We start from the raw sequence: 109,875 nt of genomic DNA, 5'->3' as shown, positions 1-109,875 counted from the left end.
GCCGGAAGGCTCGGTCTACCTCACCGGCGGCGCCGAGCCGGAGGAAGGCGATGTCGCGCCCGACCCCAAGGATTTTGAGGTCAACTGGCCGCTGTTCGAAGAGGTGATCTGGCCGGTTCTGGCCACCCGCATCCCCGCTTTCGAGGCGATCAAGCCGACGCGCGCCTGGGTCGGGCATTACGATTACAACACGCTCGATCAGAACGGGGTGATCGGGCCGCATCCGGAGGTCGCAAACTTCCTGTTCGCCAACGGTTTTTCCGGCCACGGCCTGCAGCAGGCGCCGGCGGTCGGCAAGTCGATCGCGGAGCTTGTCATGCATGGCGGGTATCGCACGATCGACTGCACGGCGTTCGGCTATGAGCGGGTGGCGGAAGGAAGGGCGTTCAGGGAGCTGAACGTCATCTGACGAACGGCCGCATCGACCGAAAGTGCATTGCCGAGCGCATGGCCTCTCGCTGTGTTGTCGAAGATGCACCAGACTTCGGCGGCCGACGCGCTGGCTTGGGCAAGCCGCCCGCCGATTTCCAGAAGCTGATCGGCCTCGTAGTCCGAATAATAGATTCGCGGCGCGCCATGGAAACGGAAGTAGGCGATCTCGCGCCAGCCGCCGGGCATAGCGGCGGCTGGCACGGGAGCAGGGTCGGCCGCAACGCGCCCAACCTGAACGCGGCTCAGCAAGGCCTCAGCTTCGGGTTCGAACCAGCTGGGGTGACGCGGTTCGCAGACCAGGCGCCGGTCAGTCTTCGCACGCAGCGAGGCGAAAAAGTTCTCGGCGGTTTGGGCCTCGAATTGCAGGCTGGGTGGCAGTTGAATCAAAAGCACGGAAAGCTTGGCGCCGAGCCCTCCGATCTGACCAAGAAAAATGTCCAGAAGATCATCGCAAGCTTCGAGGCGGCGCTCATGCGTCACGGCCCTGGGGAGTTTTGCGGAAAAGCGAAAATGGTCCGGAACCGAGCGCGCCCAGCTCTCGTAGGTTTCTCGCCGATGCGGCTTGTGAAAGGACGAATTGATCTCCACGTTCGAAAGCCGCATGGCGTAGCGTTCAAGCTGCGAGCCGGCTGAGGGAAAGGAAGTTTTATATGCTGCCGGTATGCTCCACCCGGCGGTTCCAACGACACAGCGACTGTTCTCCATGTCCAAAATCTGGACAGCCGTGATTGCGGGTCAAGGGAGAGCTTCAGCCACTCGGCCGCGCGTCGAGATAGGTTTGCAGCCACCCAAGGACCCGTGCCCAGCCTTCAGCATGTTCCGCTGCCGCGTCCGGAAAACCCGCGAATCCGCCGTGGCAGATGGTGAGCCGCGTGCCGCCAGTGATGGGCTCGAGCAGGTAAGCCACTGTCGTTTCCTTGCGGCCGAGCGCCGGATGGTCCCAGTCGTCGTAGCGCCGTGTCTGCACGATGCGGCGCGGCATCTCGATTTCGAGAAACTCGCCGCTGGCGGGTAGACGTTGACCGTCGGCCGTTTTCACGACGACGCTCCAGCTTCCGCCGACGCGAAGATCGGCGTTCCATCCGATCATACGATAGGTTTCGGGCGAACCCCACCAGCGCTCGACCTCCCGGGTGACCAGTGCGGCGATGACCTCGTCCGGCGCGGCGGGAAGGTCGGCCGAGGCCATCACCGTGTCGGCGTTCGCCATGGCTTGCGGCAAGGACAGTTGCAGCATCGCATGCACCCCCAGCGAAATTGTCTCGTATCCGGAATGAAGTTCAGCCCTTCGAGGGCGGGCGCTCGAAACCCTTGCCGGTTTCGAGCAGACTCTTGAGGCTCGCCAGCACCAGCGGCCAGCCCTTGGAGACGTTGGAGATCAGCCTGTGCGGGCCGTCGGCCTCGTGCACGACGGCGAGCTTCATCAATTCGCCGTCCGGCTCGATGGTGAAGGTGCAGCGCGTGTAGCCGTCCTCCTTCACCTCGGGCAGCCATTCATTGCGCCATTTGATTACCAGGCGTTTTGGCGGATCGATCTCCAGGATCTCGCCTGAGTCGGCGAGGCGCCCGTCGGGGAAGATCAGCTTCCAGCTGGAGCCGACCTTCCAGTCGCTCTCCTGGTGGGAGGAGAGAAAGAACCGCCGGTTGAATTCCGGATCGGTCAGCGCCTCCCACAGCTTTTCAGGCGTGGTGCGGATATAGGTGACATAGACGAAGCTGTTCTCGCTCACGGCTCTTCCCTTTCAAGGCGTTGCTTCAGGTCGCTCAATGCGTTGAGCCGATGGCGCTCGAACTTGCCGATCCAGCGCTCGGCGATCTCGTTGATCGGAACGGGGTTGAGGTAGTGCTCCTTCTCGCGGCCGCGGCGCATGGTGGTGACGAGGTTCGCCTCCTCCAGGATCGCCAGGTGCTTGGTCACCGCCTGGCGCGTCATGTCCATGTGCTCGCAGAGCGCGTTGAGCGTCTGCCCGTTCCTTGCATGGAGGCTGTCCAGCAATTGCCGGCGGGTCGGGTCGGCCAAAGCGCGAAAGACGGCATCCATGCTGCTCATGGCTCTAATATGCAACCATTTGGTTGCATGTCAAGCGGTGAGGCGCAAAAAGATCGGGTGCCGGGCTGCGCGGACTGGCGCCTTCAGCTGCGGGAGCGTCAGCGCTTGCGGGAGAACCAGAAGGCGTCGGCCATGCGCGTCATGCCGATGCGCTCGTAGAAGCCGACGGCGTCGGGCATCGAGATCAGGCTGATGGCGACCGAAGGGCCGAGCTGGCGGCGCGCCTCGTCCATCAGGCCTTTGCCGATGCCGAGCCCTTGCGCCGAGGCGGACACGGCGAGCTCGGAAATATAGCAGACCCAGGAGAAGTCGGTGACGCCGCGCGCGACGCCGACCAGTTGCCGGTCCGGCCGGTCGAGCCGAGCGGTCAGCACCAGATTGGCCCTGTCGAGCATCGTCTTCAGGCGGGCCTCGTCATCGATGGGCCGCGTCTCGCCGAGGCCGGAGTCGACCAACACGCGGCGGAATTCGGCGACATCGAGCCTGGGCTCGCTTGCATAAAGGACTCTGGAAGGATCGGCCATGGCCGCAGACTGCACCAGCCGGCCAGGATCTCGAAGCCGTTTTTGAGGCGTCATTCCGTCGGCAAGCCATGCCCGCCATTGGCCCAAGGGCCGTGCACGAACAGTTGCCTTTCATTTGCCGCCGGCTTTGTGTAAACCGTCCCGCAAAATTCCCCGCAAGCCAAGAAGACGGGCAGGTACCATGGATAAATTCACCAAGCTCACCGGCGTCGCCGCGCCAATGCCGATCGTCAATGTCGACACCGACATGATCATCCCGAAGGATTATCTCAAGACGATCAAGCGCACCGGGCTCGGCACCGGCCTGTTCGCCGAGATGCGCTACAATGAGGACGGTTCGGAGAACCCGGATTTCGTGCTCAACAAGCCGGCCTACCGCAGGGCGCAGATCCTGGTCGCCGGCGACAATTTCGGCTGCGGCTCGAGCCGCGAGCATGCGCCCTGGGCGCTGCTCGATTTCGGCATTCGGTGCGTGATCTCGACCTCGTTCGCCGATATCTTCTATAACAACTGCTTCAAGAACGGCATCCTGCCGATCACGGTCAGCCCGGAAGACCTCGACAAGCTGATGGACGACGCCTCGCGCGGCTCCAACGCGACGCTGTCGATCGATCTCGAGGCGAAGGAAATCCGCGGGCCGGACGGCGGCGTGGTCAAATTCGACCTCGACGACTTCAAGCGCCATTGCCTGCTCAATGGCCTCGACGATATCGGCCTCACCATGGAGAAAGCCGGCGCCATCGCTTCCTTCGAGAAGCGGAACGCCGAGCAGCGCCCCTGGGCCTGACATTCTGAACGTAGTGGCCCGGCCGTTCGCGGCCGGGTTCGTGGCGACTGAATGGAGGGGACAGTCATGACACGCTCGCTTCTGGCCGCTTCGGTGGCAATCCTTCTCGCCACAATCGGCACCCACGCGCAGACCACGGCGCCCGCCACGTCCGACCAGCCGGCTGCCGATCAAGGCACGGCCGACCAGGGCAGTGACCAGGCTGCGTCGGAGGACGACAAGCAGGCGCCGATTCCGTTCGAAGGCGGGCAGCTCACCATCACGCAGCCGGAACAGGACGGCGAGAAGGTCCTTGCCTATGACGGCAAGCAGCTGGCCAGCAATTACGACGTCTTCTTCGACAAGATCGTCAAGATCGGCGACGTGAACGTCGCGCTCGTCGATGTCGGCGACGGCGGCAATCAATGCGGCCCGGCCAAGGTCATCGTCTGGAAGAAGGACGGCGAGATTGAGACCACCACGGTCGAGCAGGACGAATGCGGCGCGCCGCCGGCCGCCGTCTCCGACAGCGCCATCTATTTCGTGCCCTACCTGTTGCCGGGCGATTCCAAGCCGGCGCTGCAATGGTCGCCCACGGAAGGCCTGACGACCTCCGGCAACCTGACTTACACGCCGGAGCCAGGCACCGACTGGAAGGATGTCGACCCGTCGAAATACGACAACATCATCGACGCCTTCCACAATGAGGCGGTCTACAAGGCCGGCCAGGCGCTGCTGGGCAACGACATGCCCGACATGGCGACCAGCCTGCTGGTTGGCGGCGGCACCGAAAAGACGGCGTCCGGCGCCTTCTACGCCACCGGCTGCGTGCCGCATGACTGCGGCGGCAATGACGGCTTCATGGCTGTCGACCCGGCCAAGCAGAAAGTCTATTTCGCCCGCCGCGGCGACAATGGCGAGCCGCAGGCCTGGCCGCCGGTGAAGGACTGGCCGGCGGATATCAAGAAGGCCTATGACGACGCGCAGGGTTCGGGGAATTAGGCCGATTTCTGTCGGGTAGCGATCCTTCGCGCTGCGCTGTCCCGCCAGCATCGCGTTGTCTGGCTCACGACTGTGTCGTCCACGCATCTCAGAATGGTGGAGACAACCAACGCGAGGCTTCCATGCGCAAGCTCATCTCCACCGGTTCCCCCTTCGAGAAAACCGCCGGCTATTCGCGGGCGGTGGTGCAGGGCGACTGGTGCTTCGTTTCCGGCACGACCGGCTATGACTATGCCACCATGACCATGCCCGACACGGTCGAGGCGCAGACGCGCAACTGCCTTGCCACCATCGCCAAGGCACTGGCCGATGGCGGCTTCGACATGGCCGATGTGGTGCGCGCGCATTACTACATAACCGACCAGGCCTATGTTGACGTTGTCTTCCCGATCCTCGGCGAGGCGTTCGGCGACATCCGTTCGGCGGCGACGATGATCGTGTGCCAACTCAACAAGCCGGAAATGAAGATCGAGATCGAGGTGACGGCGCTCAAACGCACGGCATAGAGGCCGGCGCCGCAATGCGGAGGGCTCCCGGACAGGCAAAGCAAAGGAGCGGCTCATGGTGAAGGTCAGACGCATCGTCGCCAATATCGAAACCCCCGACATTGCGGCGGCCAAGCGCTTTTACCAGGACGTGCTCGGCCTTGATGTCCTGATGGACCAGGGCTGGATCCTCACTTGCGGTTCGGCCGAGACCATGACGGTGCAGGTGAGCTTCATGGCCGAGGGCGGGTCGGGCACGCCGGTGCCGGACCTGTCGATCGAGGTCGACGATGTCGACGCGGCGCTTGCGGGCATGAAGAAGGCCGGCTTCGCCGTCGAATACGGCCCGGCCGACGAGCCCTGGGGCGTGCGGCGCTTCTATGTGCGCGATCCGTTCGGGCGTTTGGTGAATGTTCTTTCGCATCGGTAGGCGCTGCTCCAGCTTGGGTTCCTCGCCCCCACGAAGTGGGGGAGAGGTGGCCCGGCGAAGCCGAGACGGAGAGGGGGAGCGCCCTACGAAGGCTCCTCTCCGTCCGCTTCGCGGACACCTCTCCCCCGCTTTGCGGGGGCGAGGAAACCAAGCTTCGAGAGGTCCCCTTGCGCCCAGCCCGCTTGGCGTTTAGCAAGGCGCCGGTTCAATTTCTCTCCCGGGACGGTTCTCCATGGCTTCGAAAAATCTCTTCCTGCTCGCCGGCGACGGCATCGGCCCCGAGGCGATGGCCGAGGTGAAGAAGCTGATCAAGGCCATGAACGACAAGCTCGGCAGCGGCTTCGCCACCGACGAGGGCCTGGTCGGCGGCTGCGCCTATGACGCGCATGGCGCGGCAATCTCCGACGCCGACATGGCCAAGGCGATGGCGGCGGACGCCGTGCTGTTCGGCGCCGTCGGGGGACCGAAATGGGATGCAGTGCCTTACGAGGTGCGCCCCGAGGCCGGGCTCTTGCGCCTGCGTAAGGACATGGAGCTGTTCGCCAATCTCAGGCCCGCGATCTGCTATCCGGCACTCGCCGCGTCCTCCTCGCTCAAGCAGGAGGTGGTCGAGGGCCTCGACATCTTGATCGTGCGCGAGCTCACCGGCGGCGTCTATTTCGGCGAGCCCAAGCAGATCATCGATCTCGGCAACGGCCAGAAGCGCGGCATCGACACCCAGGTCTACGACACGTTCGAGATCGAGCGCATCTCGGGCGTCGCCTTCGAGTTGGCGCGGACGCGCCGCAATCACGTCACCTCGATGGAAAAGCGCAACGTCATGAAGTCGGGCGTTTTGTGGAACGAAGTCGTCTCCCAGACGCACAAGGCGCGCTATTCCGACGTCAAGCTGGACCATATGCTGGCCGACGCCGGCGGCATGCAGCTGGTGCGCTGGCCGAAACAGTTCGATGTCATTGTCACCGACAATCTGTTCGGCGACATGCTGTCCGACATCGCCGCCATGCTGACCGGCTCGATCGGCATGCTGCCTTCGGCCTCGCTCGGCGCGCCGGATGCCAAGACCAAGAAGCGCAAGGCGCTCTACGAGCCGGTGCACGGCTCGGCGCCCGACATCGCCGGCAAGGGCATCGCCAACCCGATCGCCATGATCGCCTCCTTCGCCATGTGCCTGCGCTATTCCTTCGGCATGGTGGCGGAAGCCGACAAGCTCGAAGCGGCCATCGCCGCCGTGCTCGACGACGGCCTGCGCACGAAAGACATCATGTCTGAAGGCATGAAGGAAGTCGGCACCACTGAGATGGGCGATGCCATCATCGCCAAATTCCTTGGCTGATCCCGGCACCGTCGACATTCGCTGGGCGAGGGTCGACGATGCCGAAGCGCTCGCCACCCTGCTCTGCGCGATGGCGGCTCACTACCGGCAGACGCCGCTCGATCACAGCCGGGCGGCGGCCACGGCGCGGCAATGGCTCAGCGACGAGAGCCCGGCCTATCCGCATTTCGCCTTGGCCTTCGCGGGCGGCGAAGTCGCCGGCCTCGCCTCGGTGGCCATCGCCCACCCAGGCATCGATCTCGAAAGGCTGATGTTCCTGAAGGATCTGTTCGTGCGCGACGGCGCCCGTGACAAGGGCGTCGGCTGCGCGCTCATCGGCTTTCTCGCCGGCTATTGCCTCGGCAAAGGCATAGGCCGCATCGATCTCACCACGGAAGACTGGAACGAGGGCGCGCTGCGTTCTACGACCGGCTCGGCGCCGAGCGCCACGGCCAGAAGGTTTTCCTTAGGCTGTCGGGCGACGCGCTGAACAAGGTCGCTGGAACCTGACGTTGGCGGGTATCGGCGCCAAGGCTGGGTAAACCTCGGAGGTTAGCCGAAGCGACCGAACTTCGTCATCCACGGGCGGAGCGGGAGCGAAGCGGACGCGTAGACCCGAGGATCCATGCCGTGACGTCGCGCGAATGGTAAAGGGGGTGCAGAACAAAGGCTTTTCTGCACCGCCGCGACGCTTGGAGGTCACGGCATGGATTCCAGGGTCTGCGCGCGTCGCTTCGCTCCTTGCTTCGCCCTGGAATGACGGAGGCGTAGTGGCTGCCGGCCCGCGCGCGTCGGGCTGACCGGCCGACTTGCTTTGCTAAACCCTGGCCCAACTCCCGTCGCGATTCTACGCTGGCCGCTTCTTCTGCTTCTTGCGCTTTTCCGGCTGGCCGGATCTCGGCCCATCGAACTTTGGCCGATCGAACTTTGGCTTCTCGAACTTCGCCTTGCCGGGCTTCTTCGCCCAGGGTTTCGCGTCGCCACCGGGCCGCTCGTCCGGCGCTCGCTTCTCGAACCCGGGTGCACCCTGGTCGAAAGGCCGCTTGCCGCGATGCGGCTTCTTGTCCGGCTTCGGCGGCTGATAGCCGGCGCGCGACAGGTCGGGCGTGCCGTCGATGCGCCTCACCGCGATGCTGCCCTGCAGCTTGCGGTCGGGGCCGATCGCGGCGACGAAGCGGTCGGCCCAGTCGGCGGCGATCTGCACGAAGGTCTCTTCCGGCTGCATCTTGATGGCGCCTATCTCGCGCTTGGACATGCCGGCGGTGCGGCACAGCATCGGGATCAGCCAGCGCGGCTCGGCATTCTGCCGGCGGCCGACCGAGAGCGAGAACCACACGCTGTCGCCGAAATCGTCTCGGCGGGCGGGTGTTTCCTCCCGGCGCGCGAATCTTTCCTTCGACGGCGCAAACGGCGCGACGTCGATCAGGTCTTCGGGCGCCGAGCGGCTGCCGCGGCAAAGCCGCACGAAGGCTGCAGCCACCAGCTCGGCGCCGTGCCGCTCGAGAAGCGCTGTGGCGAAGTCGCGCTCCTCGTCCTTCACCGGCTCGCTGAAGGACGGGTCGGCCAGGATGCGCTCGTCGTCGCGCCGCAGCACCTCGTCGGCCGAGGGCGGGCTTGCCCAGGTCGCGGTCAGGCCGGCATTAGCGAGCAGCCGCTCGGTGCGCCGGCGCGCATTGCCCGGCACGATCAGTGCGCTCACCCCCTTGCGGCCGGCGCGTCCGGTACGGCCGCTGCGATGCAGCAGCGTCTCCGGATTGCTCGGCAGGTCGGCATGGATGACGAGATCGAGATTGGGCAGGTCGATGCCGCGCGCAGCGACGTCCGTTGCGATGCAGACCTTGGCGCGACCATCGCGCATCGCCTGCAGGGCGTGGCTGCGCTCGTTCTGGCTGAGCTCGCCGGACAGCGCCACGACGGCGAAATTGCGGTTGTTGAAGCGCGCGGTGAGGTGGTTCACCGCCGCGCGAGTGTTGCAGAACACCATCGCATTGGCGGCCTCGTAATAGCGCAGCACATTGATGATGGCGTTCTCGCGATCGGCGGGCGCGACGGAAAGCGCCCGGTATTCGATGTCGAGATGCTGCTTTTCCTCGCCGCCGGCCGAGATGCGCACGGCCTCGCGCTGATAGCCCTGCGCAAGCGTCGCGATGGAGCGCGGCACGGTGGCCGAAAACATCAGCGTGCGGCGCTCGGCGGGTGCTGAGTCGAGGATGAATTCGAGGTCCTCGCGGAAACCGAGGTCGAGCATCTCGTCGGCCTCGTCCAGCACCACGGCCTTCAGCGCCGACATGTCGAGCGCGCCGCGCGTGATGTGGTCGCGCAGTCGGCCGGGCGTGCCGACGACGATATGAGCGCCGCGCTCCAGCGCGCGCCGCTCGGTGCGCATGTCCATGCCGCCGACGCAGGAGGCGATCTGCGCGCCGGTCAGCTCATAGAGCCATTCGAGCTCGCGCCGCACCTGCAGCGCCAGCTCGCGCGTCGGCGCCACCACCAGGCCCAGCGGCGCGCCGGCAGCGGTGAAACGCTGAGCGTCGCCAAGCAGGGTCGGCGCCACGGCAAGGCCGAAGGCGACAGTCTTGCCGGACCCGGTCTGCGCCGATACCAGCGCGTCGGCCTCGCCAAGCTCAGGCTCCAGCACCGCCTTCTGCACCGGCGTCAGCGCCGAATAACCGCGCTTTTCCAGCGCTTCTGCCAGCGCAGGAACGATCATCTCGAAACTGGACATTTTCTTCTTTCGGAATTCGAAGCTTCTTTAGCCCATCGATGGGCTGATGCCGGCAGGCGTTGAGGCGCCGCAAGGCCGGACGGTTGGTGGGTTCCTACTTCTTGGCGACGGCATTGTACAGAGCAGGCGGCACCGCCTTTCCCTTCTCCCCTTGTGGGAGAAGGTGTCGCCGAAGGCGACGGATGAGGGGTGCTCCAGGGAAAGCCAGCGTCTCACTCCGCTGGAACACCCCTCATCCGTCTCGGCGCTACGCGCCGATCCACCTTCTCCCACATGGGGAGAAGGAGAGGCGCTGCGGCGATTGACTCTTCCACCAAACCGCGTAAAAGCCCGCGTCGAACGGGATCATCCTCGATGCGCGGCCTTCCGATGGCTCTTCTTGCATTCGATGCCCCCAGCCACAATGTAACGCATTGGGCCGGGCGCTTCGGCGCGTCCGTCCGTTCCAGCAAAACTACGGCCAAGAAAACCACCACCAAAACGGTGTGATTCCCTTGGCCTAACCACCCTCTCCCGGGTCCGGCCCGGGGGACGAAACCCGCATCAGGCCGGCGGGTTTTCTCCAAACAACCAAGCGGAGAGGGACAGGAGATATCAGATGAGTTTCAAGGTTGCGGTAGTCGGCGCCACGGGCAATGTGGGCCGCGAAATGCTCAACATTCTGGACGAGCGCGGCTTCCCGGTGAGCGAAGTGGTGGCGCTGGCGTCGCGGCGCAGCCAGGGCACCGAAGTGTCCTTCGGCGACCGCACGCTGAAGGTCAAGGCGCTCGACACCTACGATTTTTCCGACACCGACCTCTGCGTCATGTCGGCCGGCGGCAACGTCTCCAAGGAATGGTCTCCCAAGATCGGCAAGCAGGGCTGCGTCGTCATCGATAATTCGTCGGCCTTCCGCTATGACCCGGACGTGCCGCTGATCGTGCCGGAGGTGAACCCGGACGCGGTCTCGCTGTTCTCGCGCAAGAACATCATCGCCAATCCGAACTGCTCGACGGCGCAGCTGGTCGTCGCGCTGAAGCCGCTGCATGACGTCGCCACCATCAAGCGCGTCGTCGTCGCCACCTACCAGTCGGTGTCGGGCGCCGGCAAGGAAGGCATGGACGAGCTGTTCACGCAGACCCGCGCGGTGTTCGTCGCCGACCTGGTCGACGTCAAGAAGTTCACCAAGCGCATTGCCTTCAACGTCATCCCGCATATCGACGTTTTCCTCGATGACGGCTCCACCAAGGAAGAGTGGAAGATGGTGGCCGAGACCAAGAAGATGCTCGACCCCAAGATTAAGCTGACGGCGACCTGCGTGCGCGTGCCGGTCTTCATCGGCCATTCGGAAGCGGTCAACATCGAGTTCGAGAAGCCGATCACGGCGGACGAGGCGCGCGAGATCCTGCGCGAAGCGCCGGGATGCCAGGTGCTCGATAAGCGCGAGAACGGCGGCTACATCACGCCGCTGGAATCGGCCGGCGAGGACGCCACCTTCATCTCGCGCATCCGCGAGGATTCGACCATCGACAACGGCCTGTCGATGTGGGTCGTCTCCGACAATCTGCGCAAGGGCGCGGCGCTCAACGCCGTGCAGATCGCCGAGCTGCTGGTCGAGCGCGGCCTGATCCAGCCGAAGAAGAAGGCGGCGTAGTTCTCGCTCACGGGCCGTATCGCCGCTGCCGCGGCGGGCCCTCCGCGGGGGCGCCGGACGACCGGCGGCCCGCAGTCGCGGGCTCGGCCTTCGGTAGTTTGTTTCGCTCACGGGCCGTATCGCCGCTGCCGCGGCGGGCCCTCCGCGGGGGCGCCGAATGATCGGCGGCCCGCAGTCGCGGGCTCGGCCTTCGGCCGTCGTTTTCGCTCACGGCCCGCACCGCCGCTATCGCGGCTGGGCCTCCGCGGGGGGCGCCGGACGACCGGCGGCCCGCAGTCGCGGGCTCGGCCTTCGGCCGTTTGTTCTCGCTCACGGAGGACGCGGCTGTGTCGAGGCTAGCGGAAGCGGATGACTTCGATGAAGGCCTTGCGTCTGACGATGAACTCCCGCAGCAGCGGCAGGAAGAAGGCTTTGCTGAAGCGTCCGATCGGCGGCTCGGGTTCGAGATAGAAGGACTTGCCGACGAGATCGGAGTTGAACTCGTCGAGGATGATCCACAACCGCCGATCGGCGTCGAGTCCCGCGCGGCGCCTCTCGATGGCCGGGATCTCAACCGCGAACCGAGCTTTCTCCGGCTCCTTGGTGGTGATCGGGAAGAACAGGACAAGATCGCCATCCGCTCGTACAACCCGCACGCCGACGGCGACGGGCCGTTCCTTGCGGCCCTCCGTCTCGCCGGCGCGGGCTTCGCGCGCCCAGAGGTAAGGGTAACGGATGACCGTTGCCGTGCGGATGTCGTCGTAGCTCATGTCCGCCCCGTTTCATCCTCCTGCGCATAGGCTTCGACCGCGCTCTCGAAATCGGCGAAGAGGCTGTCAGACATGGTCTCGATTGTACCGGCAGAGCGGCTATCTGACTGGCGCACCAGCCGCGCGTAATCCTCGATGTTGAGAAGCACGAGACGGGGTTTGTTGCGCTGAGTAATCGTCACCGGACGGCGCAGGGCCTCGGCGATAATGTCGCCGGACTTCCGGGAAAGCTCGCTCGTGGAATAGGAACCACCTGAACGGGGCATAGCGACCTCCTATCATTGCTGATTGTCGCCATATACAGCATTGGCAGCATTTGTGCAAAGCGATGAAAAATGCCCCATCGCCGGCTTCAGGATCGACGTCCAGATAGAGCAAGCCAGTCGCCGGGATGAGCTTTCCGCACCTAGGCTCCTTTCCCTGGGGAGTGGGAGGGTGGATGAGATAGCGCCGGCTCTTCGATCTTCTCGTGGCTCAGGCACCGCTCTCCGCCGCAAGCTGCCCCAATATCGCCAGCGCTTCCTCCGCCCGCTCCGCCGGCACGAACAGATGATCGTGATAGAAGGCCGAGACCGGATTGACGCCCATGTCGGCGGCCGCCAGCTTCGCGGTGATCGCGGCGAGGAAGCCGACGGCTTGGAGCGAGGAGTGGATGTCGAGCGTGATCATCCGGCAACGGAACGTTCCGGCAAGGCCGGCCGCCTTTGCCTGGCTTTCGGCCAGGATCATCGTCGTGCCCTCGCGCTCGCGAAATTGCATGACGGGCTCGAGCCCCGCCGCAACCGGCATGCCAGGTGCCAACGTGGCGAATACATAGATATCCGAGTAAAGCCGCGGCGTCATCGATGCCAGCAGCTTCTGCAGGTCCGTCTCGCCGTTCATCTTTCCGTTCCTTCGTCTGGCGCTCTGCGACGTTCTCGACAGTCCCGCTCGAAACGTCAACGGTCCTGCGCCTGGACGACATGGCGATGTCGCTGGCGGCTGAGCCGCGGGTTCGCTATCGCCGTAGAGACATAACGGCTTGCAAAGGTTCATCCGATGATCGTCCGCCCGCGCCCGACATTCCTGCAATTGTTCTTCATCATGCGCGGCTCGGTGGTGCCGCGCATCCTGCCGCAGATTTTCGGCTTCGCCATCTACTCGGCGGTCATCCTGCTCGTGGCACGGCACTTCCAGCTCGATCTCAGCGCCTTCAGCATCGCGCCTTTCGGGCTCGTCGGAGTGACGCTGTCGATCTATCTGTCGTTCCGCAACAACGCCGCCTATGACCGCTGGTGGGAGGCGCGTAAGCTCTGGGGCGGGCTGGTCTTCGAGATCCGCAACTTGGCGCGCGCCACCACCAGCCTGATCGGCGACCGCGCCGAGCAGCGCGCGCTGCTGATGGAGGCGCTTGCCTTCTGCCATCTGCTGCGCGGGCAATTGCGCCGGATCGACAGCATAGAGGACGCGCGCGCCTTCATCGGCGACGAGGTCGACAAGGCCGCCGCCCGCGCCAACCCTGCCGAAGACATGGTCCGCCGCATGGGCCGGCGCGCCAATGCGCGACGCGAGGCCGGCGCGCTCGACCCGATCGGCTTCCGCATCCTCGATGAAAGGCTGGCCGCGATCGCCGCCATCCAGGCCGGCTGCGAGCGCATCGCCGGCACGCCCCTGCCCTTTGCATACACGCTTCTGCTGCATCGCACGGCCTATGTCGTCTGCCTGCTTCTGCCGTTCGGGCTGGTCTCGGCCACGGGCTGGGCGACGCCGCTGTTCACGGCGCTGATCGCCTACACCTTCTTCGGCCTCGATGCGCTGTCGGAAGAGCTCGAGGATCCGTTCGGCATCGAGGCGAACGACTTGGCGCTGGACGGCCTCTGCCGCGTTTGTGAGATTTCCGTGTTCGAGGCGCTGGACGAGACACGCCGAAGATGATCGCGGCCGACAAGTTCTATTTCTCGTAGGAGGTCGACCCACGAGGACTCTGCCCTCGGAGATGGTCGAAAGCGCTGTGCTTTCTTCGTCATTCTAGGGCGGAGCAAGGAGCGAAGCGACGCGGCGCAGACCCTAGAATCCATGCCCTTCAAGGCGTTGCCGGCGGTCCAGAATTTTGTTCTGCCGCGCGCTCCGCGACGGAGCTACGCTCCTGCTTCGCCCTAGGATGACGAAGGTGTGGTTGCTCCGACGTCCAAAAGAACCGGCCCCTTGTAGGATCGCCACATCATGGTCCGTCCTTGAATCGAACCCGGCAAGCAGCCGGTATTCGCACCCAGGAGGGAACATCCATGAGCATCTCCGAAGCCGCGCCTGCCTCGCAAGGCGCTTTGTGGGCCGGGCGCGCGCTCAGCGCCGTGGTCGTCCTGTTCATGATCTTCGACGGCGTCATCAAGCTGCCGCCGCTCGATATCGTCACGCAGACGATGAACGGGCTCGGCTGGCCGGCCGATCCGAACATCGCACGGCTGATCGGGGTCATCGGGCTGATCTCGACCGCGCTCTATGCCTTGCCGCGCACCTCGGTGCTCGGTGCGATCCTGCTCACCGCCTATATGGGCGGCGCGATTTCGACGCATGTGCGAATCGGCAACCCGCTCTTCTCGCACACGCTGTTCGGGGTCTATCTCGGCGTTATCCTGTGGGGCGGGCTCTATCTGCGCGACGCAAGAGTGCGGGCGCTGATCCCGTCCAGGCGATAACCGGGGCAAAAGCGATGCTCATTCTCATAACCTCATCGGTAAGGATTTCGAGGCCGGGCTCGACAATCCGAGACGCCCTGCCGAGCGGTTAAGGCCACGAGATTTCAACAGGTTAGCACTTGGTCCTGTTGACGCGGCCGGCACGTAGCCGGCCAATCTTCACCATCGCCGGGATCAATTTAGCTGTTCGTGAGTTTAGGGCATGGCGGCGAGGACGGCGCTTGAGAGAGGAACAGCAATGAAGAAAGCAATTACCATTCTGGTTCTGACGATGGCCTTGGGCGCCTGCTCGCAGACGGAAAAGGGCGCGGCGATCGGCGGCCTGGGCGGCGCGGCGGTCGGTGCCGCGGTGGCCGGCGATCCGGTCGAAGGCGCGGTTGTGGGCGGTGCCGTCGGCGCCGTCGCCGGCGCATTGATCGGCCACGCCAGCGAGGCCGGCCAGTGCCGCTACCGCGACCGCTACGGGCGCGTCTATGTGGCGCGCTGCCCGTCCGGCTATTGAGGCGTCAGGCGGACCAAAGGAAAACGGCGGGCATGAGTCCGCCGTTTTCTTGGAGCGTTTGCCTTTCAACGGCGCCGTGATTACTCGGCGGTGGCGGCTTCAGCCTCGGCGGGCGCGGCGGTCGCCGCGGCGGCGGCAGCGGCCGCATCTTCCTGAGCCTTCTTCAGCAGGGCGGAACGCTCCTGCGCCTTTTTGCCGGGCAGCGCCTTGTTCGGGTTCGAGCGGGCTTCGCGCTTGGCAAGGCCGGCTTCGTCAAGGAAGCGCAGCACGCGGTCGGTCGGCTGGGCGCCGTGCGACAGCCAGTGCTTGACGCGGTCGGCGTCGACCTTGACGCGCTCGCCGTCCTTCGGCAGCAGCGGGTTCCAGGAACCCAGCGACTCGATGAAACGGCCGTCGCGCGGCGAGCGGGCGTCGGCAACGACGACGTGGTAGTAAGGACGCTTCTTCGAGCCCGCACGGGCCAGTCTGATCTTCAGTGCCATTCTTTATCTCCTAAAAGCTCTGATTTCGTTTGATGTGGTTTGCGGCAGTGTCTTTTTGTTTGTGCATGCCGTTATCCCAAAACCGCTAAGCACTTTTGGGCGGCATTCACTGGTTAGCCGGCTTTGGCAGCGCCGTTGGAAGCGGCGATCTGTTCGTGGTGGCGGATCACTTCACGGACGACGAAGTTCAGGAACTTCTCCGCGAAATCCGGGTCGAGATTAGCATCCTTCGCCAGCTGACGAAGGCGGGCGATCTGCTGCTGCTCGCGCGCCGGGTCGGCCGGCGGCAGGCCATGCTCGGCCTTCAGAACGCCGACCGCCTTGGTGCAGCGGAAGCGTTCGGCCAGCATATGGATGAGGGCGGCGTCGATGTTGTCGATCGAGGCTCGGTAGCCGGCCAGGATGGCGCGTGCGTCGGCCATGTCTTTCTCCTCGTTCATCGCCTCCTCACTTCTTCTTACCGAGGCCAGGGAGCCCGCCACCGCCCAGGCCGGGGAGACCCGGAAGCTTCATGCCGCCTGGCAGGCCCGGCAGTCCGCCACCGGGAAGTCCACCGGGCAAGCCGCCCGGCAGGCCCTTGCCGAGGCCGGCGGCCTGCGCCTGCTTCTGCAAAGCCTCCAGCTGCTTCGGGTCCATCTTGGAGAGGTCGGGCATGCCGCCGCCAGGCATCATGCCGCCAAGCCCCATCTTCGAGGCAAGGCCACCCATCATGCCGCGCATCAGGCCGCCGCCTTTGCCCTTGCCGCCCATCGCCTTCATCATGTCGGCCATGCCGCGATGCATTTTCAAGAGCTTGTTGATCTCGGCCGCGTCGGTGCCGGAGCCGGCGGCGATGCGCTTCTTGCGCGAGTGCTTGAGGATATCGGGGTTGGCGCGCTCGGCCTTGGTCATCGAGGAGATGATGGCGAGCTGGCGGCCGAACATCTTGTCGTCGAGGCCGGCGGCGGCGAGCTGGTCCTTCATCTTGCCCATGCCTGGCATCATGCCCATGATGCCGCCCATCCCGCCCATCTTCGACATCTGCTGAAGCTGCTGGGCGAGGTCGTTCAGGTCGAACTTGCCCGACTGCATCTTCTTGGCCATCGCCGCCGCCTGCTCGGCGTCGATGGTCTCGGCAGCCTTCTCGACGAGCGAGACGATGTCGCCCATGCCGAGGATGCGGTCGGCGATGCGCTTGGGATGGAATTCCTCCAGCCCGTCCATCTTTTCGCCGGTGCCGATGAGCTTGATCGGCTTGCCGGTGACGGCGCGCATCGAGAGCGCGGCGCCGCCGCGGCCGTCGCCGTCCATGCGGGTCAACACCAGGCCGGTGATGCCGACGCGCTCGTCGAAGCTCTTCGCCAGGTTGACGGCGTCCTGGCCGGTCAGCGAATCGGCGACCAGCAGGATCTCGTGCGGGCTCGACACCTTCTTGATGTCGGCCATCTCGACCATCAGCGGCTCGTCGATATGGGTGCGGCCGGCGGTGTCGAGGATGACCACGTCATGGCCGCCGAGCTTGGCCGCCTGCACGGCGCGCTTGGCGATGTCGACCGGGCTCTGGCCGGCGATGATCGGCAGCGTCGCGACCTTGGTCTGCTCGCCGAGCTGGCGCAGCTGCTCTTGCGCTGCGGGCCGCCGCGTGTCGAGCGAGGCCATCAGGACTTTCTTGTTCTGGCGCTCGGTCAGCCGCTTGGCGATCTTGGCCGAGGTCGTCGTCTTGCCGGAGCCCTGCAGGCCGACCATCATGACGACGACGGGCGCCGGCGCGTTGAGGTCGATGGCGACGCCTTCGGCGCCCAGCATCTCGACCAGCTCGTCATGGACGATCTTGACGACCATCTGTCCGGGCTTGATCGACTTCAGCACCGCGGCGCCGACCGCCTTCTCGCGCACCTTGTCGGTGAAGGAGCGAACCACTTCCAGCGCGACGTCGGCCTCGAGCAGCGCACGGCGCACCTCGCGCAGCGCCGCCGAGACATCCGCCTCGGACAGCGCGCCGCGACCGGTCAGGCCGTTCAGGATCGAACCAAGGCGTTCCTGGAGTGATTCAAACATTCTTTTCCCTTTTCCCTGGCACTGTGGATGCCCGAGAGGTAGTGCGTTCGCGCCGGGTCGCCAAGCAAAAGCGCAAAGCCAAAAAGCACCCGGGGGCGCATCGCGCTGCCGGGTGTTGGCCTCCAGGATCTCTTTACAGCTCTTGCCTCAAAGAGGCTTCGGCGTCCTGGTCGGCTTTCGCGAAAGAAACTCGTCGCGGAAATTCAGCGGCTCTAGACAGGAAATCGGCCGCGGAGTCAAGTGTTGGGCCTAAACCTAGTGGCACTGCACAGGGATTTTGAAAGGTTGCCGTTTGTCTTGGTGCAAGATCTTCCGTTCATTTCAGTGAAATCAGCGCAAACGCCGGAGATTGGCTGAAGCCGCCCCAACCTCGTCATTCTATGGCGGAGCAAGGAGCGAAGCGACGCGGCGCAGACCATAGAATCCATTCCGTGACTTGGAAGCGCAGCCGCGGTGCAGAATTCTGCTCCGTTGCACGCCTTGGCGAAGGTAACGGCATGGATTCCAGGGTCTTCGCGACGGAGCTTCGCTCCTGCTCCGCCCTGGAATGACGATCGCGATGGGCGTTTCGGCCAATGTCCAAGCATGCCACTTGCCGACAGAAACAGAGCCGATCGGTCAAAATCCCTGTGCAGTGCCACTAGGCCAAAACGCCGCGATTTGGGATCGCTCAACCGAGGCTTTCCCTGTTCGCCCCGACCCGCAGCGGCGAGCGCCGGTGCACAAGCAAAAGCATCGTCAAAAGCGTGCTGACGATACCGATCGCGGCGATCAGCACGGCGTCCCAGTTCGTCCAGCCGGGGCCTTCGAGCGGCTTGGCGTTGAGCAGGGCGAAGCCATTATAGCCCTCCTGGTGCGAGATCAGCAGGAAGCCGGTGAGGTTGTTGCCGAGATGGGCACCGAAACCAGCGCCGAGATTGCCGGTGACATAGACAAGCAGCGTGAGCAGCAGGGCGAAGGCGCCGATCGAGACCAGGACGCAGGCATTGATGGCAAAAGTCGAGGCCGAGTTCCAGTGCAGCGAGGTGAACAGCAGGCCCGGCAGCAGCGCCCAGATCCACGGGCTCCGGAAGCGATAGGCGAGGCCGCGCAGCAGGTAGCCGCGAAACAGCATTTCCTCCGACGAGGTCTGCAGGAAGGCCAGCAGCACGATCGGGATCAGGAAGAGCAGCCAGGACGAAAAGGCGATCGGTCCGCGCGTGATTTCCGGCTGCAGCCAATAGAGCAGCACTTCGGAGAAGAGCGAGGTGATCAGCACTGCGACCAGCCCCTTGAGGAAATCGCCGCCGGCGATGCGGCGGCTGGCGCCGAACAGCGCGGACAGCGGCTCGCCGTGAACGAAGCGCATCGCCACCCACAAGCCGATCCAGATGCCGGCAAAAGAGGTCAGGGCGCTCAAGATGCCGACGGGCGAGGCCAAGAAATCCTGCATGTACCGCCCGGTCGAGGGTCCGGGCAGGCGCCAGACGATGTAGATATAGGTGCCGGCAAAGAGCACCAGAGCCGTCATCGCCATCCAGAAGGCGATGATGATCGGCGACCCGAAGAACAGGCGCAGCAAAGTGGTCTTTTCGTTCGGCGAGCGGCGATAGCCCTCGAAGGCGGCATTCTCGATGGTCACGCGGCTCCCCTGCCGAAGGCTTCGGTCGCATGATGTATGGCGATCAGTGGTTACCGTGCGATTACGCCATCAGTTTTCCGGGTTGAATGGGTCGCTTCAAGCACCACGGCGGGGATGTCACGGTCGAAGACGAGCTGGACGCCTGCCTGTCGCGATCCATGCCGTTACATCTGAGCGATGTTGCGGTGCAGAACAGCCTCTCTTCTGCACCGTCTTCATTCTTCGCGCGAGGTCACGGAATGGATCCTCGGGTCTGCGCGCCGCTTCGCGTCGCTCAGCCCGTGGATGACGAAGTTTGGGCGCTTCGGCCAATACCGAACCTATGTCGCGATGCGACAACCGCTGCCGGCACAAACAGCGGCCGCCATCGCTGGCGGCCGCTGTTGCCCATCACTGTCCGGCGATCAGCGCATCACATAGACGATACGCCTCGTGCCCGGATCGACCAGCGCCGGCTGGTTGTTCACATAAACGTAGCGATACCGGTAATCGGGGATCTCGCGCAGCTCGACCGTGTCGGGCAGCGTCGCGCCGGTCACCACCTCGCCGTCGAGATAAACCGGATCGACCCGGTGCTCGGTGACATAGGTTCCAACCTCGGCCGGCGGTCTGCCGATCGACTCGATGGCGTCATCATTGGAGACGATGGCGCCGGTGTAGGTGTCCCTGGTGTAGACGTCATCGGTCGGCGGCGCCACGACGGCGATATCGGCATTGGCCGGGCGACGGGTGACGACAACGCGGCTGCCGCCGAAGTCGGCCGTCACATAGTCGGAATAGACCCAACCCTTGCCGCCGGCTTCGGCGATGGTGCACCATTTGCTGCCTTCGATGCAGCCGGTAAGCGTGGCCGACTGGCCGGCCGCCAGCACGCCGACGACTGGGTATTGCGGACCCGGCCCGGCGCGGACATTCAAGTCCGTCACGGCCGCGACGGGGGTATCGGCGAAAGCGGCGCCCGACATGGCGAGCAGCGCACCGGCAAGCGCCGGAAACAACATGCGTTTCATCGTTTTTAACTCCGTTTTCAACGCTCCCTGGATCAGGATGACGTTTCAAAGATACGTCATCCTGATCCAGCTCCTTTGTCGGAGCATGATCTTTCCGAAAACCGGTTCCCGCTTTTGGGGATCATGCCCTAGGGCTCGGAAACGAAACAGGGATCTATGCGTTCCGGCTAAAGTGCCGCTGCCGGCTCACGAATTGTTCCAGGCTTTTTCCGCGCGCCGGTCAGAAGGTCGTTCACGAAGGCCAGTTTTCGCGCCGACACCTCGGAAATCACGAAGGGGTAGAGGTCCGGCAGTCCCATGCAGCGGTTGATCGAATTGGAGGCCTCCGAAAGCACCAGCCAGCGGGCGAGGATCCTCTCGAACGGCTCCTGCACCGGATCTGGATCGCCAGGCGCCGGCTGCAAATGTCCGCCGGTATCGGCGCGCGGCAGGTCGCCGTCGCCGACGGTTTCCAGCCGGCCGAGCGGAAGATTCAGCGCATGCACCATCTCGAGCGTGTCGGTGATGTGCAGATGGTGCGCGAAGGTCTCGGCCCAATCCTCCCAGGGATGGGACGTGGCGTAGGCGGAGATGTGGCGCTGCTGCCAGTCCGGCGGCGCGCCGTTGGCGTAGTAGGCCTGCAAGGCCTGCTCGTAATCGGTCCGCTCGTCGCCGAAGAGCGCGCGGAAAGCCGAAAGATATGCGGGATCGTCACGGACCAGCCGGTCCCAATAATAGTGGCCGAGTTCATGGCGGAAATGGCCGAGCAAGGTGCGGTAATTCTCGCCCATCTCGATGCGCCGGCGCTCGCGCTCGGCGGAATCGGCCTCGGCGACGTTGAGCGTGATCAATCCGTTGTCATGGCCGGTCAGGATGCGTTCCCCGCCTGGACCGGCGCCGATCGGGTCGGCGAGAAAGTCGAAGGCCAGACCGGTCTCGTCGCCCGCATCGGCCTTGGGCGTAACCGGAAGGCCGAGGGCGAGCAGGGAGTAGACGGCACGCTTCTTCGCCGCTTCGACCCGGATCCAGCGCCTGCGGTTGCCGTCGATGGAAAGGTCGGGAATGACCTGATTGAGAGCGCAGGCGCGGCAGAAGGTCCGGCCGTTCTCGGCCCGCCAGTTGCACGCGCATTCATCGGCGTTGCCACATGGAAGGACGCCGCCCTCGCCGCTGAGCACGAATTTCGCCTGCTCCGGGTCGTAGAGCACCAGGCTGGAACAGTTCAGACACTGGGCATTCTCGAAATATAGGCGGTGCCCGCAGTTTGGACAGTCGAAAAGCTTCATGCATCAACCCCGTGGGACCCATGCGTGGATGTGGGTTCGCCCCTAACGCCCGCCGGCGTCCGGCGTTCCAGTGCTACTTCGCCGCAATCTGGGCAATGACCTGCCTGGCCACGCTTTCGCCCGAGAGCCTCGCGCCGCCGCAGGACTGGATCAGCGGACCGGCGACATGCTCGCCAGCGAAGAAGATCTTCTCGGCAATAGGCTGCATCAGCGTCGCGCGCGCTTCGGAGCGGCCCGGGCGCGCCGCCGCATAGGCGCCGCGCACAAAGCGCTCCGCGCCCCAGTTCGTCATCATGGCGCGGCCGGCATGCTTCCTCACGTCTCCACCAAAGATGCCGCACAGGCGGTCGACGACGAAATCGACCCCGGCTGCCTCGCCGGCGGCCGACATTTCCCAGGCAAAGTCGCCGCCGACGAAGCCGACCATCAGATCGAGATCGAAGGGGAAGCAGAGGAAATAGATGTCGTGCCTGGCCATGCGCTCGATCAAAAGGTCGTCGAAAGGCGCAAGGCCGAGCCTCGTGCCCTTGATCTCAACCGGCAGCTTGGTCAGCATGCCCATGGGCAGGTCGAAGAAGGCACCGAAATGCGCGTCGGGCAGCGCGGGCGAGAACTCGATCTCCTCGAAGGCGAGCACGGCGGGCGAAGCGGTGACGATGACCGCCTTGGCGCGCACCGTGCCGCGGTCGGTGACGCAGGCGATTCCCGGCACATCCCAAAGGATCTTGCGCACCGGCGTCGACAGTTCGACCGGCACGTCGAAGCCGAAACGCGCGACCAGCGCGCCGAACCCTTCCTTGCTGAAATAGTTGGGGTCGAGGTCGGCGGCTGCCTGGAAGTCGCGGATCGAGATCTCGTCCTCGTCGGCGCCGAAATCCATCGGGCCGGCGAAGGTGGCCGCGGCGCGCGGCGCGTGGCCCCTGGCAAGCAGCCCCGACAGCCGGTCGTCGTCGCCGTCCTTGACTTGATGATTGGCGAGCAGTTCGAAGAGCTTGGCATCGGCCGCCTTCATCTCGGCCTCCTCCTCCTCGCTCGCCTTGCGCTTGCGATAATAGAGATGGTCGACATTCATGTCATGGTGATGCAGCGTCCAGCCGGCGGCCTTGGCTTCCGGAAAATACGGATTGCGGTCTGCCGCGTGCAGCCAGGCGCAGCCGATGTCGAAAGGCACGCCGAAATGGCGGTCGCTGGTCCAGGCGCGGCCGCCGATGCGGTCCATGGCCTCGAGAAGAAGGAAGGAATGTCCGGCGGCTCGAAGCACCTTTGCCGCGGCAAGTCCCGCGGAACCGGCGCCAACGATCACGACATCAACGTCCTTCATGAGGCAAGCCCGCCACACCTGATGCCCGATCGTAGGCAAATTGCCCTTCTTTCGCCAGTGTCGAGTGTCACGTGCTCCGCGGAGGCGGTGACAACCCGGCGTTTCGCTGGCAAATTCACAACCGGGACGTGATTCAGGCAATTCAGGAGAACGAGATGGCATTTTTTGCCAAAGGAAGGATTTTTGCGGCGGCGGTAGTGGCGACGCTGGCGCTGACGGCGGGCGCCGAGGCGGCTCCGAGCTGTGGCAAGAACGGCGCCGGCTTTGACGCCTGGAAACAGGATTTTGCCGGCGAGGCCAGAGCCGAGGGTGTCGGCCAGAGGGGCCTGTCCGCGCTGGCGGGTGCCACTTACGCCACCAGGACGATCGCCGCCGACCGGGCGATCCACAAGGCGTTCAGCGGCTCGGTGGAAAGCTTCATGCAGCGCCGTGGCGCATCCGCGATCATCTCCCGAGGCCGCGCGCTGAAGAAAGCAAACGCGGCGATGTTTGCCAATATCGAGAGCACCTATGGCGTGCCGCCGGGCGTGCTGCTCGCCATCTGGGGCATGGAAACCGGTTTCGGCGCCTCGATGGGGAACCAAAACACGGTTTCGGCGATCGTGACGCTCGCCTATGACTGCCGTCGCCCGGATTATTTCAAGCCGCATGCCATCGCCGCGCTGAAGCTTGTCGATCGCGGCGCGCTCAGCGCCTCCTCGGTCGGCGCCATGCATGGCGAGATCGGCCATACCCAGTTCCTGCCCGGAAACGTGCTGAAATATGGCGTCGGCAGCGGCAATTTGCGCGACCGCAACACGGCGCTGGCATCCACCGCCAACTTCCTCAAGGGCCATGGCTGGCGCGCCGGCGCGAGCTATCAGGCCAATATGGGCGCGATCGCCGGCTGGAATTCGGCAAGCGTCTATCAGCAGGCGATCGCCCGCATCGCTGAGGCGATTGACGCCGACTGACGGAATATCTCCATTCCGACGAAAAGCCCGGCCTGCGCCGGGCTTTTTTGTTACGAAGCAAGGGTCAAAACCCAACCACCGGAACGACCGGGTCCGATCTCATCACCTAACTCTCAATCATTCGCGTAGCCGCTCAATGGACATTTCCGGGAAACGGGAATCTGGAAGGTACCGGTAGTGCCGCTGCAGGTACGGAACTTGGAGTTCCGCGGCGCTGGAGCAGCCACCTTTGACTTACCCTCGATCACTGTCGGGACTCCGGCAGCTTGCGAGTAGCTGCCGCCTAAGGCGCATTTCTCGGAAGCGGAAACCTCGAAGGAGCCGGTGATAACATTTGAGCAGGTACGGAATCTAGAGTTCCGCGGCGCCGGCGTGGCCGCAGCCGCCGCCTTTGACTTGCCCTTGATGACCAACCAGATTTCGGTCGGTTGATCAAGCTGCACCCTGTTTATGTCGGAGTAGCCGATCCGGCCGCTGCGTATCCCTTCGGCAAGGCGCTGGCAGAACAGGGTCGGCATGCGCTCTTGCGAGACGCCCATGAACGAGGCGATTTCGTGCTTGAACGTGATGCTCCATAAATGGACAGCGGAGATGCACCCGTCCAAATTAGCCTCAGGCGCCTGCTTCGTGCCTGCTTGCGAGGGCCCGCACGTCATCAACGTCAACGCTGCCGCAGCCAGAAGATAAATACTATTTTTCACTGTGAAAACTCCCCGCATCCCACTGGCGAACTTAGTTAGAGCGGCGGAAAGGTTCAAATGATAATTTCTCTGAAGTGGTCTGAACTTTTCTATATTAGATATTTGAAATAAAAACCCGGCGTTTCCGCCGGGTCGTCTGATCGCTGCCGTATCGGCAAAATATCAGTGCTTGCGGTTTCTCGCGGCCAGCGTCCTCAGCCGAAGCCCGTTCAGCCGGATAAAGCCTTCCGCGTCCTTCTGGTCGTAGGCGCCACGGTCGTCTTCGAAGGTGACCAGCGCATCGGAATAGAGTGTCTTTTTCGACTTGCGGCCGGTGACGATGACATTGCCCTTGTAGAGCTTCAGCCGCACCGTGCCTTCGACATCCTCCTGGCTCTTGTCGATCATCGCCTGCAGCATGTCGCGCTCGGGCGAGAACCAGAAGCCGTTGTAGATGAGCTCGGCATAGCGCGGCATGAACTCGTCCTTGAGGTGGGCAGCGCCCCGGTCGAGCGTGATCGATTCGATCGCCCGGTGAGCAGCGATCAGGATGGTGCCGCCGGGGGTCTCGTAGACGCCGCGCGACTTCATGCCAACGAAACGGTTCTCGACGAGGTCGAGCCGGCCGATGCCGTTGTCGCGGCCGAGGTCGTTCAGCGCCGCCAGCATGGTTGCCGGCGACAGCTTCTTGCCGTTGAGCGCGACCGGATCGCCCTTGAGGAATTCGATCTCGATCTCGGTGACGGCATCGGGCGCGTCCATCGGCGAGACGGTGCGCTGGTGGACAAATTCCGGCGGCTCGCTCCACGGGTCCTCCAGCACCTTGCCCTCGGAGGAGGAGTGCAAAAGGTTGGCGTCGACCGAGAAAGGGGCTTCGCCGCGCTTGTCCTTCGGCACCGGGATCTGATGCTGTTCGGCGAAGTTCAGAAGGTCGGTGCGCGACTTGAACGACCATTCGCGCCAGGGCGCGATGACCTTGATCTCCGGGTTCAGCGCAAAAGCCGACAATTCGAAGCGGACCTGATCGTTGCCCTTGCCGGTGGCGCCATGGGCAATCGCGTCGGCGCCGGTCTCCTGGGCGATCTCGACCAGATGCTTGGTGATCAGCGGCCGGGCGATCGAGGTGCCGAGCAGATAGGTGCCCTCATAGACGGCGTTGGCGCGGAACATCGGGAAGACGAAGTCGGCGACGAACTCCTCGCGCACGTCGACGATGCGGATGTCCTTGATGCCCATCATCTCGGCCTTGCGGCGCGCCGGCTCCAGCTCGCCGCCCTGGCCGAGATCGGCGGTGAAGGTGACGACTTCGGCGCCGAGCTCGGTCTGCAGCCACTTCAGGATGATGGAGGTGTCGAGGCCACCGGAATAGGCGAGCACGACTTTCTTGACGTTTTTGAACTTGGACATTTTTGGCGGTTCCGCAGGAAAAAGCTTCGGGGGCGAGGTATCATGGGGTTTCCAGGCGGCGCAAGAGACGAAGGATGCGGTAGTGTCTCAGTTTGAAATATGAGCGGCTATGGATCGCAGCCGTCCGACTGTCGCGCCATGCGCCGAACTCCTATATGCTTACCGCAAAGCGCGGGAGCTTTCATGTCATACGCAGTCGAGACATGCCCGGACGATGTGGACCGTCCGAAGACGCTTCTCCACAGCCTAGGCGAAGAGGGAAGCCGGATCATCAACGTGATCTGGCAACCGGGGCGGGATGTACCCACCGACATCGGTCCGATAACCCAGCCATCCGGCTACGTCATCGTGTTGGAGTATCCGAGCTAAGCCGACCGGAGGCCAGAAGCGCCCCGGCGACGTGATCGGCGACGCCGTCCACGTCATGCGTATTGCGACTGGCGAGGAAGCCGACGACACGCTGGATGACGGCAAGCGCGGCCCCTACGAGAAAAGGGTGACATGCGCATAGAGTTCTATGGATTGCATTTTGATCTACCTTCGGATTGGGCCGACAGAACAGATAACGTACCCGAGGGTGTACCAACCCTTGCCCTTCCCTCCGGAGTTGGAGCGTTTCAGTTCACGATTGCCCGCTATGCTGGAGGCAAACATCCGCGAGTAAGCATAGTTGCACTGCGAAGCATGCTCGCTGAATTTTGCAGAAAGCAGCCCCGAGCGTTTGACGATCCGGTTACAAACATGGGCAAGGTATTTTCTGTCGGGTGCGTGTCCCACGACCTCAGTGAGACACTCGGAGTTTGGTATCTCTCGAATGGAAGTGACGTCGTTTTGGCTACCTACCTCGGTTTGTCATTCGATCATCCAGAAGTCGCGTCAGAGTTGGCTGAAGTCAGGCAATCGATAGCGACTATGGATTTTTGACGGTCCCGAAATTCAAACTGAGACACTACCACGGAAGCCTGCCGGTGGCACAGGCTGGGCCAGATGTTTGCCAGGACAGACGCTGGCGTGGCAGAAAGCGCCGCGTTATAGGGCGCGCGATCCACCCGAGGCGACCCCCGAGGCGACCAATGTCCTTCATTCCCGAGACTTCGACGCTCATCCAGTTCGCCATTGCCACCATCATCCTGGCGATCACGCCGGGGCCTGACATGACGTTGTTCGTCTCGCGCACGCTGAGCCAGGGCCGTGCCACCGGCTTCGCCTCGATGGCTGGCGCGCTCACCGGCACGCTGATCCATACAACGCTGGTGGTGGTCGGCATCTCGGCGCTGATCGTCGCCTCGCCTATGGCCTTCTTCGTGCTCAAGATCTTCGGCGCCGGCTATCTGGTGTTCCTGGCCTGGCAGGCGGTGATGAAGGGCTCGGCCTTTTCACCGGAGAAGCGGACAGGACCGCAGGTTTCGCTGTTCCGCAGTTGGGCGGCCGGGCTCGGCGTCAACCTGCTCAACCCCAAGATCATCCTGTTCTTCATGACCTTCCTGCCGCAATTCGTCTCCGCGCATGATCCGAACGCGTCCGGCAAGCTGTTCTTCCTCGGCGTGATGTTCATCGCGCTGTCGATCCCGGTGACGGCGCCGATGGTGCTGGCGGCGGAAAAGTTCTCGGCGGCGATGAAGGCCAGCCCGCGCGTCACCCGCGTGGTCGATTATCTCTTCGGCTGCGTGTTTTCGGCCTTCGCGCTCAAGATCCTGACCGCGCAGGCGAAGTAGCTGTCGCTCGGCGCTTGCGGCAATCGGCAAGGGTTCAGCGATATATCTTCACCGCATGCCTTGCCAGAGCGATGATCGCCGCGGCGGCGATGAGCGCGCAGACGCCAGGCCATCCCCAATGGCCGTAGATCTTGACGCCGATCCAAGAGCCGGCGCTGCCGCCGAGGAAAACTGAGGTCATATAGGCCGTGTTGAGCCTGCTGCGGGCGTCGGGCCGGATCGCGAAGACACGCGCCTGGTTGGCGGTCTGACCACTCTGCACGGCGATGTCGAGGAGCAGCATGCCCGCCGTGAGCGCCAACAGGCCTGTTGCTCCGCCAAGCCCGCCGCCGAGCAGGACGATCCCCGCCGCGATGCCGGTGAAAAAGGCGAGCGGGCTGACGACGTCGGGACCCTTGCGGTCGATCAGCCGGCCGACGACCGGCGTGCAGAACACGCTGGCCGCGCCGACCAGCGCGATCAGCCCGACCGCCTGGCCGCCGAGATGGTACAGCGGTCCGCCGAGCAGCAAGGCCAGGCTTGTCCAGGCGGCGGTGAAGCCGCCGAACATCAGCGCCTGGTAAAGGCAGGAGCGGCGCAGCTCCGGCTCGTCGCGAAAGAGGATGAAGGCCGCCGCGACCAGCGACGGGTAACGCTGCGAAGATGTCGGCGCCGTCCTGGGCAGCACCAGGCCAAGCAGGACGGCTAAGGCGAACAGCGCCGCCGCGGCGACCAGGTACGGTCCGCGCCAGCCGAGATGCTCGCCGAGAAAGCCGCCGAAGGTGCGGGCCAAAAGAATGCCGGCCAGCAATCCGCTGAGCAGCGTGCCGGTGACCGCCCCGCGCCGCTCCGGCGGCATCAGCCCGGCCGCCATCGGCAGCAGGATCTGCGGCACCACGGTGGTGATGCCCGTCGCCATGCTTGCGACTGCCAGCACCGGCAGCGTCGGCGCCTGGCTGGCGATCAGAAGTGCTGCGGCCGTCAGCGTCAACAGGGTTGCGACAAGCGGACGATGCGGAAGCCGGTCTCCCAACGGCACCAGCAGCAGAAGGCCAAGCGCATAGCCAAGCTGGGCGGTGGTGACGACCAAGGCCGCCGTGTCAGCAGGGACGTGCAGGTCGGACGCGATCAGCAGCGTGATCGCCTGGGGAAAGTAAATGGTGGCAACGCTTACGCCGCAGGCAATCGAGAGGATGAACAGCAGGCCGGCGCCGAGGCCGGAAGGGCTGCGCTCGGCCGGTTGATCGAGCCGTTCGGCCACGGCGGCGGCCGAGCCGCCATTCATTTCACCTTCCGCCATGGCCCTGCTCCTGTCGGTCTTGCCAGAATGTCTCGGCACGGCGGGCCAAATTCGATTCGGGCAGCCTCTTCAAGTCGATGGGTTTTGACATGATCCGCTGCAGAAAAGTCTGCAACTTTTCGTCATCAGCTCAAGGGTCCGCGTCGGCCAGGGGCGGGCGGCGCCAGCTTCCGGCCCAGCGGCCGGCGGAGAGCCAGTAGAAGATGCCGCCGACCATGCCGCAGCCGATCACGGCCAAGCGGACATTCGTCGCGGTGACATCGAAATTGGCGTCGCCCACATTATGCACGAAGCCGAGGAAGACGATGGCGACGACCGCGCCGCCCAGCGCGTAGAACAGCCAGTCGCGCCGGCCAAGCACCTCGGCCGCCAGGATCACGACGGCGGCCGGCATGAAGGCGAAATAGGCGACGAACAGCGCCACGAACGGCACCGAAAAATAGAGCGCCGGCGCGATCGTCGGGTGGCCTGGCTCCAGCGCATAGCCGAAATAGCCGAGGAAGAGCGCGTTGAGAAAGGCGCTCGCCGCCAGCGAGCCGACAATATAGCCGATCAGGATGACGGCGAAGCGGACGAGATAGGCGATGATACGCCTCACGCCTCGCCGTGCCCCGCGATCATCATGGCTTCGAGCGCCAGCCGGTCCACCTTGCGCATCCGCTCCGATTCCGACTTGAGCTGGCCGCAGGCGGCGAGGATGTCGCGGCCGCGCGGCGTGCGGATCGGCGAGGCGTAGCCGGCATTGTTTATGTAGTCGGCAAACTTTTCGATCGTCTCCCAGTCCGAGCACTGGTAGTTGGTGCCGGGCCACGGGTTGAACGGGATCAGATTGATCTTGGCGGGAATGCCCTTCAAGAGCTTCACCAGCGCCTTGGCGTCGTCGAGGGAATCGTTGACGTCCTTCAGCATCACATATTCGAAGGTGATGCGCTTGGCGTTGGAGAGGCCGGGATAGGCCTTGCAGGCGGCGATCAGCTCCTTCAGCGGGAATTTCTTGTTGATCGGCACCAGAAGGTCGCGCAGGTCGTCATTGGTGGCATGCAGCGAGATCGCCAGCATGACGCCGATCTCCTCGCCGGTGCGGGCGATCTCCGGCACCACGCCCGAGGTCGACAGCGTGATGCGGCGCTTCGACAGGGACAGGCCGTCGCCGTCGGAGGCGATCAGCAGCGCTTTCTTCACCGCCTCGAAATTGTAGAGCGGCTCGCCCATGCCCATCATGACGATGTTGGACACTTTGCGCCCTTCGGCCGGGACGATGGCGCCGTCCGGCGTGTCGCGGTCGGGGAAATCGCCGAGCCGGTCGCGCGCGGTGAGCAGTTGCGCCAGGATCTCTTCCGTCGTCAAATTGCGCACCAGCTTCTGCGTGCCGGTGTGGCAGAAGGAGCAGGTCAGCGTGCAGCCGACCTGCGAGGAGATGCAGAGCGTGCCGCGGCCTTCCTCGGGGATGTAGACGGTCTCGATCTCGACGGGACGGCCGGCGCCGCGCGGCGGAAAGCGGAACAGCCATTTGCGCGTGCCGTCGGAGGAGATCTGCTCCTCGACGATCTCCGGCCGCGCGACGGTGAAATGCGTGTCGAGCGCGGCGCGCAGGTCCTTGGAGATGTTGAACATATGCGCGAAGTCGGATACGCCGCGCACATACATCCAGTGCCAGAGCTGCTGGGCGCGCATCTTTGCCTGGCGCTCCGGCACGATGCCGGCACTGATGAGCGCCTCGCCGATCTCGGCGCGGGTCAGGCCGATCAGGGACGGCTTTTCGGCCGAGGCTGCGCGGCGCAAGGCGTCACGGGCGCCTTCGGCGGTAAGATCAAGCGAAACGGTCATGGTGGCGCCAATATAAGCGATTTGCGGCCGATTTCAGCACCGGCCTGACAGGAAGCGCGGCGCATAGCACAGCTTGGCGCCGGAGTCATGCGCCGGGCTTACCCTTGAACTTCCGCCTTGCGGCGATGGCCGCTGACCTGCTGGCCATCTTCCGGATGGAGAAAGAAGAATCCCGGGATGGAGAGCAGCGGGATCACCGCCGTCAGCAGGAACGCCCAATGGAACTGGCTCGCCGTCGGCGCATGCACCTCCCCGGAGACGAGGCCGAGCACCATGGCGGCGATCGAAACGCCGAGCGCGACGCTGAGCTGCTGCAGGACGCCGCCCAGGCTGGTGGCGCGGCTGAGCTTCTCGGCCGGCAGGTCGGCGTAGGACAGCGTGTTGGACGACATGAACTGCGCCGAACGAACAATGCCGAAGCAAAAGACATAGAGGCCGATCAGCCAATGCGGGGTGTCGGCGTCGAGCAGGGCAAAGCCCGCCACGGCAACAGAGCCGACCACGGCGCTGCCGCTCAGCACGGCCTTGAAGCCGAAGCGCCGCAGGAAGAAGGACAGCAGCGGCCGCATCAGCAGCGCGCCGAAGCTGCCGACGAAGGTCAGCGATCCGGAGGTGACCGGGCTCATGCCGAAGCCGACCTGCAGCATCAGCGGCAACAGGAAGGGCGCGCCGTTGAGGCCGATGCGGCAGAGCCCGCCGGCCAGCGTGCCGACCCGGAAGGAGCGGAAGCGGAACAGCGTGAGATCGACCGCGGGCGCCGCGACTCGGCGCGCATAGTGGCCGAAGGCGAAGAGCAGCAGGACCGAGGCCGCCAGCACCAGCATGGTCGCCAGCGGCGAAATGATCGGCCTGCCGATATTCTCCAGGCCGAATTGCAGGAGTGCCGCGCCAGCACCCACCATGAGGAAGCCGGCGAAGTCGAAAGGCTGGGCTTCCTCGCCGTGGAAATTGTCGACGAAGTGCAAGGCGGCGAGAATGCCGATGAGGCCGAACGGCACGTTGACATAAAAGATCCAGCGCCAGGAGGCGTAGGTGGTCAAGAGGCCGCCGAGCAGCGGTCCGATGACGGGACCGACGATCGCCGGCAAGGTCATGTAGGTCATGGCGGTGATCAGCCCGCTGCGTGGAAAGGAGCGCAGCAGGATCAGCCGCCCGACCGGCGTCATCATGGCCCCGCCCAGTCCCTGCAGCGCGCGCATGGCCAAAAGCATGCCGACGCTGTCGGCCACGCCGCACAGAACCGAGCCCAGGGTGAAGGTGAAGAGCGCCAGGGCGAAGATCCTGCGGGCGCCGAACCGGTCGGCGAACCAGCCGCTGACCGGGATGAACACGGCCAGGGTCAGGATGTAGGTGGTGATCGCCAGATTGAGCCGGACCGGGGTGGTGTCGAGGCTTTGCGCGATGGCCGGAATGGCGGTGGTGAGGATGGTGGAATCGAGCTGTTCCATCAGGAAGGCGATGGCGACGATGGCCGGGATGATCAGCTTGAGGCGCGGGTCGCGCTCGGTCGCGAAGAGATGCTGTTCCAATTGTCCGCCAGTTCCGTCGTGCAGGAAGCGATGGCCCGCCCGCGAGCCATCCGCGATCAAGCCGGCGATCACCTTGCGCGGCCCTGCCGGCCTGGCCTCCCGCCGCACCGGACTGCTTTATGGCCCCATCGATGCGAAGCGATAGCGATTTCGGCTGGCACAGAGGTCAACAAATGTTGACCTCCTGCCGCGCCGAAACGCGGCGCTGACGGCCGCCGCCTTCTGAAAATCGATCACATATTCGTGTTGGCGTAACCAATCGAGACGCGTCCGCGAACCTGAAAGGGGCGACCATGCCCCTCAACAATGGGAGTTGTTCAGATGCACTCGATCAAGATCGCACTCGTTGCCGGCCTCGCCGGTCTTTGCGCCTCGCAGGCCTTCGCCGAGGACACGATGGGCGCCATGACCATGATGAAGGGCGGCCAGGTCACCGCGATCATGCCGGACGGACACATGGGCACCATGATGCCGGACGCCAAGATGAGCGCCGACATGATGAAGATGGCCAAGCCCATCAAGCATTGCATGATGATGATCACCGACGCCAAGGGCAAAGCCTACATGATCGATACGTCGACCAAGAAGGCCCAGGCGGAATGTGAAAAAATGGCGATGTGACCTCGCCGACAGCGCGTGCCGACCTCCCCGCCGGCCGGTACGCCGGCGGGTTATCTGCCATTGTATCACATCTCCTTGAGCGCCGTTCCTGGACGTTGCCGGCATAGCGTCGGGCTCGTCCTCGCGGGTTGATCGGCGCCGTCATTGTGCTAGGCCGGGCCTACCAACGAGAGGCTCGTCATGGCCGGCATATCCCGAAAGTACCCGATGCTGCGGCGTTCCCACGCCATGTGGGTGTCGCGCCGCGTCTGGCAGCCGCGGCTCGTCTTCTGGGCCGGCGCCATCTCGATCGGCCTGATCAGCGTCCTGTTCGCCCTGCTCGCCGACCGCGCGCAGGCCTTGTTCCACGTCATGACCGGCAATGAGGGCGGCTGGCGCTTCTATCTGCCCCTGATCGTGACGCCGCTTGGGTTCGTGCTCTGCGCCTGGCTGACGCATTCCTTCTTCCCGGGATCGCAAGGCAGCGGCATTCCGCAGGCGATCGCGGCGCGGCATCTGCGCGACGAGGACGATCGCAGCCGCATCCTGTCACTCAGGCTGGTGGTGGGCAAGATCGCGCTCACCATCGCCGGCCTCGCCTGCGGCGCCTCGATCGGCCGCGAAGGCCCGACGGTGCAGGTCGGCGCCTCGCTGATGCTGCAGGCGGCGCGCTGGGGCGGCATGGCGCAGGCGCGCGGGCTGATCCTGGCGGGATCGGCCGCCGGCATAGCCGCCGCCTTCAACACGCCGCTCGCGGGCATCGTCTTCGCCATCGAGGAAATGGGCCGGACCTATGAGGCGCGCACCAACGGGCTGGTGCTGACGGCGGTGATCCTGGCCGGCCTCGCCTCGCTCGGGCTGCTCGGCAACTACACCTATTTCGGCGTCGCCAAGGACACGGTCGCCTTCGCCGCCGACTGGCCGCTGGTGCTGGCCTGCGGCATCTTCGGCGGCGGGGTCGGCGCGCTGTTCTCGCTCTCGGCGTTGAAAGTCATGCGCCGCATCCGGCGCTGGAACGCGTTGCAGCCGCTGCCGCGCGCGCTGGTCGTGGCGGCCGTCTGCGGGCTCGCCGTGGCGGTGATCGGCGTGGCGTCCGGCGGGCTGACCTTCGGCACCGGCTATGCGCAGGCGCGCGGCGCGATCGAAGGCACGCCGCTGCCGGCCTTCTTCTTCGTCGAGAAATTCGCGGCCGGCATGCTGTCGATGGTGTCGGGCATTCCGGGCGGCCTCTTCGCGCCGTCGCTGGCGGTGGGCGCGGGGCTGGGCAGCACGCTGGGCCTGGTCTTCGGCATGGCCACTGGCACCGCGGCGTTGCTCGGCATGGCCGGCTATTTCGCCGGCGTCGTGCAGGCGCCGATGACGGCCTTCGTCATCATCCTCGAAATGACCGGCAATCACGATAATGTCATCGCGCTGATGTGCGCGGCAATGCTGGGTTACGGCACGGCAAGGCTCATCTCCAACGAGCCGCTCTACCACGCGCTGTCGCGCGTCTTCATCGCCGAGGCGATCCGGCGGCGCAGGGTTGCCGGGGCAGAACAGCCGCTGTGAAAGCGAAGACCGGATTGAGACCCGGCCTGCTTGTCCAAAAACGCCAGCTTATCTGGCAGACGAGATTTCGATTACAATCGGATGATCGCTGAGCAAAAGGTCGAGCGAGGTCGTGTTCTTCACTGTCCGGACAGGATCGGTGCCGACAGTCGGATCATAGATGCTTATGGAAGTCGCCGTGGCGCCAAGGCGCACGGTCACCTGGTCCTGGTCGTTCAACCGTTCGTCCCAGACGACCAGTTGGAACGTCCCATCACTGCGCCGCAGGAGAAGATCATGAACTGTTGGAGGCTGGTCCGCGATTGTGTAATCCAACGTGCCGGACGTAGCGACCGTACCCTCGTCAGTCAGAATAGTCGTAACGTTGTGAAGGTAGGTCGCGGCCTTGCGGGGTGAATAATCGGGCCTGAAGAAACCGAACGACTGGTTGCCGGCCTCATCGGTGCGGTCCCTCAGCAGATAGACCGAAGTGTAGGCATAACCACGCTTGAACTGTGCGAAATACAAATTCAACAAATTCAAACCCTGCAACTCTTCGGTGACCGGTCCCTGGATATTGGTTCCCGTCTCGGTCGTGACACGCGGCAGTGTTTCAAGTTGTTCAGGCGGGTAGCCCCGGAACCATTTCGACCATGTCAGACCGAAGTTTCCGAATAGTCCGTCGACCCGCGAAGCATAGGTTGGGTCGGCAGCATCCCACACCTTGTTGTCGGCCGGATAGGGCGAATGCGGGTGGTAGAGGTAGTTGTGTACATTCGCGTAGTCCGCATATCTGGTGCCGTCCGGCATCAAGGTTTCAGCGTCCTGAGGAATTGCAAGAAACTGAAGGCCAACGTTGTCATTTTGCGCTCCCGGTTCCGAAATCGACCACACGGGGTACTTCGCCAGCGCCGGATCCGTCTTGACCGCGTGGTAAAGGTCTCGCTGCAATTTCGCGACCGCCATCCAGGAGTACCCGCGCCCACCGCCTTTCTCGCCTCGATACTCAACAGCCCAGTTGTTTGGCTCGTTGTTGCCCTCAAAAGCCAGCAGCGCGTCGGCCTGCGCCAATACCTTGCCGGTTTCCATCAACCTCTTCAGGTCAGACCCACCGCTCACCAGTCCCCAACTCAGCCTGGCACCGGTTTGCCGATGCAGTTCCAGAAAGGTCTGCATGGTCGTGGGGCCGTTGTCAGTTAACCCCTCTATTCCCGCCCTCACCCACCGGAAGCCGCAATAGCGGACCATCTCGACGGTCTTAGCCAAAGGCTGGCCCCGGTCAGGAAATGTGCTGACGACACCGATGCTGTTCAGAAAATCCGCGGTCGCAACGGCGGCTCTTGGGTCGGCGCGCGAATCCTGAGACCAAAGAGCCAACATCGCGGCGATCGCAAGACACTGGTGTTGGGCGCTCACGAAAGGGTTCCTTCCGGTCCGCTCGCGGGGGAATATGGCTCGGCCTCGGGTTGTCCTCATCTTGCCGGTCTGAGCCATACATGCCCACCATAGCAACCAGCCTTGCTTTGCCGTAACACCCATTCCGCTATTCATCTACAAAATAGCCGTAGGATCTGATGCTCATTTCATGAAAACGCCAACCCGCTCTCCGATGCGCAATTGCGCATCGAATCCGTTTCACATTCTTTCCGGAATTGCTCTCAAATGAAAAAGGCCGGGCTTGCGGCCCGGCCATCGGATTCAGACTCGGTCCCTGCCTACTTGCACTTGGCGATCGAGGCCAGCGCGGCCGATATGCCCTTCAGCGAGAAGACATAGGAGGTGGGGTTGCCGCGGCCGGACTTCGCCTGCACCTTCATGTCGGTGCCGGTCTTCATGGCAGCGATCAGCACCGGCTCCTCGGCGGCGTTCTCGACCCAGGCGGACTTGCCGCGGGTGAACATCGAGAAGCTCTTCTTGTCGATGGTGACGGTCGCCTTCGAGCCTTCCTGGAAGTTGTAGCCGGCGATGAACTGCGGCTCGTAGGAAACCTGCTGTCCGGGACGCTGGCTGACGAAGAAGAACATGTCGCCATGGTCGAGCGACGGCGGCTGCTTGTCGGTCGGCACAGTCAGCACATAGCAGACCTTGCCGGCCTGCGACTGATAGCTGTAGGTGCCCCAGGCGTTGTGCTGGCCGATCTTGGTCGCCTGCTGCGCCAGCACCGGCGGCGCGAAGGCGGCCGCCAGGACCAGGCTGGAAATTGTAGCAATCAATCCGCGCATCGTTCTTCCCGTATTCCAAATGGTGCGGAGGCGGGCCGCGTGGCGTCCTGCCGTCGCTTCATTTTGATTTAATCAGGGTTACCAAACGGTGAATCGTCCACGAGAAAAGGAACTCACCCCAGGAAACCGCCCACCCAAGGCACATCACGCCGAAGGGTTCGAGCGACGTGCTTGGGTCTCTTTTCTTGTGCATGTCGTTATCCCAAAACCGCTACGCAGTTTTGGGCGACATGCAGTCGCGCCGCCACCGTTGAAAGCGGCTGGCGCGACGTCCCGGCGCGGAGTTGGATGCCACGAAAACGGCAAGAGTTTGTCTTTTCGCGCGCGCTGATTTGCGGGCTGAGCAAGCGGCCGTCAGCCCTTGTCGGCCAGCGCGTCCTTGGCGGCCTGCCTGTGGGCGGCCGTGATATGGGCGCTGACGGCGGTGATCGCCGCGGTCAGCACCGCAAGGTCGTCGGTGTAGCCGAGGCCGACGACGAAATCGGGAATGAAATCGAACGGCAGGACGAAATAGCCAAGCGCACCGAGCAGGGTGGCCTTGGCGCGCAGCGGCGTATTCTTGTCCATGGCGCAGTAATAGGCGGCGACGACTTCGTCCATGAACGGAATTTGCCGCGCCGCCTTCTTGGCGGTGCGCCAGAATTTGTCACGGATCTCGCCTTCGCCGGCAAGCTTGTCGCCGAACCCGACGAAATCGAAACCGGAACCTTGCGTCATCAATCGCTCCTTGGCGGCCGCGCGCAACCCATGCGTGCCGACCCGCCGCGAAAGATGTGGTGAAAGCGGGGGGCTCCTGCAAGAGTCTAGGGGTTGGTTGGGCGGAAAATCGGAACGAGACGCCACAGCACTTCAAATGCTGGTTGGTGGCAATCGCCTCAGTTTGGCGATTGGCCGAGCTATTCCTCCGATCGTCATCCACGGGCGAAGCAAGGAGCGAAGCGACGCGCGCAGACCCGAGGATCCATTCCGTTACCTTCGAGCGCCGCTCACGGTGCAGAATTCTGCTCCGCTACAATCCTCGACCACGGTCACGGAATGGATCCTCGGGTCTGCGCTCCGCTTCGCGTCGCTCCGCCCGTGGATGACGAAGTGACGACGCCTCGCCCTCAGTGAAAATACCGGTTCATCCGCTTTGCCAACTCGATATCGAGCGCCGTCACGCCGCCGGCGTCATGCGTGTTCAGCGTCACGTCGACGGTCTTGTAGACATTGGACCAATCCGGATGATGGTCCATCTTCTCGGCGGCCAGCGCCACGCGGGTCATGAAGGCAAAGGCCTCGGAGAAATTCTTGAAGACGAAGCTGCGCTTGATCGACGCGCCGTCGGCGGCGAGCGACCAGCCGTCGAGCTCGACCAGAGCGGCGGCGATCGCGTCCTTGCTTAGTTTTTCTCTCGTCATGATGATTTCCCGTGCTATCTCGAATTTGACCCCACCATAATGCAAGTCGCCCAAAGCTGCTTTGTGGTTTTGGGGTTCCAAATGCACAAACGGCGCATATCGAATGAGCATAAAGCCCATAAATTCCGTTCTGTTCGTCTGCCTCGGCAATATCTGCCGTTCGCCGCTCGCCGAGGGCGTGTTTCGCGCCGTCTGGGCCGAGCGTGGCCGGGGCCACGAAATGCTGCTCGATTCGGCCGGGACCGGCGGCTGGCATGCCGGCCAGGAGCCGGACCGGCGCTCGATCGCGGTGGCCTCGAAGCATGGCGTCGACATTTCAGGGCAGAGGGCACGCAAGGTGCTGCCGGGGGATTTTTCGCGCTTCGACCTGATCCTCGGGATGGACCGGGCCAATGTGCGCGACCTCAATGCGCTGGCGCCGCAGGCCGCGCGAGACCGCGTCCATCTCTATCTGGATTTCGCCACGGGAAGGGCCGCGGACGTGCCGGATCCCTATTATGACGGCGCCGAGGCCTTCGCTTCGGTCTACCGCATGATCCGCGAGGCGTCGGAGGCGCTGGCGAAGCGGCTCGAGGCGAGCGTTTCGGCGACCAGCGGCCAGGCTTCCTCGACGATGTAAGGGCCGCCGCCAACCGAATCGCGCGACGACATCAGCACGAAGCGGCCGACACGGAAGGGCAACGCGGCGAAATTGCCGCGCGCCGAAAGATATTGCGCGACGTCGAGCGGGCTTGCGTTGCGCAGGCGCGCCAGCGTCACATGCGGCGAGAATTTGCGCGGGTCGGCCGGTAGGCCGAGCCGCTGGCAGATGCGGTCGATCTCGCCCTGCAGCGCCGTCAGGTCCGGCGAGGCGGACACGCCGGCCCATACCGCATGGGGCTTCTTGCCGCCAAAGGCGCCGACGCCCGAGAGCGTCATCTGGAATGAGGGGCGGTGAACCCTGTCGAGGGCGTTGGCGATCTCATCGGCGACATGGCCTTCGACATCGCCGATGAAGCGCAGCGTCAGATGGTAGTTTTCGACGTCGATCCAGCGCGCCCCGGGCAGCCCGCCCCGGAGCAGGGACAAGGAGAGAGCGGCATCACGCGGAATTTCGAGGGCGGTGAAAAGACGTGGCATGTGAAGCCTCCTGTCCTCGAATCGAAACTCTCGGCCCTAGCGAATCATCGATATCAGCGCGGGGCAAGCGGTTTGTTGTCCACAATGTTTCCCCAGCGGAAAGCGTGGCTTTTCGGTCTCACGACGCACCGCCATTCGCGGCAATGGCCTTCTCGACCACGGGAAGGATACGCTCGACCATGATGTCGACCCCCTTGGGGTTGGGATGCAGGCCGTCTTCCAGCTGCATGTCGGCGTGGCCGGCGACGCCGTCGAGGAAGAACGGATAGAGGGGGACGCCGTATTTCTCCGCAAGCCGCGGATAGATGGCGTCGAACGCCTTCTGGTAGTCGGCGCCGAGATTGGGCGCGGCGCGCATGCCGGCCAGAAGCACCGCAATGTTGCGCTGCTTCAGCTTGCCGAGCATGGCGTCGAGGTTCTTTTCGGCGATGTCGGGTGAAAGGCCACGCAGCATGTCGTTGGCGCCGAGCTCGAGGATCACCAGCCTTGTGCCGTCCGGCACCGACCAATCGAGCCGCGCCAGCCCGCCGCTCGAGGTGTCGCCGGACACGCCGGCATTGGCCACGGTGACGTCGAGGCCCTTCGCCTTCAAGGCTGCCTGCAGCCTGTCGGTGAAACCCTGGCCAGGGGCGAGACTGTAGCCCGCCATCAGGCTGTCGCCGAAGCCGACGATGGTGAAGGTGGCGGCGTGCGCCGACGAAATGGCGCCGCAAAGGCCAAGGAAAAGGATGAGGGCTGCGAAAACGACGGGGGCTGCGGCAAAACGATGTTTGAATGCCATGCGGCGAGCCCCATATGACCGAAACAACCCAAGGAAGGAGACACGGGCCGTCTCCTTTTTCCACATATAGGGCGCTTTTATTGTGACAGAAGCCGTCATCGCGTTGAGGGACGTATCGCTGACGCTCGGCGAGGGCGCGTCCTCCGTCCATGTGCTGAAGGGCGTGAGCCTCGACGTGGCGGCCGGGCAAGCCACCGGCATTGTCGGCCCATCGGGCTCGGGCAAGTCCACGCTGCTGATGGTTCTTGCCGGCCTGGAACGGGTCGATTCGGGCACGGTCCGGATCGCCGGCGAATTGCTCAACGGCAAAGGCGAAGATCAGATTGCTTCGTTTCGGGGGCGCAACATTGGCATCGTGTTCCAGTCCTTCCACCTCATTCCCAACATGACCGCGCTCGAGAATGTCGCGGTGCCGCTCGAGCTCGCCGGCCATGCCGATCCGTTCGGGGTGGCCGCGCGCGAGCTCGCGGCGGTCGGGCTGAGCGACCGTGTGACGCATTATCCGGGCGAGCTTTCCGGCGGCGAGCAGCAGCGCGTGGCGATCGCCCGGGCGCTGGCGCCCTCGCCGCGCCTCCTCATCGCCGACGAGCCGACCGGGAATCTCGACCAGGCGACGGGAAAGCAGATTGCCGATCTTCTCTTCGCCAAGGCGGCGGAACGCGGCATGACGCTGGTGCTGGTCACGCATGATCCGGCGCTTGCCGCGCGCTGCGCGCGCCAGGTGTCGATGCGCTCAGGGCGGATCGAGGACGCTGCTCAGCTTAAAGTGACGGCATAATCGCATGGCGGAGACCCCCTCATCCGGCCCTTCGGGCCCCCTTCTCCCCGAGGGGAGAAGAGATCGCCGGGGCCGGCACCTCCCTCTTCTCCCCACCGGGGAGAAGGTGGCCGCGAAGCGGCCGGATGAGGGGGCCTGGCTCCGGACATTGAAGCTCGCCATCCGCTTCTCGCTGCGCGAGATGCGCGGCGGCCTGTCCGGCTTCATGATATTCCTTGCCTGCATCGCGCTGGGCGTCGCGGCGATCGGCGGCGTCAATTCGGTGGCGCAGGCGATCAGCGCAGGCGTCGCCAACCAGGGCCAGACGCTGCTCGGCGGCGATCTGCGCTTTCAGGTCAACCAGCGCAGCGCTTCGGATGCCGAGCTTGGCTTCATCAGGAGCCTCGGCACGGTTTCGCAGACCTCCGGCATGCGCTCGATGGCGCGGCTGGAAGATGGCTCCGACCAGGCGCTGGTCGAGGCCAAGGCCGTCGACGACGCCTATCCGCTCTACGGCGCGCTGGTGACTGATCCGGCGCTGCCTAAGGAGCAATTGTTCGGCGAAAGGTCCGGCGTGTTCGGCGCCGCCGCGCCAGACCTTTTGTTCGAGCGGCTCAATCTTCACGTCGGCGACCGGCTGAAGCTCGGCAGCGCCGTTTTTGAGCTGCGGGCGAGGCTGGTCAGCGAGCCGGACGCGGTGTCGGACGGTTTCGGCTTCGCGCCGCGGCTGATGATCTCCAGCCAGGGCCTCGCCGCATCCGGTCTGGTGCAGCCGGGCAGCCTGGTCGAGAACGCCTATAAGGTGAGGCTGCCGGAGGGGACTTCCGAAGCGCGGATCAAGGATATCCAGGCTCAAGCCGCGAAGGATTTCCCGCAGGCCGGCTGGTCGATCCGCACGCGCAGCAACGCGGCGCCGGCGCTGTCGGCCAATATCGAGCGTTTTTCGCAGTTCCTCACCCTGGTCGGGCTGACGGCGCTGGTGGTCGGCGGCGTCGGGGTGGCGAATGCCGTGCGCGCCTATCTCGACGGCAAGCGCGGCGTCATCGCCACCTTCAAGAGCCTCGGCGCCTCGGGCGGCTTCGTCTTCACCGTCTATCTCGTGCAGATCCTTTTGATCGCCGGCCTCGGCATCGTGCTCGGGCTGATCCTCGGCGCCGCAATGCCGTTCGTGGCGAGCGCCCTTCTGCAATCCGTGATCCCCGTGCCGGCGCAAGGCGGCTTTTATCCAGGCGCGCTGGCCATGGCGGCGCTGTTCGGCCTGCTGGTGACACTGGCTTTCGCGCTGCTGCCGCTCGGCCGCGCCCGCGATGTGCCGGCGACCGCGCTGTTCCGCGAGATGGGCTTCGAAAGCCGCGGCCTGCCACGTCTGCCCTATGCCGGTGCGGCGCTGGCGATCGTCGTTGCGCTGGCGGCGCTGGCCATCCTCTCGGCCAACGACTACCGCATCGCCTCGATATTCGTCGGCGCCACGGTCTTTGCCTTCCTGGTGCTGCGGCTGGTGGCCGTGCTGGTGCAGTGGGCGGCGAGGAAGAGCCCGCGCGTGCGCTCGGTTTCGCTGCGGTTGGCGGTGGGCAACATCCACCGTCCGGGCGCGCTGACGCCCTCGGTGGTGCTGTCGCTCGGTCTCGGGCTGACGCTGCTGGTAACGCTGGCGCTGATCGACGGAAATCTCAGGCGGCAGATCTCTGGCATCCTGCCGGAGCGGGCGCCGAACTTCTTCTTCGTCGACATCCAGAGCAGCGACGTCGATGCTTTCGCCAACCTTATCGGCAAGGAGTCGCCGCGGGGAGCGCTGGTCAAGGTGCCGATGCTGCGCGGCCGCATCATGGCGCTCAACGGCGTCGACGTCGACAAGGTGAAGATCCCGGCCGACGGCGCCTGGGTGCTGCGCGGCGACCGTGGCCTGACCTATGACGCCAGGCAGCCGGAGAATGCGACACTGACCGAAGGCGCGTGGTGGCCGCAGGACTATTCCGGCGAGCCGCTGGTGTCTTTCTCGGCCGAGGAGGGCAAGGCGATCGGGCTGAAGCTCGGCGACAGCGTCACCGTCAATGTGCTGGGGCGCAACGTCACGGCGAAGATCGCCAATTTCCGCCAGGTTGAGTGGGAGACGATGGGCATCAACTTCGTCATGGTGTTCTCGCCCAACGCCTTTGCCGGGGCGCCGCATGGCTGGCTGGCGACGCTGACCGACAAACAAGCCTCCACGGCCGACGACGCAAGGCTGCTCAACGCCGTCACCCGCGCCTTCCCGGCGGTGACGACGGTGCGCGTCAAGGACGCGCTCGACATCGTCAACCGGCTGGTCGCGCAACTGGGGACGGCGATCCGCACTGCTGCCGGCGTGGCGCTGATCGCCTCGGTGCTGGTGCTCTCGGGCGCCTTGGCCGCCGGCAACCGGGCGCGCATCCATGACGCCGTGGTGCTGAAGACGCTTGGCGCGACGCGGCGGACGCTGATTGCCGCCTTCTCGCTCGAATATGCGCTGATCGGCCTTGCGACAGCGCTGTTCGCGCTGGCCGCCGGCGGTATCGCCGCCTGGTTCGTGGTCGCGCATATCATGACGCTGCCGTCGCATTTCATGCCGGAGGTGGCGGTGGCGACGATCCTGGTCTCGCTGACGGTCACCGTCGGCATCGGCCTTGCCGGCACCTGGCGGGTGCTCGGCCATAAGGCGGCGCCGGTGCTGCGCAACCTCTAACCGAGCGCGGCTCCAAGTCCCGGCCCGATTAAATCTCTGTAAGAATGCCCGGCGGAAGGCCCAAAAACCGACCTTTCGCACTCTCACAAAGCGTTACGACCCGTTACCGTCTTGTTCTTGACGTCAAGAACTATCATATTTCGCAACAGGCATGCTGGAGCCCCGCCAGCGGCGCCTGGTCCAGGGATCAATCCAAGCGGACCTGTCACCGGACGGGGCAGAAGCAACAGAGGATTTCCAATGGCTGATCCCATTCGCAACTACCAGACGGGCGCCGCCTCCGGAGCGCGCGTCGATATCGATCAGGGCCTGCGCGCCTATATGATCAAAGTCTACAACCTCATGGGGCTTGGCCTGCTCATTACCGGCCTTGCCGCCTGGGGCGCCTTCCACCTCGCCGTCACCGGCGACGGCCAGCTGACTGGTTTCGGCCAGCTCATTTACGCCAGCGCGTTCCGCTGGGTCGTCATCCTGGCGCCGCTCGCCGCCGTGATGTTCCTGTCGTTCCGCATCCAGTCGATGAGCGTGGCGGCGGCGCAGACCACGTTCTGGGTCTATGCCGGCCTTGTCGGCCTGTCGCTGTCGACGATCTTCCTCGTCTACACCGGCACCAGCATCACCCAGACCTTCTTCGCCACGGCCGCGGCCTTCGGCGGTCTGTCGCTCTACGGCTACACGACCAGGCGTGACCTGTCGGCGTTCGGCTCGTTCCTGATCATGGGCGTGATCGGCCTGCTGATCGCGATGCTGATCAACATCTTCCTGCAGTCGTCGGCGCTCGCCTTCGCAATCTCGGCGATCGGCGTGCTGGTATTCGCAGGCCTCACCGCCTACGACACGCAGCGGATCAAGGAGATGTATTTCGAGGGTGACGTCGCCGACGTCGCCGGCCGCAAGGCGATCATGGGCGCCCTGCAGCTCTATCTCGACTTCATCAACCTGTTCATGTTCCTGCTGCAGTTCATGGGCGACCGCCGCTAAGGGCGTTACCGGTCTCACTGGACCATAGAGTTGCGAAAGGGCGGCCCAACGGCCGCCCTTTCCTTTTTTGCATGCCTTTGCTGTTATCGAGGCAGGAAAACAAACTGCATAGATTATGAGCAATATTGCGATCAGGGCTGCGACTGCGGCCGACCTTGACCGGATCACTGAAATCTACGCCGATGCGGTCGTCCACGGCACGGCGAGCTACGAGCTGGAGCCGCCCACCCGCGCTGAAATGGGGAACCGGTTCGACACTCTGGCGGCGGGCGGCTTCCCCTATCTGGTGGCGGAAAAGGGCGGCGCCGTGCTCGGCTACGCCTATGCCGGACCGTTCCGGCCGCGCCCCGCCTACCGATTCGTCATCGAGGATTCGGTCTATGTCGCGCCCGAGGCCAAGGGGCAGGGCGTCGGCTCGCTGCTGATGCGGGCGTTGATCGAAACGGCGCGCGCGGCTGGCTTCCGCCAGATCATCGCGGTCATCGGCGACGGCCGTGCCGACAGCGCCTCGGTACGGCTGCACGAGAAGCTCGGCTTCCACCATTCCGGGCGGTTGGAAGGATCAGGCTACAAGCACGGGCGCTGGCTGGACACGGTGTTCATGCAGCTGTCGCTGAATGGCGGCGCAGAGCTGCCACCTGATCCTGATTCGCTGCCGGAGCGGCGGTTTCGGGAATTGAGAGGAATTGAGGAACTGAAGAATTGAGGAATTGAAGAAAGACGGCTGCGAACTGGCGCGTCAGGCGCCCTTTTCCTCAGTTCTTCAATTCTTCAGTTCCTCAATTCCTCTTTTTTCCCCTAAGCCTCGACGACCTTCAGCTTGGCATCGAAGACCCCAAGCACGCGGCCGAGTTCCTGGCCGCGCTTGAGGATGCGGCCGCCTGCCGCGATGACGGCGAAGGCGCCTTGGCGGCGCGCCAGCTTGGGGTCCTTGACGATCTGGAACAGCGGCACTTCGCTGGCCCGGCGGAAGATGGAAAAGACAGCGCGATCAGTGAGATGATCTATAGCATAGTCGCGCCATTCATTGGCCGCCACCATGCGTCCGTAAAGCCTCAGGATCTGATCGAGCTCGCGCCGGTCGAATCGCACCGGCTGGTCGAGGCGTGCGCTGCGCGCCTCGTGCAACGGGATCAATATTCCGGATGCTTCCCCATCCTCCGTCCCGCCGCTGTGATCGGTCATGCCTCGATCCTTCGATTGAATCATGCGCCGGCCAAGGTTCGCGCTTTCAGGATCGAATTGCAAGGGCCAGCCAGGCATGCGCACGGTCGCGCGCTTTCCCAATCGTCCAGTCACGTTTGCGAAACATGTGTTGGAATTGGTGATCCTCTGCCACAATCTCGCCACAAATAATCCGCGCTCATGCCCCAATCTCCGACGAGTTTACCGGCGTTGCCTGAGACGGTTCGGTCCGGCACCGGCTCGTAAACCCCAAGCCCCCCGCCCACGGGTCAGCGTCGGATCGAACCAACCTCGGTTTTTCCTTGGAAAAATCAGGTGCGACGATCCCAAAACCTGAATGACCGGCGTCAGAAGCAAGCTGACGCCGGTTTTTTATTTTTCCTTCTCCCCTTGTGGGAGAAGGTGGCCGAGCGAAGCTCGGTCGGATGAGGGGTGTTGGAAGGAATGAGGCGGTGGCGGTTTCGAGCTTATGGCCAAGCTAGAGCACCCCTCATCCGTCTCGGCGCTGCGCGCCGATCCACCTTCTCCCACAAGGAGGGCTTTGCACGGATCTGAGTTGGTGATTCCGTATGTCCGGCATGAAGGGGAGATGATTCGGATGGTCGATCGCGTGCTTGGACAACTGAGCCTTGCGGATGGGCTGGTGTGGTCGGATGTGACGGAGCTTGACCAGATCTCGCGAGTGATCGACTGGGTGCCGATCAAGGCGCTTCTTGGTCAGCGCAGCGGACCAGGACGGGGCAACATTAGCTATCCGGCTGAGGCCTTGCTGCGCTGTCTGCTGCTTGGCGTGTGGAACAATCTCAGCGATCCTTCGCTGGAGGCACAACTGCGCGACCGGCTGTCGTTCCGCCGCTTTGCCGGTTTCAGCCTGTCGGACCCCACGCCGGACCATTCGACGTTGTGGCGTTTCCGCGAGGAGCTGAAGTGCGATGGGCTGATCGACCGGGTGTTTTATGAGATCACGCGGCAGCTTGAGCAGAAGGGGCTGATCGTCAAGCGCGGCACGTTGATTGATGCCTCCTTCATGCAGGCCGCCGCGCGCCCGCCGGCGAAGCCGGAGGCGACGGCGCGGCCATCGGTTGATGGCGAGGCACGTTGGGGACGCAAGGGCAACAAGACCGTGTTCGGCTATAAGGTGCACAACGGCGTCGACGATGCTCATACGCTGATCCGGCGCATGGACTTCACGGATGCATCGGTCACCGATACCGAGCCGGCCGACGGCCTGATCATCGGGGACGAGAAGGCGGCCTATGGCGACCAAGCCTACTACACCCATGCCCGCCATGCCCGGCTGAAGCAGGCCGGCATCAAGGACCGGCTGTGCACAGAGCCAACAAGCACCATCCGCTGACGCCGCGTCAGAAGCAGCGCAACCGGCTGATCTCGAAGGTGCGGGCGGCAGTGGAGCGGCCGTTTGCAGTGTTCAAACAGCGCTACGGCATGCGGCGACTGCGCTTCTTCAACCTTGCGACCAACCGGACGCAGTGCATGCTTGCCGGCTGCGGCTACAATCTGCAAAGAGCGGCCGCAGTCCTCTTCCCAAAGAGGAAGCCGGCATGAGGCGCAGTCCGCCCAAAATCCACTGCCAAGGCGGCCTGAGGCCCCAAGAGCGAGGCAAAATAACCCGCCAAAGCGGCCAGAGCGCCTTTAAAACGCCCATCCGCCTCGTGCGCTAAATATCGACTCCCATGCAAAACCCTCACAAGGGGAGAAGGGGTATTCACGGCTTATGGATGAAGGCGGCGCCGAGGATCGGGCCGGGCATGCCGTCCTTGCCGACCGACTGCAGCAGCACCGCGCAGCCGCCTTTCTTGGCGATCTCGGTCAAAGGCAATTCGTAACGCTGGGCCTTGCCGTGCCACATGCCGGCGGTCTGGATGTCGGAAACCGCGTTCCAGTAGGTCAGGCTGCGGCCGCTGTTCTCGCCCTGGCCGATCTTCACCATCTGCGGCGGGTCGAAATAGACGATCACCACATGGGCATCCGCCGGGCCGTTGCCGGCATCGCCGGCGTCGATCATGACGCGGTCGCTGGTGCGGCTCACCTTGATCGCGACCCGCATGCCGTCGCCGGTCCTGTCCATGCGGGCCAAGGCGCCGTCGACATCCTTGCGGCTGGCGCCGTTGACGTGACTGCGGCCATTGATGACGGCTTGCGGCGTATAGACCGAGCGGCTGCCGAAGGCGCGCATATAGTCATATTGCCGCTCGGTGTTCTCCTTGGTGCTCAGCGTGTCCTGCCAGCCGAGATAGTCCCAGTAATTGACGTGGTAGGCGAGCGCGATGATATCGTCCTTGCCGGCGAGCTCGGCGAAGAACTCGTCCGCCGGCGGACAGGAGCTGCAGCCCTGGCTGGTGAACAATTCGACCACGCCCAAGGGCCTGTCGATTTGGGGCTTGTCGGTCTGGGGCTTCTCAGGCTCGGCTGCAAGGGCCACGCCGCCCAACGCCGTAAGGGCCAGCGCTACTGCCGCAAGCCGCAATCGTCCTCGAAATGCCATGACTTTTCCAATTCCCGCCGGTAACGCCGGCTTTGTTCTGATTGCTAAAATATGTGGCAGAAGCGGCGGTCAACGGGAAGTCACGTTGCGGTGAAATTTTTGCTGTTGCAGCCGCAGGTAAGGGCGCAATAGGAGAGCGTTTGCATTTCAAGGCGCGGTTCGATTCGGGAGCAGCATCCCCGCCATGTGGCAAACTCTCCTGACCCCTGTCGATCTTTATTGCGAACGGACGGGATCAGGACTTTGGGCCGAGTCGGCTAATGCTTTGACCAACCTTGCTTTCATTGCCGCGGAACTGTTGGGCGCCCGGCAAGTGCGGCGATACAAGACCGGCACCTTCGCCGAGGTGCTGGCCTGGTGGATGGTCGTGATCGGCATCGGCTCGACCCTGTTCCTCGCCAGCAAAAGCACGATCTGGGCCGACATCCTGCCGATCGCCGGTTTCACGCTGGCCTACACGCTGTTCAACCTACTCCCTTGCTGCTTAAGCAGCCAGATCGCGCAACACGTACTGCAGGATGCCGCCGTTCTTGAAGTAGTCGAGCTCATCCAGCGTATCGATGCGGCAGATGATCGGCAGGTTCTTCACCGTGCCGTCGCCATAGGTGACCTTGGCGACCATCTTCTGCCGCGGCTTGATCGCGTCCAGCCCGTCGATCTCGACCAGCTCGTCGCCCTTCAGATTGAGCGAAGCCCATGAGGTGCCTTCCTCGAAGACGAAGGGGATGACGCCCATGCCGACCAGGTTCGAGCGGTGGATGCGCTCGAAGGACTGGGCGATGACCGCGCGGACACCGAGGAGGTTCGTTCCCTTGGCCGCCCAATCGCGCGAGGAGCCGTTGCCGTATTCGACGCCGGCGAAGATGACCAGCGGCACGCCGTCCTTCCTGTACTCCATCGCCGCGTCGTAGATCGACATCTCCTCCTTGGAAGGATAGTGGATCGTGTAGCCGCCCTCGCGGCCGTTCTCGCCCAGCATATGGTTGCGGATGCGGATGTTGGCGAAGGTGCCGCGCATCATCACCTCATGGTTGCCGCGCCGCGTGCCGTACTGGTTGAAGTCGGCGACGCCGACGCCATGCTCGGTCAGGTACTTGCCGGCCGGCGAGGCGGCCTTGATCGAACCCGCCGGCGAGATGTGGTCGGTGGTGATCTTGTCACCGAAGAGGCCGAGCACGCGCGCGCCCTTGATGTCGCCGACCTTGCCGAAGGCGCGGCCCATGCCGGCGAAATAGGGCGGGTTCTGCACATAGGTCGAATGGTCGTCCCAGGCATAGGTCTGGCCTTCCGGCGCCTTGACCTTCTGCCAGTAGGCGTCGCCCTTGAAGACGTCGGCATATTTGCGGGCGAACAGCTCGCGGGTGACGTTCTTCTCGATGAACTCCTGGATCTCGGCCGAGGTCGGCCAGATGTCCTTGAGATAGACCGGCTTGCCGTCGCTGCCCTCGCCGAGCGGCTCGGTGGTCAGGTCCTTGGTCACCGTGCCGGCCAGCGCATGCGCCACCACCAGCGGCGGCGAGGCGAGGTAGTTCGCCTGCACGTCCGGCGAGACGCGGCCTTCGAAGTTGCGGTTGCCGGAAAGCACCGCGGCTGCGATCAGGCCCTTGTCGTTGATGGTCTTGGAAATCGGCGCCGGCAGCGGGCCGGAATTGCCGATGCAGGTGGTGCAGCCGAAGCCGACCAGGTTGAAGCCGATCTGGTCGAGCTCCTTCTGCAGGCCGGATTTTTCCAGATATTCGGCCACCACCTGGCTGCCGGGGGCGAGCGAGGTTTTCACCCACGGCTTCTGCTTCAGGCCGCGCCGGTTGGCGTTGCGGGCCAAGAGGCCGGCGCCGATGAGCACGCTCGGGTTCGAGGTGTTGGTGCAGGACGTGATGGCGGCGATGACGACGTCGCCATGGCCAAGATCGTGGCCGGTGCCTTCGACAGCATAGCGCTTCGAGATCTCGGCGGCCTTCTTGTATTCGGTCTCCATCGCCTTGGCGAAGCCGGCCGGAACGTCCTGGAGGGCGACGCGGCCCTCGGGGCGCTTCGGCCCGGCCATCGACGGCACGACATCGCCGAGGTCGAGCTCAAGCAGGTCGGTGAAGACCGGATCGGCCGAGCCGGCATCCCGCCACATGCCTTGCGCCTTCGAATAGGCCTCGACCAGCGCGATGCGGCTTTCCTCGCGGCCGGACATGGTGAGGTAGCGGATGGTTTCCGAATCGACCGGGAAGAAGCCGCAGGTCGCGCCATATTCCGGCGCCATGTTGCCGATGGTGGCGCGGTCGGCCAGCGTCATGTTGGAGAGGCCGGGGCCGAAGAACTCGACGAACTTGCCGACGACGCCCTTCTTGCGCAGCATCTGGGTGACCGTGAGCACCAGGTCGGTGGCGGTGACGCCTTCCTTGAGCCTGCCGGTGAGGCGGAAGCCGATGACCTCCGGCAGAAGCATGGAGACCGGCTGGCCGAGCATCGCGGCCTCGGCCTCGATGCCGCCGACGCCCCAGCCGAGCACGCCGAGGCCGTTGATCATGGTGGTGTGCGAATCGGTGCCGACGCAGGTGTCCGGATAAGCGACAGTCTCGCCATCCTCGCTGTTGGTCCACACCACCTGTCCCAGATATTCGAGATTGACCTGGTGGCAGATGCCGGTGCCGGGCGGCACGACGCGGAAGTTGCGGAAGGCCTGCTGGCCCCATTTCAGGAACTTGTAGCGCTCCTCGTTGCGCTCATATTCGAGCTCGACATTGCGGGCGAAGGCCATCGGCGTGCCGAACTCGTCGACGATGACGGAATGGTCGATGACCAGGTCGACCGGCACCAGCGGGTTGATCTTTTCCGGATCGCCGCCGAGCGCCTTGATGCCGTCGCGCATGGCGGCGAGGTCGACCACGGCCGGAACGCCGGTGAAGTCCTGCATCAGCACGCGGGCAGGGCGATAGGCGATCTCGACGCCGGCGGTGCCCTTGTCGGCCAGCCAGGCGGCGACCGCCTGGATGCTCACCTTGGTGACGGAGCGGCCGTCTTCGTTGCGGAGCAGGTTCTCCAGCAGCACCTTCATAGAATAGGGCAGCTGGGCGATGCCGGTGAGGCCATTCTTCTCGGCCTCAACGAGGTCGAAATAGACATAGTCCGCACCACCCGCGGTCAGGGTGCGGCGGCAATTGAAACTGTCGAGGGATTTTGACACGTGCGATCCGTCCTTGTCTGTTCAGCCTGAAAGGGAACGGACGCCGATGGCATGCAATCACGCGCAAAGGTGCGGGTACGGCCATTTCCGCTGTCCGCTCCCAAGCAACCCGAGCCGTTCAAGGCGGCGCGTGCGCTGGTTCGGCGCTAATTCTGTTCCCGCGCCGACCGCTGGCACGGATGAACCGCATATAGAGAATTTCCTGGAATAGTTCTAGACAGACAAAAGGCAAATTTGTGCGATGCGGCGACGGCCGCGAAACGGTGCTTTCGGAACGGGCAATGATGCGGCTGATCGCCGAAAATCTGGGCGGCGAGCGCGGCGGCGAGGCGGTTTTTTCCGGCATCGGCTTTGCGCTCGACAAGGGCGAAGCGCTCATCGTCACCGGGCCGAACGGCTCGGGCAAATCGACCCTGCTGAGGGTAGTCGCCGGGCTGCTGCCGGTTGCCCGGGGCAAGGTGCTGGTCGAAGGCGGTGGCGAGGCTTTCCCGACGGTCGCCTCCGCCTCGCATTATCTCGGCCATCTCAACGCGATGAAGACGGCGCTCAGCGTCGAGGAGAATCTCGGCTTCTGGCGGGCCTTCCAGGGCGAACCGGCATTGAGCGTCGAGGAGGCGCTGGAGACGGTGGCGCTCGGCGGGCTCGGGCATCTGCCCTTCGGCTTTCTGTCGACCGGGCAAAGGCGGCGGGTGTCGATCGCCAAGCTTCTGGTCAGCCATAGACCGGTATGGCTGCTGGATGAGCCGACGGCGGGGCTGGATAAGGCTTCGGAGGAGCGGTTCGCGGGGCTGATGCGGGGCCATCTGCGCGACGGTGGGATTGTGGTTGCGGCGACGCATTTGCCGTTGGGGCTGGAAGGGGCGCGCGAGCTGCAAATGAAGGTAGCCCGTTGATGTTTGCGCCAGGCCCCCCTCTCTGCCCTGCCGGGCATCTCCCCCTCAAGGGGGGAGATCAGCAGTTCAGGCGCCCCGATGGCCTTGCCACGCTGGAGATTGGCGAAGGCCGGGGTGGCATCCAATCTCCCCCCTTGAGGGGGAGATGGCCGGCAGGTCAGAGAGGGGGGCCTGGGCGCAGGCATGTCAAATCATGCTAGCCCTCTTCCTCCGCGACATCCGCCTTTCCATCCGCGCCGGCGGCGGGGCGCTGGTCGGCGTCATCTTCTTCCTCGCCGTCATCGTCACCATACCGTTCGGCGTCGGGCCCGACCTCAACCTTCTGTCGCGCATCGGCCCGGCGATTCTTTGGATCGCGGCGCTGCTCGCCTGCTTGCTCGGGCTCGACCGGCTGTTCCAGGCCGACCGCGAGGACGGCTCGCTCGACCTTCTTGTCCTCAACGGCGACCGGCACATGCTGGCGCTGACGGTGCTGACGAAATGCCTGGCGCACTGGGCGGGCAGCGTGCTGCCGCTGGTGGTCGCCGCTCCCTTGCTCGGCCTGTTCATGAACATGGAGCCGCTCGGCATCGGCGCCACGGCGCTGACGCTGCTCATCGGCACGCCGGCCATCACCTTCATCGGCGCCGCGGGTGCGGCGGTAGCCGTGGCGCTACCGCGCGGCGGGCTGCTGATTTCGGTGCTGGTGCTGCCGCTCACCATTCCGGTGCTGATCTTCGGCGTTTCGGCAAGCTATGGCGCCGTCGCCGATTCGGCCCCGTTCCTACAGCCCTTCCTCATTCTTGCCGCGCTGACGCTGTTTCTTGCCGTGGTTGGGCCCCTGGCGGCGGCGTTGGCGCTGCGACACGGGACGGATTGAGGCGACGAAGACGTTTATTTCGCTGCGGCGCCGAGACGATTGCGGGAAAGCCGCGGCGGGGCTAGACCAATCCGCGAAAAGCGCGAGCGGTTTTTCCGTCCAAATTGCGTCAGAACAAGGAAATGGAGCGGATCACTGTCTCTATCAAACGGTGAAACGCTCAGAGGAAAGACATGATCGGAACGATTGGCATGGCGGAGAATGGGGAGCGGTCGACGTGAGCACGCACGCCCTGTTCGTCACCGCCGCCTACGCCATCACGGGCGTCGTGCTGACCGTGCTGATCGGCTGGATCCTGCTCGACCAGCGGGCGCGCAAGCGCGAACTCGCGGCGCTCGAAGCGGCCGGTGTGCGTCGGCGTTCGGACAAGGCCGTCAAGCCATGAGCACCGGGACCGAAGCTCCGGCGCCGCGTCGCCGCTTGTTCGTGCTTTTGCCGCTACTGGTGTTCCTGGGACTGGCGGGGCTGTTCCTGTCGCAGCTTCTGTCGGGCCGCGATGTCGCCGAGATCCCCTCCGCGCTGATCGGCCTGCCGGCGCCGCAGACCAGCCTGCCGCCGCTGGAAGGGGTGAACCTGCCGGGACTCGATTCCAAAAGCTTTGCAGGCAGGGTGACGCTGGTCAATGTGTTCGCGTCCTGGTGCGCGCCGTGCCGCGAAGAGCATCCGGTGCTGCTCGGCCTGTCGCAGGACAAGCGCTTCACGCTTGCGGCGCTGAACTACAAGGACCAGCCGGAAAACGCCCGCCGCTTCCTCGGCGATCTCGGCAATCCCTATCAGGCGATCGGCGTCGACCCGGCCGGACGCGCGGCGATCGACTGGGGTGTCTACGGCGTGCCGGAAACCTTCGTCATCGGCAAGGACGGCAAGATCGCCTACAAGCATGTCGGGCCGCTGACACCCGACTCCGTGAGGACGCTGCTGTTGCCGCAAATTGAGAAGGCCTTGGCGGCGCGGGGTTGACGCCCCCTCATCCGGCCGCTTCGCGGCCATCTTCTCCCCTAGGGGAGAAGAGGTTGGCGCCGGCGCTTACCTGTTCCTCTCCCCCTCGGGGAAAGGTCGGATTGCCCCGAATTGCCCTTCGCAATTCGGTTGGCGGTCCGGGTGAGGGCCTGTCGCTCAGCCGTAGATCTGCTTGCGGATCTGGTAGAGCATCTCGGAACGGTCGGCGCGCAGATCGGCGAGATCGCGGCCGGACAGGTTCTCGATTTCGGCGACGAGGCGGTTGTACTGGCGGCGCTTGGCGATGCTGACGCGAGCGCGGGAGACAAGATTGTCGAACATGACAGGGTTCCTTTCATGCCGCACTGGTGCGGCCGGTTGTTCCTCCCTGACAATTGCGAGCATGACATAGGAATGGTGCGTTGCAAAAGAAAGATGTTGCAATGCACCATTGCAACCAGCGCATAGCCGGTTAACCGTGGGCTAACGGTTCCTTGCATCCGGCATGGCGGCCTTTGGCGCACGCTCACGCAGTTCTCATCCGTTTTGTCATACAAATTACAGGCCTGCCGTCTTGCCAGAATGGCTGCGGGCTGGCTTGATCCGCCCGTCACCTGATGCCGGGAGGAAACGCATGGCGGCCGCTGATTATTACGAAGTTCTCGATCCGCGCTTCGCGCGCCTGTTCAACGGCAGCGCGCAGGTGGAAAAGCTGTTCACCGGATGCCGCTGGGCGGAAGGGCCGGCCTGGTTCGCCGCCGGCCGCTATGTCGTCTGGTCCGACATCCCGAACAACCGCATGCTGCGCTATGACGAGACCGACGGCAGCGTCAGCGTGTTCCGCCAGCCGTCCGGCAATTCCAACGGCAACACGGTCGACCGGCAGGGCCGGCTGGTGACCTGCGAGCATTCCGGCCGCCGCGTCAGCCGCACGGAATTCGACGGCTCCATCACCACCATCGCCGACAAATGGAAAGGCAAGCGGCTGAACTCGCCCAATGACGTGGTGGTGCGTTCCGACGGCTCGATCTGGTTCACCGATCCGAGCTACGGCATCGACACCGACTATGAGGGCGACAAGGCGGAGAGCGAGATCGGTGCCTGCAATGTCTATCGCGTCGATCCGGAGACCGGCGGTGTCGAGGCCGTCATCACCGACATGGTGCGGCCGAACGGGCTCGCCTTCTCGCCGGACGAAAGCCTGCTCTATGTCGCCGACACCGGCCGCACGCATGGCGAGAAGAACCCGGCGCATATACGCACCTTCACTGTCGGCAAGCACGGCAAGAAGGTTTCGGGCGGCAAGGTATTTGCCGACTGCACGGCCGGCCTGTTCGACGGGTTCCGGCTCGATTCCGATGGGCGCATCTGGACAAGCGCTGCCGACGGCATCCATTGCTACGACCCGGACGGCACGCTGATTGGCAAGGTCAAGGTGCCGGAAGTGACCGCCAACTGCGTGTTCGGCGGCAACAAGCTGAACTGCCTCTACATAGCCGGCACCACCTCGCTTTACATGGTGCGGCTGATGGTCAACGGGGCGAAGACATATTGAGCGAGACTGTTTGGAAATTCTACTCCGGCGGCCATCTGCCGGCGGTTCCTGCGCTTCCGGTGCTCACGGACCTAAAAGTCCGCTCCGCTCCGGTTCTCGAAACCACCACCATATGACTCGCCGGAGCGAATTTCGAAACAGTCTCGGCCGTGCAAGCAACTGAAGGGGAGGGAGAAAAATGCCATTCGTCAACATCCGCATCGTCAAGGAAGTGATCGCCGCCGATCCGGCCGGCAAGAAGGCTGACATCGCCAAGAAGGTGACCGCGGCCATCGTGGAGGCCACTGGGCTTGGCAACAACGATGTCTGGGTGGTGTTCGAGGAGGTCAACGCCCGCGACTGGTATGTCGGCAAGACCGATGTCGAGACGCTGCGGAAGGGATAGCTTCTTCCTTCTCCCACAAGGGGAGAAGGGGAAGATGCGCCACTCACCGCCCGCGTATAAACCCCAAGAAACCCTGCACCGCCTCACGCATCGCCTGCCGGTTCGCGCCCTCCGCCAGGATCGCCTCAATCTCCCCCGGCTTCTTGCCCAGCAGCGTGATTTCCAGCGCCGCCACTTCATACAGCGCAAACGACATCGTCCGCATCACCTCGGCGAGCGCCGCCCGCGCGTAGAGGGAGCGGGGCGAGGCGTGGACCAGCATTGCCGACTTGCCCACGGCAGCGTCGCGCGAGACCAGCCAGTCGAGCGCGTTCTTCATGCCGCCGGGGACGCCATGCGCGTACTCCGGGCAGGAGACGATGACGCCGTCGGCCCGGGTTATCATCTCGATCAGGCGCGCCGCTTCGGGCGGCGTGCGCTCGCCCTCATCGTCGGGGTTGAAGATCGGCAGCCGGCCGAGCCCGTCATAGACCTGGACGCGACAGTCGTCAGGGGCATTGGCGGCCAGGGCGGCAAGCAGGGCCGAGTTGGTCATAGGCGGCGCGCAGGCTGCCCGATATGGCAATGATTTCGATCAAGGGAGGGCCGGACGAAAGAAGTGAGTCGTCCGGCAAGCCTACCACATGGTCTGCCGGTAATCGTCGTCCAGCTCGCGGTCGATCTCGCCGGCGCTTTCGGTGAGCGCCAGCTGGTCGCGGATGATCTGGCCGAGCGTCGGCAGGCTCGCGCGGTCATACCAGGTCTCGGGCTTCCAGAGATCGGAGCGCATGAAGGCCTTGGCGCAGTGCATATAGGCGGCCTTGACCGTCACCACGATGACGCTCTGCGGCTCCTTGCTGTCGACCGCCAGGCGTTCGCGCAACGTAGGATCGACGGTGATGCGACCGTCGCCATTGACGCGCAGCGTCTCGTTCATGCCGGGGATCAGGAAAAGCAGCCCGACCGAGGGGTTGCGGATGATGTTTTCCAGCGTGTCCAGCCGGTTGTTGCCGGGACGGTCTGGAATGGCGATGGTGTTGTTGTCGAGTATGGCGGTGAAGCCGGGCTTGTCGCCCTTGGGCGTCACATCGGCATTGCCGGCGCCGTCGGAGGATCCGATCAGCACGAAGGGGCTCTTGCCGATGAAGGAACGGCAATGGCCGTCGAGGCTCTTCAGTTCCTTCCGGATCGAGCCGTCGGTCGGCCGGGGCGTTTTGTAGATCGTCCTCAGCTCGTCATGCGTGGTGAGGAATTCCATGTCGCCCCCCTCTTATTCTGGCGCAATTCCGGACGGAAAACCGCGTCACGCTTTTCCTGGAATTGCTTTAGTTTCCGGCCTTCTCTTCCTTGGCTTTTTCCTCGAGCGAGTGGCGCATGATCAGCGGCATCTGGCTGAAGGTGAACAGCAAGGTGATCGGGATCGTGCCCCAGACCTTGAAATATAGCCAGGTCGCCTCGGAGAAGTTGCGCCACATCACCTCGTTGAGCACGGCCAGGAACAGGAAGAAAAGGCCCCAGCGGAAGGTCAGCTTGCGCCAGCCCTCGGCATCGAGCTGAAAGGCGGAATCGAAGACGTAGCCGAGCAGCGAGCGGCCGAACAGCAGCCCGCCGAGCAGGGTTACGCCGAACAGCGAGTTGATGATCGTGGGCTTCATGAAAGCGAAGGTCTTGTCCTGCAGGTAAAGCGCCAGCGCGCCGAAGACGAAGACGACGATCGCCGAGACCAGCGGCATCAGCGGCAGGCTGCGCGTGAGCAGCCAGGAGACGCCGAGCGAAAGCGCGGTCGCGACCATGAAGAAGGCCGTGGCGATCAGGATCGGCTCGCCGAGATGGGCAAGCACCGGGAATTTCTCGGCCAGCCACTCGCCACGGATGGTGGTGAAGAAGAACACCAGGCCCGGCCCAAGCTCGAGCAGGAATTTCAGGCCGGGGTTCATCGGCTTGCGGCGTGGATCGGACGGGTCGCGTTCGAGGATGTTCATAAAAGTCCTTCTTGCGCATGATCTGGCCGAAAAGCAGGCGGTCTTCCAAGATCACGCCTTTGTTCAGGCGACGCCGGCGATCGCCCTGGCAAATTCGCTGGCCGAAAACGGTTCGAGGTCGTCGACCTGCTCGCCGACACCGATGAAATAGACCGGCAGCCGGTGCTTGGCGGCGATCGCCACCAGAATACCGCCGCGCGCCGTGCCGTCCAGCTTGGTCATCACCAGCCCGTTGACGCCGGCGACGTTGCGGAAGATCTCGACCTGGTTCAGCGCATTCTGGCCGGTGGTGGCGTCGACCGTCTGCAGCACCGTGTGCGGCGCTTCCGGATCGAGTTTTCCGAGCACGCGCACGATCTTCTCCAACTCGGCCATCAGCTCGGTCTTGTTTTGCAGCCGGCCGGCCGTGTCGATGATCAAAACGTCGGAGCCGGCCTCCTTGGCCTTCTCGAAGGCGTCATAGGCGAGGCCCGCGGCGTCGGCGCCGAGCTTGGTGGCGATGACGGGCGATTTCGTGCGTTCGCCCCAGATCTTCAACTGCTCGATCGCGGCGGCGCGGAAGGTATCGCCGGCGGCCAGCATCACCTTGAGGCCGCCATCGGTGAGCTTGGCGGCCAATTTGCCGATGGTGGTGGTCTTGCCGGTGCCGTTGACGCCGACGACCAGGATGACATGCGGCTTATGGCTGAGATCGAGCTCGAGCGGTTTTGCCACCGGGCTCAGCACCTTCTCCACCTCCGCCGCCATCACGGCGCGGACTTCGGAGTCGGAGACGTCGCGGCCGTAGCGGCTGGACGCAAGCGAATCGGTGACGCGCAGCGCCGTCTCCACGCCGAGATCGGCGCGGATCAGCACGTCCTCCAGATCCTGCAGCGTGTCCTCGTCCAACTTTCGCTTGGTGAAGACTCCGGCAATGTTGCCGGTGAGCTCGCGCGAGGAGCGGGCGAGCCCTTCGCGCATGCGCTGGAACCAGGAGCGCCTTGGCGCCGGCTCCGAAGTCTTTGCCGGCTCGGCTTTCTGCTCGACCTTCTTTGAGACCGTCACCTTGCCGGCGGCGGGAGCGGACCGCGGCTCGAGGGTCGGCTGCGAGGCCGGTGCAGGCCCTACCTCCCCCTCGATGGGGGAGGTCCCGAGCGCAGCTCGGGGGTGGGGGTGACTGGCGCCAGCGTCGGCGCTGTCACCCCGCCCCGCCACTTCGTGGCGACCCTCCCCATCGAGGGGAGGGTGGGGAGCTTCATCCTTCTCGTCGTCTCTATACGGCGAGAAGGTGCCGGCAGGCGGATGAGGGGCAGCGCGGGCTTCCGAGGATGGCTCGATGGAAGGCGGCGCGGCTGGCGGCACCTCGATCGGTGCCGGCGTTTCGGCCGGAACCTCGCTCGGCGGCGTCGGCACCTCCACAGGCGCCGGCTCAGGCAGCGGTTCCGGACGCGAAGGCTCGATATCCGGCTGAGTCGGCTCAGGGGCGGGCACTTCCTGCGGCGCAGGTTCAGGCGCCGGCGCCGGCGCGGGCTCGGGTCGTGCGGGCGGCACTTCCTCGGGGGCCGGAGGCTCCGGTATCTGAGGCGCCGGTTGTGGCTCTTCCTCTGGCTCAGGCTGCGGCAGCGGTTCCGGCTCGGCGGGAACGATCGGTTCCGGCGTCGGTGGAATGGTGGGCGCGGGCTCGGACTTCGGCTCTTCAGGGGGCGGCTGGTGCGCGGCCCCTACCTCCCCCTCGATGGGGGAGGTCCCTAGCGCGGCTCGGGGGTGACCCACGTCGGCGCTGTCACCCCGCCCCGCCACTTCGTGGCGACCCTCACCATCGAGGGGAGGGTGGGGTGCTGGCTCCTGCTCGCGCGCCAGAATCTCCGGGGCGGCCTGATCGGCCTCCGGCTTCAGCGCGTCCAGCTGATCCCATTTGATCGGCGGCAGGGGCGCGGCCTCGTCGACGCGCTCCTCGACGACCTCTTTCTTGCCGAACGAAAATATCTTCTTGAAAAAACCAGCCATGCGTCTCGCAGTCTCAGGCGGCTTGCGCGGCAAGCGGGGCCGCAATCAGTCGGGCGCCGTCATGGCCGGTGATGATGGCTTCGACGATCTCGCCGGGCGCGCCGGCGTCGATCGCGGCCAGCGTGAAACCTTCGGTGCGGCCGAGCCCGTCGCGTTCGATCAGGATCGACTGCCGCGTGCCGGGGAGCGCGGTCAGATGACGGCGATAAGCGGCCTCGCCGGCGGCGCGCAGTCGCGCGGCGCGCTGCTTCACCACCTCGCGGCGGACCTGCGGCATGCGCGCCGCGGGCGTGCCTTCGCGCGGGCTGAACGGAAAGACGTGCAGATGCGTCAGCCCGCACTCCTCGACGATCTTCTCCGAGTTCTCGAACATCGCCTCGGTCTCGGTCGGGAAGCCGGCGATGATGTCGGCGCCGAAGACTATGCCGGGACGCAGTTTGCGCACGTCCTCGCAGAAGCGGATCGACTGGTCGCGCAGATGGCGCCGCTTCATCCGCTTCAGGATCATGTCGTCGCCGGACTGCAGCGACAGGTGCAGATGCGGCATCAGCCTGGGTTCGGTGGCGATGGCCTCGAGCAGATCCTCGTCGGCCTCGATGGAATCGATCGAGGACAGCCTGAGCCGCTTAACATCCGGTACCTGGCGCAGAATGGTCTTCACCAGTTTGCCGAGCTTCGGGCTGCCCGGCAGGTTGGCGCCGAAGCTGGTCATGTCGACGCCGGAAAGCACGATCTCGGCATAGCCGTTGCCGGCAAGGCGCTTCACCTGCTCAACCACGGCGCCCATCGGCACGGAACGCGAATTGCCGCGGCCATAGGGGATGATGCAGAAGGTGCAGCGATGGTCGCAGCCGTTCTGCACCTGCACGAAGGCGCGCGCGCGGCCTTCGATGGCGTCGACCATGTGGCTCGCCGTCTCGCGCACCGAGAAAATGTCGTTGACGCGCGCCTTCTCGGTGTCGTTGACGCCGAAATCGGGCAGCGCGCGGTAGGAGTTGGCCTTGAGCTTCTCCTCATTGCCAAGCACGAGGTCGACCTCGTCCATGGCGGCGAAGTTCTGCGGCTCGGTCTGCGCCGCGCAGCCAGTGACGATGATGCGGGCTGAAGGGTTCTCGCGGCGCGCCTTGCGGATCGCCTGCTTGGCCTGGCGCACCGCCTCCGCCGTGACGGCGCAGGTGTTGAAGATCACGGCGCCGCCCTGGAGCGCGCCGAGACCGGCGCTTTCGGCCTCGCGGCGCATCACTTCCGATTCATAGGTGTTGAGGCGGCAGCCGAAGGTGACGACGTCGATACCGCTGGATATCGCGCCTTTTTCAAGGGCGGACATCAGGCGGCGCTTTCTGTGTCGCGGGCCCAGGCCCCGGTCGAGGGATCGAAGCTCCCGGAAAATTCCCATTCGGCGGCGCCGGTCAGGATGACGTGGTCGTCGTCGCGCCATTCGACATGCAATTCGCCGCCGCCCGGCGTCAGCATCGAGACGCTGCGGCCGGTGCGCTTGGTGCGCGCTGCCGCCACCACGGCGGCGCAGGCCGCGGAGCCGCAGGCCTTGGTGAGGCCGGCGCCGCGCTCCCAGGTGCGGATGATCATGGTTTGAGGCGACGTCACCTGGGCAATGGTGATGTTGGCGCGCTCGGGGAAGATCGGATGGTTCTCGAGCAGCGGGCCGAAGCGGTCGAGCTCGTAGGACCAGACGTCGTTGTCGACCCAGAAGATCGCATGCGGATTGCCCATAGACACCGCCGAGGGCGAATGCAGCACCGGCGCGTCGATCGGCCCGATCTGCAATTCGATCATGCGGGTGTCGCGGAACTCTTCCGCCAGGGGGATCTCCTGCCAGCCAAAGCGCGGCTTGCCCATGTCGACCGAGATCAGACCGTTCGCGTGCTCCTGAGCATTCAGGATGCCGGCGCGGGTCTCGAAGGTGAAGCTCTTCTGGCCGGTCTCGGCGGCCAAGGCCTGGACGACACAGCGCGTGCCGTTGCCGCAGGCCTGGGCGCTGGTGCCATCGGAATTCAGAATGTCGATATAATAAGCGGTGCCCGGCGTGCGGGCGTCATGGATCGCCATGATCTGGTCGAACTTGGTCGCGGCGTCGGCATTAAGCGCGATCGCCGCGGCCGGCGTGACCCTGTCGGCACGGCCACGCATATCGGCAACGATGATCTCGTTGCCGATGCCGTTCATCTTGGCGAAGGGGGCGGTGCCTGCCATCTAACCGGTCATTCCAATCCGTTTGGCCAATCCGTTTGGCCGCTATATGGCGGAAACGGGCGGGAATTACCAGTCCGGCTCTTGTCTCGGTCACCGCGAAACGTCGCGCCGGCGACGACCAAGTGGTCGCGCCGCGACGACCTGGCGGTCGCGCTTAAGTTACCGCGAAGACGCCGAGCACGATCAGCAGGAAGATGACCAGCACGATGCCGATGAGGACGCGCGCTCCCGTGGCAGCCGCTCCGGCCAGCGCCGGCATGCCGAGCAGGCTCGCGGCGGCGGCAATGATGAGAAGAATGATGATCCACCTGATCATGGGAAGCTCCGGCGAAATTGCGTCGCGAAACCAACGCTTTTCGCCGGTTGGGGTTCCTTCGTCAGACAGCCGGTATGTCCCACACCTCGCCAGGACGCATGGCGCGAAAACGCTCCTGCGGCAGGCCGTGCGCCTCGAGCGCCTCGGCCAGTTTTTGCGCCGGCTCCTCGACCGGCTCGTCGGTGAGGTGGAACGTGCCCCAGTGGCAGCCTGCGGCGTGAGCCGCGTTGCAGAGCTTCATGCCCTGCACGGCCTCCTCCGGATTCTGGTGCTGCGGCGCCATGAACCAGCGCGGCTCATAGGCGCCGATCGGCAGGATGGCGAGGCGAAAGCCGCCATGCGTCTGTGCCATCAGCCGGTAGTTGATGCCGTCATGGAAGCCGGTGTCGCCGGCGAAATAGATGTTGCCGCCCGCCGTTTCGATGACAAAGCCAGCCCAAAGCGCCATGCGGCGGTCGCGTCCGCCGCGCGCCGACCAATGATGCGCCGGCTCGACATAGATGGCGGCGACCCCGGTGTCGATCCTGTCGCCCCAATCATGCGCACTGAGCCGCATGCCGGGCACGGCGCGGTGGATGATGGCGTCGTTGCCGAGTGGCGTGATGATGCGCGCGTCGTGGGCCTCCTTCAGCCGCCTCAGCGTGGCGAGGTCGAGATGGTCGTAGTGGTTGTGGCTGACCAGGACCAGATCGATCGGCGGCAGGTCGGCAAAGGCGATGCCCGGCGCATTGACCCTTCTGGGGCCGGCGAAGGCGAAGGGCGAGGCGCGCTCCGACCAGACCGGATCGGTCAGGATATTCAGGCCGGCGGTCTGGATAAGCAATGACGCGTGGCCGACCATTGTGAGCCTGAGCGCGCCTCCATCCACGCGACGCACCGGCTTTGCCGGCGGGTGAGGACTCGGAACGGCGGCCGGCCATCTCGCCCGCTTGCCGCTGAATTGCCATCTGAGGAGATCGCTGAAGCGCCCTGGGGGCTTGCCGCCGGGGTTGAAGAACAAGGCGCCGTCGAAATGATCGCTATGCGGGCCGCTGTAATAGCGGTTGGCGGTTCTTTTTCTCGCGGCCATTCTCACTCCGCCGGCTCGGTCCCTTCCTGAGATAAGGAAGCGCCTGCCTAGCGCAAGCATTTTGCTGGCGAATGCCAATGGGCGGAGCCGGGTTCATCTAGGATCGCGAGCGAGGGGGCGATCATGATGGTCATGAAGCGAACCGGGACACCGTGGATGAAGGCCGAGGATTTCGGCCGCTCGCTGCCGCTTGGGCTGGGCGTCAATCTTTTGGTCACCGACATGGCGGCGATGGAGGCCTTCTGCCGCGACGTGCTCGGCGCCAGGATCATCTATGCCGACGAGGATTTCGCGGCGATCGAGCTTCTGAGCTCGGTCTTCATGCTGCATGCCGATCATTCCTATCTCGACAATCCGATGACTGGGGTCACTTCGGGCGCCGAGACACGCGGGGCCGGCATCGAATTGCGCCTTTACGGCGCCGATCCGGATCCGATCGAGAAAAAGGCGGCGGCGCTCGGCCATATCGTGCTGGCCGGCTCCATCGATAAGCCGCATGGCCTGCGCGAATGCTACATCGTTGGCCCGGACGGCTATGTGTTCGTGCCGAGCGCCCGGATTTAATGGCGAAATTTCAATGGCTTGAATGACCGAGTCAAACGCCGCTCCGGCGCCGTCCGCTTGCTGCGATAAATTTGCAACATCCGACTCGAAAACCCTATTTTAACCATATCGGGTTGAAATTCTGCCACCTTCGCCATCTTGGTGGAGCGAAGATTACGCGGACGGCTCCCCCCCCGGCCGGATCCGACGGAGGTTTTGATGAATTTTTCGATGACCCGCCCCTTTTCGCGGCCCCACCTCTTTTCGAAGAGCGGCCTCGTGGCCATGTCGCTGGCCGCGCTGGTTGCGAGCGGCTGCTCGACCTCGCGCTTCTCCTCGATGGACGACCAGCAGCCGGCGCCGCTGACGCCGGCGCCGTCCGGCACGGTGACGCAGAATCAGCTGCCGCCGCCGGCCGCTCCCGGCACCACCGATCCGTCGCAATTCCCGACCGCGCCGAACAACACCCAAGTCGCTTCGCTGCCGTCGGACGGCACGGCGCCCGCCGGCGCCACCGATCTCACCGCGGCCAGCGTCGCCGGCGTGTGGAACGTCAATGTCTCCGGGCAGAGCTGCAAGGTGGCAACGCCGCAGACCAAGTTCGGCGCCGGCTACCGCGCCGGTCCGCTGCACTGCCCGGCGCCGATCGATGGCATCAAGTCGTGGAACGTCGCCGGCAAGCAGCTGACGCTCTACGATGAAAATGGCGGCTCGCTGGCCAGGCTCTATTCGTCAGGCGGCGAAAAGTTCGACGGCCAGACTTCCAATGGGCAGCCCATCTCGCTTACAAGGTAGGCTATGCCGATATTCAGGTGAGGCCGGCCTGCGAATGGCGGCTTCCTGTGCTTCCGGTGCTCACGTACTTAAAGTACGCTCCGCTCCGGTTCTCGGAACCCACCCTTCTCGACTCGGCCTGACCTGAATCTCAACGTAGCCTGGCGGCGTCTCCTCAGAGCATTCTGCTCAAAGTAAATGATGTGAACCATGCACCTGCGTGACGGCCTCCAGACCCACGCGACCGTCAGGCAGCGCTACGACCATCTCGTCCAGAGCGGCGCTGTCGAGCGCGATCCGGCGCAGGAGCATATCGTCGCCGCGCTCGACCGGCTGATCGACGAGATCTCGGCCAAACGACTGGCGCAGAAATCGAGCGCGCTGGGCTGGCTGTTCGCGGCCAAGCGGCAGCCGCGCGAGCCCGTCAAAGGCCTCTACATCCATGGCAGCGTCGGTCGCGGCAAGACCATGCTGATGGACATGTTCTTCGAGCTCTTGCCGGTCCGCCGCAAACGCCGCGTGCATTTCAACGACTTCATGGCCGATGTGCAGGACCGGATCCAAAAACACCGGCAGGCGCGCAAGGAAGGCACGGTCAAGGAAGACGATCCGATCCCGCCGGTCGCCCGGGCGCTCGCCGATGAAGCGTGGGTGCTGTGCTTCGACGAGTTCTCCGTCACCGACATCGCCGACGCCATGATCCTGTCGCGCCTGTTCTCGGCGCTGTTCGCCAATGGCGTGGTGCTGGTCGCCACCTCCAACGTGGCGCCGGAGAACCTTTACCGTGACGGATTGAACCGCCAGCTCTTTCTGCCGTTCATCTCGCTGATCGAGCGCAATGCCCATGTGATGACGCTCGATGCCGACAAGGACTACCGGCAAGAAAAGCTCAACCGGCAGCCGGTCTATGTCACGCCGGACGACGCCGCGGCCGAGCGTGCGCTGGACGAGGCCTGGCAGGCGATGACGCATGGCCAGCCGACCGGCGAGGCGACGCTGACGCTGAAAGGCCGCCAGCTCGTCGTCCCGCGCGCCGCCGGGGACGCGGCGCGCTTTTCCTTCGCCGACCTTTGCGAAAAGCCGCTCGGCGCGCGCGACTACCTGGCCATCGCCGGCCGTTTCTCGACGGTCTTTATCGACCATGTGCCGGTGCTGGGGGAAGGCAAGCGCAACGAGGCCAAGCGTTTCATCCTTTTGATCGACACGCTCTACGACCACCATATGCGGCTGGTGATGAGCGCCGCTGCGCCGCCGGAAGGGCTCTACACGGCCAAACGCGGCACGGAAGTGTTCGAATTCGAACGCACTGCCTCACGCCTGGTCGAAATGCAGAGCCGCGACTGGCTGGAAGGCTGGGCGGAACGGCGGGAGGCGGCGCCGGTGGCGAAGGCAAGGCAGGCGCAGGTGTAGCTACAGCCGGCCATCGCAGCGCTGTCCCGCCAGCGTCAGAAACCAAGCCATCAATTCACAAGGGCGTCATCGCCGGGATGAAGCCTTCTGATTTCCACGTTCATTGTGTAAATTCTCGTCAGTCGGCTCAGTAACTTTGACGTTTACGTAATTCCCGAAGCATCTAACCGATTGAAAATACTGGGATCAAAATAATCGTTTGAATTTTTCTTTGGCCGGCGCTAATGGGTGCGGCGAAATCTCGCGGCCTCCCGCATCCTTTCGGCCTCCCCGGCCCCGTCACGGCACCGTCACAGACAAAGGGAAAACATCCTCACATGGCACGCAACAGGATAGCGCTCATCGGCTCGGGCATGATCGGCGGCACGCTCGCCCATATGATCGGCCTCAAGGATCTCGGCGACGTGGTGCTGTTCGATATCGCCGAGGGCATTCCGCAGGGCAAGGGCCTCGACATCGCGCAGTCTTCCCCCGTCGACGGTTTCGACTCCCGGCTGACCGGCGTCAACGACTATGCCGGCATCGAGGGCGCGGATGTCTGCATCGTCACCGCCGGCGTGCCGCGCAAGCCGGGCATGAGCCGCGACGACCTTCTTGGCATCAACCTCAAGGTGATGGAACAGGTCGGCGCGGGTCTCAAGAAATACGCGCCGAAGGCGTTCGTCATCTGCATCACCAACCCGCTCGACGCGATGGTCTGGGCGCTGCAGAAGTTCTCCGGCCTGCCGACCAGCCATGTCGTCGGCATGGCCGGCGTGCTCGACAGCGCCCGCTTCCGCTATTTCCTGGCCGAGGAGTTCAAGGTCTCGGTCGAGGACGTCACCGCTTTCGTGCTCGGCGGCCATGGCGACTCGATGGTGCCGATGATCCGCTATTCGACGGTCGCCGGCATCCCGCTGCCCGACCTCGTCAAGATGGGCTGGACCTCGAAGGAGAAGCTCGACCAGATCGTGCAGCGCACCCGTGACGGCGGCGCCGAGATCGTCGGCCTGTTGAAGACCGGCTCGGCCTATTACGCGCCGGCGGCCTCGGCGATCGCCATGGCCGAGTCCTATCTCAAGGACAAGAAGCGCGTGCTGCCCTGCGCCGCGCACCTTTCCGGCCAGTATGGCGTCAAGGGAACCTATGTCGGCGTTCCCGTGGTGATCGGCGCCGGCGGCGTCGAGCGCGTCATCGAGATCGACCTGTCGAAGGCCGAGCAGAAGATGTTCGACAATTCGGTCGCGGCCGTCCAGGGTCTGACCGAGGCCTGCACCAAGATCGCCCCGCATCTCGCCGGCAAGTAATCTCGCCGGCAAAGCAATCATCCTCCCCGGAGATCAAGCGCATGAACATCCATGAGTATCAGGCCAAGGCGCTGCTGAAGACGTTCGGCGCGCCGGTGGCAAGCGGCGTTCCGGTGTTCAAGGCAAGCGAGGCGGAGGCCGCCGCAAAGGCGCTGCCCGGCCCGCTTTATGTCGTGAAGAGCCAGATCCATGCCGGCGGCCGCGGCAAGGGCAAGTTCAAGGAACTCGGCCCCGACGCCAAGGGCGGCGTGCGGCTGGCGAAGTCGGCGGCCGAAGTGGTCGCCAACGCCAACGAGATGCTCGGCCACACGCTGGTCACCAAGCAGACCGGCCCGGCCGGCAAGCAGGTCAACCGCCTCTATATCGAGGATGGCGCCGATATCGCCCGCGAGCTGTATCTGTCGATCCTGGTCGACCGCTCGGTCGGCCGCATCGCCTTCGTCGTCTCGACCGAGGGCGGCATGGACATCGAGACGGTCGCGCATGACACGCCGGAAAAGATCGTCACCGTCGCCATCGACCCGGAAAAGGGCGTGACCGCCGACGACGTGAAGACGCTCAACGCCGCGCTGAAGCTCGACGGCGATGCCGCGAAGGACGGCGCGTCGCTGTTCCCGATCCTCTACAAGGCGTTCGTCGAGAAGGACATGAGCCTGCTTGAGGTCAATCCGCTGATCGTCATGAAGGACGGGCATCTGCGCGTGCTCGACGCGAAAGTGTCGTTCGACAACAACGCGCTTTTCCGCCACGCGGACGTGATGGAACTGCGCGACACCACCGAAGAGGACGAGAAGGAGATCGAGGCGTCCAAATACGACCTCGCTTATGTCGCGCTCGACGGCAATATCGGCTGCATGGTCAACGGCGCCGGCCTTGCCATGGCGACGATGGACATCATCAAGCTCTATGGCGCCGAGCCGGCTAACTTTCTGGACGTCGGCGGCGGCGCCTCCAAGGAGAAGGTCACCGCGGCGTTCAAGATCATCACCAAGGATCCGGCGGTCGAGGGCATCCTGATCAACATCTTCGGCGGCATCATGAAGTGCGACGTCATCGCCGAGGGCGTGATCGCCGCGGTCAAGGAAGTGGGGCTGAAAGTGCCGCTGGTCGTGCGCTTGGAAGGCACCAATGCCGAGCTCGGCAAGAAGATCATCAACGACAGCGGCCTGAATGTCGTCTCGGCCGACGATCTGGACGACGCGGCCAAGAAGATCGTCAAGGCGGTGAAGGGCTAAAGCGGATGCCTCCGCGCAAGATAAATCTGGTCGAGGCGGCGGATCAAAAAATCGCCAAGGTCTTCGATCCGCATATCGCCGGCGACGTCAACGACGCCCAGGCCAAGGTCGCCAAGTTCGGCGAGGTCTTCGATTGGCACGCGCATGACCATGAGGACGAGGCCTTCCTCGTGCTGCGCGGCAGGATCGCCATCGATTTCCGCGACGGGCCGGTCGAGCTCGGCGAGGGCGACTTCATCGTCGTGCCGCGCGGCGTCGAACACCGGCCGCGCTCGCTGACCCCGGAGCCCGTGGTGCTGATGTTCGAGCCGGCGACGACCTTGAACACCGGCAACGCCAAGAGTGATCTCACCGTCACCCACCTGAAGCGGCTATAGGGGACGGGCGTCATGGGTGACAACCAAACGGTCCAAATGACATTTGATCGAGAGACGATGGACATGCTGGCCGGGTGTGCGAAATGGCGCGGCGTTTCCATCGAAGAACTGGTCAAGGCTTATGTCCAGGACTGGCTCGACATCGATTTTCCCGAATCGCATGGCCGGCACACACGTCGAAGCATCCATCGGGACGGACCAATCACTCTCGACGAGCAAGCTCGTCAGCAAACTTCGCCGAACTGGCGGGACGAACTTGGTATCAACCGACTGCAACCCCGTTCCAAATAAGGCTGGCACATAGGCCTCCATAAATTCAAAGGATAGCCCCCGCGATGTCCATTCTCGTCGACAAGAATACCAAGGTGCTGGTGCAGGGTTTGACCGGCAAGACCGGCACGTTCCACACCGAGCAGGCGCTGGCCTATCACGGCACCAAGATGGTGGGCGGCATCCACCCGAAGAAGGGGGGCGAGACCTGGTCCGGCTCGAAGGGCGAAAGCCTGCCGATCTTCGCCACGGTGGCCGAGGGCAAGGCAAGGACCGGCGCCAACGCCTCGGTCATCTATGTGCCGCCGGCGGGCGCGGGCGAGGCCATCATCGAGGCGATCGAGGCAGAGATCCCGCTCATCGTCTGCATCACCGAAGGCATCCCGGTGATGGACATGGTCAAGGTCAAGGCGCGGCTCGACCGCTCCACTTCGCGGCTGATCGGCCCGAACTGCCCTGGCGTGCTGACGCCCGACGAGTGCAAGATCGGCATCATGCCCGGCAACATCTTCCGCAAGGGCTCGGTGGGCGTTGTTTCGCGCTCGGGAACACTTACCTATGAGGCAGTCTTCCAGACCACCAATGTCGGCCTCGGCCAGACAACGGCGGTTGGCATCGGCGGCGACCCGGTCAAGGGCACCGAATTCATTGATGTGCTGGAGATGTTCCTCGCCGACGACGAGACCAAGTCGATCATCATGATCGGCGAGATCGGCGGCTCGGCCGAGGAAGACGCCGCGCAGTTCCTCAAGGACGAAGCCAAGCGCGGCCGCAAGAAACCGATGGCGGGCTTCATCGCCGGGCGCACGGCGCCGGCCGGCCGCACCATGGGCCATGCGGGCGCGGTGATCTCGGGCGGCAAGGGCGGCGCGGAAGACAAGATCGCGGCGATGGAATCGGCCGGCATCAAGGTCTCGCCGTCGCCGGCCAGGCTCGGCACGACGCTGGTCGAGGCGATCAAGGGTTAAAGGCAGTAAGGGAGTAGGGCAGTAGGGGAGTAAGGGAATAGGAAGAACGGGACGCGCGGCGACAATTGCTGCTTTCCCTACTCCCCTACTGCCTTACTCCCCTCCAACTAAGGAGACGGAGCCAGGCTCCGCAGACGAAAATGGCAAGACAAGATCAGGCCAACGACCAATTCTCGCTCACCTCGTTCCTCTATGGCGGCAATGCCGACTATATCGACGCGCTCTACGCGGCCTATGAGGACAATCCGGCTTCGGTCGATCCGGAGTGGCAGGATTTCTTCGCGGCGCTGAAGGACGACGCGGGCGACGTCCGCAAGAACGCCAAGGGCGCCTCCTGGGCGAAGCCCTCCTGGCCGCTGACGGCCAATGGCGAGCTGGTCTCGGCGCTCGACGGCAATTGGGGCCTGGTCGAAAAGGCGATCGAGAAGAAGGTCAAGGACAAGGCGGTCGTCAACGGCGCCGTGCTTTCCGACGCCGACGTGCACCAGGCGACGCGCGATTCGGTGCGCGCCATCATGATGATCCGCGCCTACCGCATGCGCGGCCATCTGCACGCCAATCTCGATCCGCTCGGCATCGCCAAGCCGCTCGAGGACTACAACGAGCTGTCGCCGGAGAATTACGGCTTCAGCGAAGCCGATTACGACCGGCCGATCTTCCTCGACAATGTTCTGGGCCTGGAATTCGGCACCATCCGGCAGATGCTGGACATCCTGACCCGCACCTATTGCTCGACGCTCGGCGTGGAGTTCATGCACATCTCCGACCCGGAAGAGAAGGCCTGGATCCAGGCGCGCATCGAAGGCGCCGACAAGGAGATCACCTTCACCGCCACTGGCAAGAAGGCGATCCTGTCGAAGCTGATCGAGGCCGAGGGTTTCGAGCAGTATATCGACGTCAAGTACAAGGGCACCAAGCGCTTCGGCCTCGACGGCGGCGAGTCGCTGATCCCGGCGCTGGAGCAGATCGTCAAGCGCGGCGGTCAGCTCGGCCTCAAGGAAATCGTGCTCGGCATGGCGCATCGCGGCCGCCTCAACGTGCTTTCCCAGGTGATGGCCAAGCCCCACCGCGCCATCTTCCACGAATTCAAGGGCGGCTCGGCCGCGCCCGACGAGGTCGAAGGCTCGGGTGACGTGAAGTACCATCTCGGCGCCTCGTCGGACCGCGAGTTCGACGGCAACAAGGTGCATCTGTCGCTGACCGCCAATCCCTCGCATCTGGAAATCGTCGACCCCGTCGTTATGGGCAAGGCGCGCGCCAAGCAGGACCAGCTTTCCGGCCGCGAGCGTGGCGAGGTCGTGCCGCTTTCGGAGCGCGCCAAGGTGATGCCGCTGCTTCTCCATGGCGACGCCGCCTTCGCCGGCCAGGGCGTGATCGCCGAGATCCTCGGCCTGTCGGGCCTGCGCGGCCACCGCGTCGCGGGCACGCTGCACGTGATCATCAACAACCAGATCGGCTTCACCACCAATCCGCGCTTCTCGCGCTCCTCGCCCTATCCGTCGGATGTGGCCAAGATGATTGAGGCCCCGATCTTCCACGTCAATGGCGACGATCCGGAAGCCGTGGTGCACGCCGCCAAGGTGGCGACCGAGTTCCGCATGAAGTTCCACAAGCCGGTGGTCGTGGACATGTTCTGCTATCGCCGCTTCGGCCACAATGAGGGGGACGAGCCGGCCTTCACCCAACCGATCATGTATCGCAACATCCGCACCCACAAGACGGTGGTGCAGATCTATGCCGACCGGCTGATCGCGGAGGGCCACGTCACCCAGGCCGAGGTCGACAAGATGCGGGCCGACTGGCGCGCGCATCTGGAAGCCGAGTGGGAAGTCGGCCAGAGCTACAAGCCGAACAAGGCCGACTGGCTGGACGGCGCGTGGTCCGGCCTGCGCACTGCTGACAATCAGGATGAACAACGGCGCGGCAAGACCGCCGTGCCGGTGCGCACGCTGAAGGAGATCGGTAAGAAGCTGACCGAGGTGCCGAAGGATTTCGAGGCGCACAAGACGATCCTGCGCTTCCTCGAGAACCGCCGCCAGGCAATCGAGTCCGGCGAAGGCATCGACTGGTCGACGGCGGAGGCGCTGGCCTTCGGCGCCATCCTGCTCGACGGCAACCCGATCCGGCTTTCCGGCCAGGATTCGGAGCGCGGCACCTTCTCGCAGCGCCATTCGGTGCTCTACGACCAGCGCGACGAGACCCGTTACATCCCGCTCAACAACCTGTCGGCGGCGCAGGCCGGCTACGAAGTCATCAACTCGATGCTGTCGGAAGAGGCGGTGCTGGGCTTCGAATATGGCTACAGCCTGGCCGAGCCGAAGGCGCTGACGCTCTGGGAGGCGCAGTTCGGCGATTTCGCCAACGGCGCCCAAGTGGTGTTCGACCAGTTCATCTCCTCGGGCGAGCGCAAGTGGCTGCGCATGTCTGGCCTCGTCTGCCTGTTGCCGCATGGCTATGAGGGCCAGGGGCCGGAGCACTCGTCGGCGCGGCTGGAGCGCTTCCTGCAGCTCTGCGCGGAAGACAACATGCAGGTCGCCAACGTCACCACGCCGGCTAATTATTTCCACATCCTGCGCCGGCAGTTGAAGCGCGACTTCCGCAAGCCGCTGATCCTGATGACGCCGAAGTCGCTGCTGCGCCACAAGCGGGCGGTGTCGACGCTGTCGGAGATTTCGGGCGAGAGCTCGTTCCACCGGCTGCTGTGGGACGATGCGCAGCTCTTGGCCGACCAGTCGATCAAGCTGGTCAAGGACTCCAAGATCCGCCGCGTCGTGCTGTGCTCGGGCAAGGTCTATTACGACCTCTATGAGGAGCGCGAGAAGCGCGGCATCAACGACATTTATCTGCTGCGCGTCGAACAGCTCTATCCGTTCCCGGCCAAGGCGCTGATCACCGAGCTGTCGCGTTTCCGCAATGCCGAGATGGTGTGGTGCCAGGAGGAGCCCAAGAATATGGGCGCCTGGTCGTTCATCGATCCCTATCTCGAATGGGTGCTGGCGCATATCGACGCCAAGCATCAGCGGGTGCGCTACACCGGGCGGCCGGCCTCGGCCTCGCCGGCAACCGGCCTGATGTCGAAGCATCTCAGCCAGCTCGCCGCGCTGCTCGACGACGCTCTCGGCGAATAACCGCACGAAACAGACCTCAAAAGACAAGAGAACGGACAGGCACAATGGCTACCGAAATCCGCGTCCCCACTCTGGGTGAATCCGTCACCGAGGCGACCGTTGGCAAGTGGTTCAAGAAGGTCGGCGACGCGATCGCCGCCGATGAGCCCCTGGTCGAGCTCGAAACCGACAAGGTGACGGTGGAAGTGCCTGCAGCGGGCGCCGGAACGCTGGCCGAGATCACCGTCAAGGAAGGCGAGACGGTCAATGTCGGGGCGCTGCTCGGCTCGATTTCAGCGGGCGGCGGTGCCCCGGCCACGAAGCCGCAGGCAGTGGCGCAGGCTTCCGGCCCGGATGCCGCGTCTTCGGTCAAGCAGGCCGCGGCCGAGACCGCCAAGATCGCTGGCGACAACGGTCCGATCGAGCCGCGCACCATGCCGCCGGCGCCGGCCGCGGCCAAGCTGATCGCGGAGCACAATCTCTCGGTCGACCAGCTGTCCGGCTCGGGCAAGCGCGGCCAGGTGCTGAAGGGCGACGTGCTCGATGCCATCGCCAAGGGCGCGCCGTCCCAGCCGGCCGAGACGCCGAAGGCGGCACCTGCGCCGGTCGTTGCCCGCGCGCCATCCTCGGCCGAGGATGCGCCGCGCGAGGAGCGCGTGCGCATGACCAAGCTGCGCCAGACCATTGCGCGCCGCTTGAAAGAAGCGCAGTCGACCGCAGCCATGCTCACCACCTTCAACGAGGTGGATATGAGCGCGGTGATGGCGCTGCGGGCCAAATACAAGGACGTGTTCGAGAAGAAGCACGGCGTGAAGCTCGGCTTCATGGGCTTCTTCACCAAGGCGGTGACGCATGCGCTGAAGGAAATCCCGGCGGTCAATGCCGAGATCGACGGCACCGACATCATCTACAAGAACTTCGCCCATGTCGGCGTCGCCGTCGGCACGGACAAGGGCCTGGTGGTGCCGGTGGTGCGCGACGCCGACCAGATGTCCATCGCCGAGATCGAGAAGGAGATCGGCCGGCTGGGTCTCGCCGCGCGCGACGGCAAGCTTTCGGTCGCGGACATGCAGGGCGGCACCTTCACCATCTCCAATGGCGGCGTCTACGGCTCGCTGATGTCGACGCCGATCCTCAATGCGCCGCAATCGGGCATTCTCGGCATGCACAAGATTCAGGATCGGCCGATGGTGGTCGGCGGCCAGATCGTCATCCGCCCGATGATGTATCTGGCGCTCAGCTACGATCACCGCATCGTCGACGGCAAGGAAGCGGTGACCTTCCTGGTGCGCGTCAAGGAAAGCCTGGAGGATCCCGAGCGGCTGGTGCTCGATCTCTAAGGTTTGGCGCTGTGGCTGAAACGGTCGAGCCGATCGATCTGTTCGAGCTTGTGATGACAGGCCGAGCAGGACCTGTCGAACTCGGCAAAAGCAGCCGTGAAACGGTCCGAGGCTTGATCGATCCGGAGGATGTGCGGGCGGACAATCACTATCGCCACGAGGACACCGAGTCGGCCTGGTGCATCTATGGTCGCAATTGCGAGTTTTTCTTCAGCCCCGATTTTCGTCTGAGATCGATTAGCGTCGAGCCCGTCTTCGGGAGATTGCAGCCCGGTGGAATGATGGCGACTTGGTACGGCGATCTCAACGTCGATGTGGGCCGGCATCCCGTGACGTTCGCAGGCACCAGCCCGATAGCCATACATACCTTGCCCAAGGCATTGCAGTTCCTGAACGAGGGCGACTTCAAATGGGCAATCGGTGGCGGCAGCGAGCGCGACGTCTATATTAAGCTGGCGGAGAGTTCTCGCGTCCTGACCCTCAAGTATGAGGTAAATGCAATACCGGTCGGCGGGAAGAACAGTGTTGCGTTTGAGATAGACTATTTTCTTTCGACGATTGTCATCCTCGATCAAGCTGTTCAGGGCGGATAGCAATGAGGATCCGCTCCCTCTTGACCGAAAGTCTTTCGACCGCGTCAATAGTGGCAGGCCTGATGATGGTTCCGTCCGCCGCCCAGGCCGCCTGCCCGATCCAGCTCGCCGTCTATGGCGAAGCGCAGAGCGGCGCCGAGATCGATTTCACCCCGGCTGGCAGCTCGGCGACGATCACCAATGCCTTCCGCATGATCCTCGACAACAATGTCGTGCTCGACGGCATCGCGATGTGGACAGAAGGATCGGCGGCGCGGCCGCATGGCTCGCTGATGTACAAATGCCCGACGGGTGATGTCACTGGCGAGGAGCTCGCCGCCTGCACCGTGTGGGAAGGCGTCATCTACAGCGCCGACGAGAAGGGCGGCGTCGGCCTGCTGCCGGCGGAGGGCGCCGATGCGCCGAAGAGCCTGATCTTCCCCGATCTTGGACCGTCGCTCGAAATGTCGGCCGCCTATGGCCCCGCCGGCTTTTCGAAAGTGCCGTGGGACATCTTCGTGCTGAAAGGCTGCCAGGAATGAGTGCCGAGAAAAAGACGCTGCTGGTCACCGGCGGCAGCCGAGGCATTGGCGCGGCCATCTGCCAGCAGGCGAACCGGGCCGGCTACCGGGTGGCAGTCAACTATGTCTCCAATCTGGCCGCGGCGGATGCGCTGGTCGCCGAGCTCAAGGCCGCTGGTGGCGACGCCTTCGCGGTGAAGGGCGATGTCGGCAACGAAGCCGATGTCATGGCCATGTTCGAAGCGATGGACCGGGCCTTCGGCCGGCTCGACGCTTTCGTCAACAATGCCGGCATCGTCGACGTCAAGGCGCGGGTCGACGAGATGAGTGCCAAGCGGCTGGAGCGCATGATGCGCATCAATGTCGTCGGCTCGTTCCTGTGTGCACGCGAGGCGGTGAAGCGCATGTCGACCCGGCATGGCGGCAAGGGCGGCGCCATCGTCAACATCTCCTCCGCCGCCGCCCGGCTGGGCTCGCCCGGCGAATATGTCGACTACGCCGCCTCCAAGGGCGCGATCGACACCATGACCATCGGGCTGGCGCGGGAGGTGGCGCTGGAAGGCATCCGCGTCAATGCGGTCAGCCCCGGCATCACCGAGACTGAAATCCATGCCTCTGGCGGGCAGCCGGATCGCGTGGCGCGGATGCAGGACCTGCTGCCGATGAAACGCGCCGGCACGGCCGATGAGGTCGCCAGCGCGGTTCTCTATCTTCTGTCGGACTCGGCCTCCTATATAACGGGCGCGATCCTCAATGTGAGCGGCGGCCGCTAAAGGCCGGATAAGAAGGGTTCTATCATGGCTTATGACGTCGTAATCATCGGATCGGGACCGGGCGGCTATGTCTGTGCCATCAAGGCGGCGCAGCTCGGGCTGAAGACGGCGGTGGTCGAGAAGAACGCCACCTTCGGCGGCACCTGCCTCAACATCGGCTGCATCCCGTCGAAGGCGCTGCTCCACGCCTCAGAGATGTTCGCCGAGGCTGGCCATGCCTTCGATACGCTGGGCGTCGAGATACCGGCGCCGAAGCTCAATCTGAAGAAGATGATGGCGCATAAGGACACGACAGTGGCGTCAAACGTCAACGGCGTCGCCTTCCTGTTCAAGAAGAACAAGATCGATTCCTTCCGCGGCACCGGCAAGGTGATCTCCGCCGGCAAGGTTTCGGTGACCGGCGAGGACGGCAAGGTCGAGGAGATCGAGACCCGGAATGTCGTCATCGCCACGGGCTCGGATGTCGCCGGCATTCCGGGCGTCAAGGTTGATTTCGACGAAAAGGTGATCGTGTCCTCCACCGGCGCGCTGTCGCTGGCCAAGGTGCCGGAGCGTCTCGTGGTGGTCGGCGGCGGTGTCATCGGGCTGGAGCTCGGCTCGGTGTGGGCGAGGCTCGGCGCCAAGGTCACGGTGGTTGAGTTCCTGGACAACATCCTGGGCGGCATGGACGGTGAGGTATCGAAGCAGTTCCAGCGGCTGCTCACCAAGCAGGGCTTCGAGTTCAAGCTCGGCGCCAAGGTCACGGGTGTGGCCAAGGCCAAGAAGGGCGCGACCGTGACCTTCGAGCCGGTCAAGGGCGGTGCCACTGAGACGATCGAGGCGGATGTGGTGCTGGTCGCCACCGGACGCCGGCCCTATGCCGACAGCCTGGGGCTGCAGGAGGCCGGCGTCGAGCTAGACGAGCGCGGCAGGGTCAAGACCGACGCGCATCTCAGGACCAACGTGCCCGGCATCTATGCCATCGGCGACGTCATCGCCGGACCGATGCTGGCGCACAAGGCCGAGGACGAGGGCGTTGCGGTGGCCGAGATCATCGCCGGCCAGGCCGGGCACGTGAACTACGACGTCATCCCGAGCGTCGTCTACACCAGTCCGGAGATCGCATCCGTCGGCAAGACCGAGGAGGAACTGAAGAAGGCCGGCATCGATTACAAGGCCGGGAAATTCCCGTTCAGCGCCAATGGCCGGGCGCGCGCCATGCTGCACACCGACGGCTTCGTGAAGATCCTGGCCGACAAGGTGAGCGACCGCGTGCTCGGCGTCCATATCGTCGGCTTCGGGGCCGGCGAGATGATCCACGAGGCGGCGGTGCTGATGGAGTTCGGCGGCTCGTCGGAGGACCTCGCCCGCACCTGCCACGCGCATCCGACGATGTCGGAAGCGGTGAAGGAAGCGGCGCTGGCAACCTTCTTCAAACCTATTCATATCTAGACCCGAACCGAGGGCGATACGCGTCAGCGTTCGGCATGGCTCGTCTCGCAAGGTTCGCTTGAGCAATTCCAGGAAAAGTGTGAGCGGTATTCCGTCCGGAATCGCGTAAAAACAAAGGGATAGAGCGGTTCGCCGTTTCTATGAAACGGTGAAACGCTCTAGGAGATACCTCGTGTCCAAAGGCTCCGATCTGCTTGTTGCCGCCCTCGAGAATGAAGGCGTGGACCGCATCTTCGGCATACCGGGCGAAGAGAACCTCGACGTCGTCGAATCCATTCGCAAATCCTCGATCGAGCTTGTCCTGACCCGCCATGAGCAAGCGGCCGCGTTCATGGCCGCCACCCACGGCCGGCTCACCGGCAGGCCCGGCGTCTGCATCACCACGCTTGGCCCGGGCGCCTTGAACCTGACCACAGGCGCGGCCTACGCGCTGCTCGGGGCCATGCCGATGGTCATGATCACCGGACAAAAGGGCGTCAGGTCGTCCAGGCAGGCCCGGTTCCAGATCGTCGACGTCGTCGCGGCGATGAAACCCCTGACCAAGCTTTCGCGTCAGATCGTTTCGCCCAGGATGATCCCGGGCGTGGTGCGCGAGGCTTTCCGGGTGGCCGGCGAGGAGCGGCCGGGACCGGTGCATCTGGAGCTGCCGGAAGACATCGCCGCCGAGGAATGCGACGCGGTGGCACCGATTCCGCCGCACCCGGTCGAGCTGCCGCTGGCGAGCCCGCTTGCGCTCGACCGCGCCGCGCGGATGATCATCGAGGCCGAGCGGCCGCTGGCGATGATGGGCGCCGCCGCCTCGCGGCCGCGCTCGACCTCGGACCTCGCCCAGTTCGTCCTGCGGACCGGCATTCCCTATTTCACCACCCAGATGGGCAAGGGCACGGTGCCGGGTGGGACCGAGCTCTATATGGGCACAGCCGCCCTGTCCGAGCGCGACTATGTGCATGAGGCGATCGAGCGGGCGGATCTCATCATCACGATCGGCCACGACACGGTCGAGAAGCCACCCTTCATCATGGGCGCCGACGGTCCCAAGGTCATTCATGTCGGCTACCAGCCGGCCACTGTCGAGCAGGTCTATTTCCCGCAAACCGAGGTGATCGGCGATATCGGCGCGTCGCTCAGGCTGCTGGCCGACCGCCTGGAAGGCAACATTCCCAACGCACAGGCACTGCTGCCGCTGCGCGAGGGGATATTGAACCGCATCGCGGCGCGCGACAGCGAGGACCGCTTCACGCCGCAGCGCCTGGTGCACGACGTGCGCGCGGTGATGCCGGCCGACGGCATCCTGGCGCTCGACAACGGCATGTACAAGATCTGGTTCGCGCGCAACTACCGCACGCGCGTCGCCAACACGCTGCTGCTCGACAATGCGTTGGCCACGATGGGTGCCGGCCTGCCGTCGGCGATGATGGCGGCGATGCTTTTTCCAGAACGCCGCGTCATGGCGATTTGCGGCGATGGTGGCTTCATGATGAACAGCCAGGAGCTGGAAACCGCCGTCAGGCTGAAGCTCAACCTCGTGGTCCTGATCATTGAGGACCATGCCTACGGCATGATCCGCTGGAAGCAGGCGGTCGACGACTTTCCCGATTTCGGCATGACCTTCGGGAATCCCGATTTCGTCCGCTATGCCGAAGCCTACGGCGCCAAGGGCACCAGGGTAGGTGCCATCGCCGAGCTGAGACCGGCCCTGGAGCGGGCCTTTGCCGCGGGCGGCGTCAATCTCGTCGTCGTTCCGATCGACTATTCGGAGAATGAGCGGGTCCTGGTCGAAGAGTTGCGCCATCGGCTGCCCTGGCCGGCCAGTCCCATGACGGATGATTAGACTGGAATGACGATCGCGATGGGCGTTTCGGCCAATCTCCAAGGCATGCCACCTGCCAATGCAAACGGAGCCGACCGGCCAAGATCTCTGCGGAGTGCTACTTGAGCATTTTCCGAAGCTGGAGACAGCGACATAAACAAGCGGCCCGCCTCTCGGCGGGCCGTTCGTTTTCAAGCTGCAGCCTGATTACTGAGCAGGTGCCGGAGCCGGCGCAGGGGCCGGGGCGGGTGCAGGAGCCGGGGCTGGCGCCGGCGCCGGCGAGGGTGTCGGCTCTGGAGCCGGAGCAGGCGTCGCAGGCGCGGGGGCCGGCGTGCTGGCGGCCGGCGGCTCAGCCGGGGCCGGGGCTTGCTCGCCGCCGCTTCTGCCAAAGACATAATACGCAACAATGGCCAGGACAATGACAACAAGGGCGATCAGCCACCCGCTGCCGCCGCCACCCGACCTGGGAGGCGGGCTCGAAGGGGTGAAGGGGTCGTTAGGGTTCGCCATGAAACGTGTCCTCCTTGGATGAAAGTCATCAAAATAACAGCCATCAACGCGTTGATCCCGCATCGGGTTTCACGCAAACGGACGGAAAGCGCTGAAAAACCGGCGTTTTCAGGTCCGCCAGCCGCCAGACGACTCAGTTGACGGCGGTAACACTATACCCTGCCTTGCGAAAATCCTCGACCAGTCCTTCCGGGCCGGGCAGATGCATGGCGCCGACGGCCATGAAGACGTTGCCCTTGGCCAGAATCGGCATCGCATTCGCGGCCATCACCTTGTTGCGGCTGGTGATCATGGTCTGCTCGAAGGCGGCATAGCCGGCCTGGTCATCGGCGGTCTCGGGCAGCACCGCCTTGAACAGCGGCCAGAACATGCCGACCTCGCCGCGCTGGTATAGCACGATCATCGTTTCGTTGACGTCGTTGACCTTGTCGCCGAGCTTCATGGTCTCGACCAGGCTCTTCATGTGGAATTCGAGCGGCAGCGACGCCATCGCGCGTAGCTGGCCAACGGCGGTCTCGAGCCCTTCGACGTCCTTGCCCGAGGCCTTGGCGTCCGAAGCGAGCTTGACGTCCAGCACGGGTTCGCCGGCGGACTGGCGCGCCACCTCGCAGGCCGGCAGTGCCATCATCGCCGACAGGATCCACGGCTTCATCTTGGCGACCGTCGCCGGCGGGATGCCGCGGGCGTCGAGCCCCTTGTTCAGCGCCGCCGCATCGTCCGGCGACAGCAGCGACGACAGCGTGGTGTTGTCGGTGAACATCATCAGGCCGGGTTCGCTGGCCATCGCGGCCATCATCTTGGCCTTGTCCATCGCATCGGTGGTTTCGATGACGACGGTGCCGGAGCCGTCATAGGCTTTCTGCGCGGCGGCCGGCAGCGTGGTGACGCGCGTGTCGGTCATGTGCATGGTGCCGAACAGATAGGACGGTTTCTCGCCCGGCTTCTCCAGCTTCCACAACAGGCCCTTGCCGTTCGGAACGGCCGCCGCTTCGGCCTCGACCTTCTTGAAGGCGGCTGGATCGTTCTTTTCCAGCGCGGTCAAAAGATCGATGCCGGCGCAATTCGGCGCTTCGGCATGCGCCCGGCTTGCGAGCAGCAGAACGACGATGAAGGACAGGAAAAACAGCAGATTGAGCGCCGCAAGCAGCTTCAACGAGACAAGGGCCGCGCGGTCGGCAATGGCGATGACGCGTTTCATGGGAAGGGTCTTAGCGCTGAAAAGCGGCAAAACGGTTAATCGGCGCGGTGAAATTGTTCGAGGTGCGTTGTCGGATGGAATGCCCTTGGTGGTTAGCGGAAACGTCCATCGGGTCGTCATCCACGGGCGGAGCAAGGAGCGAAGCGACGCGCGCAGACCCGAGGATCCATTCCGTGACCTCAACGCGTTGCGACGGTGCAGAATTCTGCTCCGCTGAGCCACAGTTCGACGTCACGGCATGGATCCTCGGGTCTGCGCTCCGCTTCGCGTCGCTTCGCCCGTGGATGACGAAGTCAGGCGGGATCAGGCGCGGGGATGCGCCTTCTCGTAGATGTCGAGCAGCCTGGCGGTGTCGACGCCGGTGTAGATCTGGGTGGTCGACAGGCTGGCGTGGCCAAGCAACTCCTGGATCGTGCGAAGGTCGCCGCCGCGGCCGAGCAGGTGGGTGGCGAAGGAGTGGCGCAGGGCATGCGGCGTCGCGGTGTCGGGCAGGTTCAGCGCCGAGCGCAGCTTCGCCATCTCGCGCTGGACTATGGCCGGGTTGAGCGGACCGCCACGAGCGCCCCGGAACAAAAGGCCGTCGGGACCGATGTGGAAGGGGCAGAGCCGGCGGTATTCGGCGACCGCCCTGCGGGCCACCGGCAGCACCGGCACCAGCCGCGTCTTGCCGCCCTTGCCGGTGACGCGCAGCACGGTATCGGCTTCCGTCGCCAGATCGGCGCCCGTCAATCCGAGCGCTTCGGAGATGCGCAGGCCGGAACCGTAGAGCAGCGTCAGCACGGCGGCATTGCGCGCCGCGATCCAGGGCTCTTCCGCGAGTTGGCCCTCCATCGCCACGACCTTTCTGGCGTCGCTTGCCGTGAGCGGCTTGGGCAGCGATTTCGGCTGGCGCGGCGCGCGCAGAGCGATGGCACCCGCAGCGTTGACGAGGCCGCGTTTTTCGAGAAAGCGCAGCAGCGAGCGGATGCCGGCAAGACCGCGCCCCAGCGTGCGAGCGACGGCGCCGTCACTGCGGCGCTTGGCGAGGAAGCCGCGTAGATCGGCGGGACGCAGGTCGGCGATGTCGGAAATGCCGGGCGGGCCGCCGCGATGACCGGTCAGGAAATGCAGGAACTGGCGCGTGTCGCGTTCATAGGCTTCGACGGTCTCCGTCGACAGCCGGCGCTCATGCGCCAGTGTCTTCAGCCAGGTCTCGCGCGCCGCCTGGAGATCGGGTTTTGCGGGGATGAGGAATTCCTGCATGGCGGCATTGTCAGGTGTCGAGGTTAGGAAGCGGTGAAGAGGCCGTCATTGAAATGATAGCGTCAGAGGGCTAGAGCAAGGCAAAGGAAGTGCCGCCATGTCGAAGCTCGAAAACCCCGTACAGATGGCCGTCATCGGTGCCGCGCACGGCATCAAGGGCGAACTCAGGGTGAAGACTTTCACCGGCGATCCGCTGGCGCTGGCCGATTACGGCCCGCTCTTCGCCAAGGACGGCCGCGCCTTCCAGATTACGGATATCAGGCCTGCCGGGACCGTGGTGGTGGTGCGCTTCAAGGGCGTCAACGACCGCAATGCCGCCGAGGCTTTGGCCGGCACGGAGCTTTTCGTCGACCGTTCGGTGCTGCCTGACGACGGCGAGGAGGACGAGTTCTATCATGCCGATCTCATCGGCCTCGACGTCCGGGACGATACCGGCGTCATCGGCAAGGTCGTCGCCGTGCACAATTTCGGCGGCGGCGACATACTCGATGTCACCCTTGCCGGCCGCAAGGGCGTGCTGATCCCGTTCACGCAGGCCGCGGTGCCGCATGTCGCGATCGCCGACGGTTTCGTCGAGGTCGATCCGCTGGCGGCCGGCCTTGTCGAGGATGAGGACGATGGTGAAGCACCTGGCCGGTCCGGCTTCGACCCGAAGGGCCGGCCGCGCGGACCGAAGGATGCCGGGGGCAACCGTTGAGCTTTGCCGCCTCCGTGCTGACGCTCTATCCGGAGATGTTTCCGGGCGCGCTCGGCCTGTCGCTCGCCGGCCGCGCGCTTGAGGCCGGGACGTGGTCGCTTGAGGCGGTCCAGATCCGCGATTTCGCCACCGACAGGCACCGCACGGTCGACGACACGCCGGCCGGCGGCGGCGCCGGCATGGTGATGCGCGCCGACGTGCTGGCCAAAGCCATCGACCACGCCTCGCCGCCGGGCGATGAGCGTCCAAGACTGCTGATGAGCCCGCGCGGCAAACCGCTGACGCAGGCTCGCGTGCGCGAGCTTGCCGCCGGTCCGGGCGTCGTCATCCTGTGCGGACGCTTCGAAGGCGTCGACCAGCGCCTGATCGACGCGCGGGCGCTCGAGGAGGTCTCGATCGGCGATTTCATCCTGTCGGGCGGCGAGCCGGCCGCGCTGGTGCTGCTCGACGCCGTGGTGCGGCTGCTGCCGGGCGTCATGGGCAATGCGGTGTCCGGCGAGGAAGAGAGTTTCGAGAACGGCCTGCTCGAGCATCCGCATTACACGCGGCCGCAGGAGTTCGAAGGCCGGCCGATCCCGGACGTGCTGGTTTCGGGCAACCACAAGAAGATCGCCGAATGGCGGCGCGCGGAGGCGGAGAAGCTGACGCGGGAACGGCGGCCTGACCTCCTGGCGGACGATCCACCCCGCTAAAGCGGTTCACCGTTTCACGGAACCGGCGAACCATTTCCGTGGCGTCAGCACAAACACTGGAGATTGGCTGAAGCCTCCCAACTTCGTCATCCCCGGGCGGAGCAGCCGCGAAGCGGCGTCGCGGAGACCCGAGGATCCATTCCGTGACCTGAGCCGTGGAACGCAGCGGAGCAGAATTCTGCATCGTGAGCAGCGCTTCGACGTCACGGAATGGATCCTCGGGTCTGCGCGCGTCGCTTCGCTCCTTGCTCCGCCCGTGGATGACGATCGCAACGGGCGTTTCCAGCCGATCTCCAAGGCTTGCGCCGAAACCGGTACCCACTTTTCGCTTACGCGGTCCCGCGGTTCGGGATCATAGTTCTCAGCTTTTGGTAAAGTAATAGAAAGCCAGGAGCAGGCCGACCCCGACGACGAAGCCGCGCACCACGGCCTGCGGCACGCGCTTGGCCATCCACACGCCGGCATAGCCGCCGAGCGCCACGCCCGGGATCATGACGATCGCCTGCGGCCAGGCGACGACGCCCCCGGAAACGAAGACCAGGATGGCGACGACCGCGATCACGATGGACAGCATGTTCTTCAAAGCGTTCAGCCGGTGGTAATCGCCGGCTTGCGTCAGGCCGAGCGTGGCGAGCATCATCACCCCCATGCCGGCGCCGAAGAAGCCGCCATAGACCGCGGTCGCGAACTGCGCGATCGAACCGGCGAGCGAGCCGACCGAGGCCTGGTGCTCCGGTCCCGCCGCCGGCTTCAGCCACGGCCCGGCGGCGAACAGGGCGGTGGCGGCGATGAGCAGCCAGGGCACAAGGGCGCGGAAGGACGGATTGGTGAGCGCGAGCAGGATGAGCGAGCCGGCCAGGGCGCCGAGCGCCGAGATCAGGCAAAGCAGCAGGGCGCCGCGCCAGAAGTGGCGGATATCGGTCCAATAGGCGAGCGTCGAGGTGATGTAGCCCGGCAGCTGCGTCACCGAGGAGGTGGCGTTGGCGACGATCGGCGGCAGGCCGACCACCGTCATGGCGCCGAAGGTGAGGAAAGTGCCGCCGCCGGCGACCGCATTGGCGGCGCCGGAGGCAAAGCCCGCGAGGAAGAGCAGGACGGCATCGGAGAATGTCATGGAGGGAAGGTCCGGGAATACACGTTTCCGGCTTAGAAAGCTTGGCGTGCTCGCGCAACCCGGCATGAGGCAATAAGATGGTACCAGGAGCTCAAAAAATATGCCTTAAAGTTCTTTTTCGATGCATATCGTCGTCCCAGAACCGCGCACACTTCTGGGCGACATGCATTTGGACGTGACAAAGCGCCGAAATAGCTGTATGTCGCCGCCCGAACCGGAAGAACGATCTTCTGGACCCGTCAACAAATGGCGGTGTAGCCGTCCCTGCCCGATGTTTCGACAAAGGGCATAGCCGAGCGGTCGTTGGAACTGCAAGGCGAGTGAGGACGCTCTGACTGTCGGAAGAAAAGAAGTGGATATTTGAGATGGATCTCATCCGTCAGCTCGAGGCCGAACAGGCCGCCAAGATCGAAGCCAAGCGCAAGCTGCCCGAATTCCAGCCGGGCGACACCGTGCGCGTCCAGGTGCGCGTCACCGAAGGCAGCCGCACCCGCGTCCAGGCTTATGAGGGCGTCGTCATCGCCCGCTCCGGCTCCGGCTTCCAGGAGAATTTCACCGTCCGCAAGATTTCCTACGGCGAAGGCGTCGAGCGCGTTTTCCCGGTCTACTCGCCGATGGTCGAGGGCGTCGAGATCGTGCGCCGCGGCAAGGTGCGCCGCGCCAAGCTCTATTACCTGCGCGACCGTCGCGGCAAGTCGGCCCGCATTTCGGAAAACACCGGCGTGCGCGCCCGCAAGCTGAACGACGAAGAGCGTGATGCGCTGAACGCAGAGCGCGCCCGCATCGAGGCCGAGAAGGTCGCCGCCGCCCAGGCGCTGGCCGCCGAGACGGCCGCCAAGGAAGCCGCCGAGAAGAAGGCCGCCGCCGCGGCTGCTTCGGCCGAATAAGGCTTCTGCGAAACAGGTTCCGGAAAGGCGGCTTCGGCCGCCTTTTTCGTTTGGCGGAAAGCCCAAACCTACCGGCTCCCCGATCAGTTCCTATCCAACCTGCGTTCGCGCATGCCTTGGTGGTTGGCTGAAACGCCTGAGCTTCGTCATCCACGGGCGGAGCAAGGAGCGAAGCGACGCGGCGCAGACCCGAGGATCAATTCCGTGACATCGAGGCTCCGCAACGGTGCAGAATTCTGCCCCGCTGCACTCCGTAGCTGAGGTAACGGAATGGATCCTCGGGTCTTCGCTCCGCTTCGCGTCGCTCCGCCCGTGGATGACGAAGCTGAGGGCCTGCCACCGATTCATCTGAACACCGAAGACGGGCACACATCGTGGCCCTTGACACCCAGCTATATTGTACACTAAATAATCGTGTACAAATCAACGGAGATCAAAAATGTCTGCACTCTACACCGCCCAGGCTCACGTCAGCGGCGGCCGCAACGGTCACGGCGAAACCAGCGACGGCCTGCTCAAGGTCGACCTCGCGATGCCGAAGGAGCTCGGCGGCAAGGGCGGCGCCACCAATCCGGAGCAGCTTTTTGCCGTCGGCTATGCGGCCTGCTTCGAGAGCGCGGTGCGCTTCATCGCCCGCCAGCAGAAGCTGCCGCTCGAGGACGCTTCGATTACATCCACGGTCAGCCTTTATCCTAACGACCAGGGCGGCTTCCGCCTCGGCGTCGCGCTGGCTGCCGAGATCAAGGGGCTTGATCAGGCGGGCGCAGAGGCGCTTGTATCGGAAGCGCATAAGGTCTGCCCCTATTCCAACGCCATCCGGGGCAATATCGACGTGGCGCTGTCTACCACGGCGCTTCCGGCAAAGGCAGCATGACGACGACAACCGAAACCATGGCCAAGCAAGCCCCGGCGCAAGACGCCGGGGCTATCGCCGTGCCGCGTCTCGACCAGCAGCTCTGCTTTGCGCTTTATTCGGCGAGCGGGCTGATGACCAAGCTCTACCGGCCGCTGCTCGACCCGCTCGGCCTAACTTATCCGCAATATCTGGCGATGCTGGCGCTGTGGCAGCATTCGCCGAGCACGATCGGCGAGCTCGGCGCGGCACTTGGTCTGGATTCGGCGACGCTGACGCCGCTGGTCAAGCGCATGGAAGCGGGCGGCCTCGTCACGCGCCGGCGCGATGCCGCCGACGAACGGCGGGTGCTGGTCCAGCCGACCGCGAAGGGCGAGGCGCTGCGGGCCAAGATGAAGGACGTGCAGGAAGGGCTAAGCTGCGGCATGCCGTTGGAGCGGGCCGAGCTGAAGGCTCTGCACGGCACGCTGACACGGCTGGTCGCCGGGCTGCGTGAGGCCACCGCCGATCAGGACTGATCGCCGCAAAGGCCGTCCACAAAACCGTTTCCGAAGAGCATTGGATTTGCGTATAGCGCGCGACGTCGCAGCGGACCGGCTTGCATGGCGCTTGCGGCAAGCTAAAGTCGGCGCCGGATTTTCTCAGGCCGCGAAATTGCAGCGCGGTCGCACCTTCGGAGATTTGTCATGACCAAGTCGAAATTGCTGCTGGCCGCCATGGTGGCCTGCCTTCTCGCGCCTGTCGCCGCGCTCGCCGACAATCTGCCCGACCTCGGCGGCAAGAAGGTCGTGGTGGTGACGGAAAACGCCTATCCGCCGCTGCAGTTCATCGACAAGAAGACCGGCAAGCAGATCGGCTGGGAATATGACGCGATGGACGAGATCGCCAAGCGGCTGAACTTCAAGGTCGAGTACCAGAACACCTCCTGGGACGCGATGATCCAGGCGGTTTCGGACAACCAGTACAACATCGGCATGACCGGCATCACGATCAAGGACGACCGCAAGGAGAAGGTCGACTTCTCCGACCCCTATATGCGCTCGGAGCAGTTCATGCTGGTGCGCGGCGATGAAAGCCGCTTCACCGACGCCAAGAGCTTCGGCGCCTTCAAGGACGGTTTGATCGGCGCCCAGCCCGGCACCACGCCCTTCTACACCGCCGTCTACAGCGTGCTCGACGGCAACGAGCAGAACCCGCGCATCAAGCTGTTCGAGACCTTCGGCGCGACCGTGCAGGCGCTGAAGGCGGGCGACGTCGATGTCGTCTTGACCGACGGCACCGCCGGCAAGGGCTATGTCGATGCTTCCGAAGGCAAGCTGAAGCTGATCGGCGGCCCGCTCGGCACCGAGGATTTCGGCTTCATCTTCCCCAAGGGCTCGGACCTTGTGAAGCCGGTCAACGCCGCCATCGCCTCGCTCAAGGCCGACGGCACGTTCGACAAGCTCAACAAGAAGTGGTTCCTCGATTACAAGATGGGGCAGTAGCTCGTCTTGCTGCGCGCGGTGAGTTTGCAGGAAATCGCGCTGACATTGCGCCCAGTCCCCCCTCTCTGCCCTGCCGGGCCCGGCCCTTCGCTGTCGCTCCCGGCGTTCGTCGTTCGAAAAGCCAAGCAATTGGCTTTTCGTCCGCTACGCGGACCTCTCCTCACCCCCCTCAAGGGGGGAGATTGGACGTCGCGCCGGCTTTCGCCAACTATCGACGTCGCAGAGTCTGCGGAGCGGCTCAAACTGCTAATCTCCCCCCTTGAGGGGGAGATGGCCGGCAGGCCAGAGAGGGGGGCCTGGGCGCCATCCTCTCGGAACGTCCGCTCCACCGGCGTCGCATGATGGCCGCATCCACCACCAAACCCGAATTCCCCTGGTGGCTTGCCGCCGCGGCCGTCCTCGCACTGGCTGCAGCCCTCGCCATCGCGTCCAGCGACCTCTATGCCGAGGTCTTCGCCACCGTCGCCAAGGGCATCGGCATCACCATCATCGTCACCGCGGTCGCCTTCGCCTTAGCCTCGGCGCTTGGGCTCGGCATCGCGCTGATGGCGCTGTCGGGATCGCAGTGGCTGCGCCAGATCGCGCGCTTCTATGTCGAGATCATCCGCGGCGTGCCGATCCTGGTGCTGTTGTTCTGGATCGCCTTCGCCGGCGCGCCGGCCTTCGTCGCCGCCTGGAATGCGCTGACCGCGCCGCTGCAGAGTGCCGGGCTGATGGGCGAACTCCTGGTGCGCGACGTGTCGCTGTTGTGGCGCGCCATCATGGCTTTGACCATCGGCTATTCGGCCTTCATCTCGGAGGTGTTCCGCGCCGGCATCCAGTCGGTCGAGAAAGGCCAGATCGAAGCCGCCAAGGCACTCGGGCTCAGCCGCGCGCAACGTTTCAGGCTGATCGTGTTCCCGCAGGCGATCCGCATGATCCTGCCGCCGCTCGGCAACGACTTCGTCGCCATGGTCAAGGATTCCTCGCTGGTCTCCGTGCTCGGGGTCGCCGATATCACCCAGATCGGCAAGGTCTATGCCGCCGGCTCCTTTCGCTTCTTCGAGACCTATTCGATCGTTGCCTATATCTACCTCATCCTGACCGTCGGCCTGTCGCTGGCGCTGCGGGCATTGGAGCAGCGGCTGCGTCGGCAACACGGGGAATAGCCGGCAGCAAAAGTCCGCGCTACGATCCTCCGCTCATCATTGCGGAGGAGACGCCCCATGAATCTCGACAAGGCCAATGCGGCGCTGGATTCCGTCTATTCGGCCGACTCGCCGGAAGGGCTCGCCAGGGCCTATGCCGACTGGGCCGCGACCTATGACAGCGAGACCGCTTCGCTGGGTTACCTTCTGCCGTTCCTGATCACCGCCTGGGTGGCGCGGCACGTGCCGGCGGGCGAAGGCCCGCTGCTCGACGCCGGCTGCGGCACCGGCCTGTCAGGGCCGTCGCTGAAGGCGCTTGGCTATGGCGACATCGTCGGCCTCGACCTCTCCGATGACATGCTGAAGATCGCCGGCAGCCGCCAGGCCGACAACAAGCCGGCTTATGGCGAGCTGAAGAAGGCGATGCTCGGCGGCCCGCTGCCCTGGCCGGATCGGCATTTTCGCGCCTTCTTCTCGACCGGCGTCTTCACCATCGGCCACGCGCCGGCCTCCGGCCTGCACGAACTGGTGCGCATCACCAAAAGCGGCGGCCACGCCATTTTCACCGTGCGCGACCAGGTGTTCGAGAGCGGCGGGTTTCAGGGCGTGTTCGACGAGCTGACGCGGGCAGGGAGATGGCGGCTGGTGGAGCAGAGCCCATGGTTCCGCTGCTACGCGATCGGCGATCCGGAGGCGCTTGTGAAGACCTTTGTGTTCGAGGTGGTGTGAGCGCCAGTCTCTCCTTCCCCCCTTGTGGGGGAAGGTGGCCGCATAGCGGCCGGATGAGGGGTGCTCCGGGGAATGCCGGCGTCTCACTCCGCTGGAACACCCCTCATCCGTCTCGGCGCTGCGCGCCGATCCACCTTCTCCCGCAAGGGGAGAAGGGGTGCGCCGCGCCGCAATTGCCGAAAAGCCAAAACATTGCTATCTACGCCGCCATGGAAAAGCTTTTCAGCGATCCGGCCTACAAGGGTTTCGTGCTGCAGGACAGGAAGCGCCTGCCGTCGCGTTTCTCCGCGCGCGTTTGCGGCGCGCTGACCAGCCGACTTAACTGACCCGAGCGATCGCAGTCGTCGCGCCGGATTGCCGGCGTGCTTTTCCCATTCTCATATCGACGGATTTACGCACATGAGCGCACCGCGCACCCTCTACGACAAGATCTTCGACGACCATGTCGTCGACCGCCAGGACGACGGCACCTGCCTGCTCTATATCGACCGCCACCTCGTGCATGAGGTCACCAGCCCGCAGGCCTTCGAAGGCCTGCGTATGTCGAACCGCAAGGTCCGGCATCCGGAAAAGACGCTGGCCGTGGTCGACCACAACGTGTCGACCTCGCCGGAGCGCAAGTTCGGCATCAAGAACGAGGAAAGCCGCATCCAGGTCGAGGCGCTGGCCAAGAACGCCAAGGATTTCGGCATCGAATATTATTCCGAGAACGATGTCCGCCAGGGCATCGTCCACATCATCGGGCCCGAGCAGGGCTTCACCCTGCCCGGCATGACCATCGTGTGCGGCGACAGCCACACGTCGACGCATGGCGCCTTCGGCGCGCTCGCGCATGGCATCGGCACGTCGGAGGTCGAGCATGTGCTCGCCACCCAGACGCTGATCCAGCGCAAGGCCAAGAATATGCTCGTGCGCGTCGACGGCCAGCTGCCTGAAGGCGTCACCGCCAAGGACATCATCCTGGCCATCATCGGCGAGATCGGCACGGCCGGCGGCACCGGCTATGTCATCGAATATGCGGGCGAAGCGATCCGCTCGCTGTCGATGGAAGGGCGCATGACGATCTGCAACATGTCGATCGAGGCGGGCGCGCGCGCCGGCCTGATCGCGCCGGACGAGACGACCTTCGCCTATGTCAAGGACAAGCCGCGCGCGCCCAAGGGCGCGGCGTGGGATGCGGCGCTTGCCTACTGGAAGACGCTCAAGTCGGATGAAGGCGCGCATTTCGACAAGGTGATCGTGCTCGACGCGGCGAAGCTGCCGCCGATCGTCTCGTGGGGTTCCTCGCCGGAGGACGTCGTCTCGGTGCAGGGCATCGTGCCGAACCCCGAAGACATCACGGACGAGACCAAGCGTTCCTCCAAGCATCGGGCACTGGAATATATGGGCCTGACGCCGGGGACCAAGATCACCGACATCGCGCTTGACCGCGTCTTCATCGGTTCCTGCACCAATGGCCGCATCGAGGACCTGCGCGCCGCCGCCAAGGTGGTCGAGGGCAAGAAGGTCAATCCGCGCGTCAACGCCATGATCGTGCCGGGCTCCGGCCTGGTGAAGGAACAGGCCGAGGCCGAAGGCCTGGACAAGATCTTCGTTGCCGCCGGTTTCGACTGGCGCGAACCGGGCTGCTCGATGTGCCTGGCCATGAATGACGACCGGCTGAAGCCGCATGAACGCTGCGCCTCGACCTCGAACCGCAATTTCGAGGGCCGCCAGGGCTTCAAGGGCCGCACCCATCTGGTGTCGCCGGCCATGGCGGCCGCCGCCGCGATCGCCGGCCATTTCGTCGACATCCGCGACTGGAAGTAAACCACCGGCTTCAGAAGCAAACAAAAGGCCCGGGCGCTTTGTCCGGGCCTTTTGCTTTCAACAATCCTACCTGCGGATGATCTCGTGAAACTCCTCGCGCCGGCCGGGCTCGTCGGCGGCGACGACCAATGCCAGCTGGCGGTCGTCGAAGATCTTGAACCATTCGTCCCATTCGACCAACTCGTAGCCGCCGGCATTGGGCGGGCGTTCCGGCCGGTCCTCGTCCTCATAAGCCTGCTGGTCAAAAACCAGGCGCAGCATGGCTTGCGTGCCAGGCTCCGGCGATACATCGACAATGGCCGGAAAGCCGGCCCGCGCAGCCGCCCAGGAGCGGATTTCATCGTGATCGGTCAAAGTGATCGTGTCGGCCATCGCAATCGTCTCCTGTCTGGCGTCTCCAGTCTTGCCGGACAACGCCGCTCCGGCAAGCCCGGTTCCCCATGGTTTCGCGGCGTATTTATCGAGAGCGCTTAACCGCTTGTTTGGGCTTAAGTCCTAACATCTCCCCTTGGGTAAGTTGGGGAAAGTCGCAGTCCTTTGGACACCGGTCTGCTCATAGCGCTGCTCAATCCGACGATAGCGCTGGCGCTCGGCGCTGCGTTCCTCGTGCTGTGGTGCTATCAGCGCCATCGGCCCTACCTAGCGGTCCTGGCGGCAAGCTATGCTCTCGCCGCTGGCGGGTTCCTGTTCCAGCACTTCACCTTCCCGGTCGGGCTGGCGCCGTCCAAGTTCCTCTCCAATCTGTGCTTCTGCCTTGCCGGGTCCTGTCTGGTCGGCGCCATCGTCGCGCGCCACGGCCGGCCCGTGCCTTATGCCGGGATCGGCGTGCTGGCGGGAAGCGGCATGGCCGCATTCAGCTGGTTCCTATTCGTTCAGCCGGACCTGACATGGCGCATCCTCGTCGTCAATTTCGCGCTTGGCGGCATCAGCCTTCTGGCCGCCGCCGAACTGCGCGTGGTGCGCGGCAATGGTCCGACGGAAAAAATGCTGTTCGTGCTGGCGTTGCTTTCCGGGCTGAACTTCTTCGTGCGGACGCTGGCCATCATCATCGCGAATGGACCGTTCAAGAGCTATGACGAGCTCTATGCCTCGTCCTACTGGACGACGGCGCTGCTGCTGCACGCGCTGCTGTCGCTGCTGATCGCGCTTTGCCTGTTCACCGCGGCGGCGCTCGACGTGGTGCGGGCGCTGAAGGCCGAGACCCACACCGATCCGCTCTCCGGCATCCTCAACCGCCGCGGCTTCGAGGAGCGGTCGACCGTGCTGCTCGATCAGTGCGCCAAGGCAGGCTTTCCCGTCGCCCTGGTGCTGGCCGACCTCGATCACTTCAAGGCCCTGAACGATCAATACGGGCATGAGGCCGGCGACCGGGTGATCGCCGACTTCGCCGCGAAGTTGCGTTCCGCCACCGGCGCGCGCGGAGCCGCCGGCCGCATCGGCGGCGAAGAATTCGCCGTGCTTCTGCCGCTCAGCGACCTGGGCGCGGCAAGGCTGTTCGCCGAGGCGATCCGTAGCTTCTATTCGGCCGGCACGATCGACGGCCTGCCGCCCGGCGCCAGGGTGACCGCGAGCTTCGGCGTCGCCGCCCGCTCCGGCAGGGAAGGGCTGAAGCCGTTGATGCGACGCGCCGACGAGGCGCTCTACAAGGCCAAGAAGAACGGCCGCGACAGTGTGCGGCTTTCCTATGAGAGGCCCGAAACGACATTCGTCGCCGAGCCGCTCGCGGTCGGGTGAGACGGGTGGACACCCGCGCCTTCGTCATCCACGGGCGGAGCGACGCGAAGCGGAGCGCAGACCCGAGGATCCATTCCGTGACCGCCGCCGAAGAATGCAGCGGGGCAGAATTCTGCATCGTGAGCGGCTCTCGAAAGCAACGGAATGGATCCTCGGGTCTGCGCGCGTCGCTTCGCTCCTTGCTTCGCCCGTGGATGACGATCGGAGGGATGGCTCGGCCAATCGCGGAACCAGGGATTGCCATTGACCTCTACGTCGCGTTCCAAATGCTCTGACGACCGGACGGGTTTTTAGCTAATCGCAAAGGTCCGCGCTCCTTCCGCCATACCACGCGTTAACGTGATTTTCGCCGCTCGATGATAGCCCTCGGTCAAGGAGCAGACATGGGCAGCGCCGACTTCATATTGATGATCAACCTCGCCGTCGCCGGGCTGCTGGCGGCGGCGTTCATGGCGATTGCCGTGTATGGCACCGGGCGCGCGTCGGCGCGTTGGCTTGCCTTCAGCTACCTGCTCGGCATGGCTTATTTCGGCATCGAATTCAGCATCCCCTCCTTCTCGGACGCCCGGTTGCCGGTCGTTGCCGCCTTTGCCGTGTTCCTCGGCGCGACCATCGCTTTCAATGGCGGGTTGGCCCATAAATACGGCGTGCGGCCGCCATGGGCGCCGATGCTGTGCTTCCTGGTCGTCGCGTCGGCCGCCGTCTATCTGGTGCAGGACCTGCCGCGCCAGTCGCTGGCGCGGATGATGGCCTACCAGCTTCCTTATGCCGCCATGCAGTTCGCGGCGCTCGGCATCGTGCTGTCCTCCCGGCAGAGGCTTGCATGGCTGGACCATGTGCTCGCGCTGGTGCTTGGCGCCAGCGCCGTGCAATTCGCCTCCAAGCCATTCATCGCCGGCGCGCTGGGTGGCTGGGGCGCCAATCCGCAGGCCTATGTGCAGACGGCTTACGCGCTGGTGTCGCAATCGCTCGGCACCGTGTTCGGGCTGGCGCTGGCGCTGCTTGCGCTCGCCGTGCTGGTACGCGACGCGCTCAGCGAGGCGACCTCGAAATCGGAAACCGACGCTTTGTCGCGGCTGCTCAACCGCGGCGGCTTCGAGCGCCACGCGGTCTTTGCGATGCGCGACGCCGTCCGCCGCGGCGTGCCGGTGGCGCTGGTGATCGCCGATCTCGACTATTTCAAGAGCATCAACGACAGTTATGGCCATGCCTGCGGCGACCGCGTCATCGAGACATTCGCCGGCTTCCTGCGCGAGGCCGCGGCCGAGCACCATGTCGCCGGCCGTATCGGCGGCGAGGAGTTCGCCATCATCCTGCCGGGCACCAATCTTGCGGCGGCGCGGCTGTTTGCCGAAGGCGCGCGCAACGCATTCGGAGCCTTGCCGATCGAGGGCCTGCCCGCCGACCATCGCTGCAGCGCAAGCTTCGGCGTGGCGGAGCTGGCCGCCGACGAAGGGTTTGCCGATCTTCTGCGGCGCGCCGACGCCGCGCTCTACGACGCCAAGAATGCCGGCCGCGACTGCGTGCGCGTGTCAGGCGCGCTCAGGCGACGTCAAACGCCGACGATCTTCAACGGCAAGGGCTGAGGTTGGGCATCTCGCCGTCGGAAAGCCCGTACATATAAGATCGGCCCTTGACCAGCACCGGCGGCTGATAGCAGCCGGGCGCGCCGGGCTCGTCCGCGTCGTCATAGACGACATCGGGCTGACCGGCGCTGGTGAATTCGGAAAGCTTCGCGGCAAGCTTGCCCTTGCCGACGATGATGCGCTTGTAGCCGGCGGCGCTGTCGATGACGAGATTGCCGAAGGAATCGGCATAGACGCGGTCGTGATGGCGCAAGCCGGCTTCGGCCGGCGCGGCGATCGCCAAGACCAATCCCGCCAGCACTGTTGCGGCAAGGCTAGCCCGCACTGAATTCGAACGCATGTCGCTCTCCCTTGATGGCGCGACGGATCGCGCCTGGATTCCGGTCCGAATCGGAAATTAACCCTTTCTTAACCTTTGTTAAGAGGCAGGGGGCTTTCGGCACCGGTTCTTAAGGAGCATGGTTAATTTCGAGGGCCGGTTTCTTGCCGCCGTCGGGCGGGCATGCAGCCGGCTCACTCTGGGTGAACTTGATCTTGATGCCTCGCGTGGCTAGAGCGGTTCGCCGTTTAACGGAAACGACAAACCACTCTATCTCTTTGTTTTGACGCAATTCCGGACGGAAAACCGTTTCACACTTTTCCTGGAATTGCTGTAGCGTGCCGCGCACGAAAGGGCAGCGCATGAGCTTTGGCCACACGGTTCGGGTGTCGATCACCATCCCGCTGCTTCTCGCAGCCGCGGCCTGCGTGCCGCAGGACGGCGTGCCGAAGGCGGCCAATGCGGCGGCCCCGGTGGCCGCGCCTGCGCTGGCACAGCAGTCCGCCGCATCCGCGACGCCTCCAGCGCCGCCGGCATCTCAAATGCCGCAGGAAGCCACTGCGCCCAAAACGTCCGCACCCCAGGCAACCAAGATCATCACCGACCTCACCGTGCCGCGATCCGGCATCGGCACAGCCACCTACAGATGCGGCAATGGCGGCATGATCACCATCCAGAATCTCGGCTCGTCGCTGCGCGTGGCTCGCCCGGATGGCTCGACCGAGGAATTCGCGGCCTCGCCCGCCAACCAGAGCAGCCGCTACCAGGAAGCGGCCACGCATGACGCAATCGTGATCGACGGACGCGAAGCGCTGGTGATGAAGAGGGGGTCCACCCCGCAGACCTGTCGGAGATAGCAGGTGTGCTGATATTCAGGTGAGGCCGGCCTGCAAATGGCGGCTTCCTGCGCTTCCGGTGCTCACGTACTTCGACTCGGCCTGACCTGAATCTCAGCACACCCGCGCTTGTCCACGCAGCTGTGTATACCGCACTGCAGCGACGTTGCGCCGGCTTCGAAACAGCCGCTAATCGATTGAAGCGCGCGACCACCGGTTTGTCAGACTAAATGATGTTTCCAAAACGATTTTCCGGCTTTGACGCGGTGCAAAAAGAGAATTAGAAACCGCCTGTCCGGAGCCATATATGAGGGCGGAAAACGCTGCTCCTCGGTAGCGGCATCCAGGACGCCGAACTGGGGCAGCCATGAGCAAATCACCAGCCACCCGCGCAGTTGCCAGACGTGAACGGCCGCTCTCGCCGCATCTGACGATCTACCGGCCGCCGATCACGATGACGATGTCGATCATCCATCGCATCACCGGCGGCGCGCTTTATTTCGGCACGCTGCTGGTGGCGGCGTGGCTGATCGCCGCCGCGAGCTCGCAGGCCGCCTTCGACTGGGTCGACTGGGCATTCGGCTCCTGGCTCGGCCGGCTGGTTCTGTTCGGTTATACCTGGGCGCTGATGCACCACATGCTGGGCGGGCTGCGCCACCTCATCTGGGACACCGGCGCGGGGCTCGAAAAACACACCGCCTCGAAGATCGCCTGGGCGACGCTCGCCGGCTCGATCGTGCTGACGCTCCTGATCTGGATAGCGGGCTATGCGGCAAGGGGGGCCTTTTGATGAACGCGCACAATTCGGACATGCGCACGCCGCTGGCGAGGGTCCGCGGCCTCGGCTCGGCCCGCGAAGGCACCGGGCATTTCTGGCGGCAGCGGCTGACCGCCATCGCCAACATTCCTTTGGTCCTGTTCTTCGTCGGCTTCCTGATCGCGATCAACGGCCACGGCTACGCGGAGGTGCGGGCCGCGCTCGCGAACCCGTTTGTGGTGGTCATGTTCGGCTTGGTGCTGATCTCGCCGCTTTATCACATGCGCATCGGCATGCAGGTGATCATCGAGGATTATGTCCATGGCGAAGGCATGAAGCTGGCGCTGATCGCGCTCAACACCTTCTTCTGCGTGGCAGTCGGCGTCGCTTCGCTGTTTGCCCTGCTCAAACTCGCATTCGGAGGCTGACGTCTTGGCCAACGCAAATACAGCCGGCACGGCTTCCGCCTACACTTTTGTCGATCACAAATTCGACGTGGTGATCGTCGGCGCCGGCGGCGCCGGCCTGCGCGCCACGCTCGGCATGGCCGAGCAGGGGCTGCGCACCGCCTGCATCACCAAGGTGTTCCCGACCCGCTCGCACACGGTCGCCGCGCAAGGCGGCATCGCCGCCTCGCTCGCCAATATGGGCCCCGACAACTGGCAGTGGCACCTCTTCGACACCGTCAAGGGCTCGGATTGGCTGGGCGATATCGATGCGCAGGAATATATGGTGCGCGAGGCGCCCGCGGCGGTCTACGAGCTCGAGCATTACGGCGTGCCGTTTTCGCGCACGGAAGAGGGCAAGATCTACCAGCGGCCGTTCGGCGGCATGATGATGAATTTCGGCGATGGCCCGCCGGTGCAGCGCACCTGCGCGGCAGCCGACCGCACCGGCCATGCCATGCTGCACACGCTCTACGGCCAGTCGCTGAAGAACAATGCGCAGTTCTTCATCGAATATTTCGCGCTCGACCTGATCACCGAGCCGGACGGCACCTGCACCGGCGTGGTGGCCTGGAATCTCGATGACGGCACCATCCACCGCTTCTCGGCCAAGATGGTGGTGCTGGCGACCGGCGGCTACGGCCGCGCCTATTTCTCCGCCACCTCGGCGCATACCTGCACCGGCGATGGCGGCGGCATGGCGGCCAGAGCCGGGCTCGCGCTGCAGGACATGGAGTTCGTGCAGTTCCACCCGACCGGCATCTATGGCGCCGGCTGTCTGATCACCGAAGGCGCGCGCGGCGAGGGCGGCTATCTGGTCAATTCCGAGGGCGAGCGCTTCATGGAGCGCTATGCGCCGTCCGCCAAGGACCTCGCCTCGCGCGATGTGGTCTCGCGCTGCATGACGATGGAGATCCGCGAAGGCCGCGGCGTCGGGCCGAAGAAGGATCACATCTTCCTGCATCTCGACCATCTCGACCCGGCGGTGCTGCATGAGCGGCTGCCGGGCATTTCGGAATCGGCGAAGATCTTCGCCGGCGTCGACCTGACCAAGGAGCCGATCCCGGTGCTGCCGACGGTGCACTATAATATGGGCGGCGTGCCGACCAATTATTGGGGCGAGGTGCTCGACCCGACGGCCGAGAATCCCGACCGCGTGCTGCCCGGTCTGATGGCGGTGGGCGAGGCAGCGTGCGCGTCCGTGCACGGCGCCAACCGGCTGGGCTCCAACTCGCTGATTGATCTTGTCGTCTTCGGCCGTGCCGCGGCCATTCGCGCCGGCGAGGTGATCGACCGCAATTCGCCCATCCCTGCGCCCAACGCGGCCTCGGTCGAGAAAATCATGGACCGCTTCGACCGGCTGCGTCATGCCAACGGCTCGACGCCGACGGCAAGCTTGCGGGAAAAGATGCAGCGGGCGATGCAGGAAGACGCGGCGGTTTTCCGCACGCAGCAATCGCTCGACAATGGCTGCAAGCGCGTTTCCGAGATCTGGGGCGAGCTCAAGGACATCAAGGTCACCGACCGCTCGACGATCTGGAATTCCGACCTCGTCGAGACGCTGGAGCTGGAAAACCTGATGGCCAACGCCATCACCACGGTCTATGGCGCCGCGGCGCGCAAGGAGAGCCGCGGCGCGCATGCGCGGGAGGATTTCTCGGCCCGCGACGACGCCAACTGGCGCAAGCACACGCTGGCCCATGTCGGCGAGGACGGCACGGTGACGCTCACCTACCGGCCGGTGCATACCGAGACGCTGCTGGCGGAAAAGGACGGCGGCATCAACCCGGCCAAGATCGCGCCGAAGGCCAGGGTGTATTGACGATGGCATTGGCGGCCGCGGGATATTTCGGCACGCCCCTTCCGGCCAAGCTCGGCCTGAAGGACGGCATGGTCGCCGCCTTCATCGCGCTGCCGCCGGAGCTCGATGATTTGGCCGAGGCAGTAAAGTTTGCCGAGGTCGATCGGCTGCCAAGGTGGTCGGCGATTTCGGGCAGCCGCAAATACGATGCCGTGCACGCCTTCACCGGGCAGCGGGCCGAGATCGAGGACAGTCTGGCCGGCATCGAGACGGCGATCAAGCGCGACGGCATGATCTGGGTCTCCTGGCCGAAGAAGGCATCGAAAGTGCCGACCGACGTCACCGAGGACGTGATCCGGTCGGAGGCGCTGAAGCGCGACCTGGTCGACGTCAAGGTCGCCGCCGTCAACGAAATCTGGTCCGGGCTGAAGCTCGTCATCCGAAAGGACCGCAGGTAATGGTCGAACTCACGCTTCCGAAGAATTCCAAGGTCCAGCAGGGCAGGACCTGGCCGAAGCCGGAGGGCGCCACCAACCTGCGCGAATACCGCATCTACCGCTGGTCACCGGACGATGGCGGAAACCCGCGCATGGACACCTATTTCGTCGACATGGACGATTGCGGGCCGATGGTGCTGGATGCGCTTCTGTGGATCAAGAACAAGATCGACCCGACGCTGACGCTGCGCCGTTCCTGCCGCGAAGGCATTTGCGGCTCCTGCGCCATGAATATCGACGGCTCGAACACGCTCGCCTGCACCAAGGGCGCCGACGACATTTCCGGCGCGGTGAAGATCTACCCACTGCCGCATATGCCGGTGATCAAGGACCTGGTGCCCGACCTCACCAATTTCTATGCCCAGCACGCCTCGATCGAGCCTTGGCTGAAGACGGTTTCGCCGACGCCGGCCAAGGAATGGCTGCAGAGCCATGAGGACCGCGAGAAGCTCGACGGGCTCTACGAGTGCATCCTGTGCGCCTGCTGCTCGACCTCCTGCCCGAGCTACTGGTGGAACGGCGACCGCTATCTCGGTCCGGCGACGCTGCTGCAGGCCTATCGCTGGCTGATCGACAGCCGAGATGAGGCGACGGGCGAGCGGCTCGACAATCTCGAAGACCCGTTCCGGCTCTATCGCTGCCACACCATCATGAACTGCGCGCAGACCTGCCCGAAGGGCTTGAACCCTGCGAAAGCGATCGCGGAGATCAAGAAGATGATGGTGGAGCGAAGGGTTTAGGCTTCGCCTCTTCGTTCGCGACAATCTCGCAAGCAGCGATCCTTCGCGCCCCCCTGTCCTTCCGGACATCTCCCCCACGGGTGGGGAGATTGGCTGTCATCGCGGCTTTCGCCAATCGCCGTCGTCGAAGAGTGAGCGCTGTTGACGAAGCTGCTGATCTCCCCCCTTGTGGGGGAGATGTCCGGCATGACAGAGGGGAGCGCTGTCCCGCCAGCGCTAGAAAGGATTGCAGCCAATGACCGATCTCCCCGTCCTTTCCGCCGTCGAAGCGCGCGTGCTGGGCTCGCTGATCGAGAAGAAGGAGCTGACGCCGGACGTCTATCCGCTGACGCTCAACGGCGCGCACGCCGCCGCCAACCAGAAGACGGCGCGCGAGCCTGTCATGGCGCTGGAGCTGACCGAGATCCGGCGGGCGCTGAGCACGCTCGAGCAGAAAGGGCTGGTGCGCCAGGCCTTCGCCTCGCGCGTCGAGCGCTACGAGCATCTGATGGCGCAGCGCTTTTCGCTGACCACGCCGCAGATCGCGGTGATCGGGCTCTTGCTGCTGCGCGGCGCGCAGACGGCGCATGAACTGCTGGCGCGCTCCGAGCGGATGGCGCGTTTCGCCTCGATCGAGGAGCTGCGCGACAATCTCGACCTGATGATCGGCCGCCGACCGCCGCTGATCCAGCTGCTCGAACGCGCGCCCGGTCAGCGCGAGGAACGCTACGTTCATTTGCTCAGCGGACCGGTGGAGGCGGCCTCTGTGGCAGCGGCTTGGCAGCCGGCGGCATTGGCAGACTCCGACCTCGAGGCGCGGGTCAAGGCGCTAGAGGAGGAGGTCGCGGCGCTGCGGGCGAAGATCGAGGCGCTGGGCGGCTAGCTCACCACATTACGTTGGCGCGAGGCCCCCCTCTCTGTCCTGCCGGACATCTCCCCCTCAAGGGGGGAGATTGGCAGCTCGATTGCCGGCTCTCCTCTTTCAACGTCGGCGATTAGCCGACAACGTCGCGGTGAACAACGTCGGCGATTGGCGAAACCCGGCGTGACATCTGATCTCCCCCCTTGAGGGGGAGATGCCCGGCAGGGCAGAGAGGGAGGCGAAGGATCGCTGCCGTTCAGATTAAAACGCAGTCACCCCAACCTTGCATCCAGCGACACCTTGATCGCCCCCAGCGCTTTCGACACCGGGCACTCCGCCTTGGCCTTCTCGGCCAGTTCCTTGAACTTCGCCGCGTCGATGCCGGGTACCTTGCCGACCAGGGTGATGGCGCTGCCGGTGATGCCGGTGCCGGGAACCAGCGTCACCACCGCCTTGGCATCGAGCTCCGCGGCCGGCGTGCCGTTCTCGGCCAGGAAATGCGACAGCTGCATGGCGTAGCAGCCCGCATGCGCCGCCGCGATCAGCTCTTCCGGATTGGTGCCGGATTTGCCGCTCTCGTCCTGGAAGCGCGCCTTGAAGGAATAGGGCGTGCCCTTCAAGGTCCCGCTCTGCGTGTCGAGCGTGCCCTGGCCTTCCGTCAGATTGCCTTTCCAGACGGCGTTTGCGGTGCGATCCATGGAGTCCTCCTGGTCTGTCGGGGTTGCGCCGGCGGCCGCCGGCGTTCTCCTGGACTATAGCGCGGGCGCGGCGGAAGGCCATCCTCCGGCGCGTCGAGATTCGGGTGAGGCCGCCTCACCGGAATCTCGACGCGCTTTCCGCCCGTGTGGTGGGCAGACCGAAAAATCTCAAAAAAAATGCGCGCAAGAATGTCGACTTGCCATCGGCCCGACCGTCCTGCGGGCGGCCACTCGCGGCCGATGGAGATTTGAGATGGACAATCTGTTTGTTGCGATCTGGGGGAAGCCGGAGCGAAATGCCCGGCGAGCGGAGGAGTTCTGGCTGGATCCGCCGGCGCCCGGTTTCGGTCGACTGCTTGCGGCCATCGCTATTGTCGGCGTGGCGGCGTGCCTGCTCGACCACGTGGCCACGGCAAACAAAACTGACACCGCCGCCTTTGCCTCTTACAACGTGGCCATCGAAGGGAGCTCGAAATGAAATATGTCCTGCTGGTCTATGGCGAGGAGAAGGACCTTTACGCGCTCACCCCGGAACGGGCGGCCAGGCTCGATGCCGACTCGCTTGCCTATGACTGGGAACTCGACAGGCAAGGCAGGTTGGTCATCGCACAGGCCCTGCAATCGGTGAAGACCTCGAAGTCGCTGAGGCGGCGCAAGGGCAAGGTACTGGTGACCGACGGGCCGTTCGCCGAGACCAAGGAGCAGCTGCTCGGCTTCGTCATGGTCGAGGCGGCCGACCTTGCCGAGGCGCTGAAGATCGCGGAGCGCATTCCGCTGGCCGAGCTCGGCACGGTCGAGGTCAGGGCGATCTACGACATACCGGGGTCATAGGCGCCGGTCAGGGCCGGGCACGGCGCGTTGCGGCCGTCTCACGCGGGAAACATCTTCAGGGTTTCTTCACGGACGCGACCGTTGCGTGTTGAAGCAACGCCGCATCTCTCTTATCGTCGCCGCGATTTCGGGGGAATTCGGCATGCCTATTCTTATCGCGATACTTGGCCTGCTCGGAGCGGCCGCCATCTGGTGGTACCGGCTGAAATATATGAGCGACGCCGCGCGTGAGGTCGCCGACGTCGTCGGACGCGTCCAGGGCAACATACGGCGCAAGAAGCTGCGCAAGCAGGCCGCGCTCTCGCCGCTCACGGCGATCGACGATCCGGTGGTGGCGGCCGCGACGCTGATCACCGCGATCGTTGCCGAGCAAGGGCCGGTGCTGCCGAAGCGCGAGGCTGTTATCCGGGATGTCATCTCGCAGATCGCGGAAAGCCCGAAGAAGACCGACGAGGCCGTCGTCTACGCAAAATGGGCGGCTGCGCAGGTCGACGACACGACGATTGTCATCGACAAGCTCGCGCCCTTCCTGCGCGGCCGCCTCGACCCGCATGAGCGCGACGACCTGCTCAGCATGCTGAACCGTGTCGCGCAAGGCGGCGAGCAGAGCCTCAAGATACCCGACCAGCGGATGCTGAGGTTGCGGCAGAAGCTGGGGTTCGAGGTGAACTAGAATTCAGGTGAGGCCGGCCTGCAAATGCCGGCTCCCCGCGCTTCCGGTGCTCACGTACTTTCAAGTACGCTCCGCTCCGGTTCTCGGGATCCGCCATTTTCGACTCGGCCTGACCTGAATTTCACCGCGCGGCGACGACCGTATCGCCTGCCTTCGTGATGGAGCGAAACGCCTCTCGCGTCGTCATTCTATGGCGGAGCAAGGAGCGAAGCGACGCGCGCAGACCATAGAATCCATTCCGTGACATCGGAGCGCCGCATCGGTACAGATTCTGCGTCGCTGCGTTCCTTGGCGGAGGGAACGGAATGGATCCTCGGGTCTGCGCTCCGCTTCGCGTCACTCCGCCCGTGGATGACGAAATGAGAGGCGCTGCCGCTATTCCTCCAGGAAAGGGTTCAGATCGCCTCGCCCTTCAGCAGCCTCGGCGTGTCGCCGGAGAGGCCCGAGGCCTGGCGGATGAAGAAATCCTTCAGTCGGGGCATGCGCTCGACCAGCCCGAGGCCGAGATCGCGGACGGCGCGCAGCGGGCCGATGTCGTTGGAGAACAAACGGTTCAAGACATCGGTGGTGACGCCCATCTGCAGCGTGTCGAAGCGGCGCCATTGCTGGTAGCGCTCGAGCACGTCGAGGGCGCCGATATCCTGGCCGAGCCGGTCAGCCTCGACGATGACTTCGGCGAGCGCGGCGACATCCTTGAAGCCGAGATTGAGGCCCTGGCCGGCGATCGGGTGGATGCCATGGGCGGCGTCGCCGGCGAGCGCGATGCGCGGCGCGACGAAGGCGCGGGCCAGCGTCAGGCCGAGCGGCCAGGCGCGCGGCTTGTCGACGACCCTTATTTCGCCGAGCTTCAGGCCGAAGCGCTGCTCCAGATCGTGCTCGAAAACGAACTCGTCGCCCTCGACCAGAGCCTTCGCATCTTGCGTGCGCTCCACCCAGACGATCGACGAGCGGTTGGTTCCGTCCTTGTCCGGCTTCAGCGGCAGTGTCGCGAAGGGGCCTGCTGGCAGGAAATGCTCCTCGGCGCGGCCGTTGTGCGGGCGCTCATGCGCCACCGTGCAGACGATGCCGGACTGGCCGTATTCCCATTTGACGGTCTTGATGCCGGCCAGGTCGCGCAGCCTGGAGTTGACGCCATCGGCGGCAATCAGCAGCCGCGCCTTCATCGCCGCGCCGTCGGCCAGATGCACCGTGATGCCGGCGCCGTTGACGTCGAAGGCGCTGACCGCGACGCCTTCGATGATATCGATGCCGAGCTTTTCGGCGCGGCGGCGCAGCGCGCCGTTCAAGTCACGGTTGGCGACCATGTGGGCGAAAGGCTCGCCCGGCGCCACCTCGCCGTCGAAGGTCAGGAACACCGGGCGCACCGGGTCGGCGGCGCGCGAATCGGTGATGATCATTTCGGTGATCGCCTGCGCTTCCGGCGCGATTTCGTCCCAGACACCGAGCTGCTCCAGCATGCGGCTGGCGGCGGCGGCGATGGCCGAGGCGCGGCCGTCCCGTTGCCAGACGCCCGCAGGCGCGGCGTCGACGACGGCGATGGCGAGGCCCGGCCGCGCCTGCTTCAGCGACACGGCCGCGGTGAGGCCGACATAAGCCGCGCCGGCGATGAGCACGTCGAGCGGCGCTTCGCGGTTCGCGTCGGCCTTTGCTCCATCCGGCTTGCGGTCGACCATGGCATCATCCTTTCGCGGCTTCGTCCGGCCGCCGCTTGCGGCCTTGACTGGCCGCACATCCTGTCCGAAACCGGCCATGGCGCATCCCTTGAAGGATTTCAGACATGACGGCGGCCATGGACGAGCTTCTCGACATTCTCGACCTCGAGCAGCTCGAACACAATCTGTATCGTGGTCGCAGCCCAAAGGTCGACTGGCAGCGCGTCTTCGGCGGCCAGACCATCGCCCAGGCGCTGGTCGCCGCGCAGCGCACCGTGGAACCGGAGCGCCACGTGCATTCGCTGCACGGCTATTTCATGCGGCCCGGCGACACCAAGCTGCCGATCGTCTACGAGGTCGACCGCATCCGCGACGGCGGCTCCTTCACCACGCGCCGGGTCGTGGCGATCCAGCATGGCCAGGCGATCTTCTCGCTGGAGGCCTCGTTCCAGCAGGACGAGATTGGCCTTGAGCACCAGATGCCGATGCCGCGCGACGTGCCGGCGCCCGACACGCTGCTGTCCCAGCGCGAGCTGCTCGGCAAATTCGGCGAAGCGGTGCCGGAAGGCATCAGGCGCTACTGGGATCGCGACCGGCCGATCGAGATGAAGCCGGTGATGCTGAAGCACTATACAAGCCGCGAGAAGCTGGAGCCGCAGCAGAACATCTGGATCCGCACCACCGGCCCGGTGCCCGAAAACCGTGCGATACAGGCGGCCGTGCTCGCCTACCTCTCCGACATGACGCTGCTCGACACCTCGACCTTCGCGCATGGCCGCGCCATCTTCGACCGCGACATCCAGGCGGCCAGCCTCGACCATGCCATGTGGTTCCACCGCAGCCACTCGCTCGACGACTGGATCCTCTACAATCAGGACAGCCCGTCGACACAGGGGTCGCGCGGCTTCACCCGCGGTTCGCTGTTCGCGCGGGACGGAACGCTCATCGCTTCGGTCGCCCAGGAAGGCCTAATCCGACTCAAGCGCTGAGCCGGGTTCTGGTCGATGCCTGCCAAGCAGGCATTTTTGAAATTTTGCCTATTTTTTGATCACGACACCCGATGCGGCCGCGCACAAATGATGTGCGCAGGCCGATCTGCCCCTTTGTTTACAACAGGTTAACGCCCTGCTTCGGCAATTGGCACGGAGCTTGAATCCTGTCGGGCACTCTCCGGCTCTCCTCGGGATCGGTGTAGGTGTGCAAACGCGGGGGACCGCAACAGCAAAGGGTGAAACCTTATGAAAATCGTGATGGCAATCATCAAGCCGTTCAAGCTCGACGAGGTGCGCGAAGCGCTCACCGCCGTCGGCATCCAGGGCCTGACCGTCACCGAAGTTAAAGGCTACGGGCGTCAGAAGGGGCACACGGAAATCTATCGCGGCGCGGAGTACGCGGTCAGCTTCCTGCCCAAGATCAAGATCGAGGTCGCGGTCGGCGCCGACATGGTCGACAAGGCCGTCGAAGCCATCACTTCGGCCGCCAAGACCGGCCAGATCGGCGACGGCAAGATCTTCGTCTTCGGCATCGACCAGGCGGTGCGCATCCGTACCGGCGAAACAGACACCGACGCGCTCTGAGCGGCGACCATCCATTCCAACGGAGAGTTAAATGAATATTCCTTCCACCTTGAAGACGACGGGACGCGCGGCCGCTTCGCTCGCTCTCGTAGCGCTGAGCACCGCCGCCGCCTTCGCGCAGGAGGCCGCTCCGGCGGCGCCTGCGGCGCCCGCCGCTCCGACCCCGGTTCTCGACACCGGCAATACCGCCTGGATGCTGACCTCGACTGCGCTGGTGCTGATGATGACCATTCCGGGCCTGGCGCTGTTCTACGGCGGCATGGTGCGCAAGAAGAACGTGCTCGCCACCATCATGCAGAGCTTCGCCATCACCTGCCTGGTGACGGTGCTGTGGTTCATGTTCGGCTATTCGCTCGCCTTCACCACCAACGAATCCGCCAGCTTGAACAGCTATGTCGGCGGCTTCTCGCGGTTCTTCCACCACGGCATCACCGTCTCGACGCTCTGGCTGCCAGGCGTGGCGAATATTCCCGAATTCGTCTTCTCGATGTTCCAGTTGACCTTCGCCATCATAACGCCGGCGCTGATCGCCGGCGCCTTCGCCGAGCGCATGAAATTCTCGGCGCTGCTGATCTTCATGGGCCTGTGGCTGGTGTTCGTCTACGCGCCGATCGCGCATTGGGTGTGGGGCGGCGGCTTCCTCGGTTCGGCCGGTGTGCTCGACTTCGCCGGCGGCACGGTCGTCCACATCAACGCCGGTGTCGCGGGTCTGGTCTGCGCGCTGGTGCTGGGCAAGCGCGAGGGCTACGGCACCACCAACATGGCGCCGCATAACCTGGTCTACTCGGTCATCGGCGCCTCGCTGCTGTGGGTCGGCTGGTTCGGTTTCAACGCCGGTTCAGAACTGGCGGCCGATGGCCTTGCCGGCGCCGCGATGATGAACACGCAGGTTGCCACCGCCGCTGCGGCGCTCGCCTGGATGTTCGCCGAATGGATCGTCGCCAAGAAGCCTTCGGTGCTCGGCATCATCTCGGGCGCGGTCGCTGGCCTAGTGGCGGTGACGCCGGCCTCCGGCTTCGTCAACCCGACCGGCGCCTTCGTCGTCGGCATCCTCGCCGGCGTCATCTGCTACATCTCGGCGGTCAAGCTTAAGCACGCGTTCGGCTATGACGACTCGCTCGATGCCTTCGGCGTGCACGGCGTTGGCGGCATCGTCGGCGCGCTGCTCACCGGCGCGCTCGCCGATCCGACCATCAACGCGCTCGGCAAGGACGCCTCTGTCGGCAAGCAGCTCTACGGCATCGTCTTCACCATCCTGTGGACGGCGATCGCCACCTTCGTGATCCTCTACATCGTCAAGGCGCTGGTCGGCCTGCGTCCGTCGACCCAGGAAGAGGTCGAGGGTCTCGACGTCACCCAGCACGGCGAAGTGGTGCCGTAAGGCTGCCTTTGCCCTTTGCATGGGCGCAATTCCGGAGGGTTTCATGCCTTCCTGGAATTGCCCCGAGGGCCGGCGGATCCTCCTCCCGCTGGCCCGGAATTCCTCCCAAGATCCCGTCGTGATGTCTCGAAAGGGGCTCACGCCTTGAGGCCCGGAACACCCTTCCGGGCCTCCTTTTTTGTCCAGAGCCCGAAGCCGACTTCAAGACGGCCTGGGCGGCGACGCCCAAGGACAAGCAAGACAAGATGATGAAGGAGTGCCAGGACGCGGCGATGAGCAAGCCTCACGCCGAATTCTGCGCCAATCTGATGGCGTATGGCGGCGCCAACAAGTGATGCCCGAGGTCGGGTCCGAAAAGGCCTGATCGTTTCGGCGTTTCAAGCAAAAAGGTGGCGGGCTTCGCGGCTCGCCACCGTCGTTCCGCGCCATCTCCGGTAAAGGTCCATGGTTAATGCGGCCTTAACCTTCCCCCCGATAGTCTGGCGTTCGAATCTGCCGGAATGCGCCATGCGCCCGGCCAGGCAACGATCACGGGGAAGAGCATGCGTTCAGGCGCCTCAGCACCGCTCGCGCTGACCGATACGGGGCACGGCATCCAGGCATTCGCGCGGCGTCAGGTCGGGCGGCTGGCCGGCGCCGGGCTGTTCCTGTTCACCGCCTTCGGCATCGCGGCTTTGGCCACGTGGAACGTTGCCGACCCGAGCTTCTCGCACGCCACCAGCAACGTCGTCACCAACGCCATGGGTTATGCGGGTGCGGTGTTCTCCGACCTTGCCATGCAGTTCTTCGGTCTTGCCGCCGTGGCCGGTCTGGTGCCCGCGGTTGTCTGGGGCTTTCTGCTTTTCACCGCGCGCGGCGTCGACAAATTGCCGAAGCGCGGCTTCGCCTGGTTCGGCTTCGCGCTTCTGGCCGCGGCCATCGCCGGCTGCGTGACGCCGCCCAACACCTGGCCGCTGCCGACCGGGCTTGGTGGCGTCTTCGGCGACATGGTGCTGAAGATCCCGGGCATCGCCGTCGGCGGTTACCCGAAAGGGCTTTTCGCGACGATCATAGCGGTCGTCCTCGCCGCGCCGATGTTATGGCTGTTTGCCTATGGCTCGGCGCTGATCGCGCGTAAGAACGGCTTCGCCGTCATGGAGCGCGCTGCGGCGCCCGATCCGCGCGAGCAGGACGAGATGCTGTTCGACGAGGATGAGGACGAG

The 109,875-nt window shown here is 64.5% G+C and carries 116 protein-coding genes and 1 pseudogene (2 of these 117 only partly in view); 70 read left to right on the top strand and 47 right to left on the bottom strand.

Annotated features, from left to right (window positions below):
- Positions 1 to 409, top strand: partial view of an FAD-binding oxidoreductase gene (locus EJ068_RS14715; protein ID WP_127253081.1) — the 3' end only. The gene continues 758 nt to the left of window position 1, outside the view; the window shows 409 of its 1,167 coding nt (coding positions 759–1,167); its start codon lies beyond the left edge, outside the window; it ends in the stop codon at positions 407 to 409.
- Here EJ068_RS14715 and EJ068_RS14710 read toward each other — a convergent pair.
- From EJ068_RS14710 to EJ068_RS14690, 5 genes are all read right to left on the bottom strand, one after another.
- A complete protein-coding gene (locus tag EJ068_RS14710) occupies positions 358 to 1,137 on the bottom strand; it encodes a DUF72 domain-containing protein (protein ID WP_127253079.1) in 780 nt (259 codons plus the stop codon). The genes EJ068_RS14715 and EJ068_RS14710 overlap by 52 nt on opposite strands.
- Positions 1,138 to 1,180: 43 nt before the next feature.
- A complete protein-coding gene (locus EJ068_RS14705; RefSeq protein WP_127253077.1) occupies positions 1,181 to 1,669 on the bottom strand; it encodes an SRPBCC domain-containing protein in 489 nt (162 codons plus the stop codon).
- A gap of 43 nt (positions 1,670 to 1,712) precedes the next feature.
- Entirely contained in the window at positions 1,713 to 2,162 is a 450-nt protein-coding gene (locus EJ068_RS14700; RefSeq protein WP_127253075.1) for an SRPBCC family protein, read from the bottom strand.
- Positions 2,159 to 2,473: a metalloregulator ArsR/SmtB family transcription factor gene (locus EJ068_RS14695; protein ID WP_189341933.1), complete on the bottom strand. Its 315-nt coding sequence runs from the start codon at positions 2,471 to 2,473 to the stop codon at positions 2,159 to 2,161. Before EJ068_RS14695 ends, EJ068_RS14700 begins: the two co-directional genes overlap by 4 nt.
- Before the next feature lie 107 nt (positions 2,474 to 2,580).
- Entirely contained in the window at positions 2,581 to 3,006 is a 426-nt protein-coding gene (locus EJ068_RS14690) for a GNAT family N-acetyltransferase (protein ID WP_127253071.1), read from the bottom strand.
- A 181-nt stretch (positions 3,007 to 3,187) separates the two neighbouring features.
- On the opposite strand from EJ068_RS14690, the gene leuD reads away from it, so the two are divergent.
- From leuD to EJ068_RS14660, 6 genes are all read left to right on the top strand, one after another.
- Positions 3,188 to 3,793, top strand: coding sequence for a 3-isopropylmalate dehydratase small subunit (gene leuD, locus EJ068_RS14685; protein WP_127253070.1), 606 nt, complete (start codon positions 3,188 to 3,190; stop codon positions 3,791 to 3,793).
- A gap of 66 nt (positions 3,794 to 3,859) precedes the next feature.
- Complete coding sequence (locus tag EJ068_RS14680) at positions 3,860 to 4,774, top strand: hypothetical protein (protein ID WP_127253068.1); 915 nt, start codon at positions 3,860 to 3,862, stop codon at positions 4,772 to 4,774.
- Positions 4,775 to 4,896: 122 nt separating this feature from the next.
- The gene (locus EJ068_RS14675; RefSeq protein ID WP_127253066.1) at positions 4,897 to 5,280 is read left to right on the top strand and encodes a RidA family protein; all 384 of its coding nucleotides are present in this window, start codon (positions 4,897 to 4,899) and stop codon (positions 5,278 to 5,280) included.
- Between the two features lie 58 nt (positions 5,281 to 5,338).
- Positions 5,339 to 5,689 (top strand): VOC family protein, encoded by a 351-nt coding sequence (locus EJ068_RS14670; protein WP_126083640.1) that lies wholly within the window; start codon positions 5,339 to 5,341, stop codon positions 5,687 to 5,689.
- Between the two features lie 232 nt (positions 5,690 to 5,921).
- Positions 5,922 to 7,025: a 3-isopropylmalate dehydrogenase gene (leuB, locus tag EJ068_RS14665; protein ID WP_042645392.1), complete on the top strand. Its 1,104-nt coding sequence runs from the start codon at positions 5,922 to 5,924 to the stop codon at positions 7,023 to 7,025.
- Positions 6,997 to 7,494, top strand: coding sequence for a GNAT family N-acetyltransferase (locus EJ068_RS14660; protein WP_245463426.1), 498 nt, complete (start codon positions 6,997 to 6,999; stop codon positions 7,492 to 7,494). Before leuB ends, EJ068_RS14660 begins: the two co-directional genes overlap by 29 nt.
- 357 nt (positions 7,495 to 7,851) lie before the next feature.
- On the opposite strand, the gene EJ068_RS14655 is transcribed toward EJ068_RS14660, so the two are convergent.
- Complete coding sequence (locus EJ068_RS14655; RefSeq protein WP_127386317.1) at positions 7,852 to 9,729, bottom strand: DEAD/DEAH box helicase; 1,878 nt, start codon at positions 9,727 to 9,729, stop codon at positions 7,852 to 7,854.
- Between the two features lie 598 nt (positions 9,730 to 10,327).
- On the opposite strand from EJ068_RS14655, the gene EJ068_RS14645 reads away from it, so the two are divergent.
- Positions 10,328 to 11,362, top strand: coding sequence for an aspartate-semialdehyde dehydrogenase (locus tag EJ068_RS14645; protein ID WP_127253923.1), 1,035 nt, complete (start codon positions 10,328 to 10,330; stop codon positions 11,360 to 11,362).
- A 335-nt stretch (positions 11,363 to 11,697) separates the two neighbouring features.
- On the opposite strand, the gene EJ068_RS14640 is transcribed toward EJ068_RS14645, so the two are convergent.
- The 3 genes from EJ068_RS14640 to EJ068_RS14630 form a co-directional block, all read right to left on the bottom strand.
- Entirely contained in the window at positions 11,698 to 12,111 is a 414-nt protein-coding gene (locus tag EJ068_RS14640; protein ID WP_126080407.1) for a hypothetical protein, read from the bottom strand.
- The gene (locus EJ068_RS14635) at positions 12,108 to 12,377 is read right to left on the bottom strand and encodes a type II toxin-antitoxin system prevent-host-death family antitoxin (RefSeq protein ID WP_112128743.1); all 270 of its coding nucleotides are present in this window, start codon (positions 12,375 to 12,377) and stop codon (positions 12,108 to 12,110) included. The genes EJ068_RS14640 and EJ068_RS14635 overlap by 4 nt, the downstream gene beginning before the upstream one ends.
- A 208-nt stretch (positions 12,378 to 12,585) precedes the next feature.
- The gene (locus EJ068_RS14630) at positions 12,586 to 12,993 is read right to left on the bottom strand and encodes an ACT domain-containing protein (RefSeq protein ID WP_127253416.1); all 408 of its coding nucleotides are present in this window, start codon (positions 12,991 to 12,993) and stop codon (positions 12,586 to 12,588) included.
- Positions 12,994 to 13,149: 156 nt separating this feature from the next.
- Between EJ068_RS14630 and EJ068_RS14625 the strand changes: the two genes are divergently transcribed.
- From EJ068_RS14625 to EJ068_RS14615, 3 genes are all read left to right on the top strand, one after another.
- Complete coding sequence (locus EJ068_RS14625) at positions 13,150 to 14,025, top strand: bestrophin family ion channel (RefSeq protein WP_245463425.1); 876 nt, start codon at positions 13,150 to 13,152, stop codon at positions 14,023 to 14,025.
- Positions 14,026 to 14,375: 350 nt separating this feature from the next.
- A complete protein-coding gene (locus tag EJ068_RS14620; RefSeq protein WP_127253417.1) occupies positions 14,376 to 14,786 on the top strand; it encodes a DoxX family protein in 411 nt (136 codons plus the stop codon).
- 238 nt (positions 14,787 to 15,024) lie between these two features.
- On the top strand, positions 15,025 to 15,288 hold the full coding sequence (locus EJ068_RS14615; protein ID WP_126080411.1) for a YMGG-like glycine zipper-containing protein: 264 nt from the start codon (positions 15,025 to 15,027) through the stop codon (positions 15,286 to 15,288).
- 80 nt (positions 15,289 to 15,368) lie between these two features.
- Here EJ068_RS14615 and rpsP read toward each other — a convergent pair whose 3' ends face one another.
- The 7 genes from rpsP to EJ068_RS14580 all read right to left on the bottom strand — a co-directional run bounded on the left by rpsP (position 15,369) and on the right by EJ068_RS14580 (position 23,024).
- On the bottom strand, positions 15,369 to 15,770 hold the full coding sequence (gene rpsP / locus EJ068_RS14610; RefSeq protein ID WP_126063613.1) for a 30S ribosomal protein S16: 402 nt from the start codon (positions 15,768 to 15,770) through the stop codon (positions 15,369 to 15,371).
- Positions 15,771 to 15,883: 113 nt separating this feature from the next.
- Positions 15,884 to 16,210: a chorismate mutase gene (locus EJ068_RS14605; protein ID WP_073989908.1), complete on the bottom strand. Its 327-nt coding sequence runs from the start codon at positions 16,208 to 16,210 to the stop codon at positions 15,884 to 15,886.
- Between the two features lie 7 nt (positions 16,211 to 16,217).
- Positions 16,218 to 17,807 carry a signal recognition particle protein gene (gene ffh, locus EJ068_RS14600; RefSeq protein ID WP_126080412.1) on the bottom strand — a complete coding sequence of 530 codons (1,590 nt, stop codon included), beginning with the start codon at positions 17,805 to 17,807 and terminating at the stop codon, positions 16,218 to 16,220.
- Between the two features lie 670 nt (positions 17,808 to 18,477).
- The gene (locus tag EJ068_RS14595; RefSeq protein WP_127253418.1) at positions 18,478 to 19,428 is read right to left on the bottom strand and encodes a type II CAAX endopeptidase family protein; all 951 of its coding nucleotides are present in this window, start codon (positions 19,426 to 19,428) and stop codon (positions 18,478 to 18,480) included.
- Positions 19,429 to 19,832: 404 nt separating this feature from the next.
- Positions 19,833 to 20,438: a DUF1236 domain-containing protein gene (locus tag EJ068_RS14590; RefSeq protein ID WP_126080414.1), complete on the bottom strand. Its 606-nt coding sequence runs from the start codon at positions 20,436 to 20,438 to the stop codon at positions 19,833 to 19,835.
- Positions 20,439 to 20,605: 167 nt separating this feature from the next.
- Complete coding sequence (locus EJ068_RS14585) at positions 20,606 to 21,703, bottom strand: putative zinc-binding metallopeptidase (RefSeq protein ID WP_127253762.1); 1,098 nt, start codon at positions 21,701 to 21,703, stop codon at positions 20,606 to 20,608.
- Between the two features lie 73 nt (positions 21,704 to 21,776).
- Positions 21,777 to 23,024 (bottom strand): NAD(P)/FAD-dependent oxidoreductase, encoded by a 1,248-nt coding sequence (locus EJ068_RS14580; protein ID WP_129554604.1) that lies wholly within the window; start codon positions 23,022 to 23,024, stop codon positions 21,777 to 21,779.
- A 155-nt stretch (positions 23,025 to 23,179) separates the two neighbouring features.
- Here EJ068_RS14580 and EJ068_RS14575 point away from each other — a divergent pair, with 155 nt between their 5' ends.
- On the top strand, positions 23,180 to 23,977 hold the full coding sequence (locus EJ068_RS14575) for a lytic transglycosylase domain-containing protein (protein ID WP_126080417.1): 798 nt from the start codon (positions 23,180 to 23,182) through the stop codon (positions 23,975 to 23,977).
- 113 nt (positions 23,978 to 24,090) lie between these two features.
- Here the strand turns inward: EJ068_RS14575 and EJ068_RS14570 are convergent, their stop codons facing one another.
- Together EJ068_RS14570 and EJ068_RS14565 are read right to left on the bottom strand one after the other, a co-directional pair.
- Positions 24,091 to 24,678, bottom strand: coding sequence for a hypothetical protein (locus tag EJ068_RS14570; RefSeq protein WP_245463424.1), 588 nt, complete (start codon positions 24,676 to 24,678; stop codon positions 24,091 to 24,093).
- A 162-nt stretch (positions 24,679 to 24,840) separates the two neighbouring features.
- Positions 24,841 to 26,064, bottom strand: coding sequence for an argininosuccinate synthase (locus tag EJ068_RS14565; protein WP_127386247.1), 1,224 nt, complete (start codon positions 26,062 to 26,064; stop codon positions 24,841 to 24,843).
- Between the two features lie 1,073 nt (positions 26,065 to 27,137).
- On the opposite strand from EJ068_RS14565, the gene EJ068_RS14560 reads away from it, so the two are divergent.
- The gene (locus EJ068_RS14560; protein ID WP_126080421.1) at positions 27,138 to 27,779 is read left to right on the top strand and encodes a LysE family translocator; all 642 of its coding nucleotides are present in this window, start codon (positions 27,138 to 27,140) and stop codon (positions 27,777 to 27,779) included.
- A gap of 34 nt (positions 27,780 to 27,813) precedes the next feature.
- On the opposite strand, the gene EJ068_RS14555 is transcribed toward EJ068_RS14560, so the two are convergent.
- The 4 genes from EJ068_RS14555 to EJ068_RS14540 form a co-directional block, all read right to left on the bottom strand.
- Entirely contained in the window at positions 27,814 to 29,058 is a 1,245-nt protein-coding gene (locus EJ068_RS14555; RefSeq protein WP_210212047.1) for an MFS transporter, read from the bottom strand.
- Between the two features lie 130 nt (positions 29,059 to 29,188).
- The gene (locus EJ068_RS14550) at positions 29,189 to 29,656 is read right to left on the bottom strand and encodes a hypothetical protein (RefSeq protein WP_127252483.1); all 468 of its coding nucleotides are present in this window, start codon (positions 29,654 to 29,656) and stop codon (positions 29,189 to 29,191) included.
- On the bottom strand, positions 29,653 to 30,885 hold the full coding sequence (gene rlmN / locus EJ068_RS14545) for a 23S rRNA (adenine(2503)-C(2))-methyltransferase RlmN (protein WP_127252482.1): 1,233 nt from the start codon (positions 30,883 to 30,885) through the stop codon (positions 29,653 to 29,655). The genes EJ068_RS14550 and rlmN overlap by 4 nt, the downstream gene beginning before the upstream one ends.
- A 98-nt stretch (positions 30,886 to 30,983) precedes the next feature.
- Positions 30,984 to 32,522: a DHA2 family efflux MFS transporter permease subunit gene (locus EJ068_RS14540; RefSeq protein ID WP_245463423.1), complete on the bottom strand. Its 1,539-nt coding sequence runs from the start codon at positions 32,520 to 32,522 to the stop codon at positions 30,984 to 30,986.
- Between the two features lie 213 nt (positions 32,523 to 32,735).
- On the opposite strand from EJ068_RS14540, the gene EJ068_RS14535 reads away from it, so the two are divergent.
- Both EJ068_RS14535 and EJ068_RS14530 read left to right on the top strand, forming a co-directional pair.
- Entirely contained in the window at positions 32,736 to 33,035 is a 300-nt protein-coding gene (locus EJ068_RS14535; protein ID WP_127252478.1) for a hypothetical protein, read from the top strand.
- Positions 33,036 to 33,215: 180 nt separating this feature from the next.
- Positions 33,216 to 34,565 carry a chloride channel protein gene (locus tag EJ068_RS14530; protein WP_127252476.1) on the top strand — a complete coding sequence of 450 codons (1,350 nt, stop codon included), beginning with the start codon at positions 33,216 to 33,218 and terminating at the stop codon, positions 34,563 to 34,565.
- A gap of 48 nt (positions 34,566 to 34,613) precedes the next feature.
- On the opposite strand, the gene EJ068_RS14525 is transcribed toward EJ068_RS14530, so the two are convergent.
- The 4 genes from EJ068_RS14525 to EJ068_RS14510 all read right to left on the bottom strand — a co-directional run bounded on the left by EJ068_RS14525 (position 34,614) and on the right by EJ068_RS14510 (position 38,166).
- On the bottom strand, positions 34,614 to 35,960 hold the full coding sequence (locus EJ068_RS14525; protein WP_189341994.1) for a glycosyl hydrolase: 1,347 nt from the start codon (positions 35,958 to 35,960) through the stop codon (positions 34,614 to 34,616).
- A gap of 299 nt (positions 35,961 to 36,259) precedes the next feature.
- Positions 36,260 to 36,766 (bottom strand): invasion associated locus B family protein, encoded by a 507-nt coding sequence (locus EJ068_RS14520; RefSeq protein WP_127252475.1) that lies wholly within the window; start codon positions 36,764 to 36,766, stop codon positions 36,260 to 36,262.
- Between the two features lie 354 nt (positions 36,767 to 37,120).
- On the bottom strand, positions 37,121 to 37,483 hold the full coding sequence (locus EJ068_RS14515) for a YkvA family protein (RefSeq protein ID WP_127252473.1): 363 nt from the start codon (positions 37,481 to 37,483) through the stop codon (positions 37,121 to 37,123).
- Between the two features lie 389 nt (positions 37,484 to 37,872).
- Positions 37,873 to 38,166: a 4a-hydroxytetrahydrobiopterin dehydratase gene (locus EJ068_RS14510; RefSeq protein ID WP_127252471.1), complete on the bottom strand. Its 294-nt coding sequence runs from the start codon at positions 38,164 to 38,166 to the stop codon at positions 37,873 to 37,875.
- A 103-nt stretch (positions 38,167 to 38,269) separates the two neighbouring features.
- Between EJ068_RS14510 and EJ068_RS14505 the strand changes: the two genes are divergently transcribed.
- The gene (locus tag EJ068_RS14505) at positions 38,270 to 38,785 is read left to right on the top strand and encodes a low molecular weight protein-tyrosine-phosphatase (RefSeq protein ID WP_127252469.1); all 516 of its coding nucleotides are present in this window, start codon (positions 38,270 to 38,272) and stop codon (positions 38,783 to 38,785) included.
- Here EJ068_RS14505 and thpR read toward each other — a convergent pair.
- Both thpR and EJ068_RS14495 read right to left on the bottom strand, forming a co-directional pair.
- Entirely contained in the window at positions 38,692 to 39,285 is a 594-nt protein-coding gene (thpR, locus tag EJ068_RS14500; protein ID WP_126080428.1) for an RNA 2',3'-cyclic phosphodiesterase, read from the bottom strand. The two genes, EJ068_RS14505 and thpR, sit on opposite strands and share 94 nt — an antisense overlap.
- Before the next feature lie 118 nt (positions 39,286 to 39,403).
- The gene (locus EJ068_RS14495) at positions 39,404 to 40,066 is read right to left on the bottom strand and encodes an arylesterase (RefSeq protein ID WP_127252467.1); all 663 of its coding nucleotides are present in this window, start codon (positions 40,064 to 40,066) and stop codon (positions 39,404 to 39,406) included.
- A gap of 82 nt (positions 40,067 to 40,148) precedes the next feature.
- Between EJ068_RS14495 and EJ068_RS14490 the strand changes: the two genes are divergently transcribed.
- From EJ068_RS14490 to EJ068_RS14475, 4 genes are all read left to right on the top strand, one after another.
- Positions 40,149 to 40,844 carry an ABC transporter ATP-binding protein gene (locus tag EJ068_RS14490; RefSeq protein WP_127252466.1) on the top strand — a complete coding sequence of 232 codons (696 nt, stop codon included), beginning with the start codon at positions 40,149 to 40,151 and terminating at the stop codon, positions 40,842 to 40,844.
- A 181-nt stretch (positions 40,845 to 41,025) separates the two neighbouring features.
- A complete protein-coding gene (locus tag EJ068_RS14485) occupies positions 41,026 to 43,524 on the top strand; it encodes an ABC transporter permease (protein ID WP_189341996.1) in 2,499 nt (832 codons plus the stop codon).
- Between the two features lie 240 nt (positions 43,525 to 43,764).
- Positions 43,765 to 44,505, top strand: coding sequence for a Bax inhibitor-1/YccA family protein (locus tag EJ068_RS14480; RefSeq protein ID WP_126080432.1), 741 nt, complete (start codon positions 43,765 to 43,767; stop codon positions 44,503 to 44,505).
- A gap of 115 nt (positions 44,506 to 44,620) precedes the next feature.
- Positions 44,621 to 45,211 carry a GNAT family N-acetyltransferase gene (locus EJ068_RS14475; protein WP_127253723.1) on the top strand — a complete coding sequence of 197 codons (591 nt, stop codon included), beginning with the start codon at positions 44,621 to 44,623 and terminating at the stop codon, positions 45,209 to 45,211.
- Between the two features lie 92 nt (positions 45,212 to 45,303).
- On the opposite strand, the gene EJ068_RS14470 is transcribed toward EJ068_RS14475, so the two are convergent.
- Positions 45,304 to 45,690, bottom strand: coding sequence for a DUF2794 domain-containing protein (locus EJ068_RS14470; protein WP_128298365.1), 387 nt, complete (start codon positions 45,688 to 45,690; stop codon positions 45,304 to 45,306).
- A gap of 598 nt (positions 45,691 to 46,288) precedes the next feature.
- On the opposite strand from EJ068_RS14470, the gene EJ068_RS14465 reads away from it, so the two are divergent.
- Together EJ068_RS14465 and EJ068_RS33670 are read left to right on the top strand one after the other, a co-directional pair.
- Positions 46,289 to 47,047 carry an IS5 family transposase gene (locus tag EJ068_RS14465; protein ID WP_189512641.1) on the top strand — a complete coding sequence of 253 codons (759 nt, stop codon included), beginning with the start codon at positions 46,289 to 46,291 and terminating at the stop codon, positions 47,045 to 47,047.
- Positions 47,017 to 47,256: a transposase gene (locus EJ068_RS33670; RefSeq protein WP_127882795.1), complete on the top strand. Its 240-nt coding sequence runs from the start codon at positions 47,017 to 47,019 to the stop codon at positions 47,254 to 47,256. The genes EJ068_RS14465 and EJ068_RS33670 overlap by 31 nt, the downstream gene beginning before the upstream one ends.
- Positions 47,257 to 47,416: 160 nt before the next feature.
- On the opposite strand, the gene EJ068_RS14455 is transcribed toward EJ068_RS33670, so the two are convergent.
- Positions 47,417 to 48,196 (bottom strand): thioredoxin family protein, encoded by a 780-nt coding sequence (locus tag EJ068_RS14455; protein ID WP_127252882.1) that lies wholly within the window; start codon positions 48,194 to 48,196, stop codon positions 47,417 to 47,419.
- Positions 48,197 to 48,380: 184 nt separating this feature from the next.
- Here EJ068_RS14455 and EJ068_RS14450 point away from each other — a divergent pair.
- Positions 48,381 to 48,668: pseudogene (locus tag EJ068_RS14450) on the top strand (hypothetical protein); the annotation flags it as partial.
- 12 nt (positions 48,669 to 48,680) lie between these two features.
- Here EJ068_RS14450 and acnA read toward each other — a convergent pair.
- A complete protein-coding gene (acnA, locus tag EJ068_RS14445) occupies positions 48,681 to 51,371 on the bottom strand; it encodes an aconitate hydratase AcnA (protein ID WP_127252881.1) in 2,691 nt (896 codons plus the stop codon).
- A 284-nt stretch (positions 51,372 to 51,655) separates the two neighbouring features.
- Between acnA and ccmA the strand changes: the two genes are divergently transcribed.
- From ccmA to EJ068_RS14420, 4 genes are all read left to right on the top strand, one after another.
- A complete protein-coding gene (ccmA, locus tag EJ068_RS14440) occupies positions 51,656 to 52,264 on the top strand; it encodes a heme ABC exporter ATP-binding protein CcmA (protein WP_127252884.1) in 609 nt (202 codons plus the stop codon).
- Between the two features lie 193 nt (positions 52,265 to 52,457).
- Positions 52,458 to 53,123, top strand: a complete 666-nt coding sequence (gene ccmB / locus EJ068_RS14430; protein ID WP_127252880.1) for a heme exporter protein CcmB — start codon at positions 52,458 to 52,460, stop codon at positions 53,121 to 53,123.
- A gap of 217 nt (positions 53,124 to 53,340) precedes the next feature.
- Positions 53,341 to 53,508: a heme exporter protein CcmD gene (ccmD, locus tag EJ068_RS14425; RefSeq protein ID WP_126080438.1), complete on the top strand. Its 168-nt coding sequence runs from the start codon at positions 53,341 to 53,343 to the stop codon at positions 53,506 to 53,508.
- Entirely contained in the window at positions 53,505 to 54,083 is a 579-nt protein-coding gene (locus EJ068_RS14420) for a DsbE family thiol:disulfide interchange protein (RefSeq protein ID WP_127252879.1), read from the top strand. The genes ccmD and EJ068_RS14420 overlap by 4 nt, the downstream gene beginning before the upstream one ends.
- A gap of 156 nt (positions 54,084 to 54,239) precedes the next feature.
- Here the strand turns inward: EJ068_RS14420 and EJ068_RS14415 are convergent, their stop codons facing one another.
- The gene (locus EJ068_RS14415; RefSeq protein WP_245463422.1) at positions 54,240 to 54,404 is read right to left on the bottom strand and encodes a hypothetical protein; all 165 of its coding nucleotides are present in this window, start codon (positions 54,402 to 54,404) and stop codon (positions 54,240 to 54,242) included.
- Between the two features lie 292 nt (positions 54,405 to 54,696).
- Between EJ068_RS14415 and EJ068_RS14410 the strand changes: the two genes are divergently transcribed.
- Together EJ068_RS14410 and EJ068_RS14405 are read left to right on the top strand one after the other, a co-directional pair.
- Complete coding sequence (locus tag EJ068_RS14410; protein WP_127252877.1) at positions 54,697 to 55,617, top strand: SMP-30/gluconolactonase/LRE family protein; 921 nt, start codon at positions 54,697 to 54,699, stop codon at positions 55,615 to 55,617.
- Between the two features lie 178 nt (positions 55,618 to 55,795).
- Positions 55,796 to 56,002, top strand: a complete 207-nt coding sequence (locus EJ068_RS14405) for a 4-oxalocrotonate tautomerase family protein (protein WP_127252876.1) — start codon at positions 55,796 to 55,798, stop codon at positions 56,000 to 56,002.
- Between the two features lie 43 nt (positions 56,003 to 56,045).
- Here the strand turns inward: EJ068_RS14405 and EJ068_RS14400 are convergent, their stop codons facing one another.
- From EJ068_RS14400 to EJ068_RS14365, 8 genes are all read right to left on the bottom strand, one after another.
- Positions 56,046 to 56,537: an NADPH-dependent FMN reductase gene (locus EJ068_RS14400; protein ID WP_245463421.1), complete on the bottom strand. Its 492-nt coding sequence runs from the start codon at positions 56,535 to 56,537 to the stop codon at positions 56,046 to 56,048.
- Between the two features lie 81 nt (positions 56,538 to 56,618).
- Positions 56,619 to 57,239 (bottom strand): pyridoxamine 5'-phosphate oxidase family protein, encoded by a 621-nt coding sequence (locus EJ068_RS14395; RefSeq protein WP_127252875.1) that lies wholly within the window; start codon positions 57,237 to 57,239, stop codon positions 56,619 to 56,621.
- A gap of 67 nt (positions 57,240 to 57,306) precedes the next feature.
- Entirely contained in the window at positions 57,307 to 57,963 is a 657-nt protein-coding gene (locus tag EJ068_RS14390; protein WP_126080443.1) for a septation protein A, read from the bottom strand.
- A 63-nt stretch (positions 57,964 to 58,026) separates the two neighbouring features.
- A complete protein-coding gene (ftsY, locus tag EJ068_RS14385; RefSeq protein WP_129554601.1) occupies positions 58,027 to 59,949 on the bottom strand; it encodes a signal recognition particle-docking protein FtsY in 1,923 nt (640 codons plus the stop codon).
- 13 nt (positions 59,950 to 59,962) lie between these two features.
- On the bottom strand, positions 59,963 to 61,276 hold the full coding sequence (mtaB, locus tag EJ068_RS14380) for a tRNA (N(6)-L-threonylcarbamoyladenosine(37)-C(2))-methylthiotransferase MtaB (RefSeq protein WP_127253766.1): 1,314 nt from the start codon (positions 61,274 to 61,276) through the stop codon (positions 59,963 to 59,965).
- A complete protein-coding gene (gene dapF, locus EJ068_RS14375) occupies positions 61,276 to 62,160 on the bottom strand; it encodes a diaminopimelate epimerase (protein ID WP_127253765.1) in 885 nt (294 codons plus the stop codon). The genes mtaB and dapF overlap by 1 nt, the downstream gene beginning before the upstream one ends.
- A gap of 154 nt (positions 62,161 to 62,314) precedes the next feature.
- Positions 62,315 to 62,476 carry a DUF1328 family protein gene (locus tag EJ068_RS14370; RefSeq protein ID WP_126063645.1) on the bottom strand — a complete coding sequence of 54 codons (162 nt, stop codon included), beginning with the start codon at positions 62,474 to 62,476 and terminating at the stop codon, positions 62,315 to 62,317.
- A 61-nt stretch (positions 62,477 to 62,537) separates the two neighbouring features.
- Positions 62,538 to 63,545: an MBL fold metallo-hydrolase gene (locus EJ068_RS14365; RefSeq protein WP_127253764.1), complete on the bottom strand. Its 1,008-nt coding sequence runs from the start codon at positions 63,543 to 63,545 to the stop codon at positions 62,538 to 62,540.
- 123 nt (positions 63,546 to 63,668) lie between these two features.
- Between EJ068_RS14365 and EJ068_RS14360 the strand changes: the two genes are divergently transcribed.
- The 15 genes from EJ068_RS14360 (at position 63,669) to EJ068_RS14290 (ending at position 79,983) form a co-directional block, all read left to right on the top strand.
- Positions 63,669 to 64,109 carry a VOC family protein gene (locus tag EJ068_RS14360; RefSeq protein ID WP_245463420.1) on the top strand — a complete coding sequence of 147 codons (441 nt, stop codon included), beginning with the start codon at positions 63,669 to 63,671 and terminating at the stop codon, positions 64,107 to 64,109.
- Between the two features lie 198 nt (positions 64,110 to 64,307).
- On the top strand, positions 64,308 to 64,883 hold the full coding sequence (locus EJ068_RS14355; protein ID WP_245463419.1) for a protease inhibitor Inh/omp19 family protein: 576 nt from the start codon (positions 64,308 to 64,310) through the stop codon (positions 64,881 to 64,883).
- Positions 64,884 to 65,072: 189 nt separating this feature from the next.
- Positions 65,073 to 66,272: a cell division protein ZapE gene (zapE, locus tag EJ068_RS14350; RefSeq protein ID WP_127253628.1), complete on the top strand. Its 1,200-nt coding sequence runs from the start codon at positions 65,073 to 65,075 to the stop codon at positions 66,270 to 66,272.
- A gap of 317 nt (positions 66,273 to 66,589) precedes the next feature.
- Positions 66,590 to 67,558 carry a malate dehydrogenase gene (gene mdh, locus EJ068_RS14345; RefSeq protein WP_129554600.1) on the top strand — a complete coding sequence of 323 codons (969 nt, stop codon included), beginning with the start codon at positions 66,590 to 66,592 and terminating at the stop codon, positions 67,556 to 67,558.
- A gap of 41 nt (positions 67,559 to 67,599) precedes the next feature.
- Entirely contained in the window at positions 67,600 to 68,793 is a 1,194-nt protein-coding gene (gene sucC / locus EJ068_RS14340; protein ID WP_127253627.1) for an ADP-forming succinate--CoA ligase subunit beta, read from the top strand.
- 5 nt (positions 68,794 to 68,798) lie between these two features.
- Positions 68,799 to 69,170 (top strand): cupin domain-containing protein, encoded by a 372-nt coding sequence (locus EJ068_RS14335; protein WP_127253626.1) that lies wholly within the window; start codon positions 68,799 to 68,801, stop codon positions 69,168 to 69,170.
- A 12-nt stretch (positions 69,171 to 69,182) separates the two neighbouring features.
- Entirely contained in the window at positions 69,183 to 69,461 is a 279-nt protein-coding gene (locus EJ068_RS14330) for a hypothetical protein (RefSeq protein ID WP_127253625.1), read from the top strand.
- A 44-nt stretch (positions 69,462 to 69,505) separates the two neighbouring features.
- Complete coding sequence (gene sucD / locus EJ068_RS14325) at positions 69,506 to 70,408, top strand: succinate--CoA ligase subunit alpha (protein WP_127386289.1); 903 nt, start codon at positions 69,506 to 69,508, stop codon at positions 70,406 to 70,408.
- 140 nt (positions 70,409 to 70,548) lie between these two features.
- The gene (locus EJ068_RS14320) at positions 70,549 to 73,536 is read left to right on the top strand and encodes a 2-oxoglutarate dehydrogenase E1 component (RefSeq protein WP_127253519.1); all 2,988 of its coding nucleotides are present in this window, start codon (positions 70,549 to 70,551) and stop codon (positions 73,534 to 73,536) included.
- 44 nt (positions 73,537 to 73,580) lie between these two features.
- Entirely contained in the window at positions 73,581 to 74,855 is a 1,275-nt protein-coding gene (odhB, locus tag EJ068_RS14315) for a 2-oxoglutarate dehydrogenase complex dihydrolipoyllysine-residue succinyltransferase (protein ID WP_127253520.1), read from the top strand.
- An 11-nt stretch (positions 74,856 to 74,866) separates the two neighbouring features.
- Complete coding sequence (locus EJ068_RS14310) at positions 74,867 to 75,448, top strand: hypothetical protein (RefSeq protein ID WP_127253521.1); 582 nt, start codon at positions 74,867 to 74,869, stop codon at positions 75,446 to 75,448.
- A 62-nt stretch (positions 75,449 to 75,510) separates the two neighbouring features.
- Positions 75,511 to 75,969, top strand: a complete 459-nt coding sequence (locus tag EJ068_RS14305; protein ID WP_245463418.1) for a hypothetical protein — start codon at positions 75,511 to 75,513, stop codon at positions 75,967 to 75,969.
- Entirely contained in the window at positions 75,966 to 76,721 is a 756-nt protein-coding gene (locus tag EJ068_RS14300; RefSeq protein ID WP_127253523.1) for an SDR family oxidoreductase, read from the top strand. The genes EJ068_RS14305 and EJ068_RS14300 overlap by 4 nt, the downstream gene beginning before the upstream one ends.
- A gap of 24 nt (positions 76,722 to 76,745) precedes the next feature.
- Positions 76,746 to 78,152 carry a dihydrolipoyl dehydrogenase gene (gene lpdA, locus EJ068_RS14295; RefSeq protein WP_127386287.1) on the top strand — a complete coding sequence of 469 codons (1,407 nt, stop codon included), beginning with the start codon at positions 76,746 to 76,748 and terminating at the stop codon, positions 78,150 to 78,152.
- Between the two features lie 172 nt (positions 78,153 to 78,324).
- Positions 78,325 to 79,983 (top strand): acetolactate synthase large subunit, encoded by a 1,659-nt coding sequence (locus EJ068_RS14290; RefSeq protein WP_127250216.1) that lies wholly within the window; start codon positions 78,325 to 78,327, stop codon positions 79,981 to 79,983.
- 622 nt (positions 79,984 to 80,605) lie between these two features.
- Here EJ068_RS14290 and EJ068_RS14280 read toward each other — a convergent pair.
- Together EJ068_RS14280 and EJ068_RS14275 are read right to left on the bottom strand one after the other, a co-directional pair.
- Complete coding sequence (locus EJ068_RS14280) at positions 80,606 to 81,670, bottom strand: TraB/GumN family protein (RefSeq protein WP_127250214.1); 1,065 nt, start codon at positions 81,668 to 81,670, stop codon at positions 80,606 to 80,608.
- Positions 81,671 to 81,973: 303 nt separating this feature from the next.
- Positions 81,974 to 82,912 (bottom strand): tyrosine recombinase XerC, encoded by a 939-nt coding sequence (locus EJ068_RS14275; protein WP_127250213.1) that lies wholly within the window; start codon positions 82,910 to 82,912, stop codon positions 81,974 to 81,976.
- Between the two features lie 97 nt (positions 82,913 to 83,009).
- Between EJ068_RS14275 and rimM the strand changes: the two genes are divergently transcribed.
- Both rimM and trmD read left to right on the top strand, forming a co-directional pair.
- Positions 83,010 to 83,609, top strand: a complete 600-nt coding sequence (rimM, locus tag EJ068_RS14270) for a ribosome maturation factor RimM (RefSeq protein ID WP_127250212.1) — start codon at positions 83,010 to 83,012, stop codon at positions 83,607 to 83,609.
- Positions 83,606 to 84,301: a tRNA (guanosine(37)-N1)-methyltransferase TrmD gene (trmD, locus tag EJ068_RS14265; protein ID WP_127250211.1), complete on the top strand. Its 696-nt coding sequence runs from the start codon at positions 83,606 to 83,608 to the stop codon at positions 84,299 to 84,301. Before rimM ends, trmD begins: the two co-directional genes overlap by 4 nt.
- Before the next feature lie 361 nt (positions 84,302 to 84,662).
- On the opposite strand, the gene EJ068_RS14260 is transcribed toward trmD, so the two are convergent.
- Positions 84,663 to 85,415 carry a sulfite exporter TauE/SafE family protein gene (locus EJ068_RS14260; protein WP_127250210.1) on the bottom strand — a complete coding sequence of 251 codons (753 nt, stop codon included), beginning with the start codon at positions 85,413 to 85,415 and terminating at the stop codon, positions 84,663 to 84,665.
- Positions 85,416 to 85,780: 365 nt separating this feature from the next.
- Here EJ068_RS14260 and rplS point away from each other — a divergent pair, with 365 nt between their 5' ends.
- The 8 genes from rplS to leuC all read left to right on the top strand — a co-directional run bounded on the left by rplS (position 85,781) and on the right by leuC (position 92,304).
- Entirely contained in the window at positions 85,781 to 86,302 is a 522-nt protein-coding gene (rplS, locus tag EJ068_RS14250; RefSeq protein ID WP_127250208.1) for a 50S ribosomal protein L19, read from the top strand.
- Positions 86,303 to 86,741: 439 nt separating this feature from the next.
- Positions 86,742 to 87,176 (top strand): organic hydroperoxide resistance protein, encoded by a 435-nt coding sequence (locus tag EJ068_RS14245; RefSeq protein ID WP_127250207.1) that lies wholly within the window; start codon positions 86,742 to 86,744, stop codon positions 87,174 to 87,176.
- On the top strand, positions 87,173 to 87,673 hold the full coding sequence (locus EJ068_RS14240) for a MarR family transcriptional regulator (RefSeq protein WP_127250206.1): 501 nt from the start codon (positions 87,173 to 87,175) through the stop codon (positions 87,671 to 87,673). The genes EJ068_RS14245 and EJ068_RS14240 overlap by 4 nt, the downstream gene beginning before the upstream one ends.
- Positions 87,674 to 87,841: 168 nt before the next feature.
- Positions 87,842 to 88,639 (top strand): transporter substrate-binding domain-containing protein, encoded by a 798-nt coding sequence (locus EJ068_RS14235; protein ID WP_126063671.1) that lies wholly within the window; start codon positions 87,842 to 87,844, stop codon positions 88,637 to 88,639.
- 338 nt (positions 88,640 to 88,977) lie between these two features.
- Positions 88,978 to 89,787, top strand: coding sequence for an amino acid ABC transporter permease (locus EJ068_RS14230; protein WP_127250205.1), 810 nt, complete (start codon positions 88,978 to 88,980; stop codon positions 89,785 to 89,787).
- A gap of 57 nt (positions 89,788 to 89,844) precedes the next feature.
- On the top strand, positions 89,845 to 90,495 hold the full coding sequence (locus EJ068_RS14225; RefSeq protein ID WP_127250204.1) for a class I SAM-dependent methyltransferase: 651 nt from the start codon (positions 89,845 to 89,847) through the stop codon (positions 90,493 to 90,495).
- Between the two features lie 173 nt (positions 90,496 to 90,668).
- Positions 90,669 to 90,821, top strand: coding sequence for a hypothetical protein (locus EJ068_RS14220; protein ID WP_189341599.1), 153 nt, complete (start codon positions 90,669 to 90,671; stop codon positions 90,819 to 90,821).
- Between the two features lie 73 nt (positions 90,822 to 90,894).
- A complete protein-coding gene (gene leuC, locus EJ068_RS14215; RefSeq protein ID WP_127250203.1) occupies positions 90,895 to 92,304 on the top strand; it encodes a 3-isopropylmalate dehydratase large subunit in 1,410 nt (469 codons plus the stop codon).
- 66 nt (positions 92,305 to 92,370) lie between these two features.
- Here leuC and EJ068_RS14210 read toward each other — a convergent pair whose 3' ends face one another.
- Positions 92,371 to 92,676 carry a hypothetical protein gene (locus EJ068_RS14210; RefSeq protein WP_042645496.1) on the bottom strand — a complete coding sequence of 102 codons (306 nt, stop codon included), beginning with the start codon at positions 92,674 to 92,676 and terminating at the stop codon, positions 92,371 to 92,373.
- Positions 92,677 to 92,841: 165 nt separating this feature from the next.
- Between EJ068_RS14210 and EJ068_RS14205 the strand changes: the two genes are divergently transcribed.
- On the top strand, positions 92,842 to 94,038 hold the full coding sequence (locus EJ068_RS14205) for a GGDEF domain-containing protein (RefSeq protein WP_129554598.1): 1,197 nt from the start codon (positions 92,842 to 92,844) through the stop codon (positions 94,036 to 94,038).
- A gap of 383 nt (positions 94,039 to 94,421) precedes the next feature.
- Entirely contained in the window at positions 94,422 to 95,624 is a 1,203-nt protein-coding gene (locus EJ068_RS14200) for a GGDEF domain-containing protein (RefSeq protein WP_127250201.1), read from the top strand.
- Here the strand turns inward: EJ068_RS14200 and EJ068_RS14195 are convergent.
- Positions 95,608 to 95,964 (bottom strand): hypothetical protein, encoded by a 357-nt coding sequence (locus EJ068_RS14195; protein ID WP_127250200.1) that lies wholly within the window; start codon positions 95,962 to 95,964, stop codon positions 95,608 to 95,610. The two genes, EJ068_RS14200 and EJ068_RS14195, sit on opposite strands and share 17 nt — an antisense overlap.
- Positions 95,965 to 96,305: 341 nt before the next feature.
- On the opposite strand from EJ068_RS14195, the gene EJ068_RS14190 reads away from it, so the two are divergent.
- The 7 genes from EJ068_RS14190 to EJ068_RS14160 all read left to right on the top strand — a co-directional run bounded on the left by EJ068_RS14190 (position 96,306) and on the right by EJ068_RS14160 (position 101,882).
- The gene (locus EJ068_RS14190; protein ID WP_127250199.1) at positions 96,306 to 96,800 is read left to right on the top strand and encodes a hypothetical protein; all 495 of its coding nucleotides are present in this window, start codon (positions 96,306 to 96,308) and stop codon (positions 96,798 to 96,800) included.
- 346 nt (positions 96,801 to 97,146) lie between these two features.
- Positions 97,147 to 97,569, top strand: a complete 423-nt coding sequence (gene sdhC / locus EJ068_RS14185; RefSeq protein ID WP_126080476.1) for a succinate dehydrogenase, cytochrome b556 subunit — start codon at positions 97,147 to 97,149, stop codon at positions 97,567 to 97,569.
- Entirely contained in the window at positions 97,569 to 97,964 is a 396-nt protein-coding gene (gene sdhD, locus EJ068_RS14180; protein ID WP_126080477.1) for a succinate dehydrogenase, hydrophobic membrane anchor protein, read from the top strand. The genes sdhC and sdhD overlap by 1 nt, the downstream gene beginning before the upstream one ends.
- A gap of 4 nt (positions 97,965 to 97,968) precedes the next feature.
- Positions 97,969 to 99,804 (top strand): succinate dehydrogenase flavoprotein subunit, encoded by a 1,836-nt coding sequence (sdhA, locus tag EJ068_RS14175; RefSeq protein WP_127250198.1) that lies wholly within the window; start codon positions 97,969 to 97,971, stop codon positions 99,802 to 99,804.
- Positions 99,805 to 99,806: 2 nt separating this feature from the next.
- Entirely contained in the window at positions 99,807 to 100,241 is a 435-nt protein-coding gene (locus EJ068_RS14170; RefSeq protein ID WP_127250197.1) for a DUF3052 family protein, read from the top strand.
- Complete coding sequence (locus tag EJ068_RS14165) at positions 100,241 to 101,020, top strand: succinate dehydrogenase iron-sulfur subunit (protein WP_127250196.1); 780 nt, start codon at positions 100,241 to 100,243, stop codon at positions 101,018 to 101,020. Before EJ068_RS14170 ends, EJ068_RS14165 begins: the two co-directional genes overlap by 1 nt.
- 235 nt (positions 101,021 to 101,255) lie before the next feature.
- Complete coding sequence (locus EJ068_RS14160; protein WP_127250195.1) at positions 101,256 to 101,882, top strand: DUF480 domain-containing protein; 627 nt, start codon at positions 101,256 to 101,258, stop codon at positions 101,880 to 101,882.
- A gap of 251 nt (positions 101,883 to 102,133) precedes the next feature.
- Here the strand turns inward: EJ068_RS14160 and EJ068_RS14150 are convergent, their stop codons facing one another.
- Entirely contained in the window at positions 102,134 to 102,559 is a 426-nt protein-coding gene (locus EJ068_RS14150) for an OsmC family protein (RefSeq protein ID WP_042645515.1), read from the bottom strand.
- Between the two features lie 253 nt (positions 102,560 to 102,812).
- Here EJ068_RS14150 and EJ068_RS14145 point away from each other — a divergent pair, with 253 nt between their 5' ends.
- The 3 genes from EJ068_RS14145 (at position 102,813) to EJ068_RS14135 (ending at position 104,063) form a co-directional block, all read left to right on the top strand.
- On the top strand, positions 102,813 to 103,037 hold the full coding sequence (locus EJ068_RS14145) for a hypothetical protein (RefSeq protein WP_126080482.1): 225 nt from the start codon (positions 102,813 to 102,815) through the stop codon (positions 103,035 to 103,037).
- Entirely contained in the window at positions 103,034 to 103,390 is a 357-nt protein-coding gene (locus EJ068_RS14140; RefSeq protein ID WP_127250194.1) for a YciI family protein, read from the top strand. The genes EJ068_RS14145 and EJ068_RS14140 overlap by 4 nt, the downstream gene beginning before the upstream one ends.
- 142 nt (positions 103,391 to 103,532) lie before the next feature.
- Positions 103,533 to 104,063 (top strand): hypothetical protein, encoded by a 531-nt coding sequence (locus EJ068_RS14135; RefSeq protein WP_127250193.1) that lies wholly within the window; start codon positions 103,533 to 103,535, stop codon positions 104,061 to 104,063.
- A gap of 395 nt (positions 104,064 to 104,458) precedes the next feature.
- On the opposite strand, the gene EJ068_RS14130 is transcribed toward EJ068_RS14135, so the two are convergent.
- A complete protein-coding gene (locus EJ068_RS14130) occupies positions 104,459 to 105,736 on the bottom strand; it encodes a ubiquinone biosynthesis hydroxylase (RefSeq protein WP_126083648.1) in 1,278 nt (425 codons plus the stop codon).
- Positions 105,737 to 105,840: 104 nt separating this feature from the next.
- On the opposite strand from EJ068_RS14130, the gene tesB reads away from it, so the two are divergent.
- From tesB to EJ068_RS14110, 4 genes are all read left to right on the top strand, one after another.
- Positions 105,841 to 106,704, top strand: coding sequence for an acyl-CoA thioesterase II (gene tesB, locus EJ068_RS14125; RefSeq protein ID WP_042645540.1), 864 nt, complete (start codon positions 105,841 to 105,843; stop codon positions 106,702 to 106,704).
- Between the two features lie 249 nt (positions 106,705 to 106,953).
- Positions 106,954 to 107,292: a P-II family nitrogen regulator gene (locus tag EJ068_RS14120; protein ID WP_027169082.1), complete on the top strand. Its 339-nt coding sequence runs from the start codon at positions 106,954 to 106,956 to the stop codon at positions 107,290 to 107,292.
- A 49-nt stretch (positions 107,293 to 107,341) separates the two neighbouring features.
- Positions 107,342 to 108,673 (top strand): ammonium transporter, encoded by a 1,332-nt coding sequence (locus EJ068_RS14115; RefSeq protein ID WP_189341664.1) that lies wholly within the window; start codon positions 107,342 to 107,344, stop codon positions 108,671 to 108,673.
- Between the two features lie 542 nt (positions 108,674 to 109,215).
- A protein-coding gene (locus EJ068_RS14110) for a DNA translocase FtsK (RefSeq protein WP_127250192.1) crosses the window boundary here: on the top strand, positions 109,216 to 109,875 show its 5' portion. The gene runs 2,016 nt beyond the window's last position; only the first 660 of its 2,676 coding nucleotides appear in the window; its start codon is at positions 109,216 to 109,218; the stop codon falls past the right edge of the window.

The organism is Mesorhizobium sp. M2A.F.Ca.ET.043.02.1.1, assembly GCF_003952405.1.
In the GTDB taxonomy this organism is placed as follows: domain Bacteria; phylum Pseudomonadota; class Alphaproteobacteria; order Rhizobiales; family Rhizobiaceae; genus Mesorhizobium.
The sequence above is the reverse complement of the archived record's forward strand: the minus strand, read 5'-3'. Positions and strand labels throughout refer to the sequence as shown.

Excerpts from the sequence above, each read along its gene's own strand:
- EJ068_RS14710 (WP_127253079.1), bottom strand. The coding sequence starts at position 1,137 with ATGGAGAACAGTCGCTGTGTCGTTGGAACCGCCGGGTGGAGCATACCG.
- EJ068_RS14705 (WP_127253077.1), bottom strand. The coding sequence starts at position 1,669 with ATGCTGCAACTGTCCTTGCCGCAAGCCATGGCGAACGCCGACACGGTG.
- EJ068_RS14695 (WP_189341933.1), bottom strand. The coding sequence starts at position 2,473 with ATGGATGCCGTCTTTCGCGCTTTGGCCGACCCGACCCGCCGGCAATTG.
- EJ068_RS14690 (WP_127253071.1), bottom strand. The coding sequence starts at position 3,006 with ATGGCCGATCCTTCCAGAGTCCTTTATGCAAGCGAGCCCAGGCTCGAT.
- leuD (WP_127253070.1), top strand. The coding sequence starts at position 3,188 with ATGGATAAATTCACCAAGCTCACCGGCGTCGCCGCGCCAATGCCGATC.
- EJ068_RS14680 (WP_127253068.1), top strand. The coding sequence starts at position 3,860 with ATGACACGCTCGCTTCTGGCCGCTTCGGTGGCAATCCTTCTCGCCACA.
- EJ068_RS14675 (WP_127253066.1), top strand. The coding sequence starts at position 4,897 with ATGCGCAAGCTCATCTCCACCGGTTCCCCCTTCGAGAAAACCGCCGGC.
- leuB (WP_042645392.1), top strand. The coding sequence starts at position 5,922 with ATGGCTTCGAAAAATCTCTTCCTGCTCGCCGGCGACGGCATCGGCCCC.
- EJ068_RS14660 (WP_245463426.1), top strand. The coding sequence starts at position 6,997 with ATGCCATCATCGCCAAATTCCTTGGCTGATCCCGGCACCGTCGACATT.
- EJ068_RS14655 (WP_127386317.1), bottom strand. The coding sequence starts at position 9,729 with ATGTCCAGTTTCGAGATGATCGTTCCTGCGCTGGCAGAAGCGCTGGAA.
- EJ068_RS14645 (WP_127253923.1), top strand. The coding sequence starts at position 10,328 with ATGAGTTTCAAGGTTGCGGTAGTCGGCGCCACGGGCAATGTGGGCCGC.
- EJ068_RS14640 (WP_126080407.1), bottom strand. The coding sequence starts at position 12,111 with ATGAGCTACGACGACATCCGCACGGCAACGGTCATCCGTTACCCTTAC.
- EJ068_RS14635 (WP_112128743.1), bottom strand. The coding sequence starts at position 12,377 with ATGCCCCGTTCAGGTGGTTCCTATTCCACGAGCGAGCTTTCCCGGAAG.
- EJ068_RS14630 (WP_127253416.1), bottom strand. The coding sequence starts at position 12,993 with ATGAACGGCGAGACGGACCTGCAGAAGCTGCTGGCATCGATGACGCCG.
- EJ068_RS14625 (WP_245463425.1), top strand. The coding sequence starts at position 13,150 with ATGATCGTCCGCCCGCGCCCGACATTCCTGCAATTGTTCTTCATCATG.
- EJ068_RS14620 (WP_127253417.1), top strand. The coding sequence starts at position 14,376 with ATGAGCATCTCCGAAGCCGCGCCTGCCTCGCAAGGCGCTTTGTGGGCC.
- EJ068_RS14615 (WP_126080411.1), top strand. The coding sequence starts at position 15,025 with ATGAAGAAAGCAATTACCATTCTGGTTCTGACGATGGCCTTGGGCGCC.
- rpsP (WP_126063613.1), bottom strand. The coding sequence starts at position 15,770 with ATGGCACTGAAGATCAGACTGGCCCGTGCGGGCTCGAAGAAGCGTCCT.
- EJ068_RS14605 (WP_073989908.1), bottom strand. The coding sequence starts at position 16,210 with ATGAACGAGGAGAAAGACATGGCCGACGCACGCGCCATCCTGGCCGGC.
- ffh (WP_126080412.1), bottom strand. The coding sequence starts at position 17,807 with ATGTTTGAATCACTCCAGGAACGCCTTGGTTCGATCCTGAACGGCCTG.
- EJ068_RS14590 (WP_126080414.1), bottom strand. The coding sequence starts at position 20,438 with ATGAAACGCATGTTGTTTCCGGCGCTTGCCGGTGCGCTGCTCGCCATG.
- EJ068_RS14585 (WP_127253762.1), bottom strand. The coding sequence starts at position 21,703 with ATGAAGCTTTTCGACTGTCCAAACTGCGGGCACCGCCTATATTTCGAG.
- EJ068_RS14580 (WP_129554604.1), bottom strand. The coding sequence starts at position 23,024 with ATGAAGGACGTTGATGTCGTGATCGTTGGCGCCGGTTCCGCGGGACTT.
- EJ068_RS14575 (WP_126080417.1), top strand. The coding sequence starts at position 23,180 with ATGGCATTTTTTGCCAAAGGAAGGATTTTTGCGGCGGCGGTAGTGGCG.
- EJ068_RS14565 (WP_127386247.1), bottom strand. The coding sequence starts at position 26,064 with ATGTCCAAGTTCAAAAACGTCAAGAAAGTCGTGCTCGCCTATTCCGGT.
- EJ068_RS14560 (WP_126080421.1), top strand. The coding sequence starts at position 27,138 with ATGTCCTTCATTCCCGAGACTTCGACGCTCATCCAGTTCGCCATTGCC.
- EJ068_RS14555 (WP_210212047.1), bottom strand. The coding sequence starts at position 29,058 with ATGGCGGAAGGTGAAATGAATGGCGGCTCGGCCGCCGCCGTGGCCGAA.
- rlmN (WP_127252482.1), bottom strand. The coding sequence starts at position 30,885 with ATGACCGTTTCGCTTGATCTTACCGCCGAAGGCGCCCGTGACGCCTTG.
- EJ068_RS14535 (WP_127252478.1), top strand. The coding sequence starts at position 32,736 with ATGCACTCGATCAAGATCGCACTCGTTGCCGGCCTCGCCGGTCTTTGC.
- EJ068_RS14530 (WP_127252476.1), top strand. The coding sequence starts at position 33,216 with ATGGCCGGCATATCCCGAAAGTACCCGATGCTGCGGCGTTCCCACGCC.
- EJ068_RS14520 (WP_127252475.1), bottom strand. The coding sequence starts at position 36,766 with ATGCGCGGATTGATTGCTACAATTTCCAGCCTGGTCCTGGCGGCCGCC.
- EJ068_RS14515 (WP_127252473.1), bottom strand. The coding sequence starts at position 37,483 with ATGACGCAAGGTTCCGGTTTCGATTTCGTCGGGTTCGGCGACAAGCTT.
- EJ068_RS14510 (WP_127252471.1), bottom strand. The coding sequence starts at position 38,166 with ATGACGAGAGAAAAACTAAGCAAGGACGCGATCGCCGCCGCTCTGGTC.
- EJ068_RS14505 (WP_127252469.1), top strand. The coding sequence starts at position 38,270 with ATGAGCATAAAGCCCATAAATTCCGTTCTGTTCGTCTGCCTCGGCAAT.
- thpR (WP_126080428.1), bottom strand. The coding sequence starts at position 39,285 with ATGCCACGTCTTTTCACCGCCCTCGAAATTCCGCGTGATGCCGCTCTC.
- EJ068_RS14495 (WP_127252467.1), bottom strand. The coding sequence starts at position 40,066 with ATGGCATTCAAACATCGTTTTGCCGCAGCCCCCGTCGTTTTCGCAGCC.
- EJ068_RS14485 (WP_189341996.1), top strand. The coding sequence starts at position 41,026 with ATGCGCGGCGGCCTGTCCGGCTTCATGATATTCCTTGCCTGCATCGCG.
- EJ068_RS14480 (WP_126080432.1), top strand. The coding sequence starts at position 43,765 with ATGGCTGATCCCATTCGCAACTACCAGACGGGCGCCGCCTCCGGAGCG.
- EJ068_RS14475 (WP_127253723.1), top strand. The coding sequence starts at position 44,621 with ATGAGCAATATTGCGATCAGGGCTGCGACTGCGGCCGACCTTGACCGG.
- EJ068_RS14470 (WP_128298365.1), bottom strand. The coding sequence starts at position 45,690 with ATGACCGATCACAGCGGCGGGACGGAGGATGGGGAAGCATCCGGAATA.
- EJ068_RS14465 (WP_189512641.1), top strand. The coding sequence starts at position 46,289 with ATGGTCGATCGCGTGCTTGGACAACTGAGCCTTGCGGATGGGCTGGTG.
- EJ068_RS14455 (WP_127252882.1), bottom strand. The coding sequence starts at position 48,196 with ATGGCATTTCGAGGACGATTGCGGCTTGCGGCAGTAGCGCTGGCCCTT.
- ccmA (WP_127252884.1), top strand. The coding sequence starts at position 51,656 with ATGCGGCTGATCGCCGAAAATCTGGGCGGCGAGCGCGGCGGCGAGGCG.
- ccmB (WP_127252880.1), top strand. The coding sequence starts at position 52,458 with ATGCTAGCCCTCTTCCTCCGCGACATCCGCCTTTCCATCCGCGCCGGC.
- EJ068_RS14420 (WP_127252879.1), top strand. The coding sequence starts at position 53,505 with ATGAGCACCGGGACCGAAGCTCCGGCGCCGCGTCGCCGCTTGTTCGTG.
- EJ068_RS14415 (WP_245463422.1), bottom strand. The coding sequence starts at position 54,404 with ATGTTCGACAATCTTGTCTCCCGCGCTCGCGTCAGCATCGCCAAGCGC.
- EJ068_RS14410 (WP_127252877.1), top strand. The coding sequence starts at position 54,697 with ATGGCGGCCGCTGATTATTACGAAGTTCTCGATCCGCGCTTCGCGCGC.
- EJ068_RS14405 (WP_127252876.1), top strand. The coding sequence starts at position 55,796 with ATGCCATTCGTCAACATCCGCATCGTCAAGGAAGTGATCGCCGCCGAT.
- EJ068_RS14400 (WP_245463421.1), bottom strand. The coding sequence starts at position 56,537 with ATGACCAACTCGGCCCTGCTTGCCGCCCTGGCCGCCAATGCCCCTGAC.
- EJ068_RS14395 (WP_127252875.1), bottom strand. The coding sequence starts at position 57,239 with ATGGAATTCCTCACCACGCATGACGAGCTGAGGACGATCTACAAAACG.
- EJ068_RS14390 (WP_126080443.1), bottom strand. The coding sequence starts at position 57,963 with ATGAACATCCTCGAACGCGACCCGTCCGATCCACGCCGCAAGCCGATG.
- ftsY (WP_129554601.1), bottom strand. The coding sequence starts at position 59,949 with ATGGCTGGTTTTTTCAAGAAGATATTTTCGTTCGGCAAGAAAGAGGTC.
- mtaB (WP_127253766.1), bottom strand. The coding sequence starts at position 61,276 with ATGTCCGCCCTTGAAAAAGGCGCGATATCCAGCGGTATCGACGTCGTC.
- dapF (WP_127253765.1), bottom strand. The coding sequence starts at position 62,160 with ATGGCAGGCACCGCCCCCTTCGCCAAGATGAACGGCATCGGCAACGAG.
- EJ068_RS14370 (WP_126063645.1), bottom strand. The coding sequence starts at position 62,476 with ATGATCAGGTGGATCATCATTCTTCTCATCATTGCCGCCGCCGCGAGC.
- EJ068_RS14365 (WP_127253764.1), bottom strand. The coding sequence starts at position 63,545 with ATGGCCGCGAGAAAAAGAACCGCCAACCGCTATTACAGCGGCCCGCAT.
- EJ068_RS14360 (WP_245463420.1), top strand. The coding sequence starts at position 63,669 with ATGATGGTCATGAAGCGAACCGGGACACCGTGGATGAAGGCCGAGGAT.
- EJ068_RS14355 (WP_245463419.1), top strand. The coding sequence starts at position 64,308 with ATGAATTTTTCGATGACCCGCCCCTTTTCGCGGCCCCACCTCTTTTCG.
- zapE (WP_127253628.1), top strand. The coding sequence starts at position 65,073 with ATGCACCTGCGTGACGGCCTCCAGACCCACGCGACCGTCAGGCAGCGC.
- mdh (WP_129554600.1), top strand. The coding sequence starts at position 66,590 with ATGGCACGCAACAGGATAGCGCTCATCGGCTCGGGCATGATCGGCGGC.
- sucC (WP_127253627.1), top strand. The coding sequence starts at position 67,600 with ATGAACATCCATGAGTATCAGGCCAAGGCGCTGCTGAAGACGTTCGGC.
- EJ068_RS14335 (WP_127253626.1), top strand. The coding sequence starts at position 68,799 with ATGCCTCCGCGCAAGATAAATCTGGTCGAGGCGGCGGATCAAAAAATC.
- EJ068_RS14330 (WP_127253625.1), top strand. The coding sequence starts at position 69,183 with ATGGGTGACAACCAAACGGTCCAAATGACATTTGATCGAGAGACGATG.
- sucD (WP_127386289.1), top strand. The coding sequence starts at position 69,506 with ATGTCCATTCTCGTCGACAAGAATACCAAGGTGCTGGTGCAGGGTTTG.
- EJ068_RS14320 (WP_127253519.1), top strand. The coding sequence starts at position 70,549 with ATGGCAAGACAAGATCAGGCCAACGACCAATTCTCGCTCACCTCGTTC.
- odhB (WP_127253520.1), top strand. The coding sequence starts at position 73,581 with ATGGCTACCGAAATCCGCGTCCCCACTCTGGGTGAATCCGTCACCGAG.
- EJ068_RS14305 (WP_245463418.1), top strand. The coding sequence starts at position 75,511 with ATGATGGTTCCGTCCGCCGCCCAGGCCGCCTGCCCGATCCAGCTCGCC.
- EJ068_RS14300 (WP_127253523.1), top strand. The coding sequence starts at position 75,966 with ATGAGTGCCGAGAAAAAGACGCTGCTGGTCACCGGCGGCAGCCGAGGC.
- lpdA (WP_127386287.1), top strand. The coding sequence starts at position 76,746 with ATGGCTTATGACGTCGTAATCATCGGATCGGGACCGGGCGGCTATGTC.
- EJ068_RS14280 (WP_127250214.1), bottom strand. The coding sequence starts at position 81,670 with ATGAAACGCGTCATCGCCATTGCCGACCGCGCGGCCCTTGTCTCGTTG.
- EJ068_RS14275 (WP_127250213.1), bottom strand. The coding sequence starts at position 82,912 with ATGCAGGAATTCCTCATCCCCGCAAAACCCGATCTCCAGGCGGCGCGC.
- rimM (WP_127250212.1), top strand. The coding sequence starts at position 83,010 with ATGTCGAAGCTCGAAAACCCCGTACAGATGGCCGTCATCGGTGCCGCG.
- EJ068_RS14260 (WP_127250210.1), bottom strand. The coding sequence starts at position 85,415 with ATGACATTCTCCGATGCCGTCCTGCTCTTCCTCGCGGGCTTTGCCTCC.
- rplS (WP_127250208.1), top strand. The coding sequence starts at position 85,781 with ATGGATCTCATCCGTCAGCTCGAGGCCGAACAGGCCGCCAAGATCGAA.
- EJ068_RS14245 (WP_127250207.1), top strand. The coding sequence starts at position 86,742 with ATGTCTGCACTCTACACCGCCCAGGCTCACGTCAGCGGCGGCCGCAAC.
- EJ068_RS14240 (WP_127250206.1), top strand. The coding sequence starts at position 87,173 with ATGACGACGACAACCGAAACCATGGCCAAGCAAGCCCCGGCGCAAGAC.
- EJ068_RS14235 (WP_126063671.1), top strand. The coding sequence starts at position 87,842 with ATGACCAAGTCGAAATTGCTGCTGGCCGCCATGGTGGCCTGCCTTCTC.
- EJ068_RS14230 (WP_127250205.1), top strand. The coding sequence starts at position 88,978 with ATGATGGCCGCATCCACCACCAAACCCGAATTCCCCTGGTGGCTTGCC.
- EJ068_RS14225 (WP_127250204.1), top strand. The coding sequence starts at position 89,845 with ATGAATCTCGACAAGGCCAATGCGGCGCTGGATTCCGTCTATTCGGCC.
- leuC (WP_127250203.1), top strand. The coding sequence starts at position 90,895 with ATGAGCGCACCGCGCACCCTCTACGACAAGATCTTCGACGACCATGTC.
- EJ068_RS14210 (WP_042645496.1), bottom strand. The coding sequence starts at position 92,676 with ATGGCCGACACGATCACTTTGACCGATCACGATGAAATCCGCTCCTGG.
- EJ068_RS14200 (WP_127250201.1), top strand. The coding sequence starts at position 94,422 with ATGGGCAGCGCCGACTTCATATTGATGATCAACCTCGCCGTCGCCGGG.
- EJ068_RS14195 (WP_127250200.1), bottom strand. The coding sequence starts at position 95,964 with ATGCGTTCGAATTCAGTGCGGGCTAGCCTTGCCGCAACAGTGCTGGCG.
- EJ068_RS14190 (WP_127250199.1), top strand. The coding sequence starts at position 96,306 with ATGAGCTTTGGCCACACGGTTCGGGTGTCGATCACCATCCCGCTGCTT.
- sdhC (WP_126080476.1), top strand. The coding sequence starts at position 97,147 with ATGAGCAAATCACCAGCCACCCGCGCAGTTGCCAGACGTGAACGGCCG.
- sdhD (WP_126080477.1), top strand. The coding sequence starts at position 97,569 with ATGAACGCGCACAATTCGGACATGCGCACGCCGCTGGCGAGGGTCCGC.
- EJ068_RS14170 (WP_127250197.1), top strand. The coding sequence starts at position 99,807 with ATGGCATTGGCGGCCGCGGGATATTTCGGCACGCCCCTTCCGGCCAAG.
- EJ068_RS14165 (WP_127250196.1), top strand. The coding sequence starts at position 100,241 with ATGGTCGAACTCACGCTTCCGAAGAATTCCAAGGTCCAGCAGGGCAGG.
- EJ068_RS14160 (WP_127250195.1), top strand. The coding sequence starts at position 101,256 with ATGACCGATCTCCCCGTCCTTTCCGCCGTCGAAGCGCGCGTGCTGGGC.
- EJ068_RS14150 (WP_042645515.1), bottom strand. The coding sequence starts at position 102,559 with ATGGATCGCACCGCAAACGCCGTCTGGAAAGGCAATCTGACGGAAGGC.
- EJ068_RS14145 (WP_126080482.1), top strand. The coding sequence starts at position 102,813 with ATGGACAATCTGTTTGTTGCGATCTGGGGGAAGCCGGAGCGAAATGCC.
- EJ068_RS14140 (WP_127250194.1), top strand. The coding sequence starts at position 103,034 with ATGAAATATGTCCTGCTGGTCTATGGCGAGGAGAAGGACCTTTACGCG.
- EJ068_RS14135 (WP_127250193.1), top strand. The coding sequence starts at position 103,533 with ATGCCTATTCTTATCGCGATACTTGGCCTGCTCGGAGCGGCCGCCATC.
- EJ068_RS14130 (WP_126083648.1), bottom strand. The coding sequence starts at position 105,736 with ATGGTCGACCGCAAGCCGGATGGAGCAAAGGCCGACGCGAACCGCGAA.
- tesB (WP_042645540.1), top strand. The coding sequence starts at position 105,841 with ATGACGGCGGCCATGGACGAGCTTCTCGACATTCTCGACCTCGAGCAG.
- EJ068_RS14120 (WP_027169082.1), top strand. The coding sequence starts at position 106,954 with ATGAAAATCGTGATGGCAATCATCAAGCCGTTCAAGCTCGACGAGGTG.